An 84,235-nucleotide genomic window follows, 5' to 3' on the forward strand; every position below is an offset into this window, starting at 1 on the left:
GCGCAACTTATGATCCAGCAGGCAAAACGGGCACTGCGCAAATTGTCAGTATTGCGCAAGGAGAAAAATACGACGCCGAAAATTTAAAAGAAAAACATCGAGATAATGGTATCTATGTTGGTTTTGCACCATTTAATGACCCGCGTATTGTGGTTACGGTCATTGTTGAAAACCAAGGTGGTGGATCAGCTATTGCAGCCCCCATTGCCCGTAAACTCATGGATTACTATTTTGAAACTTACCCAAGTGACACGGAGGGTAAATGAACCAATTGAGAAAGCAGCGTTCATTTTGGCAAAGAATACACATAGACCTACCGCTACTGACTGCACTGTTGGTTATGATGATAGGCAGTTTAGCCGTTGTGTATAGCGCTAGCGGCCAAAACATGGATATGATGACGCGTCATGGTACACGCATGCTTGGTGCGGTTATTGCGCTGGTAGTCATGGCACAAGTATCCCCTAATACCTTAAAACGCTTGGTGATACCTCTCTATTTTATCGGCCTTGTTATGTTGATCGGGGTATTTTTCTTTGGTATCACCATCAATGGTGCCAAACGCTGGTTAGATATCGGCGTTACACGCTTTCAACCTTCCGAAATTATGAAACTTGGGGTGCCGATGATGGTCGCGTGGTATATCGGTCGACAACAGTTGCCACCAAAAATTCTACATCTAATTATCGGTTTCGCCATCGTGCTGGTTCCCACTATTTTAATTCAAAAACAACCTGACCTTGGTACTTCCCTACTGATTGCGAGCTCAGGGGTTTTTGTCTTGTTCTTATCTGGTTTAAGCTGGAAATTAATTGGCTCAGGTATATTGCTCGCAATACCTGGGGCCTTTGCAATGTGGCATTTCGTAATGCATGAATATCAAAAACAGCGTGTTTTGACCTTGCTAGACCCGGAGAGCGACCCGCTCGGTGCGGGTTATCATATTATTCAGTCCAAAATAGCCATTGGCTCAGGCGGTATTGAAGGCAAAGGCTGGCTTCAAGGCACTCAGTCACAGTTAGAATTTTTACCAGAACGTCATACTGATTTTATTTTCTCGGTATTGAGTGAGGAATTTGGCCTACTCGGTGTCGTCATGCTATTAAGTGTCTATTTATTCATTATTGGCCGAGGACTTTATATTGCAGTAAATGCCCAAGAGGCGTTCAGTAAGCTGCTTGCTGGCGCACTCACACTGACTTTTTTCGTCTATATTTTCGTTAACATAGGCATGGTGTCAGGATTGTTACCTGTGGTGGGAGTCCCTCTACCACTTGTCAGTTATGGTGGAACTTCCATGGTTACACTCATGGCTGGCTTCGGTATCATAATGGCCATTGCTACAGATAAAAGAATGTTATTAAAATAATGAAATCTATCCAATTAATTTCAATACTTGTCGTGCTTATTGTGTTGAGCGGATGCAGCAGTCGCTACCATACTCATCAAGACAAAGCTCCATTACGCGCACCAACAGAGCTGGAAATGCGCGATGCCAAAGTGACAAATGAAGCGAAAAGCGTCAGTGCAGGTCGCCCCTACACCGTCTTAGGTAAACATTACAAACCTATGTCCGATGAAAAAGGGTTTATCCAAGAAGGCACCGCATCTTGGTATGGCAGAAAGTTTCATGGTTACTACACTTCCAATGGTGAAACTTTCAATATGTTTGATATGACCGCAGCACACAAGACTTTACCGCTGCCAAGCTTTGTAAAAGTAACAAATCTAGAAAATAACCAATCTGTCATTGTAAGAGTCAATGACAGAGGGCCGTTTCACGATGACAGGATCATTGATTTGTCCTATGCCGCGGCCTACAAATTAGGGTATCACTTGCAAGGTACAGCGCAGGTTAAGATAGAGGCAATTACGATAGACAGAAAAACCCCTCGTCTGACCTATGTGCAAGTTGCCGCTGCGAGCAGTGAAAGTAACGTTCAGGCACTTGCTAATAAGTTAGCGAGTCAATTTGAACTTGGAACGCCAATCGCCTATGAAGATAATCTCTACAAATTGCGACTTGGACCGATTTTAGATGACCAAAAGGCGCAAAAAGTGCTAAAAACCTTACAAGAGGGTGAATTTAATAAAGCTTTCTTGCTTTACACTGAGCAGGAACTTTAGAATAACCTTAAATCGATTAAATAGTTCTTGTTCATACAATCAGACAGGTCAACTTACTATAGACAAAGTCTTGAACAAGAAAGAAATCAACTGTTCAGTCAAATTAATGAGAACTGAGCAGAACAAATTAGAAAAGCGAGCATGATGACAGTATTTAAACCAAAAGTTGTTAAAAAAATCCTTGGTGTTGTGTGTTCTTTGTCACTGTTTTCAGCAAGTGCACAGATCATTCCATCCCCACCTCAAATTAATGCAAAAGGTTACTTCCTTGTTGACTTTACAACAGGCAAAGTCATTGCAGAAGGCGAAGCGGATACAAAATTACTACCTGCTAGCTTAACCAAAATGATGACGAGCTATGTAATTGGCACAGAAATTTTAGCTGGTAATATAGCGCCTACCGATATGGTAACCATCAGTGAAAACGCATGGGCTAAAAACTTTCCTGAGTCATCTAAAATGTTTATCGAGGTTGGTAAAAAAGTCAGCGTTGATGACCTAAACCACGGAATCATTATTCAGTCAGGTAATGACGCGTGTGTTGCGATGGCAGAGCATATCGCAGGTAGTGAGAGCGCTTTTGCAGATTTGATGAATGCCCATGCTGAAAAGTTGGGTATGACCAATAGCTTCTTCGTAAATAGCCATGGCCTTGACGCACCAGAGCAGTTTACAACTCCACGTGATATGGCCACATTGGGCGCAGCATTGATTAGAGATGTGCCTGACGAATACGCCCTTTACAAGCAGAAGTCTTTTACATTTAACGGTATCAAGCAATACAACCGTAATTCTTTGTTGTGGGATGCGAGTTTAGATGTGGATGGCATCAAAACAGGACATACAGCAGAAGCGGGATACAGCCTAGTTACTTCGGCAACTAAAGGTGATATGCGCTTAATAGCTGTAATTATGGGCACATCTAGCGAACGTGCTAGGAAAGTTGAGAGTAAAAAACTACTTAACTATGGTTTTAGATTTTTCGAAACAATTACACCTTACAAAGCCGGTGACAGCTTCGCAGACCAACAAATTTGGATGGGAAATAAAAAGACTGTTTCACTTGGCATCATGGAAGACACCCCGATCACGATTCCTCGCGGTCAACGTAAAAACCTTAAAGCGCACTTTGAACTCGATCAGACACTCACTGCTCCACTAGAGAAAGGCAGCAAGGTGGGCACTTTATTCCTTCAACTTGAAGGCGAAGATATTGCACAATATCCGCTAGTAACACTAGAAGAAATTGAAGAAGGCAGCTTCTTTAGCCGCATATACGACTACTTACGTTTACAGATCATGCAATAACCCTGAACTGAGTAAGTATATAAACACATGACGCCTCTTCTAGAGGCGTTTTTTTTTGCTGCAAAAATGATAGAATGCCCGCCATTATTAAGGTGATGATACCTAAGTGAAAACGATTCACATTACATAATCATTGCTTAGTATCTGTAGTGAGGAAACCGTCGTGGTAAAACCTGTTAAAAACACTAAGTTTGATGAGTACTTAGAATTTCCATGCCCATTTACTTTCAAAGTAATGGGACTAGCTAATGTAAACCTTACGGATCAAATTCTTGCAAAACTGCAAACAATTGCACCTGGAGATTACGCGCCAAAGGTCAAACCAAGCAGTAAAGGCACTTATGAATCGGTAACATTAGTTGCAACCGTGACATCGAAAGAGCACATTGAGCAAATTTACACTGAACTTGGCAGTATAGAAGCTGTACGTTACGTACTGTAGTTAGTGAAGGAAGTCCATGAGCAACCATAGCGTCATCATTCGCCAGTTGGGGCGTCAGAGTTATGAGCCTATTTGGCAGAAAATGCAGGCTTTCACAGATCAACGTGATGAGTCTGATGCCGATGAGATCTGGCTAGTAGAACACGAGCCCGTATTTACCCAAGGACAAGCTGGAAAATCGGAGCATGTTTTAGCTCCTGGCGATATTCCAGTCGTTAAAGTCGACCGCGGTGGGCAAGTCACCTACCACGGTCCAGGACAACAGATGATGTACGTTCTATTTAATTTGCGTCGTTTAAAAATAGGGGTTCGTGAGCTTGTCACTTGGCTCGAAGAAACCATTATTGACGCATTGCAAGAATACAATATCAAAGCCTATGCTAAACCAGATGCTCCAGGTGTTTATGTCGATGATTGTAAAGTTGCTTCACTGGGTCTAAGAGTAAGAAGAGGCTGCTCATTTCATGGGCTAGCACTAAACGTGAATATGGACCTGAGCCCATTTCTACGCATTAACCCATGTGGTTACGCGGGAATGCAAATGGTCCAAACGAGCGAAATAAATGGCCCTGCCTCGCTAGATCAAGCAGGTCAAGGGCTAATAAAACATATGCTCAAGCGACTTAACGCAGAGCATGTTGTTCACACTGAAGGGTTTGAGAACGAATGAGTAAGCCAGTCAAAATGGAACCGGGTGTAAAGCTGCGTGATGCCGAAAAAATGGCATTAATCCCGGTAAAAGTCCTACCAACAGAACGCGAGCAAATGCTACGTAAGCCTGAATGGCTTAAGATTCGTCTGCCAAAATCAAGCGAGCGAATTGAGGGGATTAAAAGCGCCATGAGAAAACATGGCCTCCATTCAGTATGTGAAGAAGCATCTTGCCCTAACTTATCCGAGTGCTTTAACCACGGTACTGCCACTTTTATGATTCTTGGTGCTATTTGTACTCGTCGCTGTCCATTCTGTGATGTTGCACATGGGCGACCGTTGAAGCCAGACGCCGCTGAACCAGAAAAGCTAGCGCTAACAATTAAAGACATGAAACTCAAATATGTGGTTATCACCTCAGTTGACCGAGATGATCTACGAGATGGCGGTGCACAGCACTTTGCAGATTGCATCCGTGAAATCCGCAAACATAATCCAGGTATCACCATCGAAATCTTGGTGCCAGATTTTCGTGGTCGTATGGATCGCGCTCTTGAGATCTTGACTGAAACTCCACCAGATGTCTTTAATCACAACCTAGAAACTGCACCAAGGCTGTACAAACTTGCCCGTCCAGGTGCAGATTATAAATGGTCTCTGGAATTACTGCGTCGCTTTAAAGAAGCGCACCCTGAAGTGAAAACTAAATCAGGGTTGATGGTAGGCTTAGGCGAGGAGATTTCAGAGATTGAGGAAGTGCTGCGTGATTTACGTGAACACAACGTTGACATGCTTACAGTAGGCCAATACCTTGCCCCTTCTAAGCACCATTTGCCAGTAAAACGTTACGTACCACCAGCTGAGTTTGACGCGCTTAAAGATTACGCAGACGAAATCGGATTTTCACATGCTGCGTGTGGACCATTCGTCCGCTCTAGCTATCATGCTGACCAACAAGCTGCAGGTAAAGAAGTTGTGAGTTACAACGTTAAGCGCGACTAAACAACGCTATTTTGTACTACAACGATATTTTGTACTGTAAGGAAGAGTAAAGATGTCGCAAGGAATACCTAAAATTAGTGAATTTCCTTGTGACGATCGTTATTGGAGGGTCGATTGGTTTGGCGCTATTGAACGCAACCCAAACGTGCCCTCCGAACCTTTCTTACAAATCGTAATAAGCCCTCTCATTCAAAATGAAAGCATAGACTCCACCGCTAAACATCTCGCTTCCACTCATGTCACAAATTATGATGACCAAACAGTTATAAAAATTGGTGTTGGACAGCTTCCATTTATATCTATCGGTTCGATCTGGCTAAATGGCCAATGCCAAGCAGCCAAGGCTGGTCAAACGAAGCTTTTACATAATCTTCATATCACCGAACATACCGCTCAATCCATCCCTGGTAATCATAAAGTTGAGGATAAAAACCTCATACCGTACGAATCTTATCGTACGGGGAAAGGGTTTATGGCTAACCTTATAGCCATAGAACATGATAAAGACCCCTTTGGAATACTCGTTCCTGTTATGGAGTTAATCCGTTTCTATTACGCCGTTTCGACAGATATGGCGCACATTGTTTTTTCTGGCGATTTAAAACATCAGCCTCAGATTGTGCTTAATACAAAAAAGTGTGGCTTTGATGAGGGAGAGAGACGCTGCATACTACATCTAAGGCAACACCTGTCGGACGAAGATGGTTGGGTCATTGGCAGAGCACTCTCATGTAAAGAAGCTTGGGAAGGCTTTACGCTGCCACATGACACTATAATGAAACACTCATTGAATACAAAGTTTCTTCATCCCCAAAGTGCGTTTCCATTTTCAGGTTCAAGTAACCTAAAAGTCAGAGGTAAGTTCATTCCTGCTAAAGATGAAATTTCAAAAAATGGCTGGCGATATCTAGTATTGGCCATAGAGCACTGTACAGCGCCATTTCCTTTTGAGCACCTGACGGCTGATAGAGACAATAACAATAATCAGGGCGAGGGAGAAAATGAAATCAATGGTGGTGATAAGAAACCAGCGTTTCCTAAGCCTAAGCATAAAACGTCAAATGCTGATAAGCCTTTTCAAAGTCAAAATGAGCCAAATAAAAATAAAACCAATGAACATGTACTCTTACCAACCGACCGATTTGGCGCAATCATGGGCAAAAAAGTCGATAGACCTAAAAAAGATCAATGTCGCTACATAAGCGCACTACGCTATGCGCCAAAAGAAGATGAACCAAAGCAGCTTGGCACTGGACAAGGTGATTCTGGTGATCTAAAGACTGGCCGTGGACACGCAAAACCAATCCGCACACGTCGTCAAGCCCTTCCTGCCAGCTTTGAAACATTTGAAGAGGCGATCCAGCTACTCACTCAAGTCGAGGGCGTAAAAGCCCGTCTACGGCCCATAGAAGAAGCCATTGAGTTTATCCCGCTCACAAAACCTGCCGATAAAAGGCAATGGTCGTACTTAGACTCAAACTCATACTGCCGACGACAAGTAATTATTGCTGACATTCACTATCAAAACCGATGGTATACGCTGATTGAGTTTGAGATGCGTAACAAAGAAAATCGCAGTGTTGCATTAGTTAATGCCGAGAACTTCGAGTATTGCTCTAACCAGAGAATGAACAATTTACTGCATCAGCTTGCAATAAAAAAAGGGATCTGGTTAAACATCCCCTCAATTCCTAACATAACAATTAAAACCATGAAACATACATGGTCAACACCATTAGATTTTAAGAGCTCTATCTTTGATAGGCTTTGAATGTAGACGGGGAAAGAAAAACAGGACTGGCATAAATACACGAAACGTAAGTCAAGGCTGGCTATTATCCTAACCAGCCTGCACATCAGCTTTGATTAAAGCACACTAGCTTCATCTGAGTGATTCGGCTTTACTTCACAGATCACCATTGTCAGCAAAGTTCCACAGCAGAACGCCCATGCTTTTGAAAATAGGGCTATACTAGTCTTTGATTACTTTGTTTTTTATATTTTGAGCCTGTACGAAATGGTCTCACAACGCCTCGTAGTCCGTAGAAGGCCAATCCTTGCTTTTTAACCGATTCACACTTAGTTCTCCAGCAAAATGTAAGGCTTGACCAAAGCTCCTGACAAACTCCAAAAGCTCTATTATGAAGTCATCACTTAATTTTCATCCAATACAATGAAACAAATGATAATTTTGTGTAACATAAAGATGAATTTAATAATACAAGTGATCGTTATGGCAATTTTACTCCGTCAAGTTGTGATCCATGAGTTAGTCAAGGAGCAACATGAACCTATTCAACCTTCAAATGTGAAAAAGAAAACTCTACCTGCAGATAATCCAACTATCCAAAAGCTTGTGGAGGGCATTGTTGACCTTTACGGGAAAAAGAACAATAGTGCTCAATATGGTGTTTTTGAAACAGGAGATGCGCGTGGAAACTTTCCAGATGCATTTGAAGGTTACAAAGGTGCCGAAGAAAATGAAGATAATTTTATTGAAGCAACGAAAGTGGCGATGACGCAGCTTTATCTCAAGGCTGCTGACAAGCCAACAGCTAGCGGTGGTTATATTTTATTTGCCGACTATGTGCAGAATGATGTTCGTTACTTCTTGTCAGCGATGGTTAAGCAAAAACCAGGTTACAAAATAACCGGCGCACTGAAAGTTGAGGACTTAGAATATATTGATTTAAGTAGGTTACACCAGGCTGCCAAGGTAAATTTTGCTAAGTATGAAGAGTTTGCAGCAGCAGATGAAGTTGAACAGTTAGATATCAACTATTTGAGCTTTGTTAGCCCTCAAAACAATAAGGCGACAGCTGGTTACTTTATTACTGCGTTTGGGTGTAAGGCGGGCGCCCCTTCTGCCAAGGCAACTGAAGCCGTAGTGAAGGAAAGTGTAGCATTTTTTAATGCAAACGATACGCTGTCGGAGCATTCGGCTGAGCTGAGTAAGAAGTTGTATGAATACCTAGATAATAAGCAAGGGGAAAATCAACCTGCAAAATTATCAGAGATTGAGCATATTGCGCGGGAATTCTTTTCTGCAGATGAAGCCGATAACTTAGCTGAAGAGCTTGTGGCACACCTTAACAGTGATGAGATAGGTGTGCCAAGCGAGTTCTCGGTTAACAAGACGCGGCTACACAAGATGACGCACATAGTGTATAAAGGCGATGATTTTCAGCTGACACTAGATAAAGATGATATTGGTCAGGACGCTGGCTCCAGATTTTACTATGATGGTAATAGGCTGGTTATTAATGAGTTGCCTGATGAGTTTAAAGATATGTTAGACGAGCATTTTGGGTAGGAGAGATAACGTGACACTGGATAATGTGGTCGCCATATACAGGGCTTTGGGATGCCCTGACATACAAAAACGCCAGTTTTTTTCTGGGGAATTTGTGGCGACTGAAGAAACCAGTGTAGCCTTTGATGCACTGCTTAGCAATGAAGGGGGTGGGCCCGCTCGCGTAACTGAGGCAGATTGTGATGGCGTTAACTTAATACTTAACAAGCATGACATTACAGTCGGTTCAAAAATTACGGCTAAGATTAGGTTAGCGGGAAACAGCCTTGAAAAATTTTACGCCTCCTATGGTGACTTTTTATCTTCCTCTTCCATCAAGCAAGGTAAGGTACCTGCTAACTTTTATATCATTGAAGGCGATGACTTCTTCAGTTCCGAAGGTAATATAGATAATGAAGCGCGCTTAGAACAGTTTAATGCATTATGTGAGGTTATACGCGGCTTGCAGGAGCTTGCTCATTATCATGATAAAGATGTTGTTGATGCTCAAAACAAGCTGGTGTTCCTAAGCGCTGAAGAAAATAAATCATGTCCAGTGGTCTTAGATATTTGCTTAAGGGAAGAGATGTTGACTGCTGATTTATCGGATATCAGTGTTTTGACATCTTTATTGAGTGATGAAGCGAAGCTGGAAGCGCATTATGAGCCAAGAAAAAGTATTTTTTATTCTTCACTTGTTGAGTTTGTTGCAGGGTTTTCCCCCGAAGTCGCGTTTTGTAAGCTGGTTGAGAACTGGCCGGATTTTACTGACGTTTATCAAAAAAATCATAGCACTTACCTGAGTGGCTTTGCTTTTCATAAAGCAAAGAAAGAGGTCGCGGAATCTGAGATTAAGCTCGCAGAGCAGCTTTCTAAAGTAACAAGTGAGCTGACTGGAAAGCTATTTTCAATCCCAGTGTCGGTTGCAGCTATTGTTGCAATGTTTCATAAAGACAGCTCGCTGGTTACTAATATGCTTGTTGTATTAGGTTTGGTGCTGACTGCCATACTGATTGTAGGGGTAGTGATTAACCAAAGGAATCAGCTGGAATCTGTAAAGCAAGCTAAAGAGATTGTTGAGCAATCGATTGAAGGTAAGAAGAGCAGCTACCCTGATGAGTTAAATGACCATATTGATAAAATGTCTAGACGGTTAGTTGACAATATTGCAACTGCTGGGCGATGGTTGTTTGTATTTCGTACGTTGGCTTGGGTGCCAGCGTTAATTGCGGTGGTGGTGTTTTACGCACAATACTCTAACGGTGCATTGATTCAGAATACGATTCGTTCTTACGGGATTCTTAGCTCTCTGGTGAAGACATTCTGGTCATGGGCTGTTTCTTTGCTGTGATTAGGAATATAGTTCATATTAAAACTCTAGGAGAGAAACTTATACATGGCATTTTTTGAATAAGGCATAGACTAATGTGTGTTATATTGCTTTTGAAAACGTAAACAACGATATTTTGGATCGTCAGTAGCCTGTAGTTATGTATTTTCAATACATAAACTGTATTACTTCAGACAAGATCTGACGTTTCGATAAAATCACCGGCTACGCCAAGATGCTTGGAAAACATCTTCTTAGCTTTCCTTGTGGTAACTTTTTTGCGGCCCCTTTACCTAAACGGTGCGCTATTTTAACCAAATTGAAAAAAGCAAAACTCTTGTCTGGAATTCCTACGTTAAGGATGGCCTGCCTTAATTTACTGAAGAGGACAACTCTTTCTCTCGCTCAATTAGAGTATCTATCATTGTCATGGCTCCTTTGCTTAAAACGTATCGGCTTTGACTAATTCGAAAGGCAAAGCCTCTCTTTTTGATGAACTCAAGTGCATCAATTGGAGTTTTCAATTTTAAAGCTTTAAATATTGCACTTGTTGTTTCTTCGTCTGCCAACGCTGCAACATCATTACCTGTAATTCCCTGCACAGGTTCGCCCAAGAATTCAAGCGGTTGCCCTCGCTGTGTCATGATTCGACAAATGAGTGTTAAGATCGCAATGATTTTTAAAGACGTTTCATCAAACACAGTATCTTCACTTCCGCTCTCAGCTATCAATTTAATAGAAAAAAATTCGCCTTCTTCATCATGAATGAGTTCATACCCCAAATGTCGGTATAGCTGAATGTAATGGTTTTCATGCTGGCGAATTTCAAGATAAATCTTGGACTCCACAAATTGCGCTTGTGAGGTCATATATTCCTTTCGATTAATAACACTACCGGTGTAGAAGGCACGATAAATGGTCTGCGACAATTTCTCATCAACCTCTAAAAATGTATTACGATCCATACTCATTTAACTTCCGTCTGTTGATTGCTTAACGAAACCAGATGACGCACCCTGTACTGGAGTTCGTATACATCATCTACCATCTTTTGATATTCATTTCTCAACTCCAGCTGATAGTTAGGTGAGTTGATAAGTCTAGACTGTACTTCGAATAGATCTGGCAATTTAAAATCCGGCCATTCCTGACTTAGCTCTTTATGAGCCAAGGCAAGGAAGTCTTTGTTTAGCGGCCAGTCAAAATTATCAACCCATCGTGCCAAGCGTTGAGAATACTGCAATTTCTTAGCAGCCTCTTTACTGATGCTTTCGGATAAAAGTACTTTTTCACTGTTTTCAGGGGCATAACTTTGGACACGGGTAGCCAATTCATTGAAAGCGACGTCTAAAAATGAGGGAGATTTTTCTGTCCTGAACGGAGCAATCCTGCCAAGGGCTGGGCACTGAACTGACACTCCCAATGACTTTAAATCAGACATATCAATGAATTTGTTACGCAGATCGCCCCCAAGCGTATTTTCAAAGGCCGCAAGAACTACCGAATATGCACGATCGATCGCGCTGTGCTCATGTAATGATTGTTGTGTTTTTTGCAGGTAGATACTGACCTGATTTGCGACTTGCTTGATTGGTGAAAATAAATCCAAGTACTGTACTTCGTAGCTCAACATCAAATATGCGCGACTCGTATCGTTTATCGTCTGAAAAAAAGAACGAAAATATCCTAGGGTAAGAAAAATACCATCCCCTTCCTCATAACGTGTATGCTTGTCGAGAAACACCTTCAACGGATCTATTTCTCTCTGATATAACTTAGCTGCCATGTTATAAGATTCACGCTTCACTTCCAGTTGTGAATAACCCTGAGGATCTGCTATCGCGGATTTTTCAAATTCAACACCAACATTTTGGAGCTTTGCAATATTTGCTCGGATTTTTCCCAGTAAGTCGCTTACTCGATATATCAAATCGTCCACCCACTCTAGGTAGTCATCAGTTCCTGGTGTCGTACTCAGCTTACCGCGCTTAACCTGTCGCATCAAAGACCACAACGGTGTCATGGCTGCATTTAACGATACTTTTGTTAATGGACGGTACAGACTTACTCGGCATAATCGAAATACCTCAAACACGCTAGTATTGAATAATAACTTCGTTACTCCATCAACATTGCGGCGGTCATTGATGATCCGCGACTGTAGCAGATTATCCACATCAAACACTAAACTCACTTCATTTGCCTGTTCATCAGAAAGTTGATCCTTCAACGCTATTACAAATGAGTAAAAAACAGTCTCCGGGATAGCACCAGCATGATTAATGTCTGCAAATTCGATGGTTTTGAACATCACTTCACGATAACGCAGCAATCGCTGAAGTGTCTCCAGTGTACTAAACTGTTTATTAGTTATACTGCCTGCCATTTACGCCCCCTCAAAGGCAAGTTGAGTTGAGAGCCTACGGATGAACTCTTGCTCAGGAGAAAAGCACGTTTTAACCCGTTTTGGATCATAAGGTTCTGCTGTACTCATCTCATCCATGAACAGGTATTGCCCGAATGCATCAATTAGATCCGCACTTTTTCCATGAGTAGTCGCACCGATCAGTGTGTGGCCTTTTTCATTGAGAATTCGTGTCAGCGGTGGAATTTGTTCAGCGCTGACGGTGCCCACTTCATCCAGGATAAGTGGAAACGAAATAGCGCTGATATCATCGCATAGCCGCTGGATGAATATTTCTGCAAAGTGCATATTAATCAGGATCTGTGTGGAAGTTGACTGTGCCTTTTCATCCCACATTTCCCCCGGCTTTTTAGTCATATAGCTGGCTTGTTTGATAATATTTTCCATGCGTAATTTGCCGTCTAAGCTATTTACCGCGTCGGAATGTAAAAACTCTTGGAGTCTGGCATACCAGCTTGCGGGCAAAGTTACTGCTGTATTCAAATCATCAAATTCTCGCCAACTAAGCACCAAGTCATCAAAGGATCCATTGAGCACAACTTTAAGTTTGACTGCCTCTAAGTCATTTATTGTTGCATTAGCCAGTTCCTCATTAATGCGCTGAACTGTCTGTTCTATTTTGATCTTTGTTTTGTCTAACCGTTCTAAGCGGTTGCGCAAGTAGCTGTTATGCAGGGCTGTATCTTTTTCTAGTTGGCTTTGTGACTGGTCAAGCGTTTGGAATTTTATAGAGAGAGTATCAAAACTCTTGCTAATCGCGGCTTGTGAGCGGTTGTTTTCCATGATTCCATGCTCATCTTTTATTATCCCTTTTACACAAAACTGCACTAGCTGGGTATAAACGCTTTCTCTTGCGTCTTTGCTTCGTTCTAGCTTTTGGCCATAGGTTTGAAGCTCTTCCTGAAGCGGAAGCTGAATGTTTTCTGGAGAATCTGTGGGCTTTAATGATACAGTAAGATGCTGTACTCTTGGAAAACGCAAACAGTCGCTCTTGATTCTGTCGTTCAACCGTGAAATTTGTAAGCATAGCTCAGCACCTGTTTTGCGCTCCAACTCAGCTTTTTCATAGGCTTGTTGTGAATTTTCTAAAGCTTTAAGATTTTTTTCTTCCTCATCCTCCTTCACCGCCTTGATTTTATTTAGTTGTTCTAATTCCTCCAGAACTTCTTTTTTTCGTTGAAATGACAATTCAAAGCTTTTAAGCGTGTCCAAATCTGATTTAGTCAGGGTTATTTCTTTTTCTACTTTGGATACTTCCGATGCGTTATGCAGCGTGGAATTATCGTTAAGGCGTAATAACTCCTTTTCTTCACTGATATAGCTAATCAGCTGTGCGTCACAGTCAGAAACCTGCTCACTTATTGAGCGCTCAGCAGCGTAAGCAATAAGATCAATATTTTCATCAAAAAATTGAAGATGCGCTGCGTTCAACGTAAATAGCTGAAGAAATTTTGAAATGGCTTGTATTTCATCTTCATTAAGCAAGCGCCCTGGGTTTGCGTTAACCAAAAGCGGATTGATCGAATACAATTTTCTGACTTCGTTTTCGGCTAATTGCGCCTTGATTGCCAAGGCCTCGTTATCCTCTCGTTCTTTTAGCTTTTTGAGGTTGCCAGTTTCCCGCTGGATCAGCTCCTTCAGTTCGTCTAGCCTGATTTGACGTGCGTTGGCATCTTGATACTGAGTTAACTTTTCCATCCTTTCTTGAAGGTGCTCTTCTAAAGCATCGAGTACTTCAGATGTAGAAAGGCCTGGGTATGGCTGACAAATAAGTTCGCATTTTTCTAATATTGACTCACGCCGTTTTAGCTCTCTTTCACAGTTACCAATATCGTGCCGGTTTATCTTGAGTGTCTCTTCGCCCTCCTTTAACACTTTATCTGCTTCTTCATAGGCCGATTTTAACGGCTCCACTTTCTGACAAAGTAAACCGTGCTTCTGCTCATGATACTGTCTCAACGCGTCAACATTTATCATTAGCTGAGCGTAATCCAGTTCGTGTGTTTGTTGTGCTTTTTGAATTTCAAACTCTTTGGTTAATGCTTCAAAAGCAGGAATATTGGCTTTTAGCTGATCCAACTCAACCCGTTCGTTCTCCAGCCTGTCGTGATCATTAATAAGCTGTTTTACATCTACTTCCAGAGTTTGCGAGCCTTGCTCCTGAGAATCAATGGCAGTCGCCGTCATTAGTTGTAGGGATTTTCCGTCTTGGTTAAAGAGTAACTTGACCAACGCACGCAGAGACTCAATTGAGTTTTTTGACAAATCATGCAGCGGGTAAATTACAAATGGACACTCATCCGGATGCAAAACATCGATATTATATAACTGTTTTTTGAGCTCATCTATATTGCGAATAAGCGCCGTTGTTTTGTTGACTTCTTTCAACGCGCTAAACAAATTTTCCCCAGGAGGGGAGTCTGGTCTTCCACCACTTGTTCCTTTTGATTTGTCCCAAAACAAATGCGCGATATCCTCAAATGGAGACGCTATAAAAAGTCGGTTAAGCTTGTAGTTGTTACCAGCAGAAATAATCTGACAATGACGCCGTATTCCACCCCCAATAAGCTTGTGCTCCACCTCTAGGATTAGCTTGCTATGAACCGACTGGAAGTAATAGTTTTTCACCTCATCCTTAGTGTAATACTCTTGTTCGGTCGTGCTCTCGGGAGTTTTAAAGGCAAATTTTTTATCACAATCATTTAGGTTAAGCTCAGGAAGCAAGAAAAAGCGCACTGCATTTACGATGCTTGTTTTCCCCCAGTTGCCTTTAGCTAATAGGACGAGGTTGCTATCCAGTGGAACCTCGACATAAGCAAAAGAAGCAGAATCAACGGCGATTATTCGTTTTAAATTTACAGAGAACCTATTATTCATATTCTTCTCCTAAGAATATTTCTTGCTCAATAAAACCCAACCCTTTAGAAAACAAAGAAGCTAGTTCGGCAAATTTCCAATGATGTGCCTTATCCAGTGCCTTTATAAATTGCTTCTGCTTGTCAGGTTTCTGGCAATAGCCGTGGTAACAGGCAAGGTTTGAAGGCATTGTGAATATTATTCTGTCGCCGAGTTGCTTCTGCAATGTTTCAAATATCTCTAACCCGGCCAAGTCGTAGTCTGGACAGTAATACACTTTTTCAAATTGTGATAAAAACCGCTGTGTTTGCTTGTGAGTGATAGCGTTACCTGAAGAAAAAATAATTAGCGATTCCACGCCAATATCTTCAAGTTCCATAGCAACAAGGAAGTCTTCACTGAACGTAAAACAGTCACTGTTCTCAATAAGAATAACCGGCGTTAAGTGGTCAAAATTGGACATTTCTTCCGGCGCTTTCTCAGGGGAGCACTCAATGGCAATATGGGTTTGAGCTTTTAGACCAAATTTCGCTGTGAGGTATGCAGAGTGTGCGCTATGACGATGAGAGTTGCCTTGTTTAGCCGCGTGTATGCGTGAGCGACTGGGAGCATACTTTGCCAGTAACTTATCAAATAAATCATGGTTGGAAATGCGTATAAAATATCGTTCCGGTCGAACAAATTCAGCCACGCCCAGAGAATCAAAATTTACATGCTCATTATTAAGTAGCGTTATAAAACGAGTTGCGTTTATAGGCCTACCGGACTCAATCGCTTTCAAATAAGGATACAAGTTCATTTTATGCCTCAGGGAAAAAATATTCGTTGATGTCGTCTGAATTCAAGACAACCAAAGGAAAGGCTTTTCCGGAAACTTTCTCTGGATCTTTAGCTATTCTGTAATACTGAATAGTGTAATCAACCAAAGCCCCGCGAGTACGTATTTTAAATGGTTTGTCATAGCCAAAATCATTGAGTACCAAATTTTGTTCTTCTTGAGTCAGTTCGGGGTGTGGGCCTATTTCAATGTCGACAAAAGTAAACCAAATAATATCTTGCTGAAAGCTGATGCTGGACTTTCCTTTTAGTTCTACCCTCATAATTCGGCCTAGGTTAAAGTCAGCAAAGCATTCCCGAGAATGACAATAAGCTCGGCAATGCCAGCGCAAACCATCATTAGCAATTGCGAATGGCGTTACCAGGCGGTTTTTTCCGAGAGGATTGGTGCGACTGCGATAATCAATCATCACTTCTTTTCCCATCCGGATAGCTTTAAATAGCAGCCTTGTTACTTCTGGGTTAGGAGACTGAATAGGAGTTAGGCCTTTTGAGAATGCCGATGAACCATATGTCTCTGATACGTATTGATTGGCGTTATGAAATATAAAGTCCACGTAGTCAGACCATTTAGGCCGAGTAAACTTTGGAGTGAACTTAGCAGTCGGTATGAATACTTTTTCAGGATCCTTACCATCGAATACAAGATTGTCAGGGTAAGCTTGACGATACAAAAGAATAGCTTTTGAGATCACATTTACATGCACACCGAAAAAACGGGATAAGCGTGTGGCATTTGTCCCGCCCTCCCAGTAGAGCATATACTCTAGAGCTTTAAACCTTTCAGTTTGTTGATTCGTAAATTCCGTCTTTGTATCCATCATTATTGTGTACACATTTTTTGTGTATACGATTTTCTGTTTATTTTGTAAATTTGTAAAGCTTTTTTAAATACCTGCTCAACAGCATGTTATTTTCTTTGGGCTTTGCCCTACCTCTGACGGTCATGGAAGATTAAATAACATTGAAAGAATTGCTGTTTATTTAGCGTACAGCGCAAACAGCAAGAAGGCTTTTGTCGTTCAATTCAATATCTCTGTAAAGCCAATTTCTTCTTATTACTCTAACCCCAATAGCAAGCAATATCCGTCTGGGGTATTTGAGCAGTAACCATTTAGCAAGACTGATAACATAATGCCTTTCAGCTAACGACCTCTGCTCAAAGGCGATTTTAGTTTTAATTAGTTCCCGTTCAGGTTGACCACACAAGTTACATATATAACTCTGTAAGTCTGGCGCTAGGCTTTTAGAGACGATCAAACGACATAATTGATGTAGCAATATCAGCCTATCAAAATCAAACTTCCCGCAGTTAACAAATTGCCTGTCTATCGCTCTTAATTGTGCTGCCCAGCGTTCAAAAAGCACTTTGTTCCAAAAGCGTACATGATGGTTTGGAGATTGCCGTAAATCAAAGCCACACTTCCAACAACAAGCCATGTTCGCGTCTTTGTATATCCCGGGCTTTCCAAGTTCGCAACGATGAAAGGAAACACTAGCGCCACACTCAATGCATCGGTCATGCATTATTATTTGGTGATAAGGACAAAAAGTATAAAAGCCGACTCGCCATGAAAGTCGATAGTATGGTTCAGCCCCTTCAGCCAAGCATTGCGGGCAAAACTGCATACCATACCCGTTGTGAAGTCTGTGTTTAATTACTAATGGGCAGAGCCATCTAAGCTGGCCCGATAATGTAAGTTCGGGAAACAGACGTCCTTCAAAAAGTGAAAGCATGTGCTTTTCTAACTCTTCGCAGCTCACGCTCACTTTTTCGCTTATTTTACCCAACAGCCACTGTGGTATATGCCTATCAATGTCTCTGTTCCACAGTTGATAATTTGAGCCAAATTCTAGTCGGCAAAACGTTTGAAGTTTTAATCCATTGCTATGGGCACACCTGACTAGCCAAGAAGAAAGGCACTCTCCGTTATGAGGTTTGGGGTGCGCAGGCCATAACTTACCTGACAGCATTTACGATACGCCATCTAGTCTACGCTTCCTTGCTGAGGGTGTGGTCCAATCCAACTTATCCAACACTTTCAAAGTGATTTGTTCTGATTTATTTTCAATCGCATAAACAGCCGCGTTATTCAATATTTTACTTAGCTCTCCGATATACCCCTCCGACATAGCAAATAAACGAGATGCTAGTTTATGCTCGTGAAGTACCGATGGCTTTTTGAGTGGCAACATCCTCTCAAAGCTCGCTAATAGCCTTAAATATTCATTATCAAATTCCCATCTAGAAAGCATCACGGGTTCAAACCGATTGGCTAATTGCGGATCTGTTTGCAGTGCTCTAAATGCATCCTTGGTTCCTACCCCAACTATTGTAATTTGAAGCTCATTGCCCAAATATTTGAGTACATTTAAAAAAGCCCGTTGGCGATTAGTATTCCCCGCTAGAATATGATGAATTTCGTCAATCACTAATATCTTTAACCCAACATATCTAAGCAGTTTAATGACTTGAAACTGCTTTTTATCGACTCGCTCACTCGGTTTATAAGGTGCAAATAGCAATTCTAAAATCGAGTTATAAAAGCGGCCTTCGTCAGGAACAGGCGGTGCTTGAACAAACATAACAGGTGCCAATACCCCATCACCTTCGGGGTTGTCTTCGGCTGGGTGGTTTCGACAAAACTTTTTCACCAACATAGTTTTGCCATTATTAGTATCACCCACGATGAGTAAGTTGGGCATTCTTTCTGTTCGAGGATGTACCAGCAAATCCTCAAGCTTGTTTAATATGTTTTTCGCTTTGGAATAACCAATCCAGCGGTCTGAACGTATTTTTTCAATCCTGTAAGCATCATCTAAAGAGAGCATTCCTTTGGCACTGTCATTTAAGTGACTAAAATCGCTCATGACCATTCATCCATATCATCAAAGGGTTCAATATCTAGAGTTGGAACTGCTAGTTCGCTTGGTTGCTCCTGAATTGCTGGCATTGGGTTAGGCTTTTCTGCTTGGGTATGATTCTTTCGTCTCTGCCGTGATCGCTTTGCAGCTTTAGTTTTGTTAACTGCTTCCTGTTCTAGCTCTCGCATTCGCTCGTATGCCTCAAAAATCGTGTGTTCATTGATTTTGCCACCGGATTCTTCAACGCGCTTAAGGGCTTCTCGTAACTCCCAAATACTTATTGCTGGATGAGAGGTATCTCGGTAAGGAATTTGGTAATAAGACTTGAGCTCTGGGTCAAAAAACCAAATTAGGCTAATATCTCTGGGATCACGACGCACCATAAACTTACGCTTTCTCTTTGCATCTTGCGGATCAATCGCATTTATCCAAGGTCTTAAAACATCGTGGTAATAATAAATTTTATCTATCACAATGCCGTAATCTTGCACTGTGCGCATTTCAAAAGGCATTAGATCCAGCTTAAGCTTTTCTTCATCTATTATTTTTGCTGGCAAACCTCTGCCTGGCATTTCACTATCGCCCAGTATTCCTTGCTTATATCGAGCGAGTGGTGCCATACCTAACATTGAATGCTTCTTTTGGTGATATACATTAACAATGTAATCCGCAAGCCACTTTTCAAATTCAGATAGCGTTAAAGCTGCTGCTTTTTCTGAGTCATAATCACCTTTCTCTTTTGGATTTGCGAATGTAGAACCGGGTAAAGCGTGAACTTCTTTCGATAATGTGCCTAAAGCTCTTTCAACATGGGCTCCATAATTAGGTCTTGCTACCGGCCTCCACTCCAAATCCATCGAGTACTGACTACAAGCTCGTTTTAGCATGTTGCCCCTGAACTCTTTTGCATTGTCCGCGTGAATTTTGTCTGGTAACCCCCAAACAGGCCATTCTCCACTAACACCGAGTTTTGCTAACCATCTTTCTTTTGGCAAAATTGAGTGTGCGAGACATAACCCCGTTGTCATTGCACTCGGGGGATCAAACGATATATAAAACCCAGTCACCAATCTACTAAACACATCAAATGATAAAGTGATCCAAGGTCTTCCTATCGGCGCTCGGTAGTGATCATCCACTAAAATGATGTCTAGCTTTGTGTGGTCTATTTGCACCACAGCAAGTGGCCAATCCGCGCCAGGGAATTTACCCTCTATAGGTTTAAAGTCATTGTCTGATTTTTTACGTCCATGTCGCTTTCTTGACACTAGCTCTAGTGGTAACGCTTTAACTCGGTTCCTAACTGTATTGTCATGAGGTGGCGTAAGCCCTCTTTTTAAACATTGGGCTTTTACGGCATCAATAACCTTTCGAACAATTTTCTTCTGTTTGGTGAGGTATTCTGTTGCTATTGCTTCTTTAATTATCTCTTCTACTATTTGGTCGCCTTTAGTCGCTCCTTTATCACTTCTGGTCTTTGGTAACAACGAGGTAAGTAACCCTGAATCTTCATACAAGCGAAGCCATAAGTATACTGTATTCACATGTAAGTCATGCGCTTGAGCTCTTTCAATAACGTGGTTTCTCGTACGCCCACCTTTATTAACCAACGGCTTGATGATCTTGTATCTTTTATTGGCAACTTGCCATGCTTCTTCTGAAATAAGCATGAGCTCTTCGTCGCATTTGCGAGGTTCGACTTCAAGCGGAGGCTGCAATGATTCAGCTTTAGTTTCTAACGTTTCACCCGTTGACTCATCCACTAATACCACTTTAGACAGATTAAACACTTCAGCAATACGGTAGTTTTTACCTTCCCTTGAGACCTTTTTCCCTAGTTCTAATGATAACGACTTATTCACTTCATCAGCTCCAGATTTCTTGTGTCATGGTGATCTTTTGATTCAGGTTCATGCCAATTTGGCCCGTTCCAATCAGATACCACAAAGTTGGTAACAACCTGGCTTGATTCCAAGGATCAGAGTATATCTTTTCAAGTAGTTCTGTCGGAGTTGTACGCCCAAGCGTTTTTAAATTTCCAACTAGCAACGCCATATCTGCTTCTTCACTGGCACCTTGTCTTATAAAAGGAAGAAGGAACTTAACTGACTCCAGATAAGGCGTTCTAATTTCCTTTTCAGTGACTATTTTAAACTTCCACTGATTTTCCTTTGCATATTTAATTGCCATGCGGAACTTTGGCCGAAGCTTGCCCCAATTCTCCTTGAGTTCACTTCTATACTTTACTTCATATAAAGTGGGCTTTTCACCTTGCCTGAAAGCAAGTACATCAGGCGTATAACTACGTCGCTTGTCTTCATTATTTAGACAAATAATTTTAACTGGCTGAACCTCAAACCGGCTTATGTGTTTGTCGAATTCAAGAAGACTTATAAAGTCTCGCTCCAGTGTTGACTCAAACATTGCTTGCCCATCAGCTTTACTGTGCGCAGCTATTCCTGTCACATTGCGATAGTTTTTTGGGATGGTTCTTACAGGCATGCGAAGCCCTTTCTTTTATCAATTCTGCTGAACTCAAGTGCAAAACGATGTTCTGCTTTTTTAGCTTGAAAGATTAATACATGCTTCCATTGAGGCAGGCTAAGCATATCATATACTTTTGCTTTATCTTGTTCAGATGTTTTCAAACCGAATGAAACTGATTGAATTGATTGAGCGGAAATATCTTTTAAGCCAAACTCTTGTGATATTAGTCTAGTCTCACGTTCATATCTCCAGTACGAGTATTTCGTTGTTAAAAGAGGAGTAATGACAGCTTCGAGCAGGTTTCCAGAGTTCAACTTCATGCAATCTGGAATACTATGTAAAGGATGTTTTGACTGATAAATGACGTCTTCGACTGAAACATTTGGTAAAGCACTCAACAAAACGTTCCTATTGAAGCCAATACAAATACCTTTATGGCTATTTGCATAATGAGACCACATAAGCTGGTTTTTCTTGGCTCTGCAAAAGCAACAGATGCCTATATTTGTTAACTTTTTCTTCAGCTGCTTACTCAATATGTCTGTTGAGGCCCTGTTAGCAACTCTTTTTTGCGATAGTACTTCATTTACCGTTCTTTCATATTCCATTTGGCAATCAAAGGGATCATTAAACTGTTCAGGTGTGGAAAAATGAATCTGCTGGTTCTTAAACTCACTTAAAAAGTGATTTTTCTCTGGATCAGAATAGCGAAACAACACATTCTTCAAAACATAAATCCTTCTCTATTACTCTGTTTTTTAATAACTATTTAAAATCACAATGCATTATTCCAGTACAAAATAGCAGTGTAGTTATCGAAATTTTTTATACCTTACTCTCTAATAGTAGCCTATAGCGATGTAATTTCGACTCTAGATTGGAGTATTAGTACAAAAAAGAGATGGAACTCACAGAAGTCAAGTAGACTTATATCCGCTGCAGTAATGAAAAAGCAAGCTCATACAGCTTGCTTTTTTTGTTTATAAACATCTCTACTTAATAATTACCTGATCTTCCCATGTGTGGATCAAGGTTGGATTAGTTAAATTAAAAACCTTTACCACCATAGTTTTACCCGCCGCATTTTCACATTCAATAATTTGATAAAGCACAGGTTGGGCAGGATTCATTACGACTTCATTCTTAATGAACACATCAGAGTGGAATGGCCCCTTTCTGTCCTCTCCATTAAATAACCCTAGAGATACGCCACGGTTTGCTAAAGTGGTACAGTAGGACTGGGTATTCTGGTTATTTACTGTTATTTTGCTCTTAATACTGTACGCCGAATGATAGCCAAACGAATAGGGTTGATAAATAAACTCCCCAGCGGGTTCTAATGAAATTTGCCAGTCAACAATTGGCGCCCCAGGAATATTTACGAATACGTTGTACCCTATACCACTTTCATCTCTACAGTTAATATGTACTGATTTGGAGTCCAGTAGAGAAGATTCATCATTTAAATCTGCATCTAAAAGGAGCATTGTGTTACTTTGGGTATCCGCAACTATATTAACGTAACTCAGGTGTGCATTCGTTTTATTAGAGTAGACATTTGCAAAACTACAAACACTTTGTTCATTTCGCAGCTGTACGTTAATAGTCAGCTTATGGGCCCTATCGCTGGTAATGAGCGCTGATTGTACTGGGCCATATGCATAGTTTGTTACACGCTCAAATCCATCTACATCGGCAATATTCTGATCCAATGCAAGTACATTTAAACTTGGCAATAAAACAGCAAAGAGAGAAGCTTTTAAATAGTTCATATCCATTTCCTTTCGCAGTGGTGTTAGTCAGTGAACATGTAGTAACGGTTCACATCAGCAATTAATGAGCAAACTAGCACTCGGTAACCCATGCTGCAAAAGTCATAAATCATCACATTAAAATTAATAATATGTACTGAGTTTCTATTTAAATCATAAACTTAAAAAATAAATTCCGAATTTAATAAGGTCGCCAAAACAAATCATTATGGCCAATCATAATATCCAAATATAAGCCCGTAATCCCCTATTTAAAGCTCCGATAAAGGTAATATAAATAAGCAGGATAAGCACAGCCTTTGGTCGTTAGCGAGTCCGTATTGTATTTTACAGGCATTGACATCCTCTATCATAATTCACTTTATTACGCACTTTTAAAAAAGTGCGCAATACGTTGAACTTGGTTCATGACAATCTCATTGTTTAAAAAACTACGCAACTAGCTCGGGATTATTTCGAACACCCTCTATGGCTTGAGTGATATTCATCAAATACACATCTTCAATAAGTGAGATCACATCATTCCAGCGCGGATTATATTCATTATTTTCCCAACGCCTTAAGGTACGCTCTTCAATTCCATAACAGGCTGCCGATTCGGCTTGTGTATATCCACGACACTTACGAGCATACTTTAGCAACTGTGCGCCTTTCGGAGTGCGGACAAGTTCAGTTGGTGTTGTATTCAAATCTGGACTTTGCTGAGTTGTTACTAAATTTTGCGACAGTCTTGCTTTTATCTGAGCATTAAAGATTGATTGTTTGGCCATTTCTGCTTTCCTTATTTTATTACGCAAGTGAGTTCAATTGATGTTATGGGTACACAATTAATTGTTATAACTCACTGCTGTTAATACATCCTGAATCAAAAAACATCAGTATGCGTAATTTTTTAAGAATTATAGAGCAATTTATTACGCACAACAACCGGTATTTTTTCTTTTTTTGCGTAAAAAATTGCATTGAGTTTATTTTTAAAGCTCTTTATAATGCATCTATTACTGTGTAATAGATGTGATGTAGGACTTATAAACCACTTATGGACGGATCAAATACCTTAAATAGCTTATCTTCTCGGGTAGAACAAGCTATAAAACCGCATAGCATCAGAGCCTTTGCGTCAAAAATTGATGTCTCTGAAGGGACATTGCGTCGAATTTTAAAAGGCGAAGACCCCAAATTAAGCATAATCGAGCGGATCGCAGAAGAAGCCAGTGTCAGCTTACTGTGGCTTATTACTGGTGAAGATCAAGCTACAATGCCAGACTCGCAAGCTTCAATGCACCCAATTGTTAAGCTTGAAGAATTTAATGAGGCTTTTGTACTTGTGCCCGGATACCATGTATCAGTTAGTACCGGTCATGGCGCTTTCAATGGTCACACACAAATTGCAAGGCACCTCGCTTTTAGGAAAAAGTGGCTCGAATATAAAAATCTAGAAAAAAGCGAGCTTGCCGTTGTTTTTGCTAAAGGCGATTCAATGGAACCTACTATTCACAACAACAATACAATTTTGGTCGACTTGTCTGACAAAAAGCTCAGTGAAGGGCTCATTTATGTAGTTCGTTTGGGAGAGGAGCTGTATGCAAAACGCTTGCAGCAATATTTAGACGGTTCAGTGAGGCTGATTAGTGACAACAAAGAATACGTGGAGCAAGTTGTAAAACCAGATGAAATGGAACAATTAGAAATCATTGGTAAAGTTGTCTGGATAGGCAAAGATCTTACTTAGGTGTGTTCTTAAATGGATAGCACCTAGATGGGCCATTACACCCACCTAGGACTATTTTTTAATTAAAGCTTTTGCCAAGCACTACTTTTTCCTGGTTCGTCCCCTTTCGTCCACCAAAGCGCTTTGTATCTGGCACATTGATTTGCATTATCGCAATGCGACACTTCGCTACCTGCATTGTAAGCAGCACTCACATGCCAAGGAAACTCAACTTGACTGATTAATGTCCATGCATCCGCAAAGCGGGTAGGTTCAACACCAGATACCCAGTATTTGGCTTCCCATACCAACACCTGCTTGACCTCTTGATCAAAATGACTCACTTTGTCACCGGTGTTGTAAACTGCACTAGCATTATATGTGGGGTGGCCACCAGTGCCCTTAGGTGACACAGTGACTGTGACAGTATCACTGTACGTATCAACTGAGTTATCTGACACAGTTAAGCGAAACACCAGCTGTTCAACTTGAGTTACCGTTGGTGCAGCAAAGCTTGATTTTGCAGAGTTTATTGATGATAACGCCACAGTTGGACCTGACAATTGCGTCCATGAGTATGTAAGAACATCGCCATCGCTATCAACCGTTGCGCTACCATCTAACGTAACTATCGGGGTACCAGACTCAACTTGTTGATCTGTACCAGCATTAACAACTGGCGGCGTGTTTACTTTACTATCTCTTACTATGATGTTGACTTCATCGCTAGTATTTCCGCCTTTCCTATCATTCGCACTGAATCGCAAAACAACTGTAGCCTCACCCACGACGTCCGGCGCAACAAATTCAGCTGTAAGTGCCGTTGTCACCCCCAAATTTACCGCAGGTCCAGATACTTGCTGCCATTGATAAACCATCGCATCATTGTCTGCATCAGCGGCCGTTGCAGTGAGTTGAATCACTGAACCAGAAAGCACACTTTGGTCAACACCTGCATTGACTACTGGCGCGCGGTTGGCACCATCTACAAGAGGGTGACCCAGCGATTCGTGCATCCAGTTCAGGATATCGCCATTGTCGGTATCAATTTCCCAACCAAACATGCCTCCAAGGCCTTCTTGATGCACAAGTTGCCCTTTAGCCGCAATCGACTTTTGGTCATCATAGGAAATTAAGTCTCCTGTACTTGGACGATATATGTATGGCGCTTGCGCAACTGTATCATAATGATATTCCCAATCTGGATGTTTCGCCCATTGTGCAATATTGGCATACATTAGAGTACCCGGCTCAAGTTTAAAGGCATCTGCTGGCGCTGACGGCCCAGTTGCCTTACCCTGCATATGGTGTGTACCGGGAGTATACTCGACACCAGTCCAGCCTCTACCGTACATAGCAACACCTGCGATAAGCTTATTGCCAGGCACACCTTGGGCTTTGAGTAAATCAATACCTGTTTTTAAGTTATATTCAGTCGTACGCTTATCCGAAGGTTTAAAGTCTGATGGATACACGGCAGTTTGATGCCCAAGCCCCTCTAAATCCCAAGCGCCAAAGTAGTCGTATGACATCATCAAGATGTAATCCATATACTTGATGGCTTCGCCATAGTTTACTTTCTCTAATTTGTCGTAGCCCACATTTATCGCAGAAGTAAGCTCATACTTACGTCCTGTACGCGCCTCCTCTTCATCAAGCATCGCTCGAAGCTCGCGCATCAACTTAATATAAGTTGCACCATCATTTGGAGAACCTAAGTTAGGATTTGCCGCAGCGACACCAGGGAATTCCCAATCGATGTCAATACCATCCCAAAACTGCCACGTTCTAATAAACTTGCGGCAAGACTCTACAAATGTCTTACGCTTCGCATCATCTGCCATAAAGTAGAATGGATCTGACAATGTCCACCCGCCGATCGAGGGAATGATCTTGAGATCAGGGTAGCGCTGTTTTAACGCCATCATTTGCCCATAGTTACCTTTAACCGCATCTTGGTTGACTTGGTCTCCCACTGGCTTCATGTACGCGGCCCAAGGGTCTGGCGGAGCAAGTTCAAAATCATTTAGGCCTGCAGTTACTTTTTGGAATGTTTCGTATCCCGTTGGGTTTTCTTTTTTGAATGATTCATTAGGCCCAGTGATGGCCACAAAACCGTAGAAAATGTGTGTCAAGTTCTCTGCTGGAATGTTGTCAATGTAGTAATCCATCCCTTCAACGCGATAGATAGACCACTCTGCGGCATACGCTGCAACCATTTTACCAGTTGTATTGACATAGGAACGGTTAGTCATTTCGATTGGAAATCGCGGATCATTCACTTTCATAGCTAGTGGATCTAAATGAGTGCCTGCCGTATCAGCAACTATCAAAGTTTTAGCATTGCTGCTGCCGGTACAGCCATCAATGTTACATAACTGAACCGTAAGGTTAAACTTGCCACCTTTATCAAATGTTAATGTTTCTACACCCGATTGTGAGCTGCTAACTTCAGTTAAAGCTCGACTATGAACAACTTGTCCATCCAATAGAATTTTAACTGTCTCACCTGCGACGCCTGTCCACTTGGACCAAGGTACAGAAACATCAACACTTGGCGCAACCGTAACTTCTTTGTACGCCAGCGAGTCTGTTATTGTTACAAGGCTGTGCTTTTCAACCATCCACTCAATTTTTGGTGCACCAGGCACCGCCGCCAATGACGGCATAGAGGCTACTAAACTTGAGAATAATAAAGCCTTCTTGACATGGCTTAAAACCCTGCTGTTCGTATTTCTCATTAGAAATCCTTCTACATGTTATTATTTTTTTGATATTTAATTTGGTAATTACTTACCTGCTTTTTTAAATTTCAAAGGGCCCTTTTCGCCCCCAGAAAGATATTCTCCTTCCAAGTACTGACCATCAGCCGATAGCGTTAATGTATGAATTCCCGTTGTGGTCCACCCTGGTATTTGCTGTGTTACTTGAACATTTACGGTAATCGTATCGAGCTCTCTCACACCTGTGCCATGCTCTACAAAAGGTATGCCTTTGAACTCTAAATAATGAGCAGTAAAAACCTGCTTACCATGCTGAGACACAATTAAATGACCATTTTTAAAATTACTATTATTGACATCGTGCCATAGACCGGATATTCGCCTTTGAGCGTTTTTCGCTTCTCCTTCAAAACCATTTAAAACAGCGCTGTCATTAGCATCCGAGTAAAGTGAAACACTGAGGATGAAAAAAGATAAAGTAAAAAGAACTGCCTTAACCATATATGCTTGAGCCTCATAATTATTTAACAAAAAAGCTGCATTTATTAACACCAATGTACCTAATATATTGAAAAACACAACTGCGTTTAGAATAAAATAGGTACAAAAAATATCAGCTTTTACAATATGAATCATTATGAGCACTTATTCAAAAGTAAATAATGACATGAAAACTAAGCTTATTTGCACTTAACCTTGTGCTATTAAGAGGCTTACAGTGAGATTGCTTTATGGCTTATAAAGACGGTTGTTCTCCAATTTATACGACGCACCATGTATATATCCATAATGATCTTTGCTTTTCACGCTAAATACTAATTTCAAACAATCTGCCCTATCATTATTGTTTTGAGTACTTTGAATAAACATTAAAACTTTAGCGGTCTGTTAATCGTTACAAAATGCAAAAATACACCATCAAAAAGGTTTAACATGTCTAATCAAAATTATGTGCCAGATAAAGTATGGCAGTGGAAAGAGGGAAATGGCGGTAAATTCTCAAACATAAACAGGCCATCCTCGGGCCCTAGATTCGAACAGCCACTTCCTGAAGGAATACATGCATTACAGCTGTATTCCCTAGCAACACCCAATGGGGTTAAAGTCACCATTTTATTAGAAGAGTTGATTGAGTTAGGTATTTCAGCTGCGCAGTACGATGCTTTTACCATTGATATTATGGAAGGAGCGCAATTTTCCAGTGGGTTCACGCAAGCAAATCCAAATTCTAAAATTCCCGCTTTGATTGACAACTCTCATGCTCCGCCCATACGCGTATTCGAATCAGGATCGATATTGCTCTATCTTGCCGAAAAGTTTTCTGCATTTTTACCAAAAGATTTGGCTACAAGGACAGAATGCCTAAATTGGCTGTTTTGGCAAATGGGCTCAGCACCTCTGCTTGGTGGAGGCTTTGGGCACTTTTATGCCTATGCCCCAGAAAAATACGAATACCCCATTGATCGCTATACTATGGAGGTAAAGCGTCAGCTTGATGTTTTAAATAAGCACCTAGAAAATAATCAATTCCTGTGTGGCGATCAATACACCATAGCCGATATGGCTATTTGGCCTTGGTATGGTCAACTTGTTGAAGGCTGGCTATATAACGCTGCTGAATTTTTAAATGTCGATGCGTACGCGCATGTATTACGCTGGAGCAAACAAATTTCATCACGCCCAGCAGTAAAACGGGGTCGCATTGTAAACAAAACTTGGGGAGAGGCCCATGAGCAGCTTCACGAGCGTCACGAAAGCAGTGACTTCGATCTAAAAACACAAGACAAGCAAAGCTAAAGCTAATACAACAATTAAAATTGGGAAGGGCCTATTCGCTGGCCCTGCCACACTAAGATTGTTTTGCCATAAACTCACTCATGCGCTCTTGTAACTCTAACTCTGTCAAATCTTCAACATGAGTACCAATAGTCCAAACATGGCCAAATGGGTCCTCTAGCGTCCCAGCTCTGTCACCATAAAATTGATTTTCTACTGCCCTTAGCTCTTTAGCACCCATCGCTAATGCTTGAGCAAACACAGTATCAACATCTTCTACGTAATGCATCAGGGAAACCGCTGTACCACCTAGCTGTTTAGGCCCTTTAAAGTGCATGTCAGGGCATTCATCGCTTATCATTAAGTGGGAATTTCCAACTTTAATTTCTGCATGCGCAATTCGCCCGTTGGGAAGATTCATCTGCATAACAAGCTGGGCATTAAAGGCTTTTTCATAAAAGTGAATGGCTTCATTCGCTCCATCGACAATCAAGTAAGGTGTAAGGGAGTGATAACCTTCAGGTATAGCTTTTACACTCATAGTAATTTCCATTATTTGCAGTTCTGACAATAAAGCTAGACTATACACACCAAAGTACAACCTCTATGGTACCTTAAAATAAAAAACCGGACTTCTTCGCGTTAATCTGCTCATTGCTCTTTTTTTCCCATTAAAAACCGCTAAAATATGCGTTTTTATCATATCTAGGTAGCATCATGCAGCGCACTAAATTGGTTAATCAATTAACTGAATTACTCAAACCATTTCAGATCAATGATTACTGCCCTAATGGCTTACAAGTTGAAGGCAAGGCAGAAATAAAAAAATTGGTCACCGGAGTAACAGCCAGTCAGGCTTTAATTGATGCGGCAATTGAAAAACAAGCAGACGCAATTTTAGTGCATCACGGCTATTTCTGGAAAGGTGAAGACCAAACTATAACTGGCATGAAGCAGCGCAGAATTAAAAGCCTACTGGCAAACGACATCAATTTATTAGCGTATCACCTTCCGCTAGATGTTCACCCGGAACTTGGGAACAACGCACAACTGGGTGAATTGTTAGACCTAGTTGTAGAGCGCCCATTAGAGCCATGGAATAAGAATAGTGTCGCGGTAAAAGGCAAGCTTAAGTCTCCAATGTCCGTTGCTCAATTTTCTGCGCTAATTGAAGAGAAACTTGATAGAAAGCCACTTGTTAATCAAGCTGGCGATCACGAAATAAAAACCATTGCTTGGTGCACTGGTGGCGGGCAAAGTTTTATAGATTTAGCTGCAAGTCAAGGTATAGATGCCTACCTCACTGGTGAAGCATCTGAGCAAACAATCCACAGCTCAACAGAGCAAGGGATTCACTTTTTTGCAGCAGGCCATCATGCGACTGAACGATACGGTGTTAAGGCGCTTGGTGAGTACTTGGCAGATAAATATGACCTAGATGTCGAATTCGTTGATATTCATAACCCGGTTTAATTTGCATGCCTAAAAAGGGAAAACACAACGCTGTAGAAAAGCCACAAGATCGTAACTTTTGCGATATTGCCAAAAAATTTAGACATAATATTTACGGCACGACGAAAGGAAAAATTAGGGAAGCGGTGCTACAGCGAGATCTTGAGCAAGCATTGGTTACACTGGATAGTGACCAACCATTACGCATTCTTGATGTCGGTGGAGGTCAAGGTCAGATAGCGCTTTTCCTTGCTCAAAAAGGCCATCACGTTACTTTAGTTGATATTTCAGAGCCAATGTTAGAGTTGGCAAAAGAACGTGCCAAGAAGCAAGGTCTTCTGGATGACATGACATTTGTACACGCCCCCTTGCAAGAAATCCCAAAGCAATCACTTAAGCAGTTTGATTTAGTACTATGCCATGCCGTATTAGAGTGGGTTGTAGAACAGCAAGCTGCACTGCAGGTTTTACAATCACTGTTGGCTCCACATGGCATTTTATCTTTAATGTACTTCAACAAGTCAGCCCAGAGGTTAGCTAATATGGTGTATGGCAACTTTGACTACGTTGCCAATGGGCTAAAAGTGAAGCAGAAAGTAGGACTCAGTCCTAATCAGCCTTTGGAAAGTGAGCAAGTTGACAAGTGGCTAGACCAGCTCAATTTAGTGCCACTTAGCAAAACTGGCGTAAGATGCTTTCATGACTACCTCCGAGATCTGGAAAAAGCAGAGTTGCAATTCGATGACTTATTGGAAATGGAGCTACGCTACAATAGGAAAGAACCTTATGCATCTATTGGCCGATACACTCACTTACTGCTGCAACAAGCTTAAATCAACTCAATGACAAAAAGAAAAATGGCCTTAACTGATTGTACCCACCACAGTGCAAACGTTAAGGCCAGGACATGTGCTGAAAGAGAGCAGCAACTCCACGTTGCCATAGCTGCATGAATATGTCCCTTGAATCCCTTTGATTTAAATTGAAAAGCATACAAATCAGAAGCTTACTAAATATCATTCACATTATTTCATTATGAAAATGCAGTAATACATACTCATATAAATCTATTTTTTTGGTTGCAACACCTTGTCCACCAGCAGACTTAATCACCGTATTTTGACTTTCAGACTCAACCCACGTGTAAACATAAAAAGGCGTCTCATCGCCACGAGAGCGCATAGCCCTGAGCAATTTCAAACCCGCTAAAGGCTCCCCTTGACGTCCCATATCTGAAATAACGACATTGTATTCGTACATACTTAATAGTAATAACGCCTCTTGAGTTGAGGTGGTGTTGTAGACTCCAATCTTGTGCTTTAAAAAGTATTTTTGTTCTTTTTTATTATTTTTCGGATTGTCGTCAACCCAAAGGATCCTACCAATGGCATCCAATGGTTCACTTGCTTTAAATTCATTGTCGTCTAAATGTTCAAACGAATGGTTAATCACTAACCAAATGCACACTGTGCACATAAATAATGTCAGGCCAATCCAAAATTTTAAGTGCGCCCCTTGCGTATTTTGTTCTGCGCTGATTGCTTCAATATTAAACTGTGTTTCATCAACAGCGGATTGCTGTATTACTCGTAGTTCTGGATTGAACTTGTAGCCTTGGCCACGCACTGTGACAATAATATCTTGTTCTACGCCTAGTCTCTGTAGCAGGCTACGAGTATCCGATACTAATCGCGGCAAAGACCAAGGTGATACGACTGAGTCTGGCCAGAGGTAGGCCACTAACTCTTGCTGATTACATACTTTTGGACGAGTATCCAGTAAATACAAAAGCAAATTCAACGCCCGCTCTTCAAGCACCACTTTTTTGTCCGACACATCCAGTGTCTGCGTTTTAGCATTCAATATTACATTTGAAAATCGATACTCCATATCACTGCCATTTCCATTTAATTTACTAATAACTAAAAGAATTAATAGACTATACCAAACTCAGCAACAGAGCTAGCCCTATCAATTAGTAATAATGTCTAATGGAAAATGTCTATCATTAATCCCTTTTATAGGACCAATCTGCTTTACTGGAGCCATTGATTTACCACCGTTCGCTCGGGTACTGTTTGGCAGACTATCTGCACACGTCAATCAGTAACTGGTTGGCAATATCAGCAATCACTTGCGGATCTTTTTGCGCTTGAGAAAAAGTCCTTAAGCCATAAATGCCGACAATCAAGCTTTGCGCTCGTTGTTTAGGAGAGCGTTCCCCTGTAAGCACGTTATGTAGCGCCATTTCAGTAAAAACGTCACACATAAAACTTTGCCAAAGCTTACATTGATTGCTTAAAACTTGCTGCGCTTCGTCGTCTTGTTGCGCAATCTCATTAATGGCTTTTTGACTCAAACAAGCTTGAGTGGGGTCATTGCTAATACACTCTAAGACAATACTATCTAAATAAGCCTTTAAACCACTTTGAGCACTGCCTTGCTGTGTAAATATTGACTTGAGTTCGGCTGTTCGATCTTGGTTATATTGCTCAAGCGCAGCTAACAGCAAACCTTTTTTATTTTCAAATGCACAATAGATTGAGCCAGGGTGTAATCCGGTAGCACTTTTAAGATCTTGCATACTGGTTTTGTTGTAGCCTTTCTCCATAAAAGCATTCATTGCGGCTCTCAAAACTCGCTCACGATCAAATTCTGCGCTTCTCATTGTTTACCCAAGTTACTCGATAAAAATTTATTTTAAACAATTTTGAACAAATGTTCAAAAAAGAGGTTGAATGATCGTTCAAATATAGATATCTTGAATGAACATTCAAAAATAAAGAGACTTGATCCCATGAGCAAAGATTTATTTAACCCATATCCGTTGAACTCCTTAATAACATTACAAAACAAAGTCCTAATGGCACCTCTTACACGTTGTATGGCAGATGATAAACTAGTACCCACTGAAGAAATGGCTAAGTATTACGCTCGAAGAGCGGATGCTGGTCTCATTATTTCTGAAGCCACGATAATTCGCCCAGACGGACAGGGATACCCTAATACTCCTGGTCTATTTAGCCCTGAGCAGATTGTAGGTTGGAGGAAGGTTACTGACGCGGTACACGAGAAAGGCGGCAAAATTTTTGCCCAACTTTGGCATACAGGCCGTGTCGCCCACCCTCATTTTTATGACGGTGATGAAGTCATCGCCCCTAGCGCAACTTTGGTTGATGGAACAGTACCACGGATGCGAGAGTTGACTTACATCACACCTACGCCAGCAACACTAGAACAGGTTGAACAACTAATTGTCGACTATGCACAAGCTGCTGCAAATGCCATTGATGCGGGATTTGATGGGATTGAGATCCATGGAGCAAATGGTTACCTTATCGATCAGTTTTTACACTTTGATAGCAATAAACGCACAGATAAATATGGCCAATCTCCTGAAAACATGAGTCGCTTTGCCCTTGAAGTAGTGGATGCTATCGTGGCGAGAATTGGCAAAGAAAGAACAGCGCTACGTATATCCCCTGGCGCATATTTCAATATGACACCAGATACTAGAGACAAAGATGTTTTTGACTACTTATTACCTGAACTTGAAAAGCGTGACTTGGCATACTTGCATATTGGCATTTTTGACGACGAAATGACATTCGAACACTTAGGTGGACGCGCTTCTGACTATGTCCGCGCGCGCTACAAACGCACACTAATCGGAAATGGGGGTTTTACGGCAGAAACTGGTGCCCAAGCGATCACAGAAGACCGTTTTGACTTGCTTGCCATTGGCCGCCCATTCATTGCAAACCCAGATTACATTAACAGAGTGAAGTCAAATCAAGAACTAGTCCCTTACAGCGAAGACATGCTTGCCACACTAGATTAACTCTAAACGCTCAGTTATCAATGATCAGCGGTAACTGAGCTGCTTTCCAAGCAAGATAATCGCCTTCTAAGTGTTTGAGGTTAAAACCTCTTTTTTGTAGAATGCCTTCAAATATTCTGGCTCTTCTGCCTGAGCGACAATACACCACAAGTGTGTGCTGCTTAAGCATTTTTAATTTTACTGTCTGAGCTTCTATTTGATCGTAAGGAATATTAATAGCCCCCTTGATATGCCCCGCAGCAAACTCTTCAGGCGTTCTTACGTCAATAATTTTAAATGCCTTATCCGACATCTGATTAACGATTAAGTCGTTTGCTGAAATAGAGGGTGTCACAGCTAATGTCAAAAACGACGTCAATAGCAGAAAGTTAATCAAAATAAATTGGGTAAGCTTTTGCATTAGTTTCACTCCTAGAAAGCTTGTTTCTACTGACGTTACTCTAAATCAACACAGCCCAACACGCAAAATTTTCAAGACTTATTTTGTTATTTTACCAATTTACCAAAATCAAAAAAAACACTAATAGTCATATAGTTAAAAAAAGACCACTGGTAAAAATCTAGTCTACTATCCATTAGTCTAATACCGGAATTGTAAATCCAGACTATTACTTATTGCACGCGCGTTAGGGCTTATTAAAAGTTGCTTGTCACAAGTTGGGTAATAATATTTGAGTTTTTACTCTAAAGTACTAGACTAACTTTTGACTAATGAGCGAATTGAACGCTTGAGTGCCCAAAAGGCATACAAAACAATGACGTTTTGTCTTTTATATTAAACAAATTAGTTATTATTTCGTCATAAAAGGCATGAACAATAGCGTTAGTTTCAACCCTATATGAGCACGTTGCTCAGTAATCTGTGGCTTAGTAGTACAGTAGTTTTGCCACTACATGTTCGGAAAAGCACAAATGGAAAACAAAAAAATAGCAGTTGTTACAGGCGCATTAGGTGGCATTGGCACAGCAATAGTTCAGCAGTTTGTATCTGATAACTACCTAGTGATCGCGGTCGCAAGCACGCGAAGAAATGAATCGGATTTCGATAGATGGTGTAGTGAATACAATATCAATCCAAGCTTGGTTGAACCCCTATTCCTAGATGTCACCGATGCACAAGCATGTTTGAACAGCATTGAATCTGTGATTGAAAGTCATGGAAAAATAGATGTACTCGTTAACAATGCCGGCATTACTCGTGATTCATCTTTCAAAAAAATGAACGCTCAACAATGGCATGAAGTGATAGACACCAATTTAAACTCCATGTTCAACATGACACAACCGCTGTTTGCCCATATGTGTGGCAATAAATCAGGGCGCATCATCAATATTTCCAGCGTAAACGGCCAAAAAGGTCAGTTTGGACAGGCGAATTATGCAGCGGCGAAAGCGGGCATGATTGGGTTTAGTAAGTCTTTAGCATATGAAGGTGCAAGAGCTGGTGTGACCGTAAACGTTGTCGCTCCTGGGTATACTGAAACACCAATGGTTGCAAAAATGCGCGAAGATGTGCTCGAAAGCATCAAAGCACAAGTCCCAATGCAAAGATTAGCGACGCCTTTGGAAGTAGCAAAAACAGTCTCTTTCCTTGCGTCGGATGGTGCGGCATATATTACAGGTGAGACACTAGCCTTAAATGGCGGCCTGTATATGAATTAGTAAACAAAGTAGGTCCATTTAGAAAAGTGCTGCTTTTCTGTAGTAGGTGGAAATTGCATTTTTTAACGGAATAACTCTCAATAGGAAGCAAGCCATGTACAACGACTTTTTCAAATCAATCACAGAGCAAAGTGAAAAGTTTTTTTCTCCTGCAATTCAGTTTAATCAACTTGTTGCTAAAAACATTGAGCAACTAGCTAAAATTCAACTGGATGCAGCTCACTCTTTTACTGAAACATCAGTAGAACAACTTAAAACTGCTGCAGAAGTTAAAGATGTTAAGTCTTTCATCGACTTCAACGCAAGCCAGCTAAGCGCTGTTAATAAACTAAGCCAACAGCTTATTGAAGATGGCCAAAAGTTAACTCAACTTGGTCAAGACTTCAAAGACAATCTTGAAACAATCTCAAAAGAAAGCGTTAAAGCAGCAAAAGCTTAATCTTTCTGACAGCCTAGTCAGGGTAACTTGCACTAGGCTGACACACTACTTGGCAATATTGTATTTTAATTTGGTGCTTGCTCACTGTGCTTTAAACAAACAATACGCAAGTTACCGGACAGGCCATCTTTAAACCCTATTTCAACAACGTGATTGACCAAGTAATACATAGGGACACAAATGAATTAGCTTTTCGAAGCGACATCTAACCTGTCACACCTAAGACTAGGAAGCAAAAAATGGATATCGACAATAAAGATTTTACTCAGACCATGACCGCTTGGTGGCAGTATAATCAAGATCTCTACAGTATTTTTTCTGCTAACTTATTTAAAAACAGCCCTGTGCAAAAGGCACTCAACGAACAAAGCGCTGAAGACTTTGGTCAATGGGCGCAAGAGATAACCAAACAGCCAGAACTGTTCGCTAAGCAACAGCTTAACTGGTGGCAAGAGCAACTAAAAATCGTACAACAAACTTGGGAACAAAGCGTCAACGCTTCTTCTGAAGAAGTGATTTCTACAGAAAGAGGCGACAAACGATTTCTTGCGAGCGAATGGCAAGATAATCCCTGGTTTAGCTATATAAAACAAAGCTATTTGCTTTTTGGCCAATCTCTATTGGACTCCATTCGTCAGACCCCAGGACTTGACGAAAAGTTAAAAGAGCGTTTGGAATTTTTCGCTAGACAAGTCATCAACTCAATTTCTCCAAGCAACTTTATTACGACAAACCCAGAATTGCTAAAGCTTACCATTGAATCTGAGGGACAAAACCTAATCAATGGCCTTGAACTATTTAAGAAAGATATGGCAAAAAGCGGAGATATGCTGAGGATCAGCATGACCAATGAAAACGCTTATGAGCTTGGGAAAGATCTTGCGACAACGCCAGGTAGAGTGGTATTTCAAAATCACCTCTTCGAGTTGATCCAATATAAAGCAACGACTAAAGACGTATATAAGACACCACTTTTGTTCGTACCTCCTTACGTCAATAAATTCTATATATTAGATTTGAAAGAAGAAAACTCGTATGTCAAATGGGCAGTAGACAATGGCCATACCGTATTCATGATATCTTGGAAAAACCCAGATCCTAGTATGTCTGAGATAGGCTTTGACGACTACGTTGTAGACGGTGTTATTGCCGCATTAGACGAAATTGAAAAACTAACGGGTGAAGCCTATGTCAATGCAATTGGCTATTGTATTGCTGGTACACTTGTAGCGACCGCGATGGCTTACTTTACTTCAAAACGAATGAAGCAAAAGATAAAAAGTGCCACGCTGTTAACCACATTGCTAGATTTCTCTCAACCGGGAGAGTTAGGTGTTTTCGTTAATGAAGGCACAGTGTCAGCACTCGAAGCATATAATAGACAAAATGGCGTAATGCATGGTCATTTGCTAGGTGTGTCTTTCAGTATGCTTAGAGAAAATAGCTTGTACTGGAACTATTACGTCAACAACTACCTAAAAGGTCAGCCACCAATGGATTTAGACCTGCTGTATTGGAATGGTGATAGTACGAATTTAACTGCCAAATGCCACAACTTCATGCTCCGAGACTTATATCTGGAAAATCGTTTAATCGAAACGAAGGAAGTAGATATTCGAGGTACGAAAATAGACTTAGCCAAAGTCAAACAGCCTATTTATGCACTCTCTACTAGAGATGACCACATCGCACTATGGCAAGCAACATTCAAAGGCTTCCAATTTACCAGTTCAAAAACAACTTTTGTGTTGGGTGAATCTGGACATATCGCTGGTGTTATAAACCCACCTAAGGCAGATAAATATGGCTTTTGGAGTGGCCCAACACCAGAAGGCGACGCCAACGCTTGGCTTGAAAAAGCCGAGCATAGCAAAGGATCTTGGTGGCCTCATTGGGGCAAATGGATAACGCAATTCACGGAAGAGAAAGTACCTGCAAGAGCGATTAAAACCAAAGCCAATCCTGGTATTTATGATGCTCCTGGAGAATATGTAAAAGCAAGACTCTAATAACAAGACCGTTAAGGCGAATAGAGCTTAATGAGCAACTGTAGTTGCTCATTTTCTATCTCCGGAAAGCTTTTAGAACTTCGATAGCGCTGATAAAGAGGAAAAAGGATTTCATGACCGGACAATCTGTCCAATGCTCTAACAAACTCCAATGCACTTCCCTTGCGGCCTTCACTTTCATTTTTTCGACAACAACTTTGATACTCTGATACCAAACCCGCGACAGTTTGCCTTGCATTTGCTTTACGCAATGCATGTTCAGCTTCAATAAAAACCCAACGCCAGTCCAGTATACTCTTTGATACGCTCTAAGACGCCACATATCCGACGAGACTTTATCCAAACGTCCTGAATGAGTTGACACTGCAAGACGCCCTCGCGCAAGCCCTTTGCGCATTCGAACCTTGAATTCAGCTTCATTGTAGATGCTATTTTCTAACATAACGATATTTTGAAAGTAGGTCGCAAATCCCTCTGCTAGCCAAAAATCTTGATAAGCAAATAAGGGGTGATAAAGGTGAGACAATTCATGGTACAAAGTCCAATCAGAGCGCAAAGCATCCAACGGGGCAACTTTGCTCACTCGCAACTCGATACCATCGCTTTTACCTCTGATGACTTGACCCCAAGGTACTGCTTCTCTAGCTGATAGAGTTAAGTCAATGGTCACGGGAATGTGGGTTTGTGTAATGGGGCCCAGCGTTTTAACTACCGCTTGATGGCCAAATTTAAGCCAATTTTCAATTTCAACTTTTTGGTCATTATTAATCGCGTTGATACCAAAATCTGTTACGATTTTTCCTTTAGACGGGAAGTTGATAGTAAGCAAACATACAAAAATCAGCTTACTTAATAGATTAGTTCTTTCTCCTTGCTTGCCCATTCGCACTCTCATCTAATTGAATCGCACGATAATAGACCACGTAAAGCATGCATGTCTTTCACTAGATACGCATGCTTAGTGCATATTTTTAACTAGAACGCCATGTGCAGACCATCGTATGAGGCTTCTGTTTGCGACCCTTTTTTAATGGTGAAGTGTTTACCACCAAAGCGCACTCTACCGCGTTTACGCTCAATGATTTTCTCAGCTAAACTCTTGTCGTTGACCAAGTCTACAAATTGCTTACGAGCACGATGAATTTGAATATTAATATGACTTTCACTGATCCCCAGATCTTTCGAAAGTTGTGATACGGACACCCAACCACGCTCTTGCTCATCTTCAACGGCCGCTTCATCTCGCGCCTTATAACGCGCAAGCAATGCTGTGAGATAGTGATGCGTTCTTATATCAAAATCCAATGAGGCACCATTGTGATTAACTTTCAACTCGGTGATCTCTTCGTCTAAACTGATATCAAATAAAAACTCTAAGCTAGATTGATGCGCATTTTCGATGGGCATAGTTGCTTCTTGAGAAGCCGCTTCAACTTGGAATAAATACCACAGTTCATTGGCAACAGATAAATTGTCGCTGTCTGTCAAGGCAACAATATTGCCTGACGCTAAGTGCTCATAACACCAACAAACTTTTTCATTGTCATAAAATACCACTATTTCAGGGTCATTCTCGGATGGAAGGAAGTGGTACTTCTCAAGTGGAATAACATTATCTGGCTGTTCATGATTTGTAGGGATTAACAGATCTTTTGGGGGTGATATTGAATCAACAACGAAAGTTTGCGGATGCATTTCTGAAAACGTAATTTCATCATCTACCTTTAGCGCTATTGCTTGGTTATATGCAATGCGTTGCCCGTTCATCCAAACACCATTCTTGCTGAGATCTCTTAACTCCCAACTTTCACCGTTGTGCTCAATAACAGCGTGAATGCGAGATATTTCTACACCACTAACTTGAGTATCTACAGAATAGGTAAGCCTACCAAAACGATGAAACGCCTTAAGATAAATAACCTCTGTACTATCCTTTACTCTGAGCTTTGCCATAAATCACCTTGCTTAGTTCCTCTAAAAGACAAAGTTTTTGCATGTGTGCCTTTTAGACTATCTTATTCTGACATTCTAGCCGCTATTTATTAGCAAATAAATTACGCCTTATTACAGTGTTTAAAGATTATTCAATCTCTTGATCTAACTTCAAAATTCTCTCCTCTCTGGCAATATTCCGCATAATTGCCTAAAGTTATCAATGACTCCCATCAATTGATAATCGTTATGCAAGCATTGTCACGTATTTTTTGGACCTTTGTATTTATCACATTGTTTGCTTGCTACCCTTTGCATGCACTTCAAAGACATATTGACGTCAAGCCAAGAGTCACTATCTTAGTGGATGATAGTTACCCCCCTTACTCTTATGTTAGCAATGGATATCTCTATGGCATCTACGTTGAACAGGTAAAACTAGCAGCCAGACAACTTGCGGATCACTATCAAATCACACTTGAGGCAATTCCTTGGAAAAGGGGGGTGGCAGCCATGGAAAGCGGTGAAGCTTTTGCCCTTATGCCACCTTACATTCATAAGGATAAAAGGCCTTATATTTGGCCGTACTCAGTATCTTTAGGAGAAGAAGCTGTTGTCGCTTTTTGTAATCAGGGTATAACGCTCAAGAACATTCTAAAACGAAAGCCGCAGTTAGAACCGATTAATATTGGTATTAACGCTGGTTTTTTAATTTTAGATGACGAGCTTGCCGTGGCAAGAGAAAAAGGGCTGATCAAAATTTGGGAGAATAAAGATACCAAATCCAACATTAAGAAGCTTTCTAAAAACCGCCTCGACTGTTACCTAAATGATCGATTATCAACAGTAATGGGGGTTGAGGCTTTAAAATCAGAATTACAGACTTTAGATATGAGCCAATTTCAAGAAGACAAAATTGTACTCACTCGTACCGCTCATATTGGCTATACCAAAGAGAATGGAGAGAGATTTCCCTATAAATTAGACTTCATTGAAAAAATGAACGAGGCGCTGCGCGTAGTACAAGCTAATAATCATCAATGAATGCAATTCCTCTGTTGACGCTCCTAAACTAAGTAAATAGTATTAATAATACTCATGGAGCACTATGAGTATTGATCCGCATCTCAAGGTATATCTTTACCTTTATTCTTTTGACTGTACTTCACCTAACCCAGCGGATCTCATCAATAATTGCTATTCGAGCAAGGACATATTGCTCACCAAATTAAAAAGGAAACAAGATGAAATTGTTACTGAAAAAAAACAAGCTTAAAAACTTAAGTAATTCTTATGCACTTAAAAATATGCATACGCCAAAAATCGCTGGTGGATTTGATTTAACGGTCGGAGAAAACTGTAGATCGAGAAAGTGCCGTATATCAGAGGAGGTGTGTCCTATTTCAGAGGTTGGCGATTGTCATACTCAAGATATCAACTGCTTAGTCACCAGATTAACCTGTAAGTGTTAGTATCTGCTTGCGAACGCTAAAAAGGGAGTATGCACTCCCTTCTAAAGTTATCGCATCCAAACCTTTATTTCTGCGAGGCCATTTGATTGCAAGAGCTGCAGTTGAGACTCCACATTCTGGCTATGCTCGAATTCAAACGCATCCAACTCGTCATCAAATTTCACCGTTGCAGCACCATCACCACCACTACGTTTCACTTGATGTAACGCAATATCAGCAAGGTTTACCGATGCCTCCCACCCTATCACATGTCCGCCGAGCATTTGCAAAGGATAGAATGACCAGCCAACAGATACCGTCATATTGGTCGATCTGCCATTTGGTAAAGTGAAGTCAAACTCTCCAATTGCTTTACAAAGATCTTTCACGTATTCATCTACGTCACTACACTGAAAGTCCCTAAGCAGTAATAAAAATTCATCACCACTCCACCTTGCCACGTAATCAGAGCCTTGCGTTCTTGTATTGAGTAATGTCGCAAGTTGTTGTAAACAGCTATCACCACCAATAGGTCCATTGGCATCATTTACTTTACTAAACTTGTCTATGTTTAGGATCATCAGCACCAAGCTCTTACCCTGCTCGCGCAGTGACTTTGCATTTCGCTGGTAATGCTCAATATCCTTGGGTAATTGATCGAAAAGAAAACGTCGACTCTTTAACCCCGTAAGCTCATCCGAATGGCTCACTAGTTTAAGCTGAGTATTCACCTTGTTGAGCTTTTCATTGGCCTTTCTGAGCTCTGTCGTCCGCTCTGTAACCAGTGCTTCCAAGGCAGCCTGTTTACGCCTCTCCTGTGCTCTGAATACCCAAAATACAAGATAAAATAGAAAAATAAACCCGCACGTAATAATTAACCTAAAAAAGACGGTCTCATCAAATCGACGAGGCAAAACAAGCTTCACGGCCTTTAAATGGGCCTCTTGCCAATCCTCGCCACGGCGCTTCACTTCTAGTTTAAAGGTAAACTCACCAGGAGGTAAATTTGTATAAATAGCTTCTCTTCGTGCCAGTGCATCTCGCCACTGTTCATCATGCCCCTCAAGCTTGTAACGGAACTCTATACTTTGCGGCGCATAAAAGTCGATGGCGGTGTAGCGAATCGTTAAATCGCGCTCATTTGTATCTAAGGTGATACTCTCTACAATTTTGTTCGGTGTAAGCTCTCTACTTGGCGTTGTAATACCCTCGAACCTAGGTTCTAACTCACTGTCACTAAACAGCTTTACACTTTTAGGGATACGTACCACACCCTGTAAACTCGGATATAGTAAAACATCATCAACCTCTACAACTGAGTCATGACCCAATCCTGTACAACACTGACTTGGCATACCGTCAAGCTGGCGGTCAAACGGGTTAATGACTTGCTCAACTTTTAAGTTCTCGATTTCACTGGTAAATTGCTCTATGGACATGCGATAAACCCCTTTCATGGAGCTTACCCAGATAAAGTTTTGCTTTTTATCGTAATGCAAAGACAAAATTGGACCATAAGGTAATCCGTGAGAGGCATCTAACTGAAACCAGTCACCAGTCGCCGTTCTGTAGTAAAGCCCATCATAAAAAGTGCCAACCAATGTCGTATACGTATCAACGTGCAAAATACTGGTGACATATGCAGATTCAAGTGAAGTTTGCCCACCTATCTTTTCTATTCCGCGCTCGTTGTATTTATACGCTCCCTTATCTGTGCCTATAAAACCAAAACGTGGAAAGTCGACAACATACGTAACAAATTGGCTACCCAGAAATGCGTTGTAAGTAAAAGGCGTTAGTCCGTTGTAATCGAGGCGATACATGCCTCTTCCCGTACCAATCCACAATCCCCCTTGATTAGAAGGACTGATAGTAAACACTTGAGTTTGGCGAAATTCTCGGTTAGGAATAGCCAGCAAACGACCATCATCATAGATCACCACACCACGCCCAGTGCCGAGATAAAGGCGCCCATCCAAAAATTCCATATCATGGACTTCAACGCCCTTGAGCTGAGCCGGAGTAATGATAGGTTGGTAATTATCGTCCTGATCCAACATACCGACACCTTCACGTGTGGCGACCCATACGTTACCTTTGGGTCCCATCGTCATGGCTGAAATGGCTTGTTTACCTCTCAAACCAGCTTGAAAGCGCTCAACACGGCCAGCATGAGCGAGCCACAAACCTTCATTGATACTTGCTAACCAAATATTATCACTTTTATCGATGAATAAATCTGTAAACCAAATCCCTTGATCTAGTTGAACAAGGTCAACTGACTGCCATTCACCACCGCTTTCTTTATAGAGCAAGCGTCCATAAGTTGATACCCATAGTCCGCCTTGATCATCGCTTAAAAACTTGTATACCGCACTATTTCCAATCTCATCAAAGCGCCTTAACACTTCATCAAAATCTAGAAAAAATGCTCCGAGTTGAGAAGCCAAATATAGCTTGCCATCAACCCATGCCAAGTCATGAATATTTGTTTGTGCAAGCTGTCTCGGTAGCGATATTTTGCTCGCGAGTTCGAGCCTCATACCATTTGAACCGACAGATTGCGCCTCACCAATGCGTAAAAGGTGACGCTCATTGACCAGCCAAATGCCATCAGGTGCAGGCGCCATTTTTGTTACGGCACCGACGATTTGGCTAATATGAGTAAGGGAAAGCTTGCTGTCATCCAGGTTATTTTTATCCAGCATTAATCGCTTTGCGGAAATGTAGTACAACCCATTTGCAGCTATCCAGATATTGCCTCGGGTGTCTTCGATGATATCTTTTACATCAGCTTGAATTTTAAACTGCTGAGTTTTCATTGTTTGAGGGTCAATACGCAGCACACCACGGCGAGTACCAACCCAAAGCATACCAAAGCGATCAACAACCAGTTTGTTAATCGCGTTGCTTACCAAGAAATTACTATTTTGCGTGTTGTAATTAACAAACTGATGGCCATCAAAACGACTTAGACCAAATTGCGTGCCTAACCAAATATAACCTTGTTGATCTTGCACCACACTTTTTATGCTTTGTGATGGCAGATCATTTTGCATATTCCACTGCTTTACAACATAGTCGTTGATCGCACCATAAGTATTGGTTGCGACCAGCATAATTAACAGTAGGAAAAACTTGCGCATAGATTCCCTCTTACTCAAACTTTAGTTTAGCCGCCTAGGACACCTGTTTTAAACAAAGCCTGGATACAAATCAATGAAAAAATACCTGCAAGGACATCGTCAGCCATTATCCCTCTGCCGCCATGCAGTTTTTTATCTAACATTCTAATTGGACCAGGTTTGGCAATATCAAAAAAACGAAATAGTGCAAACCCAACGAGCAGGGATTGCCAGCTAATCGCTGCACCGATCATCGTAATGTAAAAGCCAACGACTTCGTCCCATACTATTGCTGGGTGATCATGAACGTCAACATCTCTGGCAGTTTTTCCACATATCCACACACCAAAAATAGTCATTAAAATGGCTAGACTTACTTGAAACCAAATTGGCAATGCCATGGTTGCAAAGATAAAAGGCAAAGCGGCAAGCGTACCTACAGTTCCAGGAGCCTTGGGCGCCAGACCTGTACCAAAACCCAAAGCAAAAAATTGATGTGGGCGCTTGAGATTGAATTTTAACGGCTTATCCAAACTCACTCCTAATTAAAATGTTCATATCCGATTTGCTCAGGCAAGACGTATTTTTCGCCATGTTTAAACAATTCTATATTGCCAATATTATTGGTGATCTGGCCTATACACTTGGCCTCAACGCCATACTGGCTCAATCGCGCTTCAACAGCGCTGCGGTTACTATCACTCACGGTAAAGAGCAATTGATAGTCGTCACCATAAGAAAGGCTAAGCATATCAATTAGGGCTTGATCTTCAATTGATTTCAAGTCATCTGAAATCGGCACAGTCGCCACATCAATATCAGCACCAACCGTTGAGTGATTCAAAATATGCTGCAAGTCAGCTAACAAACCATCAGAAACATCGATACAGGCCGTCGCCAAACCACGTAAAACTTGCCCTGCTGCTACATGGGGCTTAGGATAGTGCAGCTTTTCAGTTACTCGTTTTGCCTGTTCAGCCGATAGCGCTATCCCACGCTTTCTTGATTCAATAGCCAGCGCAGCGTCACCGACCGGTCCTGTAAGATAAATCCAATCGCCTACATTTGCACCTGAACGAGTTAACGCCTTGTTTTTAGGTATGATGCCTTTCGCACAAATGGTAATTGTCAATGGCCCTTGAGTTGTATCTCCACCGATTAATTGCACATTGTAATACTCAGCAATTTCATGCATGCCTTCGGTAAACTGCTCAAGCCAAGCCATATCCACATTAGGCAAAGTGAGGCCGATTGAAACCCAGGTAGGCTCCGCTCCCATGGCTGCCAGATCACTTAAATTGACTGCAAGGACACGGTGCCCCAATGCTCTAGGAGGGATATCTGGAAAAAAATGAACACCTTCGACTAAGGTGTCTGTGGTTACTGCTAATTGACAGTTGTCTGGGATCTCAACAACAGCACAATCATCACCAATTCCAATGGCCACATCTCGGCGAGTAATACCGCGACCTTTGAAGTAATGATTAATTAACTCAAATTCCTTCATACATTAAAAAAGCCGGCCAACGCCGGCTCTCCTCATGACTTTAATTATTTGCGGATTTTTTTAACTGCTTTGTCCAACACGCCATTTACAAATTTATGGCTGTCTTCAGCACCAAACATCTTGGCCAGTTCAATCCCTTCATTAATAGCCACTTTATATGGTACATCTTCACGGAACTTAAGCTCGTAAGCACTCACGCGTAACGTTGCTAACTCAACCATGTCCAAGTCATCGAACGGACGAGATAGGTGAGGTGCAATCGCCTCATCTAACTGCTTGTGGTTAACGGCCACACCACGCGCCAAGTCTTTAAAATACTCGACATCTACTTTAGAAACGTCATTTTCAATTAACATTTGCTGTTCAATATCGGCAATCGGGTTGCCGCTAAGCTGCCATGAATAGACTGCTTGTAATGCAAGTACGCGTGCTTTACGTCTAGCTGCTGGTTTCAACTGAGATTCCTCTTAAATTTGCTCAAGTACGTTAACCATCTCTAGAGCGCCAAGTGCAGCTTCGCCACCCTTGTTGCCCATCTTAGTTCCCGCACGTTCAATAGCTTGCTCAATACTTTCTGTCGTTAGTACGCCAAATGCAACCGGAACATCGTAATCTAATGAAACACTTGCTAATCCTTTATTAGACTCATTGGCAACAAGATCAAAGTGCGGTGTACCGCCACGAATGATTACACCTAGTGCAATGATAGCATCATGCTCTTTTTTCATTGCTAGACGTTTTGCTGCAAGAGGTAACTCTACCGCGCCAGGTACATATACCACTGTGATGTCTTCCTCTTTAACACCACCTGTGCGCTTTAGTTCATCCACCGCACCTTCTAATAAGCTACTGCCTATAAAGTCGTTAAAACGAGAAATGACAATGGCAAACTTTTTACCAGGTGCGAATTTGTTACCTTCAATTATTTTCATTAGATGATTCCTAATCAGTATTAGCAATAGCCAAATTGACGCGCATGATAGCACATCTTAAAGAAAAACACCTACTGTCCAAACCAGTCAGTAGGTGTAAAAAAGAGTGAAAGCCTGATTTATTGTGGCTCTACATAATCTACTACTTCTAGGTGGAAACCCGACAAAGCATGATATTTCTTTGGTAAGCTCATCAAGCGCATTTTTTGAATGCCTAGATCCGCCAGAATTTGCGAACCCACCCCTACAGTACGAGAGGTGCCTTGGAACTTACGGTAATTTATTTTTTCACCAGCGTCTTCTGCAGCAAAGGCTTTAACTAGCTGCTCAAGATCTTCTGTTTGTTCATTTTTACCAAGAATAACCAACACACCGCTGTTGTCAGCAATGTATTTCATCGCACCGTGTAGCGTCCAGCTTCTGTCTGCACTGCGGTCTGACAATAAGATATCATTGAACGTGCTTTGCAAATGAACGCGCACTAAAGTTGCATCATCCGCTTTTATCTCACCTTTTTGCAGAACATAGTGTAATTGGTTGTCGATAGTGTCTTTGTATGTGACTAAATCAAACTCGCCAAACTCAGTAGGTAGCTTACACTTTGCGACTCTCTCGATAGTTGTTTCGTTTAGGTTACGATATTCGATTAGATCTGCAATTGTGCCGATTTTAATGTCATGCTCTTTGGCAAACACTTCTAGCTCTGGACGTCTTGCCATGGTGCCATCAGGGTTCAATATTTCAACAATCACAGATGAAGGCTCTAATCCAGCTAAACGAGCCAAATCACACCCCGCCTCTGTGTGTCCTGCACGAGTTAAAACACCACCAGGCTGAGCCATAATAGGGAAAATATGACCAGGCTGAACAATATCTTCTGGCACGGCGCCTTTAGCAACCGCGGCTTGCACTGTACGTGCTCTATCAGCAGCAGAGATACCTGTTGTTACACCTTTTGCAGCCTCAATTGACATCGTAAAGTTAGTAGAAAACTGAGCGCCGTTATTTCTAACCATCAGCGGAAGATCGAGTTGCTGACATCTCTCTTGCGTCATAGTTAGGCAAATAAGACCTCGGCCATATGTCGCCATAAAATTAATCGCCTCGGGCGTGATATGCTCTGCCGCGATGATTAAGTCGCCTTCATTTTCTCGGTCTTCATCGTCCATCAAGATAACCATTTTACCGGCTTTAATGTCTTCGATGATTTCTTTTGCGCTGTTTAAGCTCATAATCTTCCCATTATTTACTTTGTTTGTATGGCAATTATTTTATAAAGCCAGCTTGTGCCAACAAACTGGTTGTGAGAGTCGATTCACTGGCAGGCGCTTGAGTACCTTGGATCAAGCGCTCCAAATATCTTGCTATTTGATCAACTTCTAAATTAACCGTCGTGCCCACTTTAAAATCAGCAATGGTTGTCTCTTGCGCTGTATGCGGTACGATGGTGAGTTTAAATTTGTTATCTTCTATGGCATTTACGGTAAGGCTGATTCCATCAATGGCGACTGAACCCTTATACGGAATATATTTGATCAACTCACTTGGTGCAGATAACCAGTAATCAGTTGCACGCGCATTGGTTTGCACAGCAACAATAGTCGCAATCCCATCGACATGTCCTGAAACCAAATGACCACCTAGTCGAGAAATCGGCTGCAGGGCTTTTTCAAGGTTAACCTTTTGTCCAATGTTGTACTCACCGAATCGTGTCAATGACAAGGTTTCATTCGAAACATCAGCTCTAAAGCCATCTGAGAACTTTTCAACCACTGTCAGACAAACACCATTCGTCGCAATACTGTCTCCAAGCGCGACGTCCGCCATATCCAGTGAACTTGATTTAACGCGCACACTTAAATCCCCTTGTTTTAGGGTTAATTCAGTGAGCGTACCTGTTGCTTCAATAATGCCTGTAAACATAATTTCTCTTATTTCTTAATGGCGCTAATGCGAATATCAGTACCAATCTGCGTACAATCAGTGATCTGGAGTTCACTAATCTGGTCCATTTCAGTCAAAATATTACTCTGAAATAAACCTTTGCCGCCCTCTCCTATGATTTTAGGTGCCAAATAAACGATATATTCATCAATCAAGCCCTGCTCATGCATCACACCACACAGTGTGGCACCAGCTTCTAACCAAACCGAATTGATATTCCGGCTAGCTAAAAATTGCATGGCCGCATTTAAATCGAGTTTGTTTTTTACTGTTGGTAGACAGACTTGTTCTACAAAATGTGGCCAGACGTGCTCATTATCAAGCTTTGAACGTAAAATAATGATTTTTGATTCACATTTAAAGAGAGAAAGTGAGGGTGTGAGACGGTTTTGCGAGTCAATAATCACACGAACAGGCTGACGGATGTCATCATCATTAAGCCTACTTGATACCTCAGACACCGATTCATTTCGCACATTTAAGCGCGCATCGTCCGTCAATACAGTATCTGCACCAGATAAAATCGCACAACTCTGCGCTCTGTATGCCTGTACATCTTGTCGAGCATGTGGCCCAGTTATCCACTTACTTTTGCCATTTTTTAAAGCAGTTTTACCATCTAGGCTTGCCGCGAGCTTGGCTGTCACATAGGGCAAATCGTGCTCCATCCGCTTGAGGAAGCCTTTGTTTAACAATCTTGCTTCATGCTCTAAAAGCCCAGAAGCCACCTCAATACCCGCTTGCTGCAGCATCCTGAGACCATTGCCTGCCACTTCTGGGTTGGGATCAACCATAGCACAGATGACTTTGCTGACACCCGCATCAATGAGCCCTTTCGCACATGGGGGAGTTCGGCCGTAGTGACTGCATGGCTCCAGCGTAACATAAGCTGTTGCGCCGCGTGCGTGCGCCCCGGCTTCTCTCAATGCAAACACTTCAGCATGAGGCCCACCAGCTTGAATATGAAACCCCTGTCCAACAATTTCACCTTCTTTGACAATGACACAGCCAACATTCGGATTGGGGGTTGTGGTATTGAACCCTTTCTGAGCCAGTGAAATGGCCATACTCATATATTCGCGATCTGTTTGTGTGAATTGCATCAGTCGCCAAGCCTCGCAATCTCTTCACCAAACTCTTTGATATCTTCAAAGCTCCGGTAAACCGATGCAAAGCGAACATATGCCACTTTGTCCAGTTTCTTTAACGCTTCCATAATACATTCACCAATTAATTGACTGTTTACTTCACGTTCGCCGGTTGAACGAATTTGAGATTTAATCTGGTGGACGACTTCTTCAATTTGCTCTGTGCTCACAGGCCGCTTTTCGAGCGCTCTGTGTAAACCATTTAAGAGTTTGTCTTCATTAAATGGCTCGCGCGTGCCATCTTGCTTAATCACTCTCGGCATGAGTAGCTCTGCACCTTCAAAAGTCGTAAACCTTTCATGGCATACAATACATTCACGACGGCGGCGCACCTGATGACCTGACGCTACTAATCGCGAATCAATAACCTTGGTGTCTTTCGCAGTACAAAAAGGGCAATGCATAAATTCTCACTGTTTAGTCAATCTTGATAACACGGCACTTAATCTGTTGGCATTTAATCTATTGAGCTAACGCTTATTTTAAATGCGCTGAGTGATTTTTAAAAATAAAAAAGGCCGCATAATTGCGGCCTTAATGATATCAAAAATAACGCATATTGTGACTTAAATTATGCGTAAACTGGCAATTTAGCACAGATAGCTTTTACTTTTTCTTTTACTTCAGCTTGTACAGACTCATCGTTGATATTGTCTAATACGTCACAGATCCAGCCAGCTAATTCACCCGCTTCTGCTTCTTTGAAGCCTCGGCGCGTAATTGCAGGAGAACCAATGCGAAGACCTGACGTTACGAACGGTGAACGAGGGTCGTTTGGTACTGAGTTTTTGTTTACCGTGATATTTGCACGACCAAGCGCTGCATCAGCATCTTTACCTGTGATGTCTTTGTCAATTAGATCTAGTAGGAATAAGTGGTTGTCTGTCTTACCAGAAACAACTTTATAACCACGCTCTTGAAGCACTGTAACCATAGCTTGTGCGTTCTTAACAACTTGTGTTTGGTAAGCTTTGAACTCTGGCTCTAATGCCTCTTTAAAAGCAACGGCTTTAGCAGCAATAACGTGACATAGAGGGCCACCTTGACCACCTGGGAATACCGCACTGTTTAGCTTTTTGTAGATGTCTTCATCACCACAAGCAGAAACGATTAAACCGCCACGAGGACCAGCTAGTGTTTTATGCGTTGTCGTTGTTACAACGTGAGCGTGTGGCACAGGGTTAGGGTAAACACCCGCAGCAACTAGACCTGCTACGTGTGCCATATCAACCAATAAGTATGCACCTACTTTATCTGCTATCTCACGGAACTTTGCCCAATCAACAATACCAGAGTACGCTGAAAAACCACCGATGATCATTTTTGGTTTGTGCTCAAGTGCCAAAGCTTCAACCTGTGCATAATCAATTTCGCCAGTCTCTTCATTTAAACCGTACTGGATAGCATTGTATGTTTTACCAGAGAAGTTAACGTGAGAACCGTGAGTAAGGTGACCACCATGAGCTAAGCTCATACCAAGTACAGTGTCATGTGGCTGAAGTAGCGCTTGGAAAACGGCAGCGTTTGCTTGCGAACCAGCGTGTGGCTGAACGTTTGCGTAATCAGCACCAAAAAGTTCACATGCGCGGTCAATTGCTAGTTGCTCAACAACATCTACGTGCTCACAACCGCCATAATAACGCTTGCCAGGGTAACCTTCAGCATATTTGTTTGTAAGTTGTGACCCTTGAGCCTCAAGTACACGTGGGCTACAGTAGTTTTCAGATGCGATTAGCTCGATGTGCTCTTCTTGACGAGTCGTTTCTGACTGGATCGCTTGATATAGTTCAGGGTCAAAATCTGCAATATTCATGTTACGTTCTAACATGGTTTCTCCTAGGTGCACGTATGATTAATTTTATCGTCTGCAATTGTACGCAATTTACATCCAGTTGCCTACGAAATCTGCGTGAGCATATTTAAGCAGGGATTGAATTTATTTCACAGTGTTTAGGGGATGATATTTTTTTATTTAAACATAATTTTTTTTTATGAAAAACTAGGGTTACATTTGAAATTGCAATATGCAAGCACACAACAGTACAGTTTATGTGCATGCATAAACCACCCTAGACAGCCAATATTTTATCCTAACTTGTCGAATATACGCTGCTTAAGCTGGGTGTAATCGGCATTAACGGTTTCTGCAAGACATGGCTTTGCCAGTGCATCTGCCAACACTTTTGGCATCTCAAGCTGTTGTTGTAGAACACTTTCTACAGACTCTTTAAATTTAGCAGGATGAGCAGTAGCAAGGAAAATTCCGGTTTCACCCATCGTGTTATTCAATTTAAGGCCTTCGTATGCAATTGCAGTGTGTGGCTCAGCGACATAACCACTCGCATTAATTTGTTGCATCCCTTCACGCGTCTTAGACTCAGACACCGAACATGAATAAAAGTAATCTTTATCAAAAAGCTCACCTTTGAGCATACTTTCAACTCTCGGCCAATTATTAGGTTTACTCACATCCATAGCATTTGAAAGTGATTCCAATGTGGCATTTGGATCCCACTTTCCTGACGCCAAATATCGAGGTACCGTGTCATTTTGGTTTGTTGTTGCACTGAGCTTTTTCACTGGAAGGCCAATTGCAGCCGCTATCATTGCAGCACACACATTGCCAAAGTTACCACTTGGCACTGAAATATGAACGTTCTCTCGCTTATGCTCCGGCACTTGCGAAAAAGCTTCGAAGTAATAACATACCTGCGCTAACAATCGACTGATATTAATAGAGTTAGCCGAGTTAAGCCCAAGTTTACTCTTTACTTCATCATCTAGAAATGCTTGCTTTACAATAGCTTGGCAATCATCAAAACTACCTTCAACCGCAAAACAATGGATATTTTTGCCTAGCGTTGTGAATAATTTTTGCTGGGCGAGAGAGATCTTACCCTTTGGGTAAAGGATGACGACATCAACATTGTCTTTTTCATAAAACGCATGTGCAACAGCCGCTCCTGTGTCACCGCTGGTGGCAGTTAATATGGTTACTCGCTCACCTTGACTGAATAAACTAATGCACTCGGACATAAAGCGACCACCGAAATCTTTAAATGCCAAAGTAGGTCCATGAAACAATTCAAGGCAATATTTATTTTCTTCAACTTGAACAAGCGGTGCTGGAAAGTTAAATGCGCGCTTTACCATTTCATTAATGGTGTCTTCTGGCAGTTCATCTCCAATGAGGTGTTGTAATATCTTGCCGCTGCGCTGAGCAAAAGGAAGTGCCAGCAATGTCTCAATATCTGCCAATTTCTGCAATTCAGTAGGAAAAAATACTCCTTGATTACGGCCTAATCCCACCTTAACTGCTTCTGTAAATGAAACCTGTTGTTGTGGGTCCATTAAATTAACTAAATTCATATTTATTCCTTAGGCGAGTTCTCGAGTGCCTTGATTGTCAAACTTACAGATATGGCTAAAGCCACTTTCATTTATATAGTGCGTATTTAGCCACTCTTGGCAACGGGTTGCACTTACCTCAGATGTACACAGTGCAAACAAAGTCGGGCCAGCGCCTGAAATACTTACAAGGCTTGCGCCAAGTTCAGGTAAACTTAGTTTTGCCTCTGCATAACCCTTTATGAGTGGTGCGCGGCTAGGTTCCGCAATATTATCTTGCATCAACTTAATTGCATCATTAAACCGCTGTTGCTGTAACAACGTCGTATATGCCGCCAATCGCTGCGCGAACTCTACGCTCTGACCAAGTTTTAAAGAGTCCGGTAAAACAGCTCTGGCCTTTGCTGTATTAAGTGCAAACCCGGGAAAAGCGACAACAATGTACCAATCAGAAGCAGTCGGCATCGAGAGGGCTCGATCAGGCACAATCTCTGATGTCAGTTGTAAGCCACCCAAATAACATGGCGTAATATTGTCATAGTGGCGAGCACCACTGACTTTGGCTTCAAAGTCAGCCATCAGCTCAATCATTTGTATTTGCGATAGCTCTGTTCCACTGTAGGCATTAAGAGCCGCAAATGTCGCAACCACAGAGCATGCGCTTGAACCTAGGCCAGAACCTATCGGTAAGCGCTTTTCAAGCGTCAGTGACACGCACGGCATATCTGATTTTACGTTCGCCCTAAAGTGAGCCAAACACTGGTAGGCTAAATTATCTTCCTGATTGCTAGGCAATTTGCCTGCATATTCGCCAATGCATTTAAATTCATCTTGTACTGCTTCTTCAATATGGACGATATCTCCTAATAACTGACCATCCGTAGGTGCTAACGCTGCACCTAATGAATCAAAACCAACACAAAAGTTGCCAATCGATGCTGGAGCAAAAAACTTTCTCATTGTGCCTTCCTTATCTAGATAACGTCTTTAAAATATCAGCGAAAACACCCGCAGCTGTTACTTCGGCACCTGCACCATAGCCACGAATAACAAAAGGCTTAGGTTGGTAGTATTGACTCAAAATAGCCAGTGCATTTTCACCGTCTCGGATATCGAACAGTGCATGCTGTGCATCAACCGCTTCAATACCAACTCTGCATTTGCCATTTGCTATACTGCCAACATAACGGAGTTTTTTACCCTCGCTTGCTGCACTCTGTACTCTGTCAGAAAATGCGGCATCCAATTCAGGCAAGCGCACCATAAACTCTTCCACGCTACTTCCCTGTGCAAAGTCATCTGGTACGACTGATTCTACTTCTATGTCATCCAGTTCAAGCTCTAGGCCAGCTTCACGAGCAATAATCAATAATTTTCGCGCGACGTCTGTACCCGATAAGTCATCTCTTGGATCTGGTTCAGTAAACCCATTTTGTTTTGCTTGCGCTGTTGCTGCTGAGAGGGATAGGCCGTCTTCAATAGCACCAAACATGTATGATAAAGAGCCCGACAAAATACCATTGAAAGACAACAGCTCATCGCCAGCACCAAACAGCAGCTGTAGGTTATCCAAAACAGGCAACCCCGCCCCAACATTAGTTTCGTACAAGAACTTTCTTCCTGAATTAACCGCAGCTTGTTTAAGCTCTCTGTAATACGCCATGTCACCCGTGTTCGCTTTTTTATTCGCTGCAACAACATGGAATCCGGCTTCCAAAAATTGACTGTATTGATCGGCCAGAAGCTGCGAAGAGCTACAATCGACAATGACGGGGTTGATTAAATGGTTGGCTTTTACAAATTGCTCCAGCTCATCGATGGAAAAAGACAATTCCGACTCTGCCAACTGAGCTTGCCAATTCTCGAACTGAACCCCTTCAGAGCGCAGCAGGCACTTTTTAGAATTAGCAACGCCGTACAAGTTTAATTTGATGTTTCGGTTTGCAAGCCAATCTTGTTGCTTTTCTAATTGTCGAACAAGCTCAGCTCCAACCAAGCCACAACCTAAAAGAAACACGTCGATTGATGGCACATGTGTGAAGAAATTTTCATGACATACTTTCATTGCATCTTTACACAGTTCACCAGATACCACTGCAGAAATAGCGCTTTCAGTGGAGTCTTGTGCTATTGCTACAATATTTACTTGCGCTTGTGCCAATGAAGCAAAAAATTTAGCTGCAAGTCCTTTATGTGAACGCATATTGTCACCAACCAGAGTCACAATCGCCAGATCTTTCTGAACTTCTATCGGTTCAATTAATCCTGCTTTAGTCTCTAGTTCGAACGCGGCTTTTAGTGCCCCCATAGCTAAGGGTAGATCCTGCTCATGAACGCAGAAACTAATACTAAACTCACAAGAAGATTGTGTGATCAACACAATCGATACGTTGTCATTAGCTAACGCTGAAAATACACGCCCAGCCATGCCAACCTTGCCTTTCATGCCAGGTCCAGACACGGTTAACATTGCCAATTTATCTAGGCTAGAAAGGGCTTTTACGGGTGATTCATTATCACTGTGCGCTGAAATTAACGACCCTGGCACATCGGGATCATGCGTGTTTTTGATCTCACAAGGCACGTTCGCCTTAGCACAAGGCAGGATTGTTTTAGGATGTAAAACCTTAGCTCCAAAATAGGCAAGTTCCATCGCCTCTTTGTAGGAAAGCTTTGATACTTTAGTTGCCTTTTTTATCAAGCGAGGGTCTGCACTGTAAACACCATCTACATCAGTCCAAATTTGGCAGATCTCAGCATTGATACTTGCAGCCACAACAGCCGCTGAGTAGTCCGACCCGTTTCGGCCCAACGTAGTCAACTCCTCAAGTTCATTGCTGCCAGTGAATCCAGCTAGGACATACAGCCCAGGCTCAGTTGAATTTATTTGCTGCTTAAGTGCCAGCTTGGTTTGTTCAAGATCGACCTCTGAGTCTAGGTATTGTGCTTGAGTTTTAATGCATTGGGTGGCGTCTAATGCCTGTGCGTTTTGCTCTTTTAACATAGTCACCATCAAGGCTACGCTGATGCGCTCACCAAAACTGATGATAAATGCATTCACGGCATCAGGACATTGTTTAAGGAGCTTTACCCCAGCAAGCTTGTCTTGCAATTGGTCCAGTTTCGGAAATCCCTCTACCACTCCATGTTCAGATTCAACCGCCGCTTTGAGCGTGTTGCAACGAGATTCAAAAGCAGTCCAGAGTGCCTCATAGTCTTCACCTTTTGCTGCACATTCAGCCAACTCCACCAACTGATCTGTCATACCTCCGGGTGCTGAAAGCACAATCACCGCACTGCCATTACTGTAATTTGATACCAGAGACTGTACTCGTTGCAGACAATTGAAATCTGCCAATGAAGAGCCCCCAAACTTTAAAACTCGCATACTGTATTTTTCCTCATTCCTAAAACGAAAAAGGCCTGTGCTCTTGGTGAGCACAGGCCTTTTATTAAAACGCACGGACCTATGCCACTATCCAGTGTGGATGGTGGTCGTAATAATAATAATTGTCACGTTACGTGTAATTCGGTTCATAGTTTCTTTGACTAACCTGATTCAAAGTTGTTTAAAAATTGCTTACCTAAACTAGACTGCCTGATCCTTAGTCAATCTGTCAAGCAGCTTGGAGTAAATTAAATATGCAAAAAGTTCAAGATACGTACTAGGAAAGGAAAAAGCTATCTAACGGATACCATATTCGCTTAGCAAAGCGAGTAGTTGATCTGCTTTGACTGGCTTTTCTAAAAATTTGATAGCACCAAGCTGCGCCACTTTGGTTTTCATTTGAGCTTGGATATCAGCAGAGATTACCACAACATAAGTCTCTATTTTATGTGCCTTTATAGCTTCTAGCACACCTACACCATCTAATTCAGGCATTGTTAGGTCTAAACAAAGCAAATCGATTTGCGATTTTTGCAATATTTCTAGTGCCTCACGACCATTTTTAGCTTGGCACACTTCTACATCAAGGTTTGATGTTAGACAGCGCACCACTTGCTTACGGGCAACAGTTGAATCGTCGCACACTAACACAGAATAGCTCATAAGAAGGTAAATCTTTATTGTTCTAGTAACAAATAAACGTTATTGTTGTTTTAATCTTATAACACAATAATCAACATCCAGTAAGTTTTTTATATCTGCTTGTATGTTGTAAAGATAGCAAGATAAACATTTATTTTTAGCCGTTTATTGGCTAACTTTAAGTTTAATAAGCGCGCATTAACTTGGTTGTCAGGAGCTAAGAATACTCCATGCTACAGAAAAGTCTGTCGAAAAAACTGCTCACAAATGTTCTGTCAGTTTACTTCCTACTAACCTTTGTGGTGACTTGTGGACAAGTTGTCGCTGAATACGTCAATACCAAAGACTATATTCGAAATGAGCTAACCATGCTGCAAAAGACATTCAGTCGCAGTTTGACACGTGCCATTTGGGAGCTTAATACCAAACAAACTGTAACCACTGCCGAGGGCTTACTCGCGATCCCGATGATAGAGGGGATCATTGTCAGAGACGACAGTGGCGAAATTATTTCTCAATTAGGTCGCTCACTCAATATCCACGAATTGTACAGTCAACAGCTTGTTCAAGAGGAAGCGCTAATCGAAGACACGCCATCTGGCTTGTTTGGTTACACTTTCCCATTGATATTCGAGTTTTCTGGTCGTGCAACCCAAGTGGGAGACGTGACTTTATTCTCAAGTCGAGAAGTGGTATTTAGCCGCATTATGATCTCAATTTACTTTTTAATCGGTAATGCGATGGTCAAAACCACTTTCCTTATTATCCTATTTTTGCTCGCGTTTAGAAAACTGTTGACTGAGCCTCTTACCGACTTAACTGAACAGATTGAAGATTTTGAGGTGGACAATGTCGATGGCCACAAGATTGAAATAGACACCACCGAACGCAATGAGTTAAAAGTCATGGAAGAGGCTTTTAACAAACTGATAGACAAAGTGGCAGAATATCGAAAGCAGCTTGATCAGACACAAAAAGAGCTCATTATCAGTAATGAGAAACTCGATCAACACAATATCCAGCTTGAGCAAGAGGTTGCACGCAAAACCTCCAATCTCAGCCAAGCGATGATGGATCTTCAACAACAGAAATATGAACTTGAGAAACAAAAACTCACGCTCACTGAAGAAATAGATTTAAGGCGCCAAACGGAAGAAGAATTGCTAACCAAACAAAATGAGTTAGAAAAATACGTCGAAGAACTCAATATGGCCCAAGAAAGATTAGTTGGCTCAGAAAAAATGGCTGCGCTTGGCGGATTGGTCGCGGGTATTACGCATGATATCAATACACCGGTAGGCATAGGCGTTACGGCAACCTCATTCTTGCAGGAACGTTTAGACCAGCTCGAAGCCGCCTACAAAGAAAAAACGCTTTCGCCTAAAGCACTGGAAGAGTTTATGCACGAAGCAAAACAAAGCACCAGTCTTTTAACCAATAACTTAGCTCGTGCCTCCGAACTTGTGGCCAGTTTCAAACAGATCGCTGTGGATCAAGCCAGTGAAGCGGTCAGAACGATAAACTTCAACCAATATCTTCGCGAAGTACTGCGCTCCTTGCAGCCTAAACTGAAAAAAACAGCCCACGAGGTTAATATTGATTGTCCTGCCGATTTGACTCTTAATTTACCTGCTGGTGCCATTAGCCAAATCTTCACCAATTTGATTATGAACTCGCTTATACATGGCTTCGAAGGCATCAATAAAGGCGTGATAGATATTCAAATTACCGATGACAATGATGATGTACGTATCGTGTATAAGGACAATGGTAAAGGCGTTTCACCGGCCCAGTTGGAGAAGCTATTTGACCCCTTCTTTACAACCAAACGCGATCAAGGTGGTAGTGGGCTAGGCACACACATTACTTTTAACCTTGTAAAGCAAACGCTTAATGGTGACATTGAAGTAAGCTCAGAAGAGGGCAAAGGGCTAACTTACTACATACGATTCCCTAAAGAGATGCAGGCTCAACAAGCCATGTTTAGCTGATTTATACAGTGGGCTTAAAAATGCGTAGCCCACTGCTTTCTCACACTTGATAACCAAGCCAAAATACCAAATAAACCATATTAGCCTTTGCTCGCTACAATATAGTTTTGCTATGATGCAATTCGTTTTTTCACACTCGGATTTTAAATGATATGTGGTTCAGCAACCTAATCTGTTACCGTTTTAAACAAGATGTTTCATACACACAAGAAGACTTTGAAAATGCACTAGAGCAAGATGTTTTTCGCTCTTGTGGCAGCCAAGATATGAGTACCTTTGGCTGGGTTAACGCATTAGGAAAACATGGTCAATCGTTGTCACATTTTTCTCAAAATAGCATTTTGTTGTGCGCAAAACGCGAAGAAAAAGTGCTGCCAGCAGCAGTTGTGAACGATATGGTCGCTGAAAAAGTGGAGCAAATTGAGCGCGAAGAAAACCGTCCAGTCAAAAAGAAAGAAAAAGACGAGTTAAAAGAGAACATTCTCGCAACTTTACTCCCGCAGGCGTTTAAAAAATCTAGCCTGCAGTTTGCTTTCATCGACCAAGAAAGCGGTTGGGTCATTGTAAATAGCGCGAGTTTCAACAAGGCTGAAGAAATGATGGCGCTACTGCGTAAATCGCTAGGAACCCTACCAATCGTTCCAGCCTTTGCAAACTATGACCTGGATGTTTTCCTTACAGACTGGCTCACTAAATTTGAGGCGCCAGAAGGCTTTGCGATCGGTAATGATGCAGAGTTACAAGATGCAGCTGATGAAGGTGCACAAGTTAAACTGAAACAACATGACTTAGCCAGTGACGAAATTAAACTGCACCTTGAAAACGGCAAGCGAGTAACAAAGCTGGCGTTAGATTGGCGTGAACGCGTACAGTTTTTGCTGCAAAATGACGGTTCTATCAAGCGTGTTAGCTACAATGATGCTTTAAAAGAGCAAAATGCTGATATTCCAAAAGAAGACTTGGCAATCAAGTTAGATGCAGATTTTATCCTCGTTTCAGAAGAAGTGAAAGAACTGTTAGAGGACTTAACTAAAGAGCTTGGTGACAAAGACGACATATAAAAAAAGGGCCTGAGGCCCTTTTTTTATATTATGAAATTTAAGCAAACATCGATTTCACATCAGTCAGTAATTCCAGGTAGGCATCATCAGTAAACATATCTATTGAGCGTAAGACGCCTTTTTCTTCGTAAACTCCAAGCGCCGCGGCTTTGTCAGATACTTGTAAAATTCCTTCAACGATGGCGCCCGCACGAATAAAATCGACGTAACATACATGTTCAGGTTTGTAGTTAGGGTTAGCCCAACTTTCCGCAACTTCAACGAACTCATCGGTGAAGCCCCACTCGCGCATAATTGCACCACCAATTCTACCTGCAAGCTTTTGGATCGCATGAGCCAAGAAACTTGGGTTTGCAAACACCTCTGGGTGCTTTTCAGCTTCAGTTAAAATCGGCAACACACCAATATTAAACACCAAAGACGCCAACGTGATGGTGTCTTTGTTTAATGATGTGTGTTTGTTAATCCGTAAATAAAACTCCATGGTAGAAATAGCTTGGCACGCTACTTTCAGCGTTTTTTGCCATGCTTTATCCATGTAAGTTTTAATAAGCTTGTTATTGGAAACAAATAATTGCTCCATCGCCATTGCTGTCGCAATGTTTTTAATCTGCCGCAAGCCGATTCTAGTCACAGCTTGATTGAGCGTATTTACTTTAATAGAGCGTCCCATAAAGCCACTGTTGGCAACTTTTATCATGCGCGCAGCGAGCGCGGGATCATGAGATATCACATCTGCCATCTGAAGTAAGTTAACTTCAGGGTCATCCGCTGCTTGACGGACTCGCACGGCAACTTCAGGTAACGTCGGTAAGACAAGTGTATCGTTATTAATTTTATCGACAAGAATGGTAAGTAATGCGTTTTCTGTAGACATATGGTCAAGTCCTTTAAATGCGCCACTTAGCTATGGCCTTATAATTTTTAGCTAAATTAAGTATCGTCTAACTTCTCGATAAAGTTAAGAAAAGTATAAAAATTATTCTCGCAATAAAATAAAAAATAATACTTTGCCTTAACAATTTGCTCAAAACACCTTTTTTCAGCATCATAGAGCCTCACAATCATAATAACTAAAAACTCAAGGGTAAATGATGAAACTTTCTAAACTATCCAGCGCGATTTTAGTCGCCTCAGGCTTACTTGTCAGTGCTTGCTCGCAGCAGTCTACAGACACACCAAATAACCAACAAGCTAAAGCCGATGCAACCAACTATGCTATGCAGAATATCGATAAACAGCGCTTGGATATTTATACCGAAGTCACATTAACAAGTGATTTGAGTCACCTTAATGACAATCAAAAGAAAATGATTGGCGTGCTAATTGACGCTTCTAAAATTATGGATAACCTATTTTGGAAGCAAGCGTTTGGCGAAGACAAAGCAACATTCTTATCACGAATCCAAGATCCAAATGTACGTCGTTTTGCAGACATCAACTATGGCCCTTGGGATAGATTAGATGGCGACAAAGTTTTTCTGTCAGGCTTTTCTGAAAAGTCACCTGGCGCACAGTTTTACCCGCATGACATGACCAAAGAAGAACTCAATAACGCAGACTTTAAAGATAAACAAGGTCTATATTCAATGGTCAAGCGAGACCAACAGGGCAACCTTGTTAGCACAGCCTATGCAACGGAGTTTAGATCTGAACTTGAAGAAGCTGCCAAACTACTGAGACAGGCAAGTAACCTTGCAGTGGACAAAGATTTTGCTAATTATTTGAATTTGAGAGCAGACGCCCTTCTGAATAACAGCTACCAACCATCCGATTTTGCTTGGATGGATATGAAAAATAACCCTATCGATGTAGTTATCGGCCCAATTGAAACTTACGAGGACCAATTATTTGGTTATCGCAGCGCTTTTGAATCTTATGTACTGGTAAAAGACCTCGCTTGGAGTGAACGTCTAGCAAAGTTTGCTGCATTCTTACCTGAACTACAAACTGGTTTGCCGGTAGCACAAAAGTACAAACAAGAAGTGCCTGGCTCGGATGCCGACCTCAATGCGTATGATGTTGTTTACTACGCTGGTCACTCTAATGCTGGCAGTAAAACAATTGCAATTAATCTGCCGAATGATGAACAAGTTCAGCTTGAAAAAGGCACGCGAAGATTACAATTGAAAAACGCAATGCGCGCAAAGTTTGATAAAATTTTAGTCCCAATTGCCGACCAGTTGATTGTACCTGAACAGCGTAAACATATTACCTTCGATGCATTTTTTGCCAACACCATGTTCCACGAAGTTGCCCATGGCCTCGGTATTAAAAACACCATCACAGGTAAAGGCACAGTGCGTCAATCACTACAAGAACATGCCAGTGCTATTGAAGAGGGCAAAGCCGATATTCTTGGTTTATATATGGTTGAACAGTTGCTGAAAAAGGGCGAAATTACCGAGGGTACTCTGGAAGACTACTATGTCACTTTCATGGCTGGCATCTTCCGCTCGGTAAGATTTGGCGCTTCAAGTGCGCACGGTAAAGCCAACATGATCCGTTTCAATTTCTTCAAACAAGAAGGCGCTTTTTCTAAAAATGCACAAGGGTTGTATCAGGTCGACATGGAAAAAATGGGCGCTGCAATGGCAAAACTTTCTAATCTTATCTTAACTCTACAAGGTGATGGAGACTATCAGAAAGTAGACGCTCTAATTGCAACTCATGGTGATATAAAAGCTGAACTGCAAGCCGATTTAGCGAAGCTTGCTAAGGCGAACATCCCAGTAGATGTCACCTTTAATCAGGGTAAGTCTGTACTTGGGCTTTAAACACCAAGCGGCGCTACAAAGCTAGCGCCTTTTTCAACTCCACCAATTGCGCCTCGGTATAGGGCTGAGCGGGATTCACTCCCCAAACTGGTTTTGGCCAAGCAGCATCATTTACATAACGCGCTATATGATGCACATGCAACTGCGGCACCATATTCCCAAGCGCTGCAACATTTAACTTGTCAGGCTCAAAAACCGACATCAATAACTCACTGAGTTGCTTTGACTCCTGCCAAAACAGAAGTTGCTGCTGTGCATCTAAGTCGATGATTTCTCTCAACCCTTCCACTTGTGGCACTAAAATAAACCAAGGATATTGGCAATCATTCATCAATAACACTTTACAAAGTGGCCATGTCGCTAGCTCAATACAATCTCGCTGCAACTCTGGGGCAAGTTCAAAAGCCATTCTTCATACTCCATATACAAAAGCAGATACCATAGATATCTGCTTTTTGAGTTAATTATCGAGGCAATAGAATTAAAACCTCTCGATACTATTTATAAACAGTAACGTGCAAATAAGCTACTCACAGTTGCAGCCGTTGGCTTACCATGTTGCCAATCTCCACCCTCAACACCACTTCCTGCAATATCCATGTGCACATAAGGTAAAGGCTGCTCAGAGTCACAACCATGTTTATCCAATCCACCTACAATTGCCAAAAATGCCATAGGGAACTGGTGGCCACGTGCAGTTACCGCGGAAGGTGCATTATTGCTCGATATAACGTCATCCGCTAAAGTACGCGGCTTAATAAAGTCATAGTCCTCACGGCGACTGCGTGAAACTTCAGCACAGTCAGCCCACAAATCACCTTGATCTGCAATGAGTCTTGATACCGCATTTGCACGGGCTGGACCATTTTCTACATAGGCACTATAAGGCCCCATTGCACGAGCAGCATGGCCTGTTAGAGTTGCCACGGTAAATAGCTCTGGATTAATTTCAGACTTGGCTAAGTCCTTAATTTCACTTAGTAAATCACCCATTGCAAGGCGACCTTCAGCGTCAGTGTTACCAATACGTACACGAACACCTTCACGTGTGTCGATGATTTCATCCGGCACAAAGCAATCAGAACCAATTGAGTTTCTAACCACTGCCAAATAAGCAACCACTTTTACACCCTTAGGCTGATATTCTGCTACCGCTTTCATAAAACCAGCAACCGATGCAGCGCCACCTTTGTCACGGCTCATACCGGCCATAAAACCACCCACTTTAAGGTCCGCGCCACCAGTGTCATAGACAAGACCTTTGCCCACAAACATTAGAGTACGTTCAACATCACCCTCGGGCACATATTCCATTTTCACAACGCGCGGATGGTGGCGTTCTACCGCGTAAGAGGCACGCGCTACCGTGCCTAGCATTGGGTAGTCTTTATCGATTGTCGCTCTATCCGAGATAACTTCTACACTTACCGGTGTATTTTCAAATAACTTTACACAGTAATCGGCAAAAAGAGGTGGAGCCATACGCTCAGGCTCTGTGCCACAAAGGTCACGGGCAGCATATTGGCCTGCTGCAATCGCGTTTAATTGTGCACTTAGCGCTTCATCAGCACCAACTAAAAATATTTGCTCAACTGGCTCAATATGTTCACCACGATATTCACGTGCTTCAAGAGGTTGCCACAATGTCTGGCAGGCACCCAAAAAGGCAACTTGCAATGCATTTTTATAGCGCTCGAGCTGTGGGACACCTGCCATCATTAAGACTGGCTTTGTCGCGCCCGCAGCTTTAGCTTGAGCAATACCAGCTTGGCCAGCTTCAAAAAAGCGGCGTACGTCATCAAAATCTCGATTGACTGGACCGGTAGGTGCCACAATTAGACGTTTTCCAGGTATGCCCTCTGCTAGTAGCACACTTGCTTGGCTACTAAGCCTAGCATCAACGGCTAAATAAGGTGCTGCTGCATCATTAAGCTGCTGATCACCTAACTGGGTCACATCTGAAGTAATTACAATTACGGCATCCGCGTCATTTTGCTGCCAGCTGGATGCAGGCAGTGCGAGAGGAAAAGACATAAAAAAGGCCCTTTTTCTTATCATGAAAGGGCCGATTATCGGTTATTTATCAAAAAGAACCAAGCTAGATGCTCGATTCTTTACTGTCCGGAGCACTTTGCGGTGTATTTTTCAGTTTACTCACCACACTCCAAGCTTCCAACATAACCAGTACACTCACAACAAGAACAATAATATCTAAGCCAACCAACAGCCAATTACCTTTCTCGTAATACTCTCCCAGCTTAATTAATCCGGCAAAGAAAGCCATCAGGATCACAAAAATCATAGGGAGCAGTGTAAACTTGGCAGGCCTACCTAATTTGATCAGATATACAGAGATAACCAGCAAGGTTAAGCTGGCCAAAACCTGATTGGTTGAACCAAACAGTGGCCAAATAATCATACCGCCGCTGCCAGATGCACCACCAGCACCAAATGCTAAAAGCAAACAACAACCCACTGCGACAAATGTAGCTATTATGCCATTTTTCAATATTGGTAGCTTGTAGATATCACCCCACTCTTGAATAATATAGCGCTGCAAACGCACGCCTGAGTCCATCGTAGTCCCTGCGAAAAGCACAACCATGACAGCTAATAATGTCGATGCAATTTCAGCGGGTAATCCCCACCCTGTGCTTATTAAATTAGACCCACCTTGAATGAAGGCACCTACCGAGCCAGCACCTAGATGGCTATATATTTCATGCCACTCCTCTGGTGATACGGCAAGCATAACACCACTCACGGCTACCAAGGTGATAAGTGCCAAAGACCCCTCACCAACGGCGCCCAGATAACCTACAAATCGACCATCAGTTTCTTTGTTCAATTGTTTAGAGCTCGTGCCCGACGACACAATCCCATGAAAGCCCGATACCGCACCACAAGCAATTGTTACAAACAACAATGGAATGATACTTGGCGTGTCAATCGCAGTTTGGGTATTAAAAGCAGGCGCCGTTATGTCTGGCATAACCACAAAAACAGCTCCATAAAGTAGCACTAAACCAACCAATAACTGCATGCCATTGATAAAATCTCTTGGCTGCAACAGCATCCAAACAGGTAACAGTGAGGCGACAGCAGCATATACAAATAAAATCAGAATCCAACTCGCCTTGTCTGTTAAGCCAAACAACTCACTAGGTAACGCAATTGGCATCCCACTGCCTGCATAAATTGTTGCATACAAAATCACGACACCGACTAAACATAAAGGCACTAAGGGCACTTTTCTTTTAAGCAGTTGACCAATAACCAGCGCAACAACAATAGCAGCCCAAGCTGGAAATACCGCATTCGGGTTTGCCACAAATGAATTAGCGATTACCACCCCAAATACCGCATTAACCATAAGCAATACAAGAAACACAACAATCATAAATAAAGAACGAGTGCGTTTTCCTATAACGCTTTCAGAAAGCGCCCCCATCGACTTACCTTTATGGCGTGCACTAGCCCACAAAGCGCCCATATCATGGACTCCAGCGAAAAATATGGTGCCAATAACGACCCAAAGTACAGCTGGGACCCACCCCCAATAAACGGCAATGGCAGGACCAACTATAGGCGCGGCCCCCGCAACAGAAGTAAAATGATGCCCCCAAAGTACCACTTTGTTTGTGGGTACATAATCAACACCGTCATTGAGTTCATGGGCAGGAGTGACAAAGTCATCATCCATTTTGAAGATTTTTGTGGCAATAAACTTGGAGTATACAAACCAGCCAAACAGCATACCCAAGATACCAAACAACACTATCATGATAGATTGCATGGAATGTCCTCTGTGTTATTTTTGTATTAACATCACTTTAACACGGATATGCATAAAATCAGTTATATTTTAGTCGCACTAACCTACTACGCTAGATAGTCGATACTGCGACGTAACTGTACTTAATTAAATAACCCCATTTGTACTTGGTTGCTTGGCGCTTCACCAAGGCCAATTTGTACACCAACCAGCCTCACTGGTTTGCTGCCATGACGTGCCACAGCTTGCTCCAATAAAGTACATAAAATATCTGGGTCAATATCATTGAATTGGCATTCTTTGGTGGTTTGGGTGAAATCATAAAACTTAACCTTTACACCCAATTTAGTAAACTCTCGCTCAGCTCGATACGCCGCACTACGTTTAGTTAACTCTGGGATTAGCTTTTCACACAGTATCGCCTTTAACTGTTCGAGATCTTTAATGTCTTTTTCAAAAGTAGTCTCAACACCTACTGACTTGCGCACGCGTTCGGTCTCTACACCACGTTCATCTATGCCTTGGCAGCGACGCCACAACACTCGTCCAAATTTACCAAATCGATTTGCCATTTCATTTAGCGAGAGCGCTTTAACGTCTTTGCCATGAATCAAACCACATGCTAGTAACTTTTCGTGCGTTACTTTTCCTACTCCAGGTATTTTTTTCAAAGGTAACGAGTCAATAAACTCATCCACTTGAGCAGGTGTGATAACACATTGGCCATTAGGCTTATTTTCATCGCTGGCAATCTTAGCGAGAAACTTAATCGGCGCGATGCCAGCTGACGCAGTGAGGCCGGTCTTGTGGTATATTTCAGCACGGATCTGCTGAGCAATTAATGTAGCACTCCCTTGGCAAATCCTACATTCAGTCACATCTAAATACGCCTCATCTAGTGACAAAGGCTCTATTAAATCGGTGTATTTGGCAAAAATAGCGCGAATTTGTTGTGAGGTTTCTTTATAAACTTGCATTCTCCCAGGTACGATAACAAGTTGAGGGCACAGCTGTTTCGCTTTGTAATTTGACATTGCTGAACGCACGCCATACTCGCGCGCAATATAATTTGCGGTAGACAGGACGCCGCGATGGCTTCGACCACCAATCGCCATAGGAACGTTGGCCAAGGAGGGGTTGTCGCGCATTTCCACTGCAGCGTAAAAACAATCCATATCAATATGAATAAACTTTTTCACAAATGTGCCCACGCCCCACAACTGTTTATATATACAGTATAGTGACAGCTAAAGATACATTTGTCTAGTACCTCGAATTACCGCAGTTCGCAACCCCTTTACTGGTTCGCATATCATTGCGATTCAGCTAATTTTTCCCCAACTTACTCCTTCTTCAATACAAAGCTCTGCAGATCAGGTTGAAATGCTCTACACTGCTGTTAGAGCTTTTTTATATGTAGCGTCATTGCGTTCGCTGCATGACGAGAATAAATCAGTCCACCTTTGCAAGGAGTATGTATGAAGTACAGCCAATTAGGCCACACGTCTATAGAAATTTCGCGTGTCTGTTTGGGGAGTATGACTTGGGGGTTACAAAATAATCAGCACGACGCTGACGAACAAATAAACTACGCACTGAGTCAAGGTATAAACTTTATCGACACCGCTGAAATGTATGCTGTGCCTCCGTCGCCTGAAACTTATGGTAAAACCGAAGAAATTATTGGCGACTGGATAAAACGTCACTCGGAAAAACGCCAAGAAGTGATTTTAGCCACAAAAATAGCTGGTGCAGGCCTTGATTGGATCCGAGGTGGCAAGCCCATAAATAAGCAGGCGATCATTGAAGCTGTTGAGCACTCTCTTACTCGCTTGAACACCGACTATATTGATGTATACCAGTTGCACTGGCCAAACAGGACCTCTCCACACTTTGGTAAACACTGGCATGGTATGCTTGATTTGCACGCTGTCAGTAAAGATCAGCAACTGGAAGAAATGGCAGACATCTTAGAGGGAATCCAAACCTGTATAAAGGCGGGCAAGATCAAACATTGGGGCCTCTCGAATGAGACGCCATGGGGCTTAAATGCATATCTAAACCTGTGTAATCAACAAGGCGTAGAAAGACCCGTATCTATTCAAAATGAGTTCAATTTACTTCATGAGAAAGATTGGCCTTACCTACTAGAAAACTGTGTTAATGAAGACATTGCTTATTTGCCATGGTCACCACTGGCAGGTGGGTTACTAACAGGTAAATACTTGGGCGGTGCAAGGCCTGAAGGCAGCCGCTGGACCTTAATGCAGAGGCATGGCCTGTTTAGAGACACACAGTACTCTCAACAAGCTACCGCAGCGTATCAAGAAATTGCTCATGAACACCATATGACCACAGCGCAGCTAGCCCTAGCGTGGTGCGATCAAGTGGATGGAGTTGCATCCACAATTATTGGTGCAACAAACATGGTTCAGTTAAAAGAAAATATCACCGCCTTCGACAAGCCCCTGCCGCCAGAAGCACTTGCCGAAATAGACACGATTCTCAAAACTTACCCCGTGCCTTTTTAATCAATTCAACAAACAACACAATGCAGGTGTGGTAGTATCATCACCCTGCATTCATCCGATACAATCAACATCCATGAAACAACTCAATTTGATGCCCGCAGAGCCGTTACCAGGTTCGTGCTTTGTAAGGCAGGCCGCACGTGCAATTGTCATACGAGGCAATGAAATACTGCTTCTTTATACCGCTCGCTACGATGATTATACCCTTCCAGGTGGCGGTATTGATGAAAACGAAAACATTGAATCCGCTTTAGCAAGAGAGTTACTTGAAGAAACGGGTGCCAAATCTGTAACGAGCATTCAACCATACGGTATCTATGAAGAATACCAGCATTGGTATAAACCTGATTTTGATACTGTAAAAATTATCTCACATTGCTTTTTAGTGGAGATTTGTGGCGACTTTACGGCACCTCAAATGGAATCTTATGAGCAGGCCAATGGTATGCGTCCTGTTTGGCTGCCTATCAAAGAGGCTATTGCACACAACAAATATGCTTTAAAAAACAGTGATAAGAAAGGCCAATCATTACAACGGGAAACGATTATCTTGGAGACAGTTGCGAAAGAGTTTAAATTGAACTAACAAACATACTCTTGGTCCTATGCACTATTCCACATTGTCCTGAAATGGTTGAGAATAATAAAAAGGGAATGGAACCCAGTGCATAGAACCGCAAAAACAATTCTTTTTTCTCTCGCTGTCCATTTGATTGTGTTATTTGCCCTGTCTAAACAAATAATAATTGCACCTCAAACTGCAACGGCACCCGCAATGAAAACATATTTGGTGATCGAAGACAGAAAAGCCCTGACACCGCCACAGACTGCGCAGCAAACTGTACACAATGACAAAACAAAAGCTGAGCCTGAGCCTGAGCCAAAAAATTCATCCACGTTAGATGCACCAGTGCAATTATTAGAGCCAGCAGCCCCCTCCCTAAATAACGCACCTTCCACAGTGGTGACCAATAAGCAACCTAGCCAATCTGATTTTAAAAAGCTCGACCCACTTTCTGGGTTAGAGAGATTCAAAGCACAGCAGGCTGAAGCTAATGCTACTGTGCGCATGCACAAAAAATCGCCTCATGTACACAGCAGTAGTCGCATTACGGTACCAAATTCCCATGCCGCTGACTCATTCAACATTCCAAAAATCGAAACACACAATCAAATCTACACTGAGTACCGAAAAGGAGACAGGTGCTTTAAAGTTATGCATGGCGACCCAAGCTCTCCTGTACCAGAAGGGTTTTCAAATGAATGGGTTTCTCTTGGGTATAAATGTAATAATGTAATAAAAAGTTCATATGAAGCAGTTATGAACAAGTGGTTAGACAAATAACCTCAATAAATCTGACTTCGAATTGGTATTTTATAAATTCTGTTCTAAGTTTTGTTGTTAGGAGCAACAAGGTTAAAGGAGTAGATAATGACCATTCGCCAAACTTTTATATTACTTTCCTCGTTAGTGATGCTTGCTATGTTTTGTATGGTGGGTGTGCTTTGGTATGAAACCACACATATTGCATCATTGGGTCAACGGCTTGCCAAAAGCAAAGAGATTAGTAATGACTTACTCATGTTAAGACGTCATGAAAAGGACTTTTTGCTACGTAAAAAAGAGAAATACGTGGAAAAATTTGACGCTCGTATTCAGCAAATGCGAGCAAATATGAAAATACTAAGTAGCCAGTTACCCGTCCCCCTAAAACAAGCGCTAAACGCAGCAGAAAAAGATCTAGCTAATTACGAACTGAAGCTAAGAAGTTTAGTCGCACTTGACCAAAAAATTGGCCTGAGCCCCACACAAGGCTTGCGAGCTGAGTTTAACCAAGCAGAACTAGCACTGCATGAATCACTGACCAATATCGGTGACATAACCGCAATGAGCAAGGCTTTGAGGCTGGTCTTACTGGAAAATGATTTTCAAACCAACCTAAACATGTCGACAAAACAAGAGGTTACACAGCAGTTGGCTGTGATGAAAGTCTATTTCAACGACCAATTTAGTGAAGGACAAAACGACCTTACGAAATTTGAAAACACCGCCCGCGCACTCACGGAAGCGCTCATGGAGAGAGGCCTTGATGCCGAGTCAGGATTGAGAGGCGAATTGAGAAGCAGTATCCACAAAGTCGAAGGCGCTATGACACAACTATCTGGTCAAATTGACCAAAATATTCACACCGAGCTGAATACAGCAAAAAGTCAAGGTATGGCCCTTGCGACTCTGCTGACGGCCATCATCGCCGGGTTACTGCTTTGGAAGGGCTATAGAATAGTCAATCGCTTAAAAGCAGCCAACGAGAATATGGCCACAATCAGCCACGGCGAGGGTGATTTGACCCATCATATCGAACTGCGAGGACAAGATGAAGTAACCGAATTTACAGGCTCGGTAAACCAATTTATTGATACAACCGCCAATATCGTTCGAGAGATTAAACATACTGGTGTAAATGTGGAAACCGGTGCACATCAATCTGTTGAAGTTACAAAGCGCTCGCAACAAGCGATTGAGGAACAGAAAAACAATACACACGCAGTAAAAACCGCCGTGAGTGAACTTGTACAAGCCGTCTCTCTTATTGCAGAAAATAGTGTAGCAGTACAAAATAATGTCAACGAAGCCGATGAAAATATGGCAAGAGGTTCTGAGATTATGCACCGAGCTCACAGTAATATGTCTGAGCTAACAGGCCATATAAATCAGAACAGTCAACTTATGCAGCAGCTTTCCTCCGCCAGCGGCGAAATTGAAAGCGTCACATCTGTGATACGCGGCATTACCGAACAAACCAACCTACTGGCATTAAATGCCGCTATCGAAGCAGCTCGTGCGGGAGAAAGTGGTAGAGGCTTTGCGGTGGTAGCCGATGAAGTTAGAACCCTCGCAAAACGGACTCAAAGCTCCACTGTTGAGATTGAGCGTATGATCCATAGCTTGCAAAACTTAGTAACCGAATCAGAGCAAGCGATGCAGACTAGTTTAAACCTCAGTGAAAAAATGTACGAGGGTATTACTGAAGCACAGCAAAGTATGGATGAAAATAAACTTGCCATGGATAAAATTCGCGATATGGTCATTCAAATTGCCGGAGCAACTGAAGAGCAAATGGCAACAGTACAGGGTGTAGAAGATGCTGCCGCGAATATCTCAGTTTCTGCTGAGCAACTCTACGTAGACTCATGTGAAAATTGCAAAAACTGTGAAGCTCTGGAGTACGACGCACATAAAATGCAAGAGGACGTCTCACGTTTTAAAGTTTAGTTTAATCAAGGCGCAAGTCGCTGTTGCTTGCGCCGCATCGACATTGTTGATGAACCGCTCGCTATAGTTTGTCAGATCAAAGTTATTGACTTATCTGCTCGAAATATCCCCCAGACATGTTAAAGTCATAGCCCAGCGAATACCTTGGTCGCTTAGAAATCAAAGGAGTAGGCATGAGTGTAAAACGCATAGGGCAATTTTTTAATCCTAATTCCGTTGCGGTGGTAGGCGCCTCCAGCAACCCCGCACGCGCGGGCAATGTCGTGATGCGAAATTTACTGCAAGGAGGGTTTAAAGGGCCTATTATGCCCGTAACACCAAAATATACGGCAGTACAAGGTGTATTAGCCTATCCAAACATCAAAAGCTTGCCATACACGCCTGACTTAGCCATTCTTTGCACCAATAAAGATACTATTTGCCAACTCATCGAAGAGCTAGGTGAGCTCGGGTGTAAGCATGCCATTATCGTTGCTGCCGGCTTAAATAACGAGCATAAATCAAAACTTCGACAGGTAGCTCGTCAAGCAGGCGTGGCGATACTCGGCTCAAATAGCCTTGGACTTATGCTTCCTCATATCGGCCTAAATGCTAGTTTTTCACATACTGTGGCAATGCCTGGCAAACTTGCTTTTGTCTCACAGTCTGCAGCGGTGTGCTCAACCATCCTAGATTGGGCTCAAAACAAACACATTGGCTTTTCACACTTCGTCTCTGTGGGCGATTGCGTTGATATTGACTTCGATGAGCTACTCGATTACCTCGCAAGAGATGCAAAAACATCAGCAATATTGCTCTATATTGACAACATAAAAGATGTAAGACGATTTATATCCGCGGCCAGAGCTGCTGCTTTTAATAAACCTGTTATTGCTATTAAGACCGGTCGAACCTTGGCGGGTGCCCAAGCGGCCTACAATCATACCGGTGGTAAAACGTCCGACGATGCGGTTTACGACGCCATGTTTCAACGTGCAGGGATGTTGCGAGTGAATGATTTGCGCGAACTTTTTGCAGCAACACAAACACTGGCACTTCACCCTAAACTGCTCAAAGTTGAGCACCTGACTATTTTAACTAATGGTGGCGGACCAGGTATAATGGCGGTTGACACGCTGCTGATGCGTTCAGGCAAACTTGCAACCCTTAGCGAGCAAACCATCTCAGCCCTCAATAAAATTGTGCCGCAATCTTCTCAAACTGATAACCCAGTTGATATCTTTGGCGATTCATCTCCTGAGCGCTACCAACAGGCGCTCGAAATATTACTCAAAGCAGATGAAGTAAAAAACTTACTGATTATTCATACACCTTCTGCACTCGCACCAAGCAGTGCATATGCAAAAATCATAGCCCAAACGCTTGAAAAAATTCCAAAAATGGCAAGGCCGTTTGTGATGACCAACTTTATGGGTGAAGATGCAGCGAGATCAGCGAGAGACATCTGTGTATTAAGCCATATTCCAACTTACCGTACCCCAGAAGGCGCGGTTAGTGCCTTTATGCATTTAATAACGTACAGAAGAAACCAAAAACACCTAACACAAACCCCAGAATCAATTATTCAAGACAACTTGATTAATAGCACTATGGCCAAGCAACATATTGCAGAATATTTAGAATCTGGGCACCGATACCTGTCAACCCATTTATCATCTCAGATCCTGTCATGTTATGGTATCGAATGTATTGAAACCGAAGTGGCACTTACGCCGAGCGATGCAAGAGAGCAAGCAGATCAACTCGGATACCCAGTCGCACTCAAGCTCATTAGCCCCGCTATTCCATCTAAATCTGAAATAGGTGGTGTTGTACTTAATTTGAACGACGGCAACGAAGTAGAGCAAACAGCCTTTGCTATGTTGCTACGGATCAAAAAAACATATCCAGATGCTGAGATCGAAGGTTTTTCATTACAAAGAATGGCATCTAGAGCTGGTACTCAAGAACTGCGTATCGCCATCAAGACAGAACCGGATGTAGGACCCGTCATTTTATTAGGCGAGGCTGGAACTGGCTTAAACTTCTCTCAAGCCGCTGTAGCTCTTCCACCACTGAATATGAACTTAGCAAAATATTTAATTGCAGCAGCTCATGATAAAGGGGTGTTAAAGGAGCGCACTTTACCTGACAAGGTCGATAAGTACCGCCTCTGTGCATTACTTACCAGAGTCTCTCAAATGATCGTTGAGCAACCAGACATAAGTAATTTGGAATTGAACCCAATACTGGCCAGCTCAGGGCAATTTTTAGTGTTAGACGCACAGATAACGCTTTCATCGTATCAGCCTATGGCAGGCAGAAAACGACTGGCAATCAAGCCCTACCCTAAAGAGCTGGAGCGGCAGATCACCTTAAAAAATGGCCACTCTGCAATGTTAAGGCCCATTAAGCCAGAAGATGAGCGTAGCCATCAAGAATTTGACCAGTCTTTAAGTAAAGAAGATAGATACCGTAGATTCTTTGGCCAGCTACCCCAATTTACGCATGAGCAGCTAGCCAAAATGACCCAAATTGACTATGACCGAGAAATGGCATTTATCGTCAGCGAGCGCTATAAAAGTGCTTATCGCACCTTAGGAGTCTCTAGAGTTTTAATGGATCCTGATAATATTAGTGCCGAGTTTTCGGTGATAGTCCGTTCCGATAGTCAAGGTTTGGGGCTTGGTAAACTTCTTATGAATGCTGCCATAGACTACTGTAAAAACAAAGGTGTGGGCACCATTGAAGGGATCACTCTACCGGAAAACTTGGGGATGATAAACCTTGCAAAACATCTAGGTTTCAAAGTTCGACGCGATTTTGAAGAAGGGGCCACAATCATGACCTTACCCCTAAATGACTACACCGAAACAAAGTAACTAATGTGAATGCCAGAGAATGAGTTTAACGCTAAGACAAAAAACGGCTGCGATATTAGAAGGTAGCGGAAAGTATAGAAAAATTGCCCATGGCTTAGATGTTTTCTTAATCGCACTGATTATTTTTAATGTAATTGCAATTGTACTTGAATCTGTACCAGCGCTTGCACAACAGTATTACCGAGTGTTCTTTTTCATTGAAGTGATTTCAGTAGGCATATTTTGCATTGAGTACTTGCTCAGACTTTGGTGCTGTGTAGATAAAGTAAACTATCACGATAAGAGTAAGACACACTTTGCTATTCGCCTAAGGTATATACGTTCACCGCTTGCGGTAATTGATCTTATCGCAATTTTGCCTACATTACTGATGGTATTCTTCACCTTTGACCTACGCTTTTTACGCGTGGTCAGGCTAATGCGAATTTTTAAACTGACACGATATTCACGTGCAATGCAGTTATTGCTTGCAGCCTTCAAAGAAGAAGCAAGTTCGCTGATGGCCGCATTTTTTATCATGTCTTTGGTGCTCATTGTCGCTTCTTGTGGCATTTATCTCATCGAACACGATGTACAACCAGAAAAATTTGGTTCTATTCCGGCCGCAATGTGGTGGGCAATGGCCACGCTCACGACGGTGGGGTATGGAGATGTCGTGCCAATAACACCTCTTGGTCGGTTCTTTGGCGGCGTGATCACTTTACTAAGCATGGGAATGGTCGCTATTCCAACTGGGTTATTGGCTTCTAGCTTTGCTGACCAGCTGCGTAAACGACGCGATGCTTTTAATGAGGCTATTTTACATGCGTTGGTAGACGGTGAGTTAGATGAGCACGAAACCGACCACCTAGAAGCACTGAGGATCCAGTTAGGACTCAGTGCCAGTGAAGCAAACCAAGCAATTAAGCTGATGACCTCACAGCGGGCGCAGAACATGTACTGTCGGCACTGCGGTAAAAAGCTCTAGTCACGAAACATTTCATGCCAAGCGTTGTCCATTTGGTGAGAAATTAAATCACCTGGTAACGGTGGGCTGAATAGATACCCTTGGAACCGTTCACAGCCTAACATCCTCAAAAACTTCAATTGCTCGGTACTTTCAACGCCTTCAGCTATACAAAACTTACCTAAGCTGTGGGCTAATGAAAGTGTTGAATGAATGATAGTTTCGTGATCTTTATCAACACCAATATCGGCAATAAAACTGCGATCTATTTTCAGCGCGTCGACAGGGAACTGTTTCAGATAAGTCAAAGACGAATACCCCGTGCCAAAATCGTCCATGTAGAGACGACATCCCAGTGCTCTTAAGGCATTCATACGGTCAACTGCATTCTCAGCATCCGCCATCATCACAGATTCCGTAATCTCAAAGACCAAACAGCGACCGGGCACATTCGATTTCTCAAGGGCTTGCCTTACCCTTGATATCAGATCGTCATATTCAAAATCCAAAGCAGATAGGTTGATAGATAAATACAGATCCGGCCACGATAAATGCCAAACTTTCAACTCTATTAATGCCCGCTCTAATGTCTGCAATAACAGCTTGGTGATCAAACCTGTTTTTTCTGCGGCATTAGCAAACTCTTGAGCGCTAAATGTTGGATCTTCTGGCCAGCGCAATAGAACTTCAAACCCCTCTATTGTCCCTTTGGTACCATTCAATATGGGCTGATAATAGTTGCAGAATAACTCATCGTTGTAGGCAGTATTTAGGCGACGCTCTATTTCCAATGTGCGCTTTGCCTGCTGGTTAATATCGTGATGATAGAATTGATATCCACTGGTTAAAGACTTTTTAGCATGGCTTAGGGCTATCTCTGCAGCTTGGTTCAATTCAAACGCATCACTGGCATCATCGGGGTATAGTGCAATGCCCACATAAACCTGCAAATGAACACGTTGGTCATGCACACTTATGCCATCTTGGAAGCGTTCCATTAAACAATGAATGTAACGTGTAACCGCATCTACGTCACTTAGGTGCTCCATCAGAATAAAGAAATCTCGCTCATGGCCAATTGCTAAGCTATCAACTTCTCTAAAGCAACACTGTAAAGTTTGCGCCACTCGCTGAATCACATTGGCAACAAACTCATTGCCGAACATGTCAGCCAATCGCTGAAGTCTACCAAACTTAATCGCTAAGATAGCCATTGACTGATCTGCTTCTCTGGCCTGTTCTAAAGCATGCTGCACGCGGTCCATGAACAGTACTTTATTTGGTAATTTGGTTAACGAGTCATAGTTAGCAAGTTGGTACAATTCTTTTTCAGTACGCTTTTGTTTGCTGATATCTGTCAAAACAATGATGTAGTTCTGGCCCATTGTCGCAGTGACTTTAACTAACACATGACGCACTTCACCACTAGGCAACCTTAAAGCCTCTTCCGCACTATGGTATTCGCCTTCATTTAATTCACTCATAGCACGCAAATAATACATGCGAACATGACGTTCTAGGCCTAAACTCACACTGGTGCTTGAAGTGGGGTTAGCTGGTACCGAGAAAGCTTCTTGCAGTGCTTTATTACAAGCTAAGATACGAAAACGCTTGTCAAATATCATGACCCAATCACGCGTTTGCTCAAAGGCTTCACCAAATAAAGAAGCCCGCTCTTCAAACACGCGCTCACGTGTTAAGTTCGTATAAGTTCCAGCAACTCTCATAGGTACAGCTTCTCGCCATGCCATCACTTTTCCATAGTCTTTATACCATCGCCATTGCCCTACTCTATTACGCAATCGATAAGTACAGTCAATATAGCCTTTCGCTGTTGACACAAATTCTAACCATTCAATACGAAAAAGGGCACGGTCTTGCGGGTGTATCAGCTCAAGGTAATCATCAAGATTGATATAATCCGTTTTATACCCTAACTCATTAACGAGCCTTGGTTGATAAACTAAATTTGACCCTGACTGCCAATCCCATACACCAGAGTTACTGCCTTCCAACGCCATTTTCAAGCGTGTTTCACTGTTTCTAGTTTCTTTGTGCGCTGCCATTAACAATTGCGCGACTCGGTTTTTGCGGTGTACCCACAACGCAAAAAGTGCGCTGGCTAAAATCAAATAACATGCTAACGCTATAGGAGAGCGCCAGAATGGGTATTTCACTCGAATATTAAGCTCTGCAGGCTGGGTATAATCCCCCGTTAATGGATCTTTGGCCCAGACTTTTAAACGGTGATTACCTGGGTTTAATTTTGGGAAAACAACCCGATTACTATTACGGCTCAAAATACGTTGTTCTCCTGACAACTGGTATTCATAAACAATACGCTCTTGCGCCGTAAATGCCATTGCAGAAAAAGAGACTTCCAAGCCTATGTCGTCGTGATCTAACTCTATGGAAGAAAAAGACTTCAATCCAGCAGGCTTTAAATCACGAGACATTAAGTCAACATTCGTTATGTTTACTCGTGTGAGTAGCGGTTTGCTGGGGCGGTTAATTTCGGGATCGAATATAGTGATCCCTTGCAACGAACCGTATGCAATTTTGCCATCTTGCAGCTTTACAGAAGAGCCACTGTTAAACTCATTGCTCATCAGACCGTCATTAATTGTGAAGCCTTGCAAATGAAAGTTATCTGGATCTAGTCGCCAAATCCCCTGATGAGAAGACATCCATATCATGCCTGCGGCATCTTGTTGCATCTCATATAATAAGAAATTTGTAACCGACAAAGAGTCTGTGGGAAGTGGCAATTCCTTATAGCCATCGGCGGTCAATCTAACCAATCCATGAGTTGCAAATGAAAGCCAAAGCACGTTGTTCTTATCAATCGTATAGCTCAGCAAGTCAACCGCTGACTGCTTGTGAGCTTTGGGAACTTGATAAATCTCTGTCAGCGTATCTGTGCTGTGATCATACCTGAACAGTCTACCCTCACTGTAGAACACAGGTTGAGTGGGGTGGCTAGATAATGGCGGAAAAAAACCATAGCTCAAGAATGGATCAAATTGATTGAACTGACTGCTTAGCGTCTCAAGACGGCCTCTTTCAATATCAAACAAGTAAAACCCTGAGTTTCCATCAACAAAGTATAGGAGACCTGGTTCAACTAATGCTGCGCCTTTTACAAACCCAGCTAACACTTCGGTTGCGCTTTTGTCTTGGGCACTAGGACGGTAGATTTGTTCTGTTTCCGGTTCGAAAACGAACAAACCTCGGTTGCTGATCAACCACAATTTATCTTTATACGGATACAGTGAAATAATCGAATACTCAGGTAAAAAACTCTCGCCCATATACCCTTGGAGTAATGGTTTTGCTTCTCGAGTTTTAGGGTCGTAACGCGTTAAGCCATCTCTCGTTGCGGCCCAAATATAGCCTTGAAATTCTACTAACCCCCAAATCGTGCCGTGAGACAATTCTCCAACTACAGATTCAGCTTGAACATTGTCAAAAATATGATTCTCTGGCGGCAAGTAAAAAGCACCATCGGTTCTTGTTGCAACCCAGATACCACCATTTTGATCCTCCTTCAAGTGGATCACACTGCTATCTGAAATTGAGAAGCGGCTGTGGGATAATCGCAAATCAGGTGTGACCACCATGGAGTCAGGGTCGAATCGCATCAGCCCTTTATCGGTGCCTAAAAGTAGATACTCTTCTTGCTTCAGCATATGCCAGATATTGAAATCTTCAAGCAACGTCTTATAGCTAGGGGTGGCATTGAAGTCTTTCTGCAGATCTCCAATATCTAGTACATACAAACCAAGCACCGCTCCGACTAACAGCGTACGTTCGTCTAACAGCAGTAAAGATTTAGTATTGTGTTCAAAGGGGTGCTCAGGTGCGCTAATGTGCTGTAGTGGCTTTAGCTGTTTGCTCGGAATATGATAAGCGAACAATTGCTCCGTTGTCGCAATATATAAAATATCGTCATATTGCAACAAGGCTCTCACCAAACTCCGTTCGGTCATTCCGGGTATTGGGATCGCTTCTTTAATTTCGCCGGTTTGTTTGTTGAGAATAGAAACATTTTGCGATCGACCCAGCCACAGTTCATCTGTGTTTTTCTCAAGCATTTGAAAAACACTATTGTGGATATAGTCCTGCTCTGAAGAGGGGGCTTTAATATATTGTCGGTAGGTATCTTGTTCAGGGTTATAACTAAAGAAGCCGGCCCTACCCGACGCTATCCATATAATGCCACTTGAATCTTGATAGATTCGATCAATTTGCATTTTATCCAAATCACGATTTGGCCCCATTACCTCCAAAACTTGATAGCCATCGTAACGATTCAAGCCACCTTCAGTAGATAACCATAAATACCCTTTTTTATCAAAAAGCAGTGTATTTACATAACTTTGAGACAAACCTTCTGCTGGCGAGATACGCGCAATTTGCGCGGAGCAAAACGCACTAAAGACACAAATAAATAAAATGACTAACCGTATCATCAGTGCATTTTCCCTGAGTAACACATGGGTGTGATATTTCGCCCTTGCTTTGTATAAATTTCAAACTTTTTTAACAACGCATTTGGTAATAACTGCGAATCAATATATTCAAAGTTTAACTTTACGTACAGCTGTGCAACATCGTGGTAAGCAAAGGTGTAAATTTTTTGCTCAGCATGCTCAACGACCTGTTGTAAGAGCATTTTCGCGATCCCCTGCCCACGAAAAGCCGAATCTACAAATACTGTCGACAAAAATGCGTGGTTATCTACACTCTGAACTCTGCATGCAGCGATAAGAACAGACTGCTTAATGACCCATACTTGATCTTGCTTTGTCGCCCGGCCACGAACTCTATGCGCTTGGAAGAACTTATTGACCAAAGGGGTTTGGATAGCAGGGAGACAATAACAACACAGCGTCATAATTAAACTAGCATTAGGCCAAGGTATTTTTCAAATTTTGCTTTTAACGTGTCACGCTCAGACAGAGGTCTACTATTTATCGTGTCATAAATAGCTTCTCGCGTATTTTTTCCACGCTTGATTTGATATGCCCAAAAGGACGCCTCATACTCCAATTGGACTTGATACTTCTCAGCTCGAGATAGATTACACAGATTGTAGGACATCAGACTGTACAATTATTGAAATTCTTGAAAACAGTGTATCATATATGCACTGGACAGAGGCAGTACAGAATGACAAAGTTCATGATGAAAGATGCGCTTGCATATCAGTGTGAATGTGTCGAATACCAGAAGAATGAGATCACATGTACGATAAGGAGAATATGTGCGGAATCTAACTTTACTATGCTTGCTGTTTCTTACCACCTTCGCCGATGCCAATACCAAAGCACTTTACTTCAATCGACCCGCTGATACTGCACAAGCTCGTTATGTTATTGAATTGCTTAGCCTCGCATACAAAGACATTGGGTACAAACTTGAGATCATCGACTTTGACAGAAACAGCGCTCTGATTGCCGCAAACGAAGGCGAGTTAGATGGACAGTTAGGGCGTATTGCAGGCGTCACCGACAGTTATGCCAATTTAATTTATGTCGATTACCCACTCTACTCGTTCAACCTTCAACTCATCAGTCACTGCCTAGTGTGTACCTTCAGTGAATTGGACTCACTGGTAGTGCAAAGTGGATACCTCGTAGCATATCAGTACATGATGGACCATCAATATCGAGGTGAATTAATTGAAGTCAAAAGCACCGCTGCACAGCTAAATCTTTTAATGCAGAAAAAAGTGCAAGGCGCGCTTATTGTGGACTTTCATCTGAGAGAACACCTTCCTTATATGGATATGGAAGCTGTAAAAATTGAAGATTTAGTCACGATAGAAAGCTTCCACTATTTACATAAAAAGCACAAAATACTCATTCCTCAACTGAAGCAAACACTTGAAAAGTTGGAGCAAAAAGGCGTTACGGCGGTTCTAAAAGCTAAGTATCGGATTTAAAGAGGTCTTCTTGATGTCCAGGCTGAGACTGGTCATGTGTTTGAGCATCTGCATTCTTTTTGGCTAGCACACGTTTTTTCCTGCGTTGGCACAGCTCAACGACCACCCGTTTTTGCTGCTCGGTCATGTTATTCCAACAAAAACGCTCTTCCCTACTGCGAAAACAGCCTTTGCAGTAGCCTCGATTATTTACTTCACAGATCCCTTTGCATGGACTCGGGATCGGAAAAATTTCGATTTGTTCCATACTTAAGGTCAACAAGAAATCCAACAATCATCAGTCTAAACCGCATACTGTCGATACTACACGACTCAGTATGCTATTCAAATTTTAGTTGAAAATAACTTAATTGAGTAACGCCATTGATAATAATGCATCATGAACGATACGTGATAGGGATAAATGAAAAATATTGACAGGAGAGTCACAACAAGAAGGAAAATGGTGCCGACTATCCGAGTCGAACGGATGACCTACTGATTACAAGTCAGTTGCTCTACCAACTGAGCTAAGTCGGCGCACCAAGAAGTGGTGCCCAGAGGCGGAATCGAACCACCGACACGAGGATTTTCAATCCTCTGCTCTACCGACTGAGCTATCTGGGCATACATTGATTTGTTACATCAAAAGAATAAGTGGTGCCGACT

General features: G+C 42.1%; 73 protein-coding genes and 2 tRNA genes (1 of these 75 only partly in view). 30 read left to right on the forward strand and 45 right to left on the reverse strand.

What is annotated here, in order from left to right:
- The 10 genes from mrdA to N475_RS05080 all read left to right on the forward strand — a co-directional run.
- On the forward strand, nt 1-266 hold the final stretch of the coding sequence (gene mrdA, locus N475_RS05035; RefSeq protein ID WP_063355367.1) for a penicillin-binding protein 2. The gene continues 1,606 nt to the left of window position 1, outside the view; the window shows 266 of its 1,872 coding nt (coding positions 1,607-1,872); its start codon lies off the left edge, out of view; it ends in the stop codon at nt 264-266.
- On the forward strand, nt 263-1,369 hold the full coding sequence (gene rodA, locus N475_RS05040; RefSeq protein ID WP_063355366.1) for a rod shape-determining protein RodA: 1,107 nt from the start codon (nt 263-265) through the stop codon (nt 1,367-1,369). Before mrdA ends, rodA begins: the two co-directional genes overlap by 4 nt.
- Nucleotides 1,369-2,127 carry a septal ring lytic transglycosylase RlpA family protein gene (locus N475_RS05045; RefSeq protein WP_063355365.1) on the forward strand — a complete coding sequence of 253 codons (759 nt, stop codon included), beginning with the start codon at nt 1,369-1,371 and terminating at the stop codon, nt 2,125-2,127. Before rodA ends, N475_RS05045 begins: the two co-directional genes overlap by 1 nt.
- A gap of 144 nt (nt 2,128-2,271) precedes the next feature.
- The gene (locus tag N475_RS05050) at nt 2,272-3,435 is read left to right on the forward strand and encodes a serine hydrolase (RefSeq protein ID WP_063355364.1); all 1,164 of its coding nucleotides are present in this window, start codon (nt 2,272-2,274) and stop codon (nt 3,433-3,435) included.
- A gap of 163 nt (nt 3,436-3,598) precedes the next feature.
- Nucleotides 3,599-3,877 (forward strand): DUF493 family protein YbeD, encoded by a 279-nt coding sequence (gene ybeD, locus N475_RS05055; RefSeq protein WP_063355363.1) that lies wholly within the window; start codon nt 3,599-3,601, stop codon nt 3,875-3,877.
- A 16-nt stretch (nt 3,878-3,893) separates the two neighbouring features.
- Nucleotides 3,894-4,547 carry a lipoyl(octanoyl) transferase LipB gene (lipB, locus tag N475_RS05060; RefSeq protein ID WP_063355362.1) on the forward strand — a complete coding sequence of 218 codons (654 nt, stop codon included), beginning with the start codon at nt 3,894-3,896 and terminating at the stop codon, nt 4,545-4,547.
- Nucleotides 4,544-5,530, forward strand: a complete 987-nt coding sequence (gene lipA, locus N475_RS05065; protein ID WP_063364777.1) for a lipoyl synthase — start codon at nt 4,544-4,546, stop codon at nt 5,528-5,530. Before lipB ends, lipA begins: the two co-directional genes overlap by 4 nt.
- 52 nt (nt 5,531-5,582) lie before the next feature.
- On the forward strand, nt 5,583-7,301 hold the full coding sequence (locus N475_RS05070) for a Tn7-like element transposition protein TnsE (protein ID WP_063364778.1): 1,719 nt from the start codon (nt 5,583-5,585) through the stop codon (nt 7,299-7,301).
- Between the two features lie 462 nt (nt 7,302-7,763).
- Nucleotides 7,764-8,843: a nucleoid-associated protein gene (locus N475_RS05075; RefSeq protein ID WP_063364779.1), complete on the forward strand. Its 1,080-nt coding sequence runs from the start codon at nt 7,764-7,766 to the stop codon at nt 8,841-8,843.
- 10 nt (nt 8,844-8,853) lie between these two features.
- A complete protein-coding gene (locus N475_RS05080) occupies nt 8,854-10,173 on the forward strand; it encodes a hypothetical protein (RefSeq protein WP_063364780.1) in 1,320 nt (439 codons plus the stop codon).
- Nucleotides 10,174-10,523: 350 nt separating this feature from the next.
- On the opposite strand, the gene N475_RS05085 is transcribed toward N475_RS05080, so the two are convergent.
- From N475_RS05085 to N475_RS05140, 12 genes are all read right to left on the reverse strand, one after another.
- Nucleotides 10,524-11,123 carry a condensin complex protein MksE gene (locus N475_RS05085; RefSeq protein ID WP_063364781.1) on the reverse strand — a complete coding sequence of 200 codons (600 nt, stop codon included), beginning with the start codon at nt 11,121-11,123 and terminating at the stop codon, nt 10,524-10,526.
- The gene (locus N475_RS05090; RefSeq protein ID WP_063364782.1) at nt 11,120-12,538 is read right to left on the reverse strand and encodes a hypothetical protein; all 1,419 of its coding nucleotides are present in this window, start codon (nt 12,536-12,538) and stop codon (nt 11,120-11,122) included. Before N475_RS05090 ends, N475_RS05085 begins: the two co-directional genes overlap by 4 nt.
- Nucleotides 12,539-15,454, reverse strand: a complete 2,916-nt coding sequence (locus N475_RS05095; RefSeq protein WP_063364783.1) for a coiled-coil domain-containing protein — start codon at nt 15,452-15,454, stop codon at nt 12,539-12,541.
- The gene (locus tag N475_RS05100; protein WP_063361833.1) at nt 15,447-16,232 is read right to left on the reverse strand and encodes a Wadjet anti-phage system protein JetD domain-containing protein; all 786 of its coding nucleotides are present in this window, start codon (nt 16,230-16,232) and stop codon (nt 15,447-15,449) included. The genes N475_RS05095 and N475_RS05100 overlap by 8 nt, the downstream gene beginning before the upstream one ends.
- Before the next feature lies 1 nt (nt 16,233).
- Complete coding sequence (locus N475_RS05105; protein WP_063364784.1) at nt 16,234-17,094, reverse strand: BrxR family helix-turn-helix transcriptional regulator; 861 nt, start codon at nt 17,092-17,094, stop codon at nt 16,234-16,236.
- 160 nt (nt 17,095-17,254) lie between these two features.
- Entirely contained in the window at nt 17,255-18,244 is a 990-nt protein-coding gene (locus N475_RS05110; protein ID WP_063364785.1) for a TniQ family protein, read from the reverse strand.
- On the reverse strand, nt 18,245-19,141 hold the full coding sequence (locus tag N475_RS05115; protein ID WP_081232368.1) for a TniB family NTP-binding protein: 897 nt from the start codon (nt 19,139-19,141) through the stop codon (nt 18,245-18,247).
- The gene (locus tag N475_RS05120) at nt 19,138-20,997 is read right to left on the reverse strand and encodes a Mu transposase C-terminal domain-containing protein (protein ID WP_063364786.1); all 1,860 of its coding nucleotides are present in this window, start codon (nt 20,995-20,997) and stop codon (nt 19,138-19,140) included. Before N475_RS05120 ends, N475_RS05115 begins: the two co-directional genes overlap by 4 nt.
- Before the next feature lie 4 nt (nt 20,998-21,001).
- Entirely contained in the window at nt 21,002-21,637 is a 636-nt protein-coding gene (locus tag N475_RS05125; protein WP_063364787.1) for a heteromeric transposase endonuclease subunit TnsA, read from the reverse strand.
- Nucleotides 21,628-22,341, reverse strand: coding sequence for a DUF2971 domain-containing protein (locus N475_RS05130; RefSeq protein WP_227008390.1), 714 nt, complete (start codon nt 22,339-22,341; stop codon nt 21,628-21,630). Before N475_RS05130 ends, N475_RS05125 begins: the two co-directional genes overlap by 10 nt.
- Before the next feature lie 273 nt (nt 22,342-22,614).
- A complete protein-coding gene (locus tag N475_RS05135) occupies nt 22,615-23,394 on the reverse strand; it encodes a hypothetical protein (protein WP_063355360.1) in 780 nt (259 codons plus the stop codon).
- Between the two features lie 431 nt (nt 23,395-23,825).
- On the reverse strand, nt 23,826-24,164 hold the full coding sequence (locus N475_RS05140) for a helix-turn-helix transcriptional regulator (protein WP_227008386.1): 339 nt from the start codon (nt 24,162-24,164) through the stop codon (nt 23,826-23,828).
- Between the two features lie 269 nt (nt 24,165-24,433).
- Between N475_RS05140 and N475_RS05145 the strand changes: the two genes are divergently transcribed.
- On the forward strand, nt 24,434-25,126 hold the full coding sequence (locus N475_RS05145; protein ID WP_063355359.1) for an XRE family transcriptional regulator: 693 nt from the start codon (nt 24,434-24,436) through the stop codon (nt 25,124-25,126).
- A 62-nt stretch (nt 25,127-25,188) separates the two neighbouring features.
- Here the strand turns inward: N475_RS05145 and N475_RS05150 are convergent, their stop codons facing one another.
- Both N475_RS05150 and N475_RS05155 read right to left on the reverse strand, forming a co-directional pair.
- On the reverse strand, nt 25,189-27,846 hold the full coding sequence (locus N475_RS05150) for a glycosyl hydrolase family 18 protein (protein ID WP_063355358.1): 2,658 nt from the start codon (nt 27,844-27,846) through the stop codon (nt 25,189-25,191).
- Nucleotides 27,847-27,894: 48 nt separating this feature from the next.
- A complete protein-coding gene (locus tag N475_RS05155; protein ID WP_155732540.1) occupies nt 27,895-28,329 on the reverse strand; it encodes a hypothetical protein in 435 nt (144 codons plus the stop codon).
- A gap of 432 nt (nt 28,330-28,761) precedes the next feature.
- Here N475_RS05155 and yghU point away from each other — a divergent pair, with 432 nt between their 5' ends.
- Nucleotides 28,762-29,625: a glutathione-dependent disulfide-bond oxidoreductase gene (gene yghU, locus N475_RS05160; RefSeq protein WP_063364790.1), complete on the forward strand. Its 864-nt coding sequence runs from the start codon at nt 28,762-28,764 to the stop codon at nt 29,623-29,625.
- Nucleotides 29,626-29,677: 52 nt separating this feature from the next.
- On the opposite strand, the gene N475_RS05165 is transcribed toward yghU, so the two are convergent.
- Complete coding sequence (locus tag N475_RS05165; RefSeq protein WP_063355355.1) at nt 29,678-30,145, reverse strand: VOC family protein; 468 nt, start codon at nt 30,143-30,145, stop codon at nt 29,678-29,680.
- A gap of 176 nt (nt 30,146-30,321) precedes the next feature.
- Between N475_RS05165 and N475_RS05170 the strand changes: the two genes are divergently transcribed.
- Both N475_RS05170 and N475_RS05175 read left to right on the forward strand, forming a co-directional pair.
- Nucleotides 30,322-31,077 carry a Nif3-like dinuclear metal center hexameric protein gene (locus N475_RS05170; RefSeq protein WP_063355354.1) on the forward strand — a complete coding sequence of 252 codons (756 nt, stop codon included), beginning with the start codon at nt 30,322-30,324 and terminating at the stop codon, nt 31,075-31,077.
- Between the two features lie 5 nt (nt 31,078-31,082).
- Entirely contained in the window at nt 31,083-31,889 is an 807-nt protein-coding gene (locus N475_RS05175; RefSeq protein ID WP_063355353.1) for a methyltransferase domain-containing protein, read from the forward strand.
- 187 nt (nt 31,890-32,076) lie between these two features.
- Here N475_RS05175 and N475_RS05180 read toward each other — a convergent pair whose 3' ends face one another.
- Both N475_RS05180 and N475_RS05185 read right to left on the reverse strand, forming a co-directional pair.
- Entirely contained in the window at nt 32,077-32,946 is an 870-nt protein-coding gene (locus N475_RS05180) for a winged helix-turn-helix domain-containing protein (RefSeq protein ID WP_063355352.1), read from the reverse strand.
- Between the two features lie 196 nt (nt 32,947-33,142).
- On the reverse strand, nt 33,143-33,724 hold the full coding sequence (locus tag N475_RS05185) for a TetR/AcrR family transcriptional regulator (RefSeq protein WP_063355351.1): 582 nt from the start codon (nt 33,722-33,724) through the stop codon (nt 33,143-33,145).
- A gap of 129 nt (nt 33,725-33,853) precedes the next feature.
- Here N475_RS05185 and N475_RS05190 point away from each other — a divergent pair, with 129 nt between their 5' ends.
- Nucleotides 33,854-34,897: an alkene reductase gene (locus N475_RS05190; protein WP_063355350.1), complete on the forward strand. Its 1,044-nt coding sequence runs from the start codon at nt 33,854-33,856 to the stop codon at nt 34,895-34,897.
- A gap of 10 nt (nt 34,898-34,907) precedes the next feature.
- Here N475_RS05190 and N475_RS05195 read toward each other — a convergent pair whose 3' ends face one another.
- Nucleotides 34,908-35,297: a rhodanese-like domain-containing protein gene (locus N475_RS05195; protein ID WP_063355349.1), complete on the reverse strand. Its 390-nt coding sequence runs from the start codon at nt 35,295-35,297 to the stop codon at nt 34,908-34,910.
- Nucleotides 35,298-35,809: 512 nt separating this feature from the next.
- Here N475_RS05195 and N475_RS05200 point away from each other — a divergent pair.
- The 3 genes from N475_RS05200 (at nt 35,810) to phaC (ending at nt 39,007) form a co-directional block, all read left to right on the forward strand.
- Entirely contained in the window at nt 35,810-36,559 is a 750-nt protein-coding gene (locus N475_RS05200; protein ID WP_063355348.1) for an SDR family oxidoreductase, read from the forward strand.
- 94 nt (nt 36,560-36,653) lie between these two features.
- A complete protein-coding gene (locus tag N475_RS05205) occupies nt 36,654-36,998 on the forward strand; it encodes a phasin family protein (RefSeq protein ID WP_063355347.1) in 345 nt (114 codons plus the stop codon).
- Nucleotides 36,999-37,237: 239 nt separating this feature from the next.
- Entirely contained in the window at nt 37,238-39,007 is a 1,770-nt protein-coding gene (gene phaC, locus N475_RS05210; protein ID WP_063355346.1) for a class I poly(R)-hydroxyalkanoic acid synthase, read from the forward strand.
- A gap of 55 nt (nt 39,008-39,062) precedes the next feature.
- On the opposite strand, the gene N475_RS05215 is transcribed toward phaC, so the two are convergent.
- A complete protein-coding gene (locus N475_RS05215; RefSeq protein WP_081232369.1) occupies nt 39,063-39,890 on the reverse strand; it encodes a hypothetical protein in 828 nt (275 codons plus the stop codon).
- 92 nt (nt 39,891-39,982) lie between these two features.
- Nucleotides 39,983-40,960: an FHA domain-containing protein gene (locus N475_RS05220; RefSeq protein ID WP_063355344.1), complete on the reverse strand. Its 978-nt coding sequence runs from the start codon at nt 40,958-40,960 to the stop codon at nt 39,983-39,985.
- 228 nt (nt 40,961-41,188) lie between these two features.
- On the opposite strand from N475_RS05220, the gene N475_RS05225 reads away from it, so the two are divergent.
- Nucleotides 41,189-41,983, forward strand: coding sequence for a transporter substrate-binding domain-containing protein (locus N475_RS05225; protein WP_081232370.1), 795 nt, complete (start codon nt 41,189-41,191; stop codon nt 41,981-41,983).
- A 200-nt stretch (nt 41,984-42,183) separates the two neighbouring features.
- A complete protein-coding gene (locus tag N475_RS05230; protein ID WP_063355343.1) occupies nt 42,184-42,411 on the forward strand; it encodes a hypothetical protein in 228 nt (75 codons plus the stop codon).
- Nucleotides 42,412-42,458: 47 nt separating this feature from the next.
- Here the strand turns inward: N475_RS05230 and N475_RS05235 are convergent, their stop codons facing one another.
- The 14 genes from N475_RS05235 to N475_RS05300 all read right to left on the reverse strand — a co-directional run bounded on the left by N475_RS05235 (nt 42,459) and on the right by N475_RS05300 (nt 58,445).
- Complete coding sequence (locus N475_RS05235; protein WP_063355342.1) at nt 42,459-45,536, reverse strand: ligand-binding sensor domain-containing diguanylate cyclase; 3,078 nt, start codon at nt 45,534-45,536, stop codon at nt 42,459-42,461.
- A gap of 26 nt (nt 45,537-45,562) precedes the next feature.
- Nucleotides 45,563-46,048 carry a phosphatidylglycerophosphatase A family protein gene (locus tag N475_RS05240; protein WP_063355341.1) on the reverse strand — a complete coding sequence of 162 codons (486 nt, stop codon included), beginning with the start codon at nt 46,046-46,048 and terminating at the stop codon, nt 45,563-45,565.
- Between the two features lie 8 nt (nt 46,049-46,056).
- Complete coding sequence (gene thiL / locus N475_RS05245) at nt 46,057-47,022, reverse strand: thiamine-phosphate kinase (protein ID WP_063355340.1); 966 nt, start codon at nt 47,020-47,022, stop codon at nt 46,057-46,059.
- A gap of 44 nt (nt 47,023-47,066) precedes the next feature.
- Nucleotides 47,067-47,477, reverse strand: coding sequence for a transcription antitermination factor NusB (gene nusB / locus N475_RS05250; protein WP_063355339.1), 411 nt, complete (start codon nt 47,475-47,477; stop codon nt 47,067-47,069).
- Nucleotides 47,478-47,489: 12 nt separating this feature from the next.
- Nucleotides 47,490-47,954, reverse strand: a complete 465-nt coding sequence (gene ribH / locus N475_RS05255) for a 6,7-dimethyl-8-ribityllumazine synthase (RefSeq protein ID WP_063355338.1) — start codon at nt 47,952-47,954, stop codon at nt 47,490-47,492.
- Between the two features lie 119 nt (nt 47,955-48,073).
- Nucleotides 48,074-49,186 carry a bifunctional 3,4-dihydroxy-2-butanone-4-phosphate synthase/GTP cyclohydrolase II gene (gene ribBA, locus N475_RS05260; protein ID WP_063355337.1) on the reverse strand — a complete coding sequence of 371 codons (1,113 nt, stop codon included), beginning with the start codon at nt 49,184-49,186 and terminating at the stop codon, nt 48,074-48,076.
- A gap of 34 nt (nt 49,187-49,220) precedes the next feature.
- Nucleotides 49,221-49,877, reverse strand: coding sequence for a riboflavin synthase (locus N475_RS05265; RefSeq protein ID WP_063355336.1), 657 nt, complete (start codon nt 49,875-49,877; stop codon nt 49,221-49,223).
- 8 nt (nt 49,878-49,885) lie between these two features.
- Entirely contained in the window at nt 49,886-51,001 is a 1,116-nt protein-coding gene (gene ribD, locus N475_RS05270; RefSeq protein ID WP_193343300.1) for a bifunctional diaminohydroxyphosphoribosylaminopyrimidine deaminase/5-amino-6-(5-phosphoribosylamino)uracil reductase RibD, read from the reverse strand.
- Entirely contained in the window at nt 51,001-51,450 is a 450-nt protein-coding gene (gene nrdR, locus N475_RS05275; protein WP_063355334.1) for a transcriptional regulator NrdR, read from the reverse strand. The genes ribD and nrdR overlap by 1 nt, the downstream gene beginning before the upstream one ends.
- A gap of 167 nt (nt 51,451-51,617) precedes the next feature.
- Nucleotides 51,618-52,874: a serine hydroxymethyltransferase gene (gene glyA, locus N475_RS05280; RefSeq protein ID WP_063364791.1), complete on the reverse strand. Its 1,257-nt coding sequence runs from the start codon at nt 52,872-52,874 to the stop codon at nt 51,618-51,620.
- 257 nt (nt 52,875-53,131) lie between these two features.
- Nucleotides 53,132-54,415 (reverse strand): threonine synthase, encoded by a 1,284-nt coding sequence (gene thrC, locus N475_RS05285; RefSeq protein WP_063364792.1) that lies wholly within the window; start codon nt 54,413-54,415, stop codon nt 53,132-53,134.
- A 9-nt stretch (nt 54,416-54,424) separates the two neighbouring features.
- Nucleotides 54,425-55,354 carry a homoserine kinase gene (gene thrB, locus N475_RS05290; protein ID WP_063364793.1) on the reverse strand — a complete coding sequence of 310 codons (930 nt, stop codon included), beginning with the start codon at nt 55,352-55,354 and terminating at the stop codon, nt 54,425-54,427.
- A 10-nt stretch (nt 55,355-55,364) separates the two neighbouring features.
- On the reverse strand, nt 55,365-57,782 hold the full coding sequence (gene thrA / locus N475_RS05295) for a bifunctional aspartate kinase/homoserine dehydrogenase I (protein WP_063355330.1): 2,418 nt from the start codon (nt 57,780-57,782) through the stop codon (nt 55,365-55,367).
- 297 nt (nt 57,783-58,079) lie between these two features.
- Nucleotides 58,080-58,445: a response regulator gene (locus tag N475_RS05300; protein WP_063355329.1), complete on the reverse strand. Its 366-nt coding sequence runs from the start codon at nt 58,443-58,445 to the stop codon at nt 58,080-58,082.
- 209 nt (nt 58,446-58,654) lie between these two features.
- Here N475_RS05300 and N475_RS05305 point away from each other — a divergent pair, with 209 nt between their 5' ends.
- Together N475_RS05305 and rdgC are read left to right on the forward strand one after the other, a co-directional pair.
- Entirely contained in the window at nt 58,655-60,415 is a 1,761-nt protein-coding gene (locus N475_RS05305) for a sensor histidine kinase (protein WP_063364794.1), read from the forward strand.
- 152 nt (nt 60,416-60,567) lie between these two features.
- Nucleotides 60,568-61,476: a recombination-associated protein RdgC gene (gene rdgC / locus N475_RS05310; protein WP_063355327.1), complete on the forward strand. Its 909-nt coding sequence runs from the start codon at nt 60,568-60,570 to the stop codon at nt 61,474-61,476.
- A 37-nt stretch (nt 61,477-61,513) separates the two neighbouring features.
- Here rdgC and N475_RS05315 read toward each other — a convergent pair whose 3' ends face one another.
- A complete protein-coding gene (locus N475_RS05315; RefSeq protein ID WP_063355326.1) occupies nt 61,514-62,353 on the reverse strand; it encodes an HDOD domain-containing protein in 840 nt (279 codons plus the stop codon).
- A gap of 217 nt (nt 62,354-62,570) precedes the next feature.
- Between N475_RS05315 and N475_RS05320 the strand changes: the two genes are divergently transcribed.
- Nucleotides 62,571-64,253, forward strand: a complete 1,683-nt coding sequence (locus N475_RS05320; protein ID WP_063364795.1) for a dipeptidyl-peptidase 3 family protein — start codon at nt 62,571-62,573, stop codon at nt 64,251-64,253.
- Between the two features lie 13 nt (nt 64,254-64,266).
- Here the strand turns inward: N475_RS05320 and N475_RS05325 are convergent, their stop codons facing one another.
- From N475_RS05325 to dinB, 4 genes are all read right to left on the reverse strand, one after another.
- Entirely contained in the window at nt 64,267-64,662 is a 396-nt protein-coding gene (locus N475_RS05325) for an HIT domain-containing protein (protein ID WP_063364796.1), read from the reverse strand.
- A gap of 92 nt (nt 64,663-64,754) precedes the next feature.
- Complete coding sequence (locus tag N475_RS05330) at nt 64,755-66,287, reverse strand: M17 family metallopeptidase (RefSeq protein WP_063364797.1); 1,533 nt, start codon at nt 66,285-66,287, stop codon at nt 64,755-64,757.
- Between the two features lie 64 nt (nt 66,288-66,351).
- A complete protein-coding gene (locus N475_RS05335) occupies nt 66,352-68,049 on the reverse strand; it encodes a carbon starvation CstA family protein (protein ID WP_063364798.1) in 1,698 nt (565 codons plus the stop codon).
- Nucleotides 68,050-68,171: 122 nt separating this feature from the next.
- Nucleotides 68,172-69,227 carry a DNA polymerase IV gene (gene dinB, locus N475_RS05340; RefSeq protein ID WP_063364808.1) on the reverse strand — a complete coding sequence of 352 codons (1,056 nt, stop codon included), beginning with the start codon at nt 69,225-69,227 and terminating at the stop codon, nt 68,172-68,174.
- 279 nt (nt 69,228-69,506) lie between these two features.
- Here dinB and N475_RS05345 point away from each other — a divergent pair, with 279 nt between their 5' ends.
- From N475_RS05345 to N475_RS05370, 6 genes are all read left to right on the forward strand, one after another.
- Nucleotides 69,507-70,559 (forward strand): aldo/keto reductase, encoded by a 1,053-nt coding sequence (locus N475_RS05345; RefSeq protein ID WP_063355321.1) that lies wholly within the window; start codon nt 69,507-69,509, stop codon nt 70,557-70,559.
- A gap of 73 nt (nt 70,560-70,632) precedes the next feature.
- Entirely contained in the window at nt 70,633-71,145 is a 513-nt protein-coding gene (locus N475_RS05350; protein WP_063364799.1) for an NUDIX hydrolase, read from the forward strand.
- 189 nt (nt 71,146-71,334) lie between these two features.
- Nucleotides 71,335-71,904 carry a hypothetical protein gene (locus N475_RS05355; RefSeq protein ID WP_155732541.1) on the forward strand — a complete coding sequence of 190 codons (570 nt, stop codon included), beginning with the start codon at nt 71,335-71,337 and terminating at the stop codon, nt 71,902-71,904.
- 87 nt (nt 71,905-71,991) lie between these two features.
- Nucleotides 71,992-73,833 (forward strand): methyl-accepting chemotaxis protein, encoded by a 1,842-nt coding sequence (locus N475_RS05360; RefSeq protein ID WP_063364801.1) that lies wholly within the window; start codon nt 71,992-71,994, stop codon nt 73,831-73,833.
- 173 nt (nt 73,834-74,006) lie between these two features.
- On the forward strand, nt 74,007-76,694 hold the full coding sequence (locus tag N475_RS05365; RefSeq protein ID WP_063364802.1) for a bifunctional acetate--CoA ligase family protein/GNAT family N-acetyltransferase: 2,688 nt from the start codon (nt 74,007-74,009) through the stop codon (nt 76,692-76,694).
- A 19-nt stretch (nt 76,695-76,713) separates the two neighbouring features.
- Complete coding sequence (locus N475_RS05370) at nt 76,714-77,661, forward strand: ion transporter (protein WP_063364803.1); 948 nt, start codon at nt 76,714-76,716, stop codon at nt 77,659-77,661.
- On the opposite strand, the gene N475_RS05375 is transcribed toward N475_RS05370, so the two are convergent.
- From N475_RS05375 to N475_RS05385, 3 genes are read right to left on the reverse strand one after another with little or no spacing between them, the layout of a single operon-like run.
- Nucleotides 77,658-82,112, reverse strand: a complete 4,455-nt coding sequence (locus N475_RS05375; RefSeq protein WP_193343299.1) for an EAL domain-containing protein — start codon at nt 82,110-82,112, stop codon at nt 77,658-77,660. The genes N475_RS05370 and N475_RS05375 overlap by 4 nt on opposite strands.
- A complete protein-coding gene (locus N475_RS05380; RefSeq protein WP_063355315.1) occupies nt 82,112-82,537 on the reverse strand; it encodes a GNAT family N-acetyltransferase in 426 nt (141 codons plus the stop codon). The genes N475_RS05375 and N475_RS05380 overlap by 1 nt, the downstream gene beginning before the upstream one ends.
- Before the next feature lie 2 nt (nt 82,538-82,539).
- A complete protein-coding gene (locus tag N475_RS05385) occupies nt 82,540-82,743 on the reverse strand; it encodes a DUF3283 family protein (RefSeq protein ID WP_063355314.1) in 204 nt (67 codons plus the stop codon).
- A 163-nt stretch (nt 82,744-82,906) separates the two neighbouring features.
- Here N475_RS05385 and N475_RS05390 point away from each other — a divergent pair, with 163 nt between their 5' ends.
- Nucleotides 82,907-83,587 carry a type 2 periplasmic-binding domain-containing protein gene (locus N475_RS05390; protein WP_081215812.1) on the forward strand — a complete coding sequence of 227 codons (681 nt, stop codon included), beginning with the start codon at nt 82,907-82,909 and terminating at the stop codon, nt 83,585-83,587.
- Here the strand turns inward: N475_RS05390 and N475_RS05395 are convergent.
- The 3 genes from N475_RS05395 to N475_RS05405 form a co-directional block, all read right to left on the reverse strand.
- The gene (locus N475_RS05395) at nt 83,571-83,834 is read right to left on the reverse strand and encodes a DUF1289 domain-containing protein (RefSeq protein ID WP_063355313.1); all 264 of its coding nucleotides are present in this window, start codon (nt 83,832-83,834) and stop codon (nt 83,571-83,573) included. The two genes, N475_RS05390 and N475_RS05395, sit on opposite strands and share 17 nt — an antisense overlap.
- Before the next feature lie 196 nt (nt 83,835-84,030).
- Nucleotides 84,031-84,106: transfer RNA gene (locus N475_RS05400), tRNA-Thr, on the reverse strand.
- A gap of 11 nt (nt 84,107-84,117) precedes the next feature.
- Nucleotides 84,118-84,193: transfer RNA gene (locus N475_RS05405), tRNA-Phe, on the reverse strand.
- Nucleotides 84,194-84,235: the final 42 nt, after the last annotated feature.

The sequence above is a fragment of the Pseudoalteromonas luteoviolacea DSM 6061 genome, assembly GCF_001625655.1.
Classification (GTDB): Bacteria; Pseudomonadota; Gammaproteobacteria; order Enterobacterales; family Alteromonadaceae; genus Pseudoalteromonas; species Pseudoalteromonas luteoviolacea.

Bases quoted from the DNA above. Each gene is read 5' to 3' on its own strand.
- rodA (WP_063355366.1), top strand. From the start codon at position 263: ATGAACCAATTGAGAAAGCAGCGTTCATTTTGGCAAAGAATACACATA.
- N475_RS05045 (WP_063355365.1), top strand. From the start codon at position 1,369: ATGAAATCTATCCAATTAATTTCAATACTTGTCGTGCTTATTGTGTTG.
- N475_RS05050 (WP_063355364.1), top strand. From the start codon at position 2,272: ATGACAGTATTTAAACCAAAAGTTGTTAAAAAAATCCTTGGTGTTGTG.
- lipB (WP_063355362.1), top strand. From the start codon at position 3,894: ATGAGCAACCATAGCGTCATCATTCGCCAGTTGGGGCGTCAGAGTTAT.
- lipA (WP_063364777.1), top strand. From the start codon at position 4,544: ATGAGTAAGCCAGTCAAAATGGAACCGGGTGTAAAGCTGCGTGATGCC.
- N475_RS05070 (WP_063364778.1), top strand. From the start codon at position 5,583: ATGTCGCAAGGAATACCTAAAATTAGTGAATTTCCTTGTGACGATCGT.
- N475_RS05075 (WP_063364779.1), top strand. From the start codon at position 7,764: ATGGCAATTTTACTCCGTCAAGTTGTGATCCATGAGTTAGTCAAGGAG.
- N475_RS05085 (WP_063364781.1), bottom strand. From the start codon at position 11,123: ATGAGTATGGATCGTAATACATTTTTAGAGGTTGATGAGAAATTGTCG.
- N475_RS05090 (WP_063364782.1), bottom strand. From the start codon at position 12,538: ATGGCAGGCAGTATAACTAATAAACAGTTTAGTACACTGGAGACACTT.
- N475_RS05095 (WP_063364783.1), bottom strand. From the start codon at position 15,454: ATGAATAATAGGTTCTCTGTAAATTTAAAACGAATAATCGCCGTTGAT.
- N475_RS05100 (WP_063361833.1), bottom strand. From the start codon at position 16,232: ATGAACTTGTATCCTTATTTGAAAGCGATTGAGTCCGGTAGGCCTATA.
- N475_RS05105 (WP_063364784.1), bottom strand. From the start codon at position 17,094: ATGATGGATACAAAGACGGAATTTACGAATCAACAAACTGAAAGGTTT.
- N475_RS05110 (WP_063364785.1), bottom strand. From the start codon at position 18,244: ATGCTGTCAGGTAAGTTATGGCCTGCGCACCCCAAACCTCATAACGGA.
- N475_RS05115 (WP_081232368.1), bottom strand. From the start codon at position 19,141: ATGAGCGATTTTAGTCACTTAAATGACAGTGCCAAAGGAATGCTCTCT.
- N475_RS05125 (WP_063364787.1), bottom strand. From the start codon at position 21,637: ATGCCTGTAAGAACCATCCCAAAAAACTATCGCAATGTGACAGGAATA.
- N475_RS05135 (WP_063355360.1), bottom strand. From the start codon at position 23,394: ATGAACTATTTAAAAGCTTCTCTCTTTGCTGTTTTATTGCCAAGTTTA.
- N475_RS05140 (WP_227008386.1), bottom strand. From the start codon at position 24,164: ATGGCCAAACAATCAATCTTTAATGCTCAGATAAAAGCAAGACTGTCG.
- N475_RS05145 (WP_063355359.1), top strand. From the start codon at position 24,434: ATGGACGGATCAAATACCTTAAATAGCTTATCTTCTCGGGTAGAACAA.
- N475_RS05150 (WP_063355358.1), bottom strand. From the start codon at position 27,846: ATGAGAAATACGAACAGCAGGGTTTTAAGCCATGTCAAGAAGGCTTTA.
- N475_RS05155 (WP_155732540.1), bottom strand. From the start codon at position 28,329: ATGGTTAAGGCAGTTCTTTTTACTTTATCTTTTTTCATCCTCAGTGTT.
- yghU (WP_063364790.1), top strand. From the start codon at position 28,762: ATGTCTAATCAAAATTATGTGCCAGATAAAGTATGGCAGTGGAAAGAG.
- N475_RS05165 (WP_063355355.1), bottom strand. From the start codon at position 30,145: ATGAGTGTAAAAGCTATACCTGAAGGTTATCACTCCCTTACACCTTAC.
- N475_RS05170 (WP_063355354.1), top strand. From the start codon at position 30,322: ATGCAGCGCACTAAATTGGTTAATCAATTAACTGAATTACTCAAACCA.
- N475_RS05175 (WP_063355353.1), top strand. From the start codon at position 31,083: ATGCCTAAAAAGGGAAAACACAACGCTGTAGAAAAGCCACAAGATCGT.
- N475_RS05180 (WP_063355352.1), bottom strand. From the start codon at position 32,946: ATGGAGTATCGATTTTCAAATGTAATATTGAATGCTAAAACGCAGACA.
- N475_RS05185 (WP_063355351.1), bottom strand. From the start codon at position 33,724: ATGAGAAGCGCAGAATTTGATCGTGAGCGAGTTTTGAGAGCCGCAATG.
- N475_RS05190 (WP_063355350.1), top strand. From the start codon at position 33,854: ATGAGCAAAGATTTATTTAACCCATATCCGTTGAACTCCTTAATAACA.
- N475_RS05195 (WP_063355349.1), bottom strand. From the start codon at position 35,297: ATGCAAAAGCTTACCCAATTTATTTTGATTAACTTTCTGCTATTGACG.
- N475_RS05200 (WP_063355348.1), top strand. From the start codon at position 35,810: ATGGAAAACAAAAAAATAGCAGTTGTTACAGGCGCATTAGGTGGCATT.
- N475_RS05205 (WP_063355347.1), top strand. From the start codon at position 36,654: ATGTACAACGACTTTTTCAAATCAATCACAGAGCAAAGTGAAAAGTTT.
- phaC (WP_063355346.1), top strand. From the start codon at position 37,238: ATGGATATCGACAATAAAGATTTTACTCAGACCATGACCGCTTGGTGG.
- N475_RS05215 (WP_081232369.1), bottom strand. From the start codon at position 39,890: ATGGGCAAGCAAGGAGAAAGAACTAATCTATTAAGTAAGCTGATTTTT.
- N475_RS05220 (WP_063355344.1), bottom strand. From the start codon at position 40,960: ATGGCAAAGCTCAGAGTAAAGGATAGTACAGAGGTTATTTATCTTAAG.
- N475_RS05225 (WP_081232370.1), top strand. From the start codon at position 41,189: ATGCAAGCATTGTCACGTATTTTTTGGACCTTTGTATTTATCACATTG.
- N475_RS05230 (WP_063355343.1), top strand. From the start codon at position 42,184: ATGAAATTGTTACTGAAAAAAAACAAGCTTAAAAACTTAAGTAATTCT.
- N475_RS05235 (WP_063355342.1), bottom strand. From the start codon at position 45,536: ATGCGCAAGTTTTTCCTACTGTTAATTATGCTGGTCGCAACCAATACT.
- thiL (WP_063355340.1), bottom strand. From the start codon at position 47,022: ATGAAGGAATTTGAGTTAATTAATCATTACTTCAAAGGTCGCGGTATT.
- ribH (WP_063355338.1), bottom strand. From the start codon at position 47,954: ATGAAAATAATTGAAGGTAACAAATTCGCACCTGGTAAAAAGTTTGCC.
- ribBA (WP_063355337.1), bottom strand. From the start codon at position 49,186: ATGAGCTTAAACAGCGCAAAAGAAATCATCGAAGACATTAAAGCCGGT.
- N475_RS05265 (WP_063355336.1), bottom strand. From the start codon at position 49,877: ATGTTTACAGGCATTATTGAAGCAACAGGTACGCTCACTGAATTAACC.
- ribD (WP_193343300.1), bottom strand. From the start codon at position 51,001: ATGCAATTCACACAAACAGATCGCGAATATATGAGTATGGCCATTTCA.
- nrdR (WP_063355334.1), bottom strand. From the start codon at position 51,450: ATGCATTGCCCTTTTTGTACTGCGAAAGACACCAAGGTTATTGATTCG.
- glyA (WP_063364791.1), bottom strand. From the start codon at position 52,874: ATGTTAGAACGTAACATGAATATTGCAGATTTTGACCCTGAACTATAT.
- thrC (WP_063364792.1), bottom strand. From the start codon at position 54,415: ATGAATTTAGTTAATTTAATGGACCCACAACAACAGGTTTCATTTACA.
- thrB (WP_063364793.1), bottom strand. From the start codon at position 55,354: ATGAGAAAGTTTTTTGCTCCAGCATCGATTGGCAACTTTTGTGTTGGT.
- thrA (WP_063355330.1), bottom strand. From the start codon at position 57,782: ATGCGAGTTTTAAAGTTTGGGGGCTCTTCATTGGCAGATTTCAATTGT.
- N475_RS05300 (WP_063355329.1), bottom strand. From the start codon at position 58,445: ATGAGCTATTCTGTGTTAGTGTGCGACGATTCAACTGTTGCCCGTAAG.
- N475_RS05305 (WP_063364794.1), top strand. From the start codon at position 58,655: ATGCTACAGAAAAGTCTGTCGAAAAAACTGCTCACAAATGTTCTGTCA.
- rdgC (WP_063355327.1), top strand. From the start codon at position 60,568: ATGTGGTTCAGCAACCTAATCTGTTACCGTTTTAAACAAGATGTTTCA.
- N475_RS05315 (WP_063355326.1), bottom strand. From the start codon at position 62,353: ATGTCTACAGAAAACGCATTACTTACCATTCTTGTCGATAAAATTAAT.
- N475_RS05320 (WP_063364795.1), top strand. From the start codon at position 62,571: ATGAAACTTTCTAAACTATCCAGCGCGATTTTAGTCGCCTCAGGCTTA.
- N475_RS05325 (WP_063364796.1), bottom strand. From the start codon at position 64,662: ATGGCTTTTGAACTTGCCCCAGAGTTGCAGCGAGATTGTATTGAGCTA.
- N475_RS05330 (WP_063364797.1), bottom strand. From the start codon at position 66,287: ATGTCTTTTCCTCTCGCACTGCCTGCATCCAGCTGGCAGCAAAATGAC.
- N475_RS05335 (WP_063364798.1), bottom strand. From the start codon at position 68,049: ATGCAATCTATCATGATAGTGTTGTTTGGTATCTTGGGTATGCTGTTT.
- N475_RS05345 (WP_063355321.1), top strand. From the start codon at position 69,507: ATGAAGTACAGCCAATTAGGCCACACGTCTATAGAAATTTCGCGTGTC.
- N475_RS05350 (WP_063364799.1), top strand. From the start codon at position 70,633: ATGAAACAACTCAATTTGATGCCCGCAGAGCCGTTACCAGGTTCGTGC.
- N475_RS05355 (WP_155732541.1), top strand. From the start codon at position 71,335: ATGAAAACATATTTGGTGATCGAAGACAGAAAAGCCCTGACACCGCCA.
- N475_RS05360 (WP_063364801.1), top strand. From the start codon at position 71,992: ATGACCATTCGCCAAACTTTTATATTACTTTCCTCGTTAGTGATGCTT.
- N475_RS05365 (WP_063364802.1), top strand. From the start codon at position 74,007: ATGAGTGTAAAACGCATAGGGCAATTTTTTAATCCTAATTCCGTTGCG.
- N475_RS05370 (WP_063364803.1), top strand. From the start codon at position 76,714: ATGAGTTTAACGCTAAGACAAAAAACGGCTGCGATATTAGAAGGTAGC.
- N475_RS05375 (WP_193343299.1), bottom strand. From the start codon at position 82,112: ATGATACGGTTAGTCATTTTATTTATTTGTGTCTTTAGTGCGTTTTGC.
- N475_RS05380 (WP_063355315.1), bottom strand. From the start codon at position 82,537: ATGACGCTGTGTTGTTATTGTCTCCCTGCTATCCAAACCCCTTTGGTC.
- N475_RS05385 (WP_063355314.1), bottom strand. From the start codon at position 82,743: ATGTCCTACAATCTGTGTAATCTATCTCGAGCTGAGAAGTATCAAGTC.
- N475_RS05395 (WP_063355313.1), bottom strand. From the start codon at position 83,834: ATGGAACAAATCGAAATTTTTCCGATCCCGAGTCCATGCAAAGGGATC.